This is a genomic window from Streptomyces sp. NPDC028907 (assembly GCF_055564995.1).
In genome coordinates, this window is sequence record NZ_JBVHVE010000012.1 from 170,981 (window position 1) to 284,871 (window position 113,891).

101 protein-coding genes and 10 pseudogenes (1 of these 111 cut by a window edge) are annotated in these 113,891 nt (G+C 69.8%); 56 read left to right on the forward strand and 55 right to left on the reverse strand.

The window, feature by feature from the left end; genetic code table 11:
• The first annotated feature begins 39 nt into the window (after positions 1-39).
• The gene (locus tag ACZ4UU_RS32430) at positions 40-642 is read left to right on the forward strand and encodes a nucleotidyltransferase family protein (protein WP_471906947.1); all 603 of its coding nucleotides are present in this window, start codon (positions 40-42) and stop codon (positions 640-642) included.
• Between the two features lie 210 nt (positions 643-852).
• A complete protein-coding gene (gene aceB / locus ACZ4UU_RS32435) occupies positions 853-2,475 on the forward strand; it encodes a malate synthase A (protein WP_471906948.1) in 1,623 nt (540 codons plus the stop codon).
• A 4-nt stretch (positions 2,476-2,479) separates the two neighbouring features.
• Here the strand turns inward: aceB and ACZ4UU_RS32440 are convergent, their stop codons facing one another.
• From ACZ4UU_RS32440 to ACZ4UU_RS32460, 5 genes and pseudogenes are all read right to left on the reverse strand, one after another.
• On the reverse strand, positions 2,480-2,779 hold the full coding sequence (locus ACZ4UU_RS32440) for an Rdx family protein (RefSeq protein ID WP_471906949.1): 300 nt from the start codon (positions 2,777-2,779) through the stop codon (positions 2,480-2,482).
• Positions 2,776-3,681 (reverse strand): HipA family kinase, encoded by a 906-nt coding sequence (locus tag ACZ4UU_RS32445; RefSeq protein WP_471906950.1) that lies wholly within the window; start codon positions 3,679-3,681, stop codon positions 2,776-2,778. Before ACZ4UU_RS32445 ends, ACZ4UU_RS32440 begins: the two co-directional genes overlap by 4 nt.
• Complete coding sequence (locus ACZ4UU_RS32450) at positions 3,675-3,992, reverse strand: hypothetical protein (protein ID WP_471906951.1); 318 nt, start codon at positions 3,990-3,992, stop codon at positions 3,675-3,677. Before ACZ4UU_RS32450 ends, ACZ4UU_RS32445 begins: the two co-directional genes overlap by 7 nt.
• Positions 3,993-4,401: 409 nt before the next feature.
• On the reverse strand, positions 4,402-4,581 hold the full coding sequence (locus tag ACZ4UU_RS32455) for a hypothetical protein (protein ID WP_471907094.1): 180 nt from the start codon (positions 4,579-4,581) through the stop codon (positions 4,402-4,404).
• A pseudogene (locus ACZ4UU_RS32460) lies at positions 4,573-4,730 on the reverse strand (IS256 family transposase); the annotation flags it as partial. The pseudogene ACZ4UU_RS32460 and the gene ACZ4UU_RS32455, both read right to left, overlap by 9 nt.
• Positions 4,731-5,358: 628 nt before the next feature.
• Between ACZ4UU_RS32460 and ACZ4UU_RS32465 the strand changes: the two are divergent.
• Both ACZ4UU_RS32465 and ACZ4UU_RS32470 read left to right on the forward strand, forming a co-directional pair.
• Positions 5,359-6,798, forward strand: a complete 1,440-nt coding sequence (locus ACZ4UU_RS32465) for a glycoside hydrolase family 43 protein (protein ID WP_471906952.1) — start codon at positions 5,359-5,361, stop codon at positions 6,796-6,798.
• Positions 6,799-7,024: 226 nt separating this feature from the next.
• Positions 7,025-7,374 (forward strand): annotated as a pseudogene (locus tag ACZ4UU_RS32470) (transposase); the annotation flags it as partial.
• On the opposite strand, the gene ACZ4UU_RS32475 reads toward ACZ4UU_RS32470, so the two are convergent.
• The 3 genes and pseudogenes from ACZ4UU_RS32475 to ACZ4UU_RS32485 form a co-directional block, all read right to left on the reverse strand.
• A complete protein-coding gene (locus ACZ4UU_RS32475) occupies positions 7,371-8,912 on the reverse strand; it encodes an oxidoreductase (RefSeq protein ID WP_471906953.1) in 1,542 nt (513 codons plus the stop codon). The pseudogene ACZ4UU_RS32470 and the gene ACZ4UU_RS32475 sit on opposite strands and share 4 nt — an antisense overlap.
• A gap of 126 nt (positions 8,913-9,038) precedes the next feature.
• Positions 9,039-9,158: pseudogene (locus ACZ4UU_RS32480) on the reverse strand (HipA family kinase); the annotation flags it as partial.
• A gap of 20 nt (positions 9,159-9,178) precedes the next feature.
• Positions 9,179-10,663: an IucA/IucC family protein gene (locus ACZ4UU_RS32485; RefSeq protein WP_471906954.1), complete on the reverse strand. Its 1,485-nt coding sequence runs from the start codon at positions 10,661-10,663 to the stop codon at positions 9,179-9,181.
• A 151-nt stretch (positions 10,664-10,814) separates the two neighbouring features.
• On the opposite strand from ACZ4UU_RS32485, the gene ACZ4UU_RS32490 reads away from it, so the two are divergent.
• The 3 genes from ACZ4UU_RS32490 (at position 10,815) to ACZ4UU_RS32500 (ending at position 14,479) form a co-directional block, all read left to right on the forward strand.
• The gene (locus tag ACZ4UU_RS32490; RefSeq protein WP_471906955.1) at positions 10,815-12,329 is read left to right on the forward strand and encodes an IucA/IucC family protein; all 1,515 of its coding nucleotides are present in this window, start codon (positions 10,815-10,817) and stop codon (positions 12,327-12,329) included.
• A gap of 78 nt (positions 12,330-12,407) precedes the next feature.
• Complete coding sequence (locus ACZ4UU_RS32495; RefSeq protein WP_471906956.1) at positions 12,408-13,676, forward strand: VWA domain-containing protein; 1,269 nt, start codon at positions 12,408-12,410, stop codon at positions 13,674-13,676.
• Complete coding sequence (locus tag ACZ4UU_RS32500; RefSeq protein ID WP_471906957.1) at positions 13,676-14,479, forward strand: hypothetical protein; 804 nt, start codon at positions 13,676-13,678, stop codon at positions 14,477-14,479. The genes ACZ4UU_RS32495 and ACZ4UU_RS32500 overlap by 1 nt, the downstream gene beginning before the upstream one ends.
• A gap of 49 nt (positions 14,480-14,528) precedes the next feature.
• Here the strand turns inward: ACZ4UU_RS32500 and ACZ4UU_RS32505 are convergent, their stop codons facing one another.
• A complete protein-coding gene (locus ACZ4UU_RS32505) occupies positions 14,529-15,155 on the reverse strand; it encodes a winged helix-turn-helix transcriptional regulator (RefSeq protein WP_471906958.1) in 627 nt (208 codons plus the stop codon).
• 87 nt (positions 15,156-15,242) lie between these two features.
• On the opposite strand from ACZ4UU_RS32505, the gene ACZ4UU_RS32510 reads away from it, so the two are divergent.
• The 7 genes from ACZ4UU_RS32510 (at position 15,243) to ACZ4UU_RS32540 (ending at position 21,944) form a co-directional block, all read left to right on the forward strand.
• The gene (locus ACZ4UU_RS32510) at positions 15,243-16,451 is read left to right on the forward strand and encodes a pyridoxal phosphate-dependent aminotransferase (RefSeq protein ID WP_471906959.1); all 1,209 of its coding nucleotides are present in this window, start codon (positions 15,243-15,245) and stop codon (positions 16,449-16,451) included.
• Between the two features lie 116 nt (positions 16,452-16,567).
• Positions 16,568-18,922 (forward strand): hypothetical protein, encoded by a 2,355-nt coding sequence (locus tag ACZ4UU_RS32515; RefSeq protein ID WP_471906960.1) that lies wholly within the window; start codon positions 16,568-16,570, stop codon positions 18,920-18,922.
• A 43-nt stretch (positions 18,923-18,965) separates the two neighbouring features.
• Complete coding sequence (locus ACZ4UU_RS32520) at positions 18,966-19,367, forward strand: DUF5955 family protein (protein WP_471906961.1); 402 nt, start codon at positions 18,966-18,968, stop codon at positions 19,365-19,367.
• Positions 19,368-19,493: 126 nt separating this feature from the next.
• The gene (locus ACZ4UU_RS32525; protein WP_471906962.1) at positions 19,494-20,093 is read left to right on the forward strand and encodes a histidine phosphatase family protein; all 600 of its coding nucleotides are present in this window, start codon (positions 19,494-19,496) and stop codon (positions 20,091-20,093) included.
• A 111-nt stretch (positions 20,094-20,204) separates the two neighbouring features.
• Positions 20,205-20,834 carry a hypothetical protein gene (locus ACZ4UU_RS32530; RefSeq protein ID WP_471906963.1) on the forward strand — a complete coding sequence of 210 codons (630 nt, stop codon included), beginning with the start codon at positions 20,205-20,207 and terminating at the stop codon, positions 20,832-20,834.
• A 51-nt stretch (positions 20,835-20,885) separates the two neighbouring features.
• On the forward strand, positions 20,886-21,308 hold the full coding sequence (locus tag ACZ4UU_RS32535) for an acyl-CoA thioesterase (protein ID WP_471906964.1): 423 nt from the start codon (positions 20,886-20,888) through the stop codon (positions 21,306-21,308).
• 186 nt (positions 21,309-21,494) lie between these two features.
• Entirely contained in the window at positions 21,495-21,944 is a 450-nt protein-coding gene (locus ACZ4UU_RS32540) for a spore-associated protein (protein ID WP_471906965.1), read from the forward strand.
• A 199-nt stretch (positions 21,945-22,143) separates the two neighbouring features.
• On the opposite strand, the gene ACZ4UU_RS32545 is transcribed toward ACZ4UU_RS32540, so the two are convergent.
• From ACZ4UU_RS32545 to ACZ4UU_RS32575, 7 genes are all read right to left on the reverse strand, one after another.
• Positions 22,144-23,544 (reverse strand): nucleobase:cation symporter-2 family protein, encoded by a 1,401-nt coding sequence (locus ACZ4UU_RS32545; RefSeq protein ID WP_471906966.1) that lies wholly within the window; start codon positions 23,542-23,544, stop codon positions 22,144-22,146.
• Positions 23,545-23,779: 235 nt separating this feature from the next.
• Complete coding sequence (locus ACZ4UU_RS32550; protein WP_471906967.1) at positions 23,780-25,159, reverse strand: 8-oxoguanine deaminase; 1,380 nt, start codon at positions 25,157-25,159, stop codon at positions 23,780-23,782.
• A gap of 136 nt (positions 25,160-25,295) precedes the next feature.
• Positions 25,296-26,219, reverse strand: a complete 924-nt coding sequence (gene pucL / locus ACZ4UU_RS32555; protein ID WP_471906968.1) for a factor-independent urate hydroxylase — start codon at positions 26,217-26,219, stop codon at positions 25,296-25,298.
• 5 nt (positions 26,220-26,224) lie between these two features.
• Positions 26,225-26,617: a hydroxyisourate hydrolase gene (gene uraH / locus ACZ4UU_RS32560; RefSeq protein ID WP_471906969.1), complete on the reverse strand. Its 393-nt coding sequence runs from the start codon at positions 26,615-26,617 to the stop codon at positions 26,225-26,227.
• A 15-nt stretch (positions 26,618-26,632) separates the two neighbouring features.
• Positions 26,633-27,142, reverse strand: a complete 510-nt coding sequence (gene uraD, locus ACZ4UU_RS32565) for a 2-oxo-4-hydroxy-4-carboxy-5-ureidoimidazoline decarboxylase (RefSeq protein WP_471906970.1) — start codon at positions 27,140-27,142, stop codon at positions 26,633-26,635.
• Positions 27,143-27,277: 135 nt separating this feature from the next.
• A complete protein-coding gene (locus ACZ4UU_RS32570; protein WP_217207345.1) occupies positions 27,278-27,646 on the reverse strand; it encodes a helix-turn-helix domain-containing protein in 369 nt (122 codons plus the stop codon).
• Entirely contained in the window at positions 27,643-27,894 is a 252-nt protein-coding gene (locus ACZ4UU_RS32575; RefSeq protein ID WP_471906971.1) for a hypothetical protein, read from the reverse strand. Before ACZ4UU_RS32575 ends, ACZ4UU_RS32570 begins: the two co-directional genes overlap by 4 nt.
• 133 nt (positions 27,895-28,027) lie before the next feature.
• On the opposite strand from ACZ4UU_RS32575, the gene ACZ4UU_RS32580 reads away from it, so the two are divergent.
• The 3 genes from ACZ4UU_RS32580 to ACZ4UU_RS32590 all read left to right on the forward strand — a co-directional run bounded on the left by ACZ4UU_RS32580 (position 28,028) and on the right by ACZ4UU_RS32590 (position 31,558).
• Positions 28,028-28,867 (forward strand): TIM barrel protein, encoded by an 840-nt coding sequence (locus tag ACZ4UU_RS32580; protein ID WP_471906972.1) that lies wholly within the window; start codon positions 28,028-28,030, stop codon positions 28,865-28,867.
• A gap of 142 nt (positions 28,868-29,009) precedes the next feature.
• Positions 29,010-29,900, forward strand: coding sequence for a 2-hydroxy-3-oxopropionate reductase (locus ACZ4UU_RS32585; protein WP_471906973.1), 891 nt, complete (start codon positions 29,010-29,012; stop codon positions 29,898-29,900).
• Positions 29,901-30,100: 200 nt separating this feature from the next.
• Positions 30,101-31,558, forward strand: coding sequence for a catalase (locus ACZ4UU_RS32590; RefSeq protein ID WP_471906974.1), 1,458 nt, complete (start codon positions 30,101-30,103; stop codon positions 31,556-31,558).
• A gap of 694 nt (positions 31,559-32,252) precedes the next feature.
• On the opposite strand, the gene gcl is transcribed toward ACZ4UU_RS32590, so the two are convergent.
• Positions 32,253-34,037, reverse strand: a complete 1,785-nt coding sequence (gene gcl / locus ACZ4UU_RS32595; protein ID WP_471906975.1) for a glyoxylate carboligase — start codon at positions 34,035-34,037, stop codon at positions 32,253-32,255.
• Between the two features lie 228 nt (positions 34,038-34,265).
• Here gcl and ACZ4UU_RS32600 point away from each other — a divergent pair, with 228 nt between their 5' ends.
• Together ACZ4UU_RS32600 and ACZ4UU_RS32605 are read left to right on the forward strand one after the other, a co-directional pair.
• The gene (locus ACZ4UU_RS32600) at positions 34,266-35,156 is read left to right on the forward strand and encodes a hypothetical protein (protein ID WP_471906976.1); all 891 of its coding nucleotides are present in this window, start codon (positions 34,266-34,268) and stop codon (positions 35,154-35,156) included.
• Positions 35,157-35,197: 41 nt separating this feature from the next.
• Positions 35,198-35,746, forward strand: a complete 549-nt coding sequence (locus ACZ4UU_RS32605) for a GNAT family N-acetyltransferase (protein ID WP_471906977.1) — start codon at positions 35,198-35,200, stop codon at positions 35,744-35,746.
• Here ACZ4UU_RS32605 and ACZ4UU_RS32610 read toward each other — a convergent pair.
• On the reverse strand, positions 35,743-37,341 hold the full coding sequence (locus ACZ4UU_RS32610; protein WP_471906978.1) for an AMP-binding protein: 1,599 nt from the start codon (positions 37,339-37,341) through the stop codon (positions 35,743-35,745). The genes ACZ4UU_RS32605 and ACZ4UU_RS32610 overlap by 4 nt on opposite strands.
• Entirely contained in the window at positions 37,338-39,008 is a 1,671-nt protein-coding gene (locus tag ACZ4UU_RS32615; RefSeq protein ID WP_471906979.1) for an AMP-binding protein, read from the reverse strand. Before ACZ4UU_RS32615 ends, ACZ4UU_RS32610 begins: the two co-directional genes overlap by 4 nt.
• A 150-nt stretch (positions 39,009-39,158) precedes the next feature.
• Between ACZ4UU_RS32615 and ACZ4UU_RS32620 the strand changes: the two genes are divergently transcribed.
• The 4 genes from ACZ4UU_RS32620 to ACZ4UU_RS32635 all read left to right on the forward strand — a co-directional run bounded on the left by ACZ4UU_RS32620 (position 39,159) and on the right by ACZ4UU_RS32635 (position 45,140).
• The gene (locus tag ACZ4UU_RS32620) at positions 39,159-39,974 is read left to right on the forward strand and encodes a helix-turn-helix transcriptional regulator (protein ID WP_471907095.1); all 816 of its coding nucleotides are present in this window, start codon (positions 39,159-39,161) and stop codon (positions 39,972-39,974) included.
• Between the two features lie 472 nt (positions 39,975-40,446).
• On the forward strand, positions 40,447-43,281 hold the full coding sequence (locus tag ACZ4UU_RS32625) for a helix-turn-helix transcriptional regulator (protein ID WP_471906980.1): 2,835 nt from the start codon (positions 40,447-40,449) through the stop codon (positions 43,279-43,281).
• A 256-nt stretch (positions 43,282-43,537) separates the two neighbouring features.
• Complete coding sequence (locus ACZ4UU_RS32630; RefSeq protein ID WP_471906981.1) at positions 43,538-44,326, forward strand: S1 family peptidase; 789 nt, start codon at positions 43,538-43,540, stop codon at positions 44,324-44,326.
• A 157-nt stretch (positions 44,327-44,483) separates the two neighbouring features.
• A complete protein-coding gene (locus ACZ4UU_RS32635) occupies positions 44,484-45,140 on the forward strand; it encodes a LysE family translocator (RefSeq protein ID WP_471906982.1) in 657 nt (218 codons plus the stop codon).
• Between the two features lie 83 nt (positions 45,141-45,223).
• Here the strand turns inward: ACZ4UU_RS32635 and ACZ4UU_RS32640 are convergent, their stop codons facing one another.
• Positions 45,224-46,348: a winged helix DNA-binding domain-containing protein gene (locus ACZ4UU_RS32640; protein WP_471906983.1), complete on the reverse strand. Its 1,125-nt coding sequence runs from the start codon at positions 46,346-46,348 to the stop codon at positions 45,224-45,226.
• Between the two features lie 197 nt (positions 46,349-46,545).
• Between ACZ4UU_RS32640 and ACZ4UU_RS32645 the strand changes: the two genes are divergently transcribed.
• Complete coding sequence (locus ACZ4UU_RS32645; RefSeq protein ID WP_471906984.1) at positions 46,546-47,706, forward strand: magnesium and cobalt transport protein CorA; 1,161 nt, start codon at positions 46,546-46,548, stop codon at positions 47,704-47,706.
• A gap of 287 nt (positions 47,707-47,993) precedes the next feature.
• On the opposite strand, the gene ACZ4UU_RS32650 is transcribed toward ACZ4UU_RS32645, so the two are convergent.
• A complete protein-coding gene (locus ACZ4UU_RS32650; RefSeq protein WP_471906985.1) occupies positions 47,994-48,704 on the reverse strand; it encodes a site-specific integrase in 711 nt (236 codons plus the stop codon).
• A 251-nt stretch (positions 48,705-48,955) separates the two neighbouring features.
• Between ACZ4UU_RS32650 and ACZ4UU_RS32655 the strand changes: the two genes are divergently transcribed.
• Positions 48,956-49,156: a hypothetical protein gene (locus ACZ4UU_RS32655; RefSeq protein WP_471906986.1), complete on the forward strand. Its 201-nt coding sequence runs from the start codon at positions 48,956-48,958 to the stop codon at positions 49,154-49,156.
• Between the two features lie 502 nt (positions 49,157-49,658).
• Here the strand turns inward: ACZ4UU_RS32655 and ACZ4UU_RS32660 are convergent.
• Positions 49,659-49,910: a DUF7660 family protein gene (locus tag ACZ4UU_RS32660; RefSeq protein ID WP_471906987.1), complete on the reverse strand. Its 252-nt coding sequence runs from the start codon at positions 49,908-49,910 to the stop codon at positions 49,659-49,661.
• 276 nt (positions 49,911-50,186) lie between these two features.
• Between ACZ4UU_RS32660 and ACZ4UU_RS32665 the strand changes: the two genes are divergently transcribed.
• Both ACZ4UU_RS32665 and ACZ4UU_RS32670 read left to right on the forward strand, forming a co-directional pair.
• The gene (locus ACZ4UU_RS32665) at positions 50,187-51,449 is read left to right on the forward strand and encodes a tyrosine-type recombinase/integrase (RefSeq protein ID WP_471906988.1); all 1,263 of its coding nucleotides are present in this window, start codon (positions 50,187-50,189) and stop codon (positions 51,447-51,449) included.
• Between the two features lie 8 nt (positions 51,450-51,457).
• Positions 51,458-51,964 (forward strand): DUF6262 family protein, encoded by a 507-nt coding sequence (locus ACZ4UU_RS32670; RefSeq protein ID WP_471906989.1) that lies wholly within the window; start codon positions 51,458-51,460, stop codon positions 51,962-51,964.
• Between the two features lie 94 nt (positions 51,965-52,058).
• Here the strand turns inward: ACZ4UU_RS32670 and ACZ4UU_RS32675 are convergent, their stop codons facing one another.
• From ACZ4UU_RS32675 to ACZ4UU_RS32685, 3 genes and pseudogenes are all read right to left on the reverse strand, one after another.
• Entirely contained in the window at positions 52,059-52,688 is a 630-nt protein-coding gene (locus ACZ4UU_RS32675; protein WP_471906990.1) for a class I SAM-dependent methyltransferase, read from the reverse strand.
• Between the two features lie 190 nt (positions 52,689-52,878).
• Positions 52,879-54,606, reverse strand: a pseudogene (locus ACZ4UU_RS32680) (PHP domain-containing protein); the annotation flags it as partial.
• A gap of 237 nt (positions 54,607-54,843) precedes the next feature.
• Positions 54,844-56,244, reverse strand: coding sequence for an MFS transporter (locus ACZ4UU_RS32685; protein WP_471906991.1), 1,401 nt, complete (start codon positions 56,242-56,244; stop codon positions 54,844-54,846).
• A 95-nt stretch (positions 56,245-56,339) separates the two neighbouring features.
• Between ACZ4UU_RS32685 and ACZ4UU_RS32690 the strand changes: the two genes are divergently transcribed.
• On the forward strand, positions 56,340-56,918 hold the full coding sequence (locus ACZ4UU_RS32690; RefSeq protein WP_471906992.1) for a helix-turn-helix domain-containing protein: 579 nt from the start codon (positions 56,340-56,342) through the stop codon (positions 56,916-56,918).
• A 621-nt stretch (positions 56,919-57,539) separates the two neighbouring features.
• Here the strand turns inward: ACZ4UU_RS32690 and ACZ4UU_RS32695 are convergent.
• From ACZ4UU_RS32695 to ACZ4UU_RS32715, 5 genes and pseudogenes are all read right to left on the reverse strand, one after another.
• On the reverse strand, positions 57,540-58,244 hold the full coding sequence (locus tag ACZ4UU_RS32695; protein WP_471906993.1) for a hypothetical protein: 705 nt from the start codon (positions 58,242-58,244) through the stop codon (positions 57,540-57,542).
• A 140-nt stretch (positions 58,245-58,384) separates the two neighbouring features.
• Positions 58,385-58,510 carry a hypothetical protein gene (locus ACZ4UU_RS32700; protein WP_471906994.1) on the reverse strand — a complete coding sequence of 42 codons (126 nt, stop codon included), beginning with the start codon at positions 58,508-58,510 and terminating at the stop codon, positions 58,385-58,387.
• A gap of 240 nt (positions 58,511-58,750) precedes the next feature.
• Positions 58,751-59,224 (reverse strand): hypothetical protein, encoded by a 474-nt coding sequence (locus ACZ4UU_RS32705; protein WP_471906995.1) that lies wholly within the window; start codon positions 59,222-59,224, stop codon positions 58,751-58,753.
• Positions 59,225-59,828: 604 nt separating this feature from the next.
• Positions 59,829-60,087: pseudogene (locus ACZ4UU_RS32710) on the reverse strand (transposase); the annotation flags it as partial.
• A 63-nt stretch (positions 60,088-60,150) separates the two neighbouring features.
• Positions 60,151-60,309 carry a hypothetical protein gene (locus ACZ4UU_RS32715; protein ID WP_471906996.1) on the reverse strand — a complete coding sequence of 53 codons (159 nt, stop codon included), beginning with the start codon at positions 60,307-60,309 and terminating at the stop codon, positions 60,151-60,153.
• Positions 60,310-61,228: 919 nt separating this feature from the next.
• Here ACZ4UU_RS32715 and ACZ4UU_RS32720 point away from each other — a divergent pair.
• Together ACZ4UU_RS32720 and ACZ4UU_RS32725 are read left to right on the forward strand one after the other, a co-directional pair.
• Positions 61,229-62,113 (forward strand): universal stress protein, encoded by an 885-nt coding sequence (locus ACZ4UU_RS32720; protein WP_471906997.1) that lies wholly within the window; start codon positions 61,229-61,231, stop codon positions 62,111-62,113.
• A gap of 631 nt (positions 62,114-62,744) precedes the next feature.
• A pseudogene (locus ACZ4UU_RS32725) lies at positions 62,745-62,945 on the forward strand (SulP family inorganic anion transporter); the annotation flags it as partial.
• On the opposite strand, the gene ACZ4UU_RS32730 reads toward ACZ4UU_RS32725, so the two are convergent.
• Positions 62,933-64,093: a BBE domain-containing protein gene (locus ACZ4UU_RS32730; RefSeq protein WP_471906998.1), complete on the reverse strand. Its 1,161-nt coding sequence runs from the start codon at positions 64,091-64,093 to the stop codon at positions 62,933-62,935. The pseudogene ACZ4UU_RS32725 and the gene ACZ4UU_RS32730 sit on opposite strands and share 13 nt — an antisense overlap.
• A gap of 98 nt (positions 64,094-64,191) precedes the next feature.
• Here ACZ4UU_RS32730 and ACZ4UU_RS32735 point away from each other — a divergent pair, with 98 nt between their 5' ends.
• Genes ACZ4UU_RS32735 through ACZ4UU_RS32745 form a run of 3 tightly spaced genes read left to right on the forward strand, consistent with a single transcriptional unit; the run spans position 64,192 to position 67,900 of the window.
• Entirely contained in the window at positions 64,192-65,625 is a 1,434-nt protein-coding gene (locus ACZ4UU_RS32735) for a family 2B encapsulin nanocompartment shell protein (RefSeq protein ID WP_471906999.1), read from the forward strand.
• A 5-nt stretch (positions 65,626-65,630) separates the two neighbouring features.
• Entirely contained in the window at positions 65,631-66,971 is a 1,341-nt protein-coding gene (locus ACZ4UU_RS32740) for a family 2 encapsulin nanocompartment cargo protein terpene cyclase (RefSeq protein ID WP_471907000.1), read from the forward strand.
• Positions 66,972-67,024: 53 nt separating this feature from the next.
• The gene (locus ACZ4UU_RS32745) at positions 67,025-67,900 is read left to right on the forward strand and encodes a geranyl diphosphate 2-C-methyltransferase (protein WP_471907001.1); all 876 of its coding nucleotides are present in this window, start codon (positions 67,025-67,027) and stop codon (positions 67,898-67,900) included.
• An 85-nt stretch (positions 67,901-67,985) separates the two neighbouring features.
• On the opposite strand, the pseudogene ACZ4UU_RS32750 reads toward ACZ4UU_RS32745, so the two are convergent.
• A pseudogene (locus ACZ4UU_RS32750) lies at positions 67,986-68,176 on the reverse strand (type I glutamate--ammonia ligase); the annotation flags it as partial.
• Positions 68,177-68,399: 223 nt separating this feature from the next.
• Here ACZ4UU_RS32750 and ACZ4UU_RS32755 point away from each other — a divergent pair.
• From ACZ4UU_RS32755 to ACZ4UU_RS32765, 3 genes and pseudogenes are all read left to right on the forward strand, one after another.
• A pseudogene (locus ACZ4UU_RS32755) lies at positions 68,400-68,947 on the forward strand (lysophospholipid acyltransferase family protein); the annotation flags it as partial.
• Positions 68,948-69,813: 866 nt separating this feature from the next.
• Positions 69,814-70,077: a CopG family transcriptional regulator gene (locus tag ACZ4UU_RS32760; protein WP_471907002.1), complete on the forward strand. Its 264-nt coding sequence runs from the start codon at positions 69,814-69,816 to the stop codon at positions 70,075-70,077.
• Positions 70,074-70,487 carry a DNA-binding protein gene (locus tag ACZ4UU_RS32765; RefSeq protein WP_471907003.1) on the forward strand — a complete coding sequence of 138 codons (414 nt, stop codon included), beginning with the start codon at positions 70,074-70,076 and terminating at the stop codon, positions 70,485-70,487. Before ACZ4UU_RS32760 ends, ACZ4UU_RS32765 begins: the two co-directional genes overlap by 4 nt.
• Before the next feature lie 268 nt (positions 70,488-70,755).
• Here ACZ4UU_RS32765 and ACZ4UU_RS32770 read toward each other — a convergent pair whose 3' ends face one another.
• The 6 genes from ACZ4UU_RS32770 to ACZ4UU_RS32795 form a co-directional block, all read right to left on the reverse strand.
• Positions 70,756-70,989 carry a hypothetical protein gene (locus tag ACZ4UU_RS32770; protein ID WP_471907004.1) on the reverse strand — a complete coding sequence of 78 codons (234 nt, stop codon included), beginning with the start codon at positions 70,987-70,989 and terminating at the stop codon, positions 70,756-70,758.
• Between the two features lie 246 nt (positions 70,990-71,235).
• On the reverse strand, positions 71,236-72,381 hold the full coding sequence (gene solA, locus ACZ4UU_RS32775) for an N-methyl-L-tryptophan oxidase (protein ID WP_471907005.1): 1,146 nt from the start codon (positions 72,379-72,381) through the stop codon (positions 71,236-71,238).
• Positions 72,382-72,400: 19 nt separating this feature from the next.
• The gene (locus ACZ4UU_RS32780; protein ID WP_471907006.1) at positions 72,401-73,804 is read right to left on the reverse strand and encodes an NAD(P)/FAD-dependent oxidoreductase; all 1,404 of its coding nucleotides are present in this window, start codon (positions 73,802-73,804) and stop codon (positions 72,401-72,403) included.
• A complete protein-coding gene (locus tag ACZ4UU_RS32785; RefSeq protein ID WP_471907007.1) occupies positions 73,801-74,070 on the reverse strand; it encodes an SDR family oxidoreductase in 270 nt (89 codons plus the stop codon). Before ACZ4UU_RS32785 ends, ACZ4UU_RS32780 begins: the two co-directional genes overlap by 4 nt.
• A 12-nt stretch (positions 74,071-74,082) precedes the next feature.
• Complete coding sequence (locus ACZ4UU_RS32790; protein WP_471907008.1) at positions 74,083-74,568, reverse strand: RidA family protein; 486 nt, start codon at positions 74,566-74,568, stop codon at positions 74,083-74,085.
• A gap of 55 nt (positions 74,569-74,623) precedes the next feature.
• Entirely contained in the window at positions 74,624-75,304 is a 681-nt protein-coding gene (locus ACZ4UU_RS32795) for a haloacid dehalogenase type II (protein WP_471907009.1), read from the reverse strand.
• Positions 75,305-75,926: 622 nt separating this feature from the next.
• Here ACZ4UU_RS32795 and ACZ4UU_RS32800 point away from each other — a divergent pair.
• A complete protein-coding gene (locus tag ACZ4UU_RS32800; RefSeq protein WP_471907010.1) occupies positions 75,927-76,613 on the forward strand; it encodes a GntR family transcriptional regulator in 687 nt (228 codons plus the stop codon).
• A gap of 204 nt (positions 76,614-76,817) precedes the next feature.
• A complete protein-coding gene (locus ACZ4UU_RS32805; protein ID WP_471907011.1) occupies positions 76,818-77,201 on the forward strand; it encodes a hypothetical protein in 384 nt (127 codons plus the stop codon).
• Between the two features lie 20 nt (positions 77,202-77,221).
• Here the strand turns inward: ACZ4UU_RS32805 and ACZ4UU_RS32810 are convergent, their stop codons facing one another.
• A complete protein-coding gene (locus ACZ4UU_RS32810; RefSeq protein WP_471907012.1) occupies positions 77,222-78,355 on the reverse strand; it encodes an IS630 family transposase in 1,134 nt (377 codons plus the stop codon).
• 312 nt (positions 78,356-78,667) lie between these two features.
• A complete protein-coding gene (locus ACZ4UU_RS32815) occupies positions 78,668-78,949 on the reverse strand; it encodes a hypothetical protein (RefSeq protein WP_471907013.1) in 282 nt (93 codons plus the stop codon).
• Positions 78,950-79,258: 309 nt separating this feature from the next.
• Here ACZ4UU_RS32815 and ACZ4UU_RS32820 point away from each other — a divergent pair, with 309 nt between their 5' ends.
• The 10 genes from ACZ4UU_RS32820 (at position 79,259) to ACZ4UU_RS32865 (ending at position 89,080) form a co-directional block, all read left to right on the forward strand.
• Complete coding sequence (locus ACZ4UU_RS32820; protein WP_471907014.1) at positions 79,259-79,744, forward strand: RidA family protein; 486 nt, start codon at positions 79,259-79,261, stop codon at positions 79,742-79,744.
• Between the two features lie 81 nt (positions 79,745-79,825).
• On the forward strand, positions 79,826-80,974 hold the full coding sequence (locus tag ACZ4UU_RS32825) for an alanine racemase (RefSeq protein ID WP_471907015.1): 1,149 nt from the start codon (positions 79,826-79,828) through the stop codon (positions 80,972-80,974).
• A gap of 81 nt (positions 80,975-81,055) precedes the next feature.
• Positions 81,056-81,790, forward strand: coding sequence for an SDR family NAD(P)-dependent oxidoreductase (locus tag ACZ4UU_RS32830; protein ID WP_471907016.1), 735 nt, complete (start codon positions 81,056-81,058; stop codon positions 81,788-81,790).
• Between the two features lie 269 nt (positions 81,791-82,059).
• Entirely contained in the window at positions 82,060-82,482 is a 423-nt protein-coding gene (locus tag ACZ4UU_RS32835; RefSeq protein ID WP_471907017.1) for a cupin domain-containing protein, read from the forward strand.
• 426 nt (positions 82,483-82,908) lie between these two features.
• Positions 82,909-84,015, forward strand: coding sequence for an ABC transporter substrate-binding protein (locus ACZ4UU_RS32840; protein WP_471907018.1), 1,107 nt, complete (start codon positions 82,909-82,911; stop codon positions 84,013-84,015).
• Positions 84,008-85,150 (forward strand): ABC transporter ATP-binding protein, encoded by a 1,143-nt coding sequence (locus ACZ4UU_RS32845; protein WP_471907019.1) that lies wholly within the window; start codon positions 84,008-84,010, stop codon positions 85,148-85,150. The genes ACZ4UU_RS32840 and ACZ4UU_RS32845 overlap by 8 nt, the downstream gene beginning before the upstream one ends.
• Positions 85,151-85,153: 3 nt before the next feature.
• The gene (locus tag ACZ4UU_RS32850; RefSeq protein WP_471907020.1) at positions 85,154-86,050 is read left to right on the forward strand and encodes an ABC transporter permease; all 897 of its coding nucleotides are present in this window, start codon (positions 85,154-85,156) and stop codon (positions 86,048-86,050) included.
• On the forward strand, positions 86,050-86,913 hold the full coding sequence (locus tag ACZ4UU_RS32855; protein ID WP_471907096.1) for an ABC transporter permease: 864 nt from the start codon (positions 86,050-86,052) through the stop codon (positions 86,911-86,913). The genes ACZ4UU_RS32850 and ACZ4UU_RS32855 overlap by 1 nt, the downstream gene beginning before the upstream one ends.
• A gap of 61 nt (positions 86,914-86,974) precedes the next feature.
• Positions 86,975-88,459, forward strand: a complete 1,485-nt coding sequence (locus ACZ4UU_RS32860; protein ID WP_471907021.1) for an NAD-dependent succinate-semialdehyde dehydrogenase — start codon at positions 86,975-86,977, stop codon at positions 88,457-88,459.
• A gap of 258 nt (positions 88,460-88,717) precedes the next feature.
• On the forward strand, positions 88,718-89,080 hold the full coding sequence (locus tag ACZ4UU_RS32865) for an Lrp/AsnC family transcriptional regulator (protein ID WP_471907022.1): 363 nt from the start codon (positions 88,718-88,720) through the stop codon (positions 89,078-89,080).
• A 1,316-nt stretch (positions 89,081-90,396) separates the two neighbouring features.
• Here the strand turns inward: ACZ4UU_RS32865 and ACZ4UU_RS32870 are convergent.
• Together ACZ4UU_RS32870 and ACZ4UU_RS32875 are read right to left on the reverse strand one after the other, a co-directional pair.
• Positions 90,397-92,193, reverse strand: a complete 1,797-nt coding sequence (locus tag ACZ4UU_RS32870; RefSeq protein WP_471907023.1) for an ABC transporter ATP-binding protein — start codon at positions 92,191-92,193, stop codon at positions 90,397-90,399.
• Positions 92,190-93,878 carry an ABC transporter ATP-binding protein gene (locus ACZ4UU_RS32875; protein ID WP_471907024.1) on the reverse strand — a complete coding sequence of 563 codons (1,689 nt, stop codon included), beginning with the start codon at positions 93,876-93,878 and terminating at the stop codon, positions 92,190-92,192. Before ACZ4UU_RS32875 ends, ACZ4UU_RS32870 begins: the two co-directional genes overlap by 4 nt.
• 164 nt (positions 93,879-94,042) lie before the next feature.
• Here ACZ4UU_RS32875 and ACZ4UU_RS32880 point away from each other — a divergent pair, with 164 nt between their 5' ends.
• Complete coding sequence (locus ACZ4UU_RS32880; RefSeq protein ID WP_471907025.1) at positions 94,043-94,732, forward strand: TetR/AcrR family transcriptional regulator; 690 nt, start codon at positions 94,043-94,045, stop codon at positions 94,730-94,732.
• Between the two features lie 308 nt (positions 94,733-95,040).
• Positions 95,041-95,856 (forward strand): SDR family NAD(P)-dependent oxidoreductase, encoded by an 816-nt coding sequence (locus ACZ4UU_RS32885; RefSeq protein ID WP_471907026.1) that lies wholly within the window; start codon positions 95,041-95,043, stop codon positions 95,854-95,856.
• Between the two features lie 66 nt (positions 95,857-95,922).
• Here ACZ4UU_RS32885 and ACZ4UU_RS32890 read toward each other — a convergent pair whose 3' ends face one another.
• Together ACZ4UU_RS32890 and ACZ4UU_RS32895 are read right to left on the reverse strand one after the other, a co-directional pair.
• The gene (locus ACZ4UU_RS32890) at positions 95,923-96,210 is read right to left on the reverse strand and encodes a hypothetical protein (protein ID WP_471907027.1); all 288 of its coding nucleotides are present in this window, start codon (positions 96,208-96,210) and stop codon (positions 95,923-95,925) included.
• On the reverse strand, positions 96,113-96,487 hold the full coding sequence (locus tag ACZ4UU_RS32895; protein WP_471907028.1) for an FAD-dependent monooxygenase: 375 nt from the start codon (positions 96,485-96,487) through the stop codon (positions 96,113-96,115). Before ACZ4UU_RS32895 ends, ACZ4UU_RS32890 begins: the two co-directional genes overlap by 98 nt.
• On the opposite strand from ACZ4UU_RS32895, the gene ACZ4UU_RS32900 reads away from it, so the two are divergent.
• Positions 96,407-96,712 carry a methyltransferase gene (locus ACZ4UU_RS32900; protein WP_471907029.1) on the forward strand — a complete coding sequence of 102 codons (306 nt, stop codon included), beginning with the start codon at positions 96,407-96,409 and terminating at the stop codon, positions 96,710-96,712. The two genes, ACZ4UU_RS32895 and ACZ4UU_RS32900, sit on opposite strands and share 81 nt — an antisense overlap.
• On the opposite strand, the gene ACZ4UU_RS32905 is transcribed toward ACZ4UU_RS32900, so the two are convergent.
• From ACZ4UU_RS32905 to ACZ4UU_RS32940, 8 genes and pseudogenes are all read right to left on the reverse strand, one after another.
• Positions 96,616-97,887, reverse strand: coding sequence for an MFS transporter (locus ACZ4UU_RS32905; RefSeq protein WP_471907030.1), 1,272 nt, complete (start codon positions 97,885-97,887; stop codon positions 96,616-96,618). The two genes, ACZ4UU_RS32900 and ACZ4UU_RS32905, sit on opposite strands and share 97 nt — an antisense overlap.
• A 171-nt stretch (positions 97,888-98,058) precedes the next feature.
• Positions 98,059-99,075, reverse strand: coding sequence for a cupin domain-containing protein (locus ACZ4UU_RS32910; RefSeq protein WP_471907031.1), 1,017 nt, complete (start codon positions 99,073-99,075; stop codon positions 98,059-98,061).
• A gap of 408 nt (positions 99,076-99,483) precedes the next feature.
• Complete coding sequence (locus tag ACZ4UU_RS32915) at positions 99,484-99,825, reverse strand: histidine kinase (RefSeq protein ID WP_471907032.1); 342 nt, start codon at positions 99,823-99,825, stop codon at positions 99,484-99,486.
• On the reverse strand, positions 99,822-99,974 hold the full coding sequence (locus ACZ4UU_RS32920) for a hypothetical protein (RefSeq protein ID WP_471907100.1): 153 nt from the start codon (positions 99,972-99,974) through the stop codon (positions 99,822-99,824). The genes ACZ4UU_RS32915 and ACZ4UU_RS32920 overlap by 4 nt, the downstream gene beginning before the upstream one ends.
• A gap of 95 nt (positions 99,975-100,069) precedes the next feature.
• Positions 100,070-100,192, reverse strand: a pseudogene (locus tag ACZ4UU_RS32925) (methyltransferase domain-containing protein); the annotation flags it as partial.
• Between the two features lie 43 nt (positions 100,193-100,235).
• A pseudogene (locus tag ACZ4UU_RS32930) lies at positions 100,236-100,535 on the reverse strand (methyltransferase domain-containing protein); the annotation flags it as partial.
• Between the two features lie 116 nt (positions 100,536-100,651).
• Positions 100,652-102,049 carry an amidohydrolase family protein gene (locus tag ACZ4UU_RS32935; protein ID WP_471907033.1) on the reverse strand — a complete coding sequence of 466 codons (1,398 nt, stop codon included), beginning with the start codon at positions 102,047-102,049 and terminating at the stop codon, positions 100,652-100,654.
• A gap of 793 nt (positions 102,050-102,842) precedes the next feature.
• Positions 102,843-103,550, reverse strand: coding sequence for an SDR family NAD(P)-dependent oxidoreductase (locus ACZ4UU_RS32940; RefSeq protein WP_471907034.1), 708 nt, complete (start codon positions 103,548-103,550; stop codon positions 102,843-102,845).
• A 101-nt stretch (positions 103,551-103,651) separates the two neighbouring features.
• Here ACZ4UU_RS32940 and ACZ4UU_RS32945 point away from each other — a divergent pair, with 101 nt between their 5' ends.
• Both ACZ4UU_RS32945 and ACZ4UU_RS32950 read left to right on the forward strand, forming a co-directional pair.
• Complete coding sequence (locus ACZ4UU_RS32945; protein WP_471907035.1) at positions 103,652-104,494, forward strand: helix-turn-helix transcriptional regulator; 843 nt, start codon at positions 103,652-103,654, stop codon at positions 104,492-104,494.
• Between the two features lie 647 nt (positions 104,495-105,141).
• Complete coding sequence (locus tag ACZ4UU_RS32950) at positions 105,142-105,975, forward strand: PIG-L family deacetylase (protein ID WP_471907036.1); 834 nt, start codon at positions 105,142-105,144, stop codon at positions 105,973-105,975.
• Positions 105,976-106,158: 183 nt separating this feature from the next.
• Here the strand turns inward: ACZ4UU_RS32950 and ACZ4UU_RS32955 are convergent, their stop codons facing one another.
• From ACZ4UU_RS32955 to ACZ4UU_RS32965, 3 genes are read right to left on the reverse strand one after another with little or no spacing between them, the layout of a single operon-like run.
• Positions 106,159-108,225, reverse strand: coding sequence for an iron ABC transporter permease (locus ACZ4UU_RS32955; protein WP_471907037.1), 2,067 nt, complete (start codon positions 108,223-108,225; stop codon positions 106,159-106,161).
• A 4-nt stretch (positions 108,226-108,229) separates the two neighbouring features.
• Positions 108,230-109,219 carry an iron-siderophore ABC transporter substrate-binding protein gene (locus ACZ4UU_RS32960; RefSeq protein ID WP_471907038.1) on the reverse strand — a complete coding sequence of 330 codons (990 nt, stop codon included), beginning with the start codon at positions 109,217-109,219 and terminating at the stop codon, positions 108,230-108,232.
• Entirely contained in the window at positions 109,216-110,076 is an 861-nt protein-coding gene (locus ACZ4UU_RS32965) for an ABC transporter ATP-binding protein (RefSeq protein ID WP_471907039.1), read from the reverse strand. The genes ACZ4UU_RS32960 and ACZ4UU_RS32965 overlap by 4 nt, the downstream gene beginning before the upstream one ends.
• A gap of 122 nt (positions 110,077-110,198) precedes the next feature.
• Between ACZ4UU_RS32965 and ACZ4UU_RS32970 the strand changes: the two genes are divergently transcribed.
• The 3 genes from ACZ4UU_RS32970 to ACZ4UU_RS32980 all read left to right on the forward strand — a co-directional run.
• Positions 110,199-111,908: an ABC transporter ATP-binding protein gene (locus ACZ4UU_RS32970; protein ID WP_471907040.1), complete on the forward strand. Its 1,710-nt coding sequence runs from the start codon at positions 110,199-110,201 to the stop codon at positions 111,906-111,908.
• Entirely contained in the window at positions 111,905-113,701 is a 1,797-nt protein-coding gene (locus ACZ4UU_RS32975; RefSeq protein ID WP_471907041.1) for an ABC transporter ATP-binding protein, read from the forward strand. Before ACZ4UU_RS32970 ends, ACZ4UU_RS32975 begins: the two co-directional genes overlap by 4 nt.
• Before the next feature lie 103 nt (positions 113,702-113,804).
• Positions 113,805-113,891 carry the 5' end (the start) of an ABC transporter substrate-binding protein gene (locus ACZ4UU_RS32980; RefSeq protein WP_471907042.1) on the forward strand. The gene runs 966 nt beyond the window's last position, so only the first 87 of its 1,053 coding nucleotides appear in the window; its start codon is at positions 113,805-113,807; the stop codon falls past the right edge of the window.

The following is a 113,891-nucleotide window of genomic DNA, read 5'->3' on the forward strand; positions in this document are numbered from 1 at the left end:
AGACCCGGTGGCCTTGCGGGCGTCATGTATGCAGGACGCATGACGGAGAAACAAGTCCCGCCGGTCGCCGGTCTGCTGCTCGCCGCAGGAGGCGGCCGACGGCTCGGCGGACGCCCCAAGGCCCTGCTCCGGCACCGCGGCCGCCCGCTCGTCGAGCACGCCGTCGCGGTGCTGCGCGCGGCCGGCTGCACCCGTGTGCACGTGGTGCTGGGCGCGCAGGCCGACGCCGTACGGGAGCAGGCGGAACTCGGTGACTGCGTACTGGTGGACAACCCGGACTGGGCCGAAGGCATGGGCTCCTCGCTGCGCGCCGGGCTCGCCTCGCTGACCGGCACGGGGGCGGGGGCGGCGCTCGTCTCACTCGTCGACCAGCCCGGCATCGGCACGGAGGCGGTCGCACGTGTGCTCGCGGCGTACGAGGACGAGACCTCGCTCGTCGCGGCCGCCTACGACGGCGTACGCGGCCATCCCGTGCTCTTCGGCGCCGCCCACTGGGCGGGCGTCGCGGCGACTGCGACCGGCGATCGAGGGGCACGCGCCTATCTGAGGGAGCGGGAGGAGGCGATCGGGCTCGTCGAGTGCGGGGACGTGGCACAGCCGTACGACATCGACACCGAGGCGGATCTCGCCCACCTTGAGTGAGGGTCGTGGCACCCAGAGCCATGTTGCCTCGACTCAGAGAATCTCGATATCAACAAACGATTGAACTTCCACCATGAGGAAACTAGTATCCACTGTTCAGAAGCGCCCGCCTGCTCCGGGGGCGCCCCCAGCCGTATCCGGGAAGACTGGCACCCGGTGCCAGAAGCTCGACAGCTCGTCCACGTAGCTCGCTGAAGGAAGTGACAGCTCATGTCCGCACCAGCGCCGTCCCCGCTGGCCATCGTCGACGCCGAGCCCCTGCCCCGGCAGGAGGAGGTCCTCACGGACGCGGCCCTCGCCTTCGTGGCCGAGCTGCACCGCCGGTTCACGCCCCGGCGTGACGAACTCCTCGCCCGCCGTGCGGAGCGCCGCGCCGAGATCGCCCGCACCTCCACCCTCGACTTCCTGCCGGAGACCGCCGCGATCCGCGCGGACGACTCCTGGCGGGTGGCCCCGTGCCCGCCCGCGCTCCAGGACCGCCGGGTCGAGATCACCGGTCCCACCGACCGCAAGATGACCATCAACGCCCTCAACTCGGGCGCCAGGATCTGGCTCGCCGACTTCGAGGACGCCTCCGCCCCCACCTGGGAGAACGTCGTCCTGGGCCAGATCAACCTGGCCGACGCCTACACCCGCAACATCGACTTCACGGACCCGAAGTCGGGCAAGTCGTACGCGCTCAAGGCCGACGAGGAACTCGCCACGGTCGTCATGCGGCCGCGCGGCTGGCACCTGAACGAGCGTCACCTCCAGATCGACGGTCAGCAGGTCCCCGGCGCCTTCGTCGACTTCGGCCTGTACTTCTTCCACAACGCCCAGCGCCTCATCGACCTCGGCAAGGGCCCGTACTTCTACCTCCCGAAGACGGAGTCGCACCTGGAGGCCCGCCTCTGGAACGACGTGTTCGTCTTCGCGCAGGACTACGTCGGCATCCCGCAGGGCACCGTCCGCGCGACCGTCCTGATCGAGACGATCACGGCGGCGTACGAGATGGAGGAGATCCTCTACGAGCTGCGCGACCACGCCTCCGGGCTGAACGCCGGCCGCTGGGACTACCTGTTCTCCATCGTCAAGAACTTCCGTGACGGCGGCGCCAAGTTCGTCCTGCCGGACCGCAACGCGGTGACGATGACGGCCCCGTTCATGCGGGCGTACACCGAACTCCTCGTCCGCACCTGCCACAAGCGCGGCGCGCACGCGATCGGCGGCATGGCGGCGTTCATCCCGTCCCGCCGGGACGCCGAGGTCAACAAGGTGGCCTTCGAGAAGGTCCGCGCCGACAAGGACCGCGAGGCGAACGACGGCTTCGACGGCTCCTGGGTGGCCCACCCCGACCTGGTCCCGATCGCCATGGAGTCCTTCGACAAGGTCCTCGGCGACCGGCCGAACCAGAAGGACCGCCTCCGCGAGGACGTGCACGTCGAGGCGGCCGACCTGATCGCCGTCGACTCCCTGGACGCCAAGCCGACCTACCCCGGTCTGGTCAACGCAGTCCAGGTCGGCATCCGCTACATCGAGGCCTGGCTGCGCGGCCTCGGCGCGGTCGCCATCTTCAACCTCATGGAGGACGCGGCCACCGCCGAGATCTCCCGCTCCCAGATCTGGCAGTGGATCAACGCGGGCGTCGAGTTCGAGAACGGCGAGCACGCCACCCCGGAGCTGGCCCGCAAGGTCGCCGCCGAGGAACTGACGAACATCCGCGCCGAGATCGGCGAGGATGCCTTCGCGGCCGGCCACTGGCAGCAGGCCCACGACCTGCTCCTGGAGGTCTCCCTCGACGAGAACTACGCGGACTTCCTGACTCTGCCGGCGTACGAGCAGCTCAGGGGCTGAGCCTTCAGGAAGCAGGCTTGTCCGAGTGGCCCAGGGACTTCCCCGGGGCCACTCGGTCGCGTACGGCCTGCTTGACGGCCGTCGGCTCGGGGAAGCCCTGGTCGCGGCGGTCCCAGACGACCTCGTCATCGACGCGGACGACGAAGACGCCGCCCTTGCCGGGTTTCAGCGCCAGTTCGGACAGCTCCGCCTCGAAGGTCGTGAGCAGTTCCTGCGCGAGCCAGGCGGCGCGGGGCAGCCATCTGCACTGAGTGCAGTACTCGATCTCGACCCGCCCCGACCCGCGCAACGAAGCCTCCGTCATCCGAGGTGCACCGACCAATCCTGTTCCGCGGCCGGCTTGCCGTGCAGGTCGGGGACCCGCTTGAGCCAGTTCGGCCGCCCTTGCTGGGTCTTCGCCACGCGCTGGGCCTCTTCGGCCGCCAGTTCCGCGCGGCTGGGGAATTCGGTGGGCAGCCAGGCCTCGGACGCCCGCACGCGCGCGTGGAGGTACGTCACATAGGCCTCGCGGGCCTCGCAGGGTGAGGCGAAGTCGGTGAGCCAGGCGTCCGGCACCTCCGCCACGATCGCGCGCAGCAGTTCCTCAGTGACCCTGGGCGCGAGTTCGGCGTCGGCGGCGCGCAGGTCGGGCCCGTAGTGGCCGAGGGCGTGGTGGCGGAAGTCGTACGCCTTCTCGGGTTCGGAGCCGTCCCAGCGGTGGTGGAAGACGAGGGCGGCGCCGTGGTCGATCAGCCAGAGGCGGGGCGGGACGGTCCCGAGCGTGGGCCAGACCATCAGGTTGGAGCTGTGGACCGTACGGTCGACGTTCGCGGTCAGGGCGTCCAGCCAGACGATCCGGCCCGCCTCCAGCGGATCGACGCGGAAGGTCTTGGCGACCTCCGGGGTGAAGTCCTTCGCGCCCGGCAGATAGTCCATGCCGAGGTTGACGCCGGCGCTCGCGCTGTGGAGGTCGCGCACCTCCTGGTGGGGCTCGCTGTCCGCGATCACCGGGTCGAAGTGGACCAGGACCAGCTCGGGGAAGCGCAGACCGAGCGCGCGGGCCAGCTCACCGACGATCACCTCGGCGACCAGCGCCTTGCGGCCCTGCGCGGAGCCGGTGAACTTGACGACGTACGTGCCGAGGTCGTCGGCCTCGACGACTCCGGGGACGGAGCCGCCGGAGCGCAGGGGCTCGATGTAGCGGGTTGCGGTGACCTCTCTCAACATCTTCCAAGGCCCCATAGCTTGTTTGCCCTACATTCCACGGCAAGCTCCTGCGCGGTGCGGCCCTTGCTTCCGACCTCCGACATGAAGTGAGCATAGTAACCAAGCGTGACAGCCGGGGACGAGTGCCCGAGCCATCGTGCCAGCGTCACCACGGACTCCCCCGCCTCCAGCATGATCGAGGCGTAGGTGTGCCGCAGCACGCGGAAGCCGTCCTTCGGCGCCGCCTCCCACTGCCAGTCCTTCGCCCCCTGGCGTGCGGCGGGATGATGCCGGCCTTGGCCGGCGCCGGTTTCCAGGTGCAGGTGTTCCACGTGTTCACCGCCACGGCGTTACCGAATCGGGCGGTGAGCAGGAGGGAGAACTTCCTCCGCCGCTTGTCCGCCTCCGGCTTTCCCCAAGGGAGTTCCACCGGCGCCTTCGGCCACCGTACGGACTTCGCGCGCATGGGGTTCCTGGCGAGACGCTTGTCATCGACGGCTGCCTCCAGAATGCTGGACAGCTCGGACAGGATGCCGCGCCGGTAGTCGACCGAGGAGACCGTTGTCTCCAGCTTGGCCATGTACGCGCGGAGTTCGGCCGCCGTGATGTTCCGGAGCGGAAGTTCGCCCTGGGTCTTTGGAACACCCCTTGTACCCGGCGCCCAATGTGAGGCGATGTAGTCGGCCAGCGCGATGGATCCATCGCGCGGGTCCACCAAGTCGCTCTACAGCGTGTGGCGCCTCATGTATTGACGGTACGGCTGACCCGTTGCTCTGGAATCGCGCTCACAGGGTTCAGGGCGGTGTTGGAGCGGGAGTCGGCCTGTTCTTGTTCGTGGACCCACGGATCGAGGGTTCCCCGCCGGTACATGACGCGACCGCGAGGCCCCGCGCGGAAGCTTGGGGGTCCCTGCTCGTCCATGCTGCCTTCGGGCAGGTAGCGGCGGGGGAAGGCCATCCATTCGTCGCGCATGTCGAAGAGCACGGCGGTGACCAGCCGCAACAGGGCGTCGTCGGTGCGCGCTTGATCTCCCGGTCGATCCGTTCCATCGGGTCAGTCGACTGGATCTCCGCGTCGCGGCGAGGAGCGCGAACAGGGCCGGCAGAGCTGCCCCGAGGCCTGACCAACGGCGGGTGCGGAACACGGCAAGCCCCTTTCGACGGCAGCCAGTTCGACATTCCGAACGCTGTACGTAACTTCGACCAGGAGATAGGCATCAGCCAAAGTCCCGTCAACGAAACTGACAAGCTCGATTCCAGAAAACCTCTCCAGGCGCGGGAATCGACGTGAGGGCATCCAGCGCCCGGCCGGTCCGGCTGCGTCGCAGGTGTTGACGCACTCGGCTCAATACGCTTAACGTCTGGCCGACCTTACGGACATTGTCCGAAACCTCGAACAACGTTTACGCCTGGCGGGAACAGGGCTACGGATGCCGTGCCCTCAGCCGAACACCAGCACGGAGCTTGGGACCACGTCGAATATCGCCGCGAGGGGCGGAGCCGCGGTCACCCGACGTCGATTTCGCATACTCCGACGCCCTCTGGGCCCTGGCAGGGGAGAAACGGTATCGCCGGACGACAGGGCGCCGCAGCGCCCCGAAAGTGAAGCGCTTCAGAGGCCGACGGGGGGTGGACGGGAGCTTCCCCTCGACCTCACCGTCACCCCGCCGTGGCACCCCCGCATAGACAGGAGATGTGCATGTCCGCGCTTCGCGCTCGGCTGATGGCGATGTTGCTCGCCGCCTGCCTGCTCTTCACAGGCCAAGCTCTGATCACCCCGGAACGGGCGGCCGCCGCCGACCCGGGGTACCTGATGACGCACTTCATCGGGGAGGGGTCGACCGGCCAGCAGATGTACTTCTCGTACAGCGCGGACGGTCTGAACTGGACCGATCTCAACGGCGGGGGGATGACCCTGCGCTCCACGGTGGGCACCCGCGGCGTACGCGACCCCGCACTCGTGCGCTCACCCGACGGCAGCAAGTACTGGATCATCGCGACCGACCTGTGCATCAGCTGCGGCCAGTCATGGAGCGACTCCATCAACAACGGCAGCCGCAGCCTCGTGGTGTGGGAGTCGACGGACCTGGTCACCTGGTCCCAGCCGTGGCTGCTGAACGTGGCCGGTGCGATCCCCGACGGGCGCAACGCCTGGGCGCCGGAGGCGATCTGGGACTCCGCCACCAACAGCTACGTCCTGTACTGGGCGACGAACAAGCCCCTCAACGGTGTGACGAAGCACCGCATCTACTACGCCCGCACCACCGACTTCCGTACGATCACCACTCCGCAGATCTACATCGAGCGCCCCGGCACCCAGGAGATCATCGACACCCAGATCGTCGAGGTGCCGTCCGGTGTCGGCAACTTCCGCTATGTGCGGGCCTCCGGCGACGGCCAGATCACGATCGAGGGCAGCAACTCGATCCTCGGCACCTGGACCAACCTGGGCAACCTCTCCGGCATCGGCCTGACCGGCGCGCAGGTGGAGGGTCCGATGTGGGTGAAGTTCCGTGACCGCAACGAGTGGGCCCTGTACCTCGACCAGTACGCGGCCGGCAAGGGCTACATGCCGGTCCTGACGACCAGCCCCTCCACCCCGTCCGCCTCCGGCTCCTACCGGATTCCGGCCGCCGGCACCTACAACCTGGGCGGGACGAAGAAGCGCCACGGTTCGATCCTGACCCTGACGGCCGCCGAGGACGCCCGGATCCAGGCACGCTGGGCCAACGTCCCGGGCAAGCGGCTGCAGTCCTTCAACTTCCAGGACCGCTACGTGCGGCACGCCAACTTCGATGTGCGCATCGACCAGAACGTCACGAACCAGGACGCCCAGTTCCGGCCGCGGCCCGGTCTGGCCGGCTCCGGCACCGTCTCCTTCGAGTCGGTGAACTTCCCCGGCTACTACCTGCGGCACGACGGAGCCGACTTCCAGCTCGTCCACAACGACGGCACCACCGCCTTCGCCGAGGACGCCACCTTCCGCCAGGTCGCCGGGCTCGCCGACTCGGCCTGGTCCTCATTCCAGTCGTACAACCACCCCGACCGCTACATCCGCCACTACGCCTTCCAGCTGAAGCTCGAAACGATCACCACCGCGACGGGCCGCGCCGACGCCACCTTCCGGCTGACCAGCTGACCCGACAGCGCCGCCGGCGCCCGCCTCGAGGGCGCCGGCAGCGCACCGAACCGGCCACGGATTCCGCACGCCGCATACGGCCGGCACGAATTCGTCGCCCTGCTCGACGAAGCCTTCGCCGCGCCTAAGTGCGGGCGACGCACTCGAAGGCACCCTGTGCGTCGACGGTCCGGTCCTCAAGTGGCAGGAGGTTGTGCACGACAACGGGGGCGGCGTCTTTGTCGTCGTCACCCAGCTGATCCCACTGCTTGAGGCGGTGCCGCCGGTGCGGAGCCAGCATGGTCGGCCGCGGCGCCGCCCGGACGTGGTGCTGGGCGACGGGGCTACGACCACGACAAGTACCGCCACCTGGTCTGGGATCTCGGCGTGAAGCCGCTGATCGCCCGCCGGGGCACTGAGCACGGCTCCGGCCTGGGCACCCAACGCTGGGTCGTGGAGCGCGCGTTCGCCCACCTGCACAGGTCCCGCCGCCTGCGGATCGGCTGGGAAGCGCGTGACGACATCCACGAAGCCTTACTCACCCTCGGATACGCACTGATCTGCTGGCGACGCCTGAACTCAGCTGTCGCTCGCTAGTTTTTCTGCAAGGTGCGCGTGACACCCGCGATGACGGCGGTCGTCAGCACCCAGCCGAGGGCGATCAGTAGGTAGGCCAGCCACTGGAGGCTGCCGTCCGACCAGTACCAGGCCGTGCGCTGACCCAGACCACCGATGGGGATCAGGAGGTCGAGTGTGTAGACGAGGGGCTGGAAGGGGGCGCCTTCGCCTTGTTTGACTTGGGTGGGGGAGTGCGCGTGGAAGGCCAGGGCGCCCAGCAGGGTCAGCGCAAGGAGCCAGACTCCAGCCAGCCAGGGGCGGTAGCCATAGCCGACGGTCACGTCGAGCAGGTGCCCCCAAACACGCGCGGCCGGGGACAGCGTACGGCGCCGGTGGCGCTGTTTGGCCAGGAGCACGCGGCGGGCGTCGTCGTCGTGGCCGGCCGTCCGGTACCAGCTCGCCAACTGCTCATACGGCTGTGGGCTGTAGCCGGGGCTGCGTCGTATCCACGCCACACGGTCTGCCACAGACCCTCGACGCCCCACCGCCTCCCGTCGTTCGCCCGCCTCGACCGCCTTGATGGAGCCGTAGACGAAGCCATCCAGCTCCACCACGTCCGGCCAGCTGTGCTCGTTGTCGTGGAGGTAGGACACCTGCGCGCCCCGCAGGTCCACAGTGCCGTACGGTCGTCGGGCGAGGTTGAAGTCGAAGTCGGTCACCCGCATCAGGAGGCCGGCCAGGGCCGGGCCATCGCCGTCGGGCGCCGCGTTCAGGACGGCTCCTTCGAAGGTCAGATTGTCCGAGACCTGGGCGCCCCGCAGCCTCACGGTCCCGTCCGCGGTGAAGCCCCCGGAGAAGTTGAGCGTCGACGCCACGACGTTGTCCAGGGCGAGGGCCACTCCGCGCGGACCTGGGCGCCCCAACGGTACCGGGCGCTCCAGGTGTGCACCCTGCATGAACAGTCCACCCGGCAACTGCGCTCCCAGCAGGCGTATCCCGCCACGGGCGGTGAACCCGTGCATGCAGAAGACGCCGCCTCCCATGTCGAGGCCGTCCGCGATCACGGCCCAGCCCTCGGGCACGCACACCCGCGTGCCATTCAGCACCAACTCACCCGCCACCGAGGCATTCAGAAGATCCAGGCACCCCTCCACGCGCGACCGTGACAGATCGAGGTGCCCCTCGACACGCACCAGAGCGACTTCGAGGCCCGGCAGCCAGCTGTCCACGATGCGGATCGTCCGGGCCGACGCCCCGTGGAGCCTCGGCGCTTCCTCGAACCAGCACCCCTCGATCCGGAGAGCCTGACCGAGTTCCACGTCCGAGAGATCAAGACAGCCGCTGATGCGCGCGCCGACGAGCCTCACACATGCGGCGGCGCCTGGTCGCGCGGCGTTCGCACCCGAGAGCAGCGCCGCGATCACGGCGGCACGAATCGTCCGTCCGGGGCCCCACCGGCCACCTTCGGTGACTCGATCGTCATCGGGCACACCCGCGCGCAGGTCCACGCGGTGTCCATCGGGGAACGCATCCCACAGCTCACGCTCCGGTGAAGTCAACTCGTCGTATGAGAGCACTCATGCAGAGTAGTGATCTTCCTTAGCGCCCGCCTTGCCCAACTACGCACGCACGAGCCTGAAACAGCTGAGAGACCATGCGGGCAGGTCAGCCCTGGGGATAGACGCATCACCGCAGGTCAACGCCCCCTGGGTGGACAACTTGACGACGTACGTGCCGAGGTCGTCGGCCTCGACGACTCCGGGGACGGAGCCGCCGGACCTCAGCGGGGTCACGTATCGAACAGCAGTCACGTCGCGCAGCAGACCGGCCAGGGTAATTCAGATCATGGGCCGGCCAGCGGGTTCGGAAGGGGCAGGTAGCGGGCGTCGGCGCCGTCGGCGTTCGTCCAGCGCAGGAGCAGGTTCGTCTTGCCGGGGAGGGTGGGGGCGGACAGCAGGGCCGGGATCTCGGGGAGGTCGTGGCGGGCGAGTTCGCGGCGGGCGGCGGGCCAGGGGTCCAGGGTCGGGTGGCGTTCGACGAGGGCCTCGGCGATCTCCACGAGATGGTTGACGACCAGGCAGTACACCAGCCGCTCCCAGCCGGCCGCCCGGGACACCTCCGGCAGCAGCTTCACGCCCTCGGCGTCCCGGAAGACGGCCTGTACGGGGGTGCCGTCGGCGTCGACGGCGACGAGTGTGTTCTGCAGATGCGCCTCCAGTACGACGCCGTGCTCCGCGAAGGCCGTGAGGGCGGGCGGCACGACCGCGCCGAGATACGCCTCCCACCAGGCCGCCGGGTCCGCCGCCGCGCCGAGCGGGCTGCCCTCGAAGCGCTCCACGAGGGCGGCGGCGAGCAGCGGGGTCGAGCCGGGCGGCAGACGGTCGTGGAAGCCGTCGCGGACCAGGACGGCTAGTTCCTCGAAGGCGAAGTCGGCGGTGCGGTAGCCGCGGTCGGACAGCCAGGCCGCGCGGCCGACGGCGAGGGCGGCGGTGGCCGCGGCGTCGGTGCGGCGCAGCTTCAGCAGGTCGTGGCGCCACAGCCGGCGGATGTCGTTGGTGATCCGCACGTCGAGGCTGAACTTCAGGAACAGGTCGCGCTCGGGAGCGTAGAGCGTGCGGATCGCGGCCGTGGGCCAGGCGTCGAACCCGGTCGTGCCGAGCCGGATCAGCCGGCCGTCGGCGAAGGCGGGCGCGAGGTCCACGAGGCCGAGCTGCCAGGGGTGGGCGGGCAGCAGCCGATAGCCGGGCGGGGCGGCGCCGAGCGCGTCCAGGGCCGCGGTGTCGCCCTCCTCGACGACCGCGTCCTCGCGCAGGCCGAGCAGCGTCAGCGGGAAGCGGGCGTGCGCCTCGGGGGCGTACGGCAGCCAGCCCGCGACCGGGCCGCCGCCGCGCGCCTTGGGTGCGGGGTGGTAGGGGTGGCCGGTGAGGAGGCACTGCTCCGAGCGGAGGTAGGGGTCCTCCGGCGGCGTCGCACGCGCGCGTGCCGTGAGCAGGGCGGCCACCGCGTCCCGGCTGTCGATCATCTCGGCGGGCAGTTCGTGGTTGGACAGGCCGGTGTGGCGGCGCAGTTCGTCGGCGACGAGCTTGACGAGCTCGGTGTGCCCGACGCGCCGCCAGGTACCGTCCGCGCCGACCTCGGGCTCGGCGGGCCGCCGCGCGCCGAGCACCCGCAGCAGGCGGCCCGAGCCGGGCAGGCGGTACACCTGACGTCCGCCGGACGCCCCGTGGGGTTCGGCCACCTCGCGCAGCAGGCAGTTCAGCAGGGGCGCGACCGCGTGGGCGTCGGCACGGTCCGCGACGTCGGCGGCGCAGGGCGGGGTGAGGTGCACGCGATCCACTCGTTCTCTACGGTCCGTTCAGGACGGTCTCTGCAAGTCCGTTCAGGATGGTCTCTACGGTCCGTTCCAGGCGGGAAGACGATCAGTATGTCTGTCGTCGGCGCCTTGCCCGACGCCCTACTCGTACCCGAGGAGCCCGCCCGTGCACCGTCCCTCCAGCGCCGAGGCCGAGGTCGCCGCAGAACTGGCCGACGTACGCCCCGGACTCGCGTCGCGGTACGCCGCCGAGCTCCCCGGTGCCAGGGCGGCCGTCCTGACCCGCCTGTGGCGTGCCCTGGCGCACGAGCCGCTGCCCTGGATCGCCCGACGTGAGCGCGGCCTGGAGGGCCTCACCCTGCGCCTTTCGGACGGCCGCCTCCTGCACGGCCCGCACGCGGACCCGTACGCCACCGCCGCGTACGTCACCGTCGTACGTCTCGACCGGACGTCGTACGACGATCCGGCCCGCCTGATGACGGACCTGTCCGTGCCGCACGGGACGGCGTTCGCGGCCGAACTCGGTCACAGCGTCGCCTCGTTGGCGTTGTCGCGGGCCGGACGGGACCCTCACCCGAAGGAGTGGCCGGCGCGTGACTGGGAGTGGGAGCAGCGGGTGGTCGACGGGCATCCGTTCCATCCCAACTGCCGTTCCCGGCCGGGTTTCTCGGTCGCCGAGCAGCTGGCGTACGGGCCGGAGCACCGGCCGGTGGTGACGCTGGGGCTGGTGCCGGTGCGGGCGGACGAGTGCCTGGTGACGGGCGGGTGGCCGGAGGAGATGCGGGACGGGGGGCGGCTGCTGATCCCGGTGCATCCCTGGCAGGCCGAGCATGTGCTGAAGCGGCCCCACGACCCCTGCGGCGACGGCCTCGCCGCGCACCCGCTGATGTCCCTGCGCACCCTCGCCCTGCCCGACGGACCGCACGTCAAGACCGCGTTGAGCGCCCGGCTGACGTCCTCGGTGCGGGACATCTCGGTGTACTCGATCTCCCTGTCGGCGACGCTGTCGGACTTCGCCGAGACACTGGCGGCGCGGACGGACGGGCTGCTGCACATGACCCGCACCCTGGGGGCCGCGACGGCCGACTCCCCCGATCTGGCGGCGGTGTTGCGCGAGTCGCCGCGGGAGTACGCGGGGCCGGGCGAGCGGGTCGTGCCCGTGGCGGCGCTCCCCACCACCGAGCTACCCGAATCCCCCGGGTGGCTGGCCGAGTTCACGCGTCTGGCGCTCACCGTGGGGCTGCGGCTGCTGGAGTCGGGTGTGGCGCTGGAGGCGCACGGTCAGAACCTGCTCGTGGTGCTGTCGGCGGACGGCTCCCCGGTGCGGCTGGTCTACCGCGACCTCGCCGACATCCGCATCAGCCCGGCCCGGCTGGCCCGGCAGGGCATCCCGATGCCGGAGCTGACCGGCCGGATCGTCACGGACGACGTTCCGACCCTGCGCCGCAAGCTGTTCGGCTCGCTGGTGGCCGGGGCACTGGCGGGTACGGCGGGCTCGGGGCCGGCGTTGCGCGGGGCACTGGAGGCGGTCGTACGGGAGTTGCCGGCCACCGTGGATCTCGCCGCGCTGCGCGACGAGCCGCTGCCGACGAAGGCGCTGTCGCTGATGCGGCTGTCGCCGGGAACGCCGGGGGATCAGTGGGCGGAGCTGCCCAATCCGCTGGTCACCGAGGTGTTCTGACCGTGCTCCGGCAGGTGTACGGGCAGGCGTTCCGAACCCGTTTTGAAGCGTGACACCTCTGATCAATAAGATCCGCCGATGATCAGAACACAACGGCTGGCGGCCGGGGCCTGCGCCCTGCTCGCCGTGCTCACGGCCGGGATAGCCTTCCCGGCCGGGGCGAGCGCCGACGAGACCACCGCCACCGCTCCGAAGGTCGATCTGGTGATCGACGTCAGCGGTTCGATGCGGGCGAAGGACATCGACGGCCAGTCGCGGATGGCCGCGGCGAAGCAGGCCTTCAACGAGGTGCTGGACGCCACCCCCGAGGAGGTCCAGCTCGGCATCCGCACCCTCGGCGCCAACTACCCGGGCGACGACCGCAGGACGGGCTGCAAGGACACCGCGCAGCTCTACCCGGTCGGCCCGCTGGACCGCACCGAGGCCAAGACGGCGGTGGCGACGCTGACGCCCACCGGCTGGACGCCGATCGGTCCCGCGCTGCTGAAGGCGGCCGAGGACCTGGACGGCGGCGAGGGCTCCAAGCGGATCGTGCTGATCAGCGACGGCGAGGACACCTGCGCCCCGCTCGACCCGTGCGAGGTGGCCCGCGAGATCGCCGCCAAGGGCATCGGCCTGACCATCGACACGCTCGGCCTGGTCCCGAACACCAAGCTGCGGCAGCAGCTCAGCTGTATCGCCGAGGCGACCGGCGGCACCTTCACCTCGGTCGAGCACACCGACGAACTCGCCGACAAGGTCAACCAGTTGGTGGACCGGGCGGCCGATCCTGTGGTGACGCCGGTGGCGACGACGGGCGCGGACCAGTGCGCGAAGGCGCCCACGCTGAAGTCCGGTCTGTACACCGACCGCGAGGAGTTCGGCCAGCAGCGCTGGTACCGCGTGGACGTCCCGGACGGCTATGAACTGCGCGCCTCCGTGAGCGTGGCGGCCGACCGCGAGGTGAACCCGTCGTACGGGCTGCTGCTGCGGGCGACGACCGAGCGCGGCCGGGAGATCGTCCGCGGCGAGGCGGCCGGCAACGGCCGTACCGACGTGATCTCGACGGGTCTGCGCCACCCGAAGGCCGAGCGGGAGGACGTGGCGGGCGAGGTCGCGCCCGAGACGGTGTGCCTGCAGGTCACGCACTCCTTCTCCGCGTCGAGCGGGGTGAAGACCACTCCCGGCCTGCCGCTGGAGCTGACGGTCGACATCGTGGCGGGACCGTCGGCAGCGAGCGACGTGGCCGCCTTCGGTCTCGGGCGCGGCTGGTGGCTGCTCGGTGCGCTGATCCTCACCGGCTTCCTCGCCGGTCTCGTCTGGGGCTGGCTGTCGCGCTGGCGCGTCGCGGTCTGGAGGACCAACTGATGCGGATCACACGAGTGTTGAGCACGACCGCGCTGCTGTTCGGGCTTGCGGTCACCCCGGCGGTCGCCGACTCCACACCGTCGCCGAGCGCCTCGGAGGACGGCGGCGCGCCGACCCAGGCGGGCACCTCCTACCGTACGGCGACAGAGATCGAGCAGGGGCAGACGGCCACGGCGAGCGCCTCCACCGGCGACTACCTGTACTGGTCGTTCCCGGCGGACGCCGGACAGCGCCCCACCGTCAAGGCGACGGTGAAGCTGCCGGACACGCACGCCGCCGAGACCTGGCAGATCGATGTGTACGACGGTCTGCGGCGCCGCCAGGCATGCCAGTACGGGGCGCAGACGCGGACCGCCCCGGCGGACGCGGCCTCCGTCAAGCTGGACTGCGTGCTGCGCACCGTCCGCGCCTGGTCGGAGCCCTGGGCCGATGACCCGCTGCCGGGCACGTACTACATCCGGCTGACGGTCGTGGACGTCCCCACCTCCGACCTCGGTCTGCCGGTCGGCGCCGAGGTCCGGGTCGACTCGAAGGACGTCGGCGGTGCGGCGGCGGTGGACGGGTCGCTGGCGGAGCCGCTCGTGCCGGGCGTCGCCGTGAAGTCGAAGGACGACGAGGACAGTTCGTCCGCGTCGGCCGTGCTGTCCAGCATCGAGCCCGAGGACGGCTGGGCCTCCGGCTGGTGGTCCGACCGGTGGGTGTGGACGGCGATCGGCGGCGCGCTGGCCGCGCTGGCGGGCATCGGCGGTCATGCGCTGACGCGCGGGTCGGGCAGGCCGACGCGGGTGCCGCCGGGCGCCTGACGGTTCGCCAGGAGGCCCGCCGCGCCGAGGTGCGGCGGGCCTTCGCTTCTCATTCGTCCCGCAACGCCTTCGCCAGGACGCCGTCGCCGGTCACCTCGATACGACCGGCGCGCACCGCCTCCGCGACGCTCAACTCCCCCCGGCCGACGGCCCCGCACGTCTCGGCGTCGAGGACGAGCCGGGCGTCGGGCTCGGTCAGTGCGGGCCCCTCGCTGTACACGGGATCCTCCTCGGCACCGGCCCAGAGGTGGAAGACCCCTTCCTCCAGGTGGACCTCCACCAGCCCCTGCCCCTGAAGGCCGCGCAGCAGCGGCAGCGCGAACCAGTGCGCCCGCACCGCGTCCGTCGGCCGCCGCTCCCCCAGCTCGGCCTGCCCCCACGCGCCCAGCGCCTGGAGCACGGGCAGCAACTCCCGTCCCCGGGGCGTGAGTTCGTACACGTAGGCCGCGCCGGGCGGGGGCAGCCGGCGGCGTGTGGTGAGCCCGTCGCGCTCCATGTCCTTCAGCCGTGACGCGAGTACGTCCGTGCTGACGCCCGGCAGGTCCGCGTGGAGGTCGGTGTAGCGACGCGCGCCGGCCAGCAGCTCCCGGACGATCAGCAGGGTCCAGCGGTCGCCGACGACGTCGAGCGCCCGGGCGGCGGAACAGTACTGGTCGTAGCTTCGGCGAGGTGACATGCGACGCAGTCTAGACATGTTGTTGGACTTTCCAAGCTCGAACTTGGTAAAACCAAGCAACACACGAAACCGGAGGGGCGAGCGCGCATGGAGTTCCGGCAGTCGAGCAAGCTGAGCGAGGTCTGCTACGAGATCCGCGGACCGGTGATCGAGCACGCGAACGCGCTGGAGGAGGCGGGCCACAGCGTGCTGCGCCTGAACACCGGCAACCCCGCTCTCTTCGGCTTCGAGGCGCCGGAGGAGATCCTGCAGGACATGATCCGGATGCTCCCCCAGGCGCACGGCTACACCGACTCGCGCGGCATCCTCTCCGCCCGCCGCGCCGTGGCCCAGCGCTACCAGACGCTCGGCCTGGAGGTGGACGTCGACGACGTCTTCCTCGGCAACGGCGTGTCCGAGCTGGTCTCCATGGCCGTACAGGCCCTGGTCGAGGACGGCGACGAGATCCTCATCCCCGCCCCGGACTTCCCCCTCTGGACGGCGGTGACGACCCTCGCCGGCGGCAAGGCGGTCCACTACCTGTGCGACGAGCAGGCCGACTGGTACCCGGACCTGGACGACATGGCGTCGAAGATCACGGACCGCACCCGCGCCGTGGTCATCATCAACCCGAACAACCCCACCGGCGCGGTCTACCCGAAGGAAGTCCTGGAGGGCATCCTCGACCTGGCCCGCCGGCACGGCCTGATGGTCTTCGCCGACGAGATCTACGACCAGATCCTGTACGACGACGCCGTGCACCACTCGGTCGCGACCCTCGCCCCCGACCTGGTCGTCCTCACCTTCTGCGGCCTGTCGAAGACGTACCGCGTGGCCGGCTTCCGGTCCGGCTGGTTGGTCGTCACCGGCCCGAAGCAGCACGCGAAGGACTACCTGGAGGGCCTGACGATGCTGGCCTCCATGCGGCTGTGCGCCAACGCCCCCGCGCAGTACGCCATCCAGGCCGCGCTCGGCGGCCGCCAGTCGATCCGGGAGCTGACCAGGCCGGGCGGGAGGCTGTACGAGCAGCGCAACGTGGCCTGGGAGAAGCTCAACGAGATCCCCGGGGTGTCGTGCGTGAAGCCGAAGGGCTCGCTGTACGCCTTCCCGCGTCTCGACCCCGAGGTGTACAAGATCCACGACGACGAGAAGTTCGTCCTGGACCTGCTGCTCCGGGAGAAGATCCAGGTCGTCCAGGGCACCGGCTTCAACTGGCCCACACCCGACCACTTCCGGATCCTGACCCTGCCGTACGCGGACGACCTGGAGGCGGCGATCGGGCGGATCGGGCGGTTCCTGAGCGGGTACCGGCAGTAGCCGCAGGGGCGGCTGAGCCGGGTTTGCCGATGTTCGCCGATTCGCGATCACAGTGGAGGGGGATGTCATAGAGTGCGGCCACTGATCTCTGGGGTCAGGGATGGGGGAACCGGCAGGTGTTCTTGTCTCGGAGTGGGTCCGACTCGCCATCGTTCTTACGCGGCCGTACAGCCCTTCTGCTCCTGCTCGTCGTCGTCGGGGGCAGCCCGTGGGCGCAGCGCCCGGTCCGGGACTTCTACATCGAGAAGTTCTACATGGAGCTCTCCGGCGACGAGACCCTGCGCACGCTCACCGAAGCGGCACTCGTCCCCGGCTGGGAGTACTCCCTCGACCGGTACGGCAGCGTGACCTTCCTGGTCATCGACAACGTCTGCGTCGTGGTGCTGCTCGCGGGGCTCGCCCTCTTCGCATCGCGACTGCTGCGCCACCGGGCGGGCTGGATCCGCTGTCTGGCCGTGGGTGTGCTGGCGAGCGAGGTCGAGGCCCTGCTGCGGGTAGGCCTGCTCGACGCCTTCATCCCGGACGCGGAGATGTCACCGGCCGGAACCCTGCTGAAGGACCTCACGCTCTCGGCACTCGTCTTCGGCCTGGCGGTCGGCGCTCTGCTCGCGCTGCTGACCGCAGGGCCACTCACCACCCGCGTCCCGAGGTCCGTCACCGCCCCGAGATCCGTCGCCGCCCCGAGGACGTCACCGGCCAGGAGGAGAAAGGGAGGGCTCGGCATGACGACCCCACAGGTCCGCATGCCGGTCGGGAGCACACCGGGTGATGTCACCCGCTATCTGTGCACCGCGGCCTACGTGGACGAACGCTTCGCCGACCGGGTGGTGGAAGAGGTTCTGGCCGACGAGGCCAGTGCCGTGGCACCCTCCCCCGATGTCGACCTGGTGTCTGTGGCACGCCACTGCCTGACGGCACAGGAACTGCGTCACGGGCGCGACCTGCGCCTGGCGGGGGCGTTCGCCGTCGTGGCGGTGCTCGCACCACTGTGGCTGCTGTACGTCGCGTTGCTCCTGTCGACCACTCGGCGCCCCGGCGCCCGGCTGAGCCTGGCCACCCGCGGCCACCACCAGCCCGGCAGCAGGGCGCTGGTGTCCGGCGCCGTCACGGCCGGGGTGGTGGTACTGCTCGCCTTCTACTTCGCCTCCCTGGTCTCGTCGCTGCCGGTGCCGGGCTTCTTCGGCTGGCTGCTCGGCTCCTATCTGGGCGGGGTGCCGGCCGTCCTGGCGTCGATCGGGGTGGTGGTGTTCGCCCACGTGACGGTCCTGGACCACGACCGGGACATCGACCAGCTGCTGCGCACCACCATGACCCGTGACACGTTCGCCCTGCAGCCCCGCCCCACCGTCCCGCGGCGGAAATGGATGGCCGAGCGGCTCGCGGCCGTCCGGCAGGCCCAGGTCGGCAACGTCACGGTGTACAGCGGGTACACCCCGTTCGTCGGCTACTCGGAGACCAGCTCCAAGTGGTCGCTCTCGGTGCCGCTCCTGCCCGCCGACGACCGGGCCGGCCTGACCGCACGCCCCACCGAGCCGGAGCCCTTCACGGTCGCCGAACTCGTCGACCACGTCCGCGCACGACTGCGCGCGGTCGCCGAGCGCGGCGTCACCGACGGGGCGGCGAAAGCCGGCGAGGAGACGGAACCCGGCGAGGAGGCGCTCGGGTCGCTCGTCATCGAGGACCGAGTCTTCGCGAACGGCACGACCATCGGTGACGACGAGCGGTTCATCGAGGCGGAGCGCAGCATCACCCCGACCGTCCGGCTGTCCCCCGAAGAGGTCGAGCAGATCATGCTGCGTCCGACCGGGACCGTCCGCCACTATCTGGCGGTGCACGTCCCGATGTGGGGCGGGGACGTGGTGCCGAGCGTGTTCCTGCACTTCTCGACCGCGGGCAGAACACTGCACCTGCACTGCGACAACCACGTGCTCGGCCCGGTGGCCGCGGACTACCACGTCGTGGACCGCCTGCGCGGCCCGCTCGGCCCCGACGGCAGGCGTGGCCTGCTGCTGGCTTCCCTCGCCCGCACCGGCGGCGCCTTCTTCGCCGCGCCGTACCGGGCACTGCGCCACGCTCGCTTCGAGACCCGGCACACCCGGCGCATGGTGGACGAGCTGAAGGCCATGGAGCAGGACCCGGTCTTCGACTACGGCGCCCGGGTGAGCATCAGGGAGATGGCGCTGAGCCCCGACTACCACAACTACTTCCAGGTCGTGGACTCCAGCCGCGTCGTCTCCCTCGTGGAACGCCACACCCTCGCCGCCATCCGGGAGTTCCTCGACGCGCACGGCTACGACATCACCGATTTCCGCACCCAGCAGCAGACGATCCTCAACCAGGGACTCATCCAGCAGGGCGGGACGAGCATCATCGGCAACCAGGCGATCGGCGCGGGCGCGACCGCCACCCAGAACATCCCGCAGCAGTCCGGCGCCTCCGCCCTCAGCGCCGCCGGCGGCTCCGACAAGTAGGCGGCTCCGACAAGTAGGCGGCTCCGACAAGTAGGGGACTCTCATGCGAAACGACGACGGGCGCCAGGGCCCTCCCGTCAACAAGGGCGTCATGATCAGCGGCGGCACCCAGTACGTGGGCAACCAGGCCGTGGGAGACGGCGCCCAGGCTTCCTCCGGCGCCGTCTCCTTCCAGACGCAGGACCCGGAGCAGGCCGCTCGCACCGCCCGGCTCCTGGCCGTCGTCGAGGGGTTGCTGGAGGAGCACCGCACCGCGCTCGCCGACCCCGACGCCACCAGCAGGGAACTGCGCCGGCTGCGCGAGGAACTCCAGGAGGAGGAGCCGGAGCCGACCGTCCTGCGGCGCGCCCTGCACCGGCTGAACGAGTTCGTCCAGCCGGTGGCCCCGCTCGTCGTCGCGGTCGGACAGCTCGCGCAGTCGGTGCAGGGCCTGCCGGGGGTCTGAACCGGCCGTGCGGTACGACGACGGCCGTCCGGACGGGCCCGGCGCAGGCCGTCCGGCCCAATCCGCCCTGCGGCCGTCGGCGACGCTGTGGCACGGTGCTGGGAGGCGAGCGGGAAGGGCACGCACGTGGGTGATCTCTTTCTCGTCCGGCACGGGGAGACCGAGTGGTCGCGGTCCGGTCGGCACACGGGCTCGACGGACGTGCCGCTCACCGAGCACGGCCGGGACGAGGCGCGGCGGCTGGTCCCGCTGATCCGTTCCCATCGGATCGGGGCCGCCTTCGTCAGCCCCATGCGGCGGGCGCGGGAGACGGCGGAGCTGATCGGGCTGCACGACGTGCGCGTCGACGTCGATCTGCGGGAGTGGGACTACGGCGGGTACGAGGGGGTCACGACCGTCGAGATCCAGCGGGAGCGGCCGGAGTGGTTCCTGTTCCGGGACGGGGTCGCGCCGGGTCCGCCCGACCGTCCCGGGGAGAACCCCGAGCAGGTCGGTCGGCGCGCCGACCGCATGCTGGGCAAGGTGGACGCGGCGCTCGCCCAGACCGAGGGGGCCGTGGTGCTCGTGGCGCACGGGCACTTCCTGCGGGTGCTCACGGCCCGGCGGCTCGGGCTGCCGGCAGCGGACGGGGCGCTGTTCCAGCTGGCGACGGGAACGGTGTGCCGGCTGAGCACGGAGCACGGGCGGCCGGTGATCGCCGGGTGGAATGTCAGACCCGGGTCGTAGCCTTCCCAGCAGATGGGGCGTGTGCCTGCCCGGCAGGGGCCGGAGCAGTCGGGACCACGCCCACGTCGACGCCCACACCCGCGTCGACGCCCACCCGGGGAGGAGCACGCCGTGACCCGACCGCCGACCGCCGCCCAGCGGCGTGTCATCGACGCCGCCGACCCGGTCACGGGACGGCTCAGGGGTACGCAGGCGCAGCTCGCGGCGCTGGTGAAACGAGGGCTCGCCTTCCGGCACCCGCGGCCGCCGCACGATCACTTTCTGACACCGGCCGGGCATCGGATACGGGAAGCGGAGCCGACGGCGCCCGCGCAGGCCGAGACTCCCGCGGCCCGTGGGGTGTTCGCGGCCCGGATCGGCGGCGAGGAGGACCCGCCGAGGAGCGGACCGGCCCGGGTCCGCGAAGTGCACAGTGCCTGGCAGGGGCTGCTGGAGCTGCGCCGGATGACCAACCCGGACGGGGCGACGGACCGGCCGTGCGGATGGGAGCGTACACATCTGGTGCAGGCCGCCGCGCTCGCTCTGGAGGCCGCCGGGCACCGTGCGGCCGGGCCGGACGCCGAGGAGGGGTACCGGGTGCGGGCCACCCCTCAGCCGGAGGCGGTCGCCGTGCACGAGCCGGACGGCGCGCGGCTGCGGGCCTGCGCCGCCACACTTGAGGGGGCGGGGTGGCAGGTCGGCGAGCACACCGAACCTCGTACAAGAGCGCGATATCTGCTGGCATCCCCACGCCGGGCATGACGGGCATGCCAAGATCGGTGCACAGGGCATCGAAGGCGAGAAGAGGAAGCAGTGAGCGAGCCGTTTTCCGTCCGGGTCACCGTCCGCGGCTACGAGACGGATGTGCAGGGGCACCTCAACCAGAGCGTGTACATCAACTATGCGGAGCACGCCCGCTGGTCGTTGCTCCAGGCCGCGGGCATCAGCCAGGCGGGCCTGATAGGCAAGGGCGTCGGCCCCGTCGCGCTGGAGACGACGATCCGCTACAAGCGGGAGCTCCTCGCCGGTGACGAGGTCGACGTGACCTGCGCCTTCGAGTGGTCGGGCGGCAAGACGTTCCGGATCGAGCAGATCGTTCGCAAGACGGACGGCACGGTGGCGGCCGAGCTCACGGCGGTCGGTGGCCTGCTGGACCTCAAGGAGCGCAGGATGGTCGCCAACCCGCAGGACTACTTCAAGGAACTGGCCACGGACCCGAGCTTGTTCGGGCTCTAGTCACACCGACTCCGGTGCGCCTCCTACCAACTCGCGTTCCAGGGAGGGACGTTGATCGCGGCTGGGGGCCTCTGGTGCCGGTGACGGCCTTGTTGAGGAAGCGTCAGAACTGAGCACAACCATTCGCATACCCGGTGGGTCACACCATGTAGGAGCAACCACCTCCAATGGAGACCAGGGGGAAATATGCGATACGCGCGTTCTGTCCTGTCCGCTGCCGCGTTGGCGGCCCTGACGGTGGGCACCACGGCCGCCCTCACGGCGCCCGCCTCCGCCGCGCCCAACACCACCCCGCAGAAGGTCTGCGGGAGCAGCTACAAGACGGTGAACTCGGCGGCCGTCGGCTCGCTGGGCACCATCTACCTGACGTACAACGCGTCCAACGGCAAGAACTGCGTGGCCACCATCCGCAACAACCCGGGCACCGCCCTGGACATGTCGGCGTGGATCTACGTGTCCGACACCGAGGAGTACGACGAGGACTACGGGCAGTACACGTCGTACGCCGGACCGACCTACGTCTACGGCAAGGCGCACTGCGTGGACTGGGGCGGTCACATCAAGAACGTGTACGTGCAGGTGACGGGCTCCAACTGCGGCGCCCTCAAGGAGAACCGGGTGACCTTCACCCGGTGACCCGGTGACCCGGTGACCCGGTGACCCGGTCACGGGGACATCGCTCGCCCCGGCGGACTCCCGAAGTTCCGCCGGGGCGAGTTCGTTTCTCAGTCGGCGCCGCTGCTGGGCCGCCGTATGCCTGGCGCTCAGCAGCCCCGCGTGACAGGGCTGAACACCCGGTGCTCCCACGTGATCAGGCGGAGCTGTTCAGCGAACCTCATGGTGTGGCGGGGGCCCGGGTCGTCGTCCCGGTGATCTCCTCTCCCGCCTCCATCGGGTGGGTCACGTCCTGGGCGTCCCGGACGCCCCTGCCGAGGTGGTTGAAGACCAGGTTGAGCAGGACCGCCGCCACACAGCCCGTCGAGATGCCGGAGTCGAGGACGATCCGCGCGGTCTCCGGGAAGGCGTGGTAGAACTCCGGCGCCGTGATCGGGACGATGCCTACGGCGAGCGAGACGGCGACGATCAGGACGTTGTTGTCCTTGTCGAGGCCGGCCCGGACGAGGGTCTGGATGCCGCTCGCGGCGACCGATCCGAAGAGGACGACGCCCGCGCCGCCGAGTACCGGGCGCGGTACGACCGCGATGAGGGAGGCCGCCATCGGGCACAGGCCCATCAGCACCAGGAAGCCGCCGCCGACGGCGACGACGTACCGGCTGCGGATCTTCGTCATCGCGACCAGGCCGATGTTCTGCGCGAACGCGCTGCACATGAAGCCGTTGAACAGCGGGCTGATCGCCGAGCCGAGGGTGTCGGCGCGCAGGCCGGCCGCGATGGTCTTCTCGTCGGCCGGGCGGTCGACGATCTCGCCCAGCGCCAGCATGTCGGCCGTCGACTCGGTCATCGACACCACCATCACCACGCACAGCGAGACGATCGCGGCGAGCTGGAACTGCGGGGCGCCGAAGTGGAACGGGGTCGGGAAGCCGATGACGTCCGCGTCCGCGACGGGTGCGAAGTCCGTGACGCCGAACGGGATCGCGATCAGCGTCCCCGCGACCAGGCCGAGCAGCACCGCGATCTGCTTGACGAAGCCCGTGGTGAAGCGGCGCAGGAGCAGCACTATGAGCAGGGTTCCGGCCGCCAGTCCCAGGTTCGTCGCCGAACCGTAGTCGTGGGCCGCGGGGTCGGGTCCCTGTGCCCAGCCGAAGGCGACCGGCAGCAGGGAGATGCCGATCAGCGTGATGACCGTGCCGGTGACCACGGGCGGGAAGAAGCGGACCGCCTTGCTGAAGAAGGGGGCGGCGAGGAAGCCGAGGAGGCCGGCGACGATGACCGCGCCGAAGATGACCGGCAGGGCGTCGGACTTGTCCTCGGTGGAGGCGACGATCGCGGTCATGGGGGCGACGCCGGCGAAGGTGACGCCGTTGACGAACGGCAGCCGGGCGCCGATCTTCCAGATGCCGAGGGTCTGGAGGAAGGTGGCGAGTCCCGCGGTGAACAGGCAGGCACCGGTGAGGAAGGTCAGGTCGGTGGCGCTCAGCCCGATGGCGGCGCCGACGATCAGGGGTGGGGCGACGACTCCCGCGTACATGGCGGCCACGTGCTGCAGGCCGGTGGTCGCCATTTTCAGGGCGGGGAGTTTCTCGTCGACGGGGTGAACGGGGTGGGCGGACACAGCGGCTCTCCTCCGGTCGGTTACACGGCGTCTCTGACGTGGGTTTCAGGGAGGTGGTGCGCGGTCGTGCGGGACCGGGGGACGGGCCCGTTCCGGGGGCGAAACGGAGACCGTTCCGGGGCGCACGCGTTCACGCGCGCCCCGGAGACGGCCGCCATGGACCCCGCTCGGGTCCACGGCCACCGGTCGGGAGCCGTCCCTCCCGACCGGAGATCTTCAACTGATCAGGCCTGCGTCAGGCCTGCGCCGCGATCCTCGCCAGACGCTGCGCCTGCTCCCGCGTCGAGCGGGCGATGGCGTCCTCGTCGGCCGTGAGCAACCGCCCGTTCTCGACGATCTGCCGGCCGTTGACGAACGACGCCGTGACCGGGGCGGCCGCGCCGAAGACCAGGGCGGTCACCGGGTCGGCGATGGAGGCGTGGGCGAGAGTGTCCAGCTTCCACAGCACGAGGTCGGCCAGCTTGCCCGGCTCCAGCGAGCCGATCTCGGCGGACCGGCCGAGGACCTGGGCGCCGCCGTACGTGCCGAGGCGCAGCGCCTGCCGGGCGTTCAGGGCGGCCTCGCGGTGGGCGCCGAGACGGTTGATGAGGAGCGCGTTGCGCAGTTCGGTGTGCAGTTCGCCGGACTCGTTGGAGGCGGTGCCGTCGACGCCGAGGCCGACCGGGACGCCGGCCGCGAGCATGTCGGGGACGCGGGCGATGCCGGCGGCGAGGCGGGCGTTGGACGACGGGCAGTGCGCGACGCCGGTCTTCGTGCGGGCGAAGGCGGCGATGTCGGAGTCGTTCATGTGGACGCAGTGCGCCATCCACACGTCCTCGCCGAGCCAGCCGGTGGACTCGAAGTAGTCGGTCGGGCCCATGCCGAACAGCTCGTGGCAGAACTTCTCCTCCTCCACGGTCTCCGAGCCGTGGGTGTGCATGCGCACGCCGAGACGGCGGGCGAGCTCGGCGCCCTGCCTGAGCAGCTCGGTGGAGATGGAGAAGGGGGAGCAGGGGGCGACGGCGACCTGGGTCATCGCGTCGAAGGAGGCGTCGTGGTGCTGCTTGACGGTCTCCTCGGTCCCGGCCAGCGCGCCTTCAAGGGTCTCGACGGCGAAGTCCGGCGGCAGCCCGCCGTCCTTCTCGCTGCGGTCCATGGAGCCGCGGGCCAGGGTGAAGCGGACGCCCATGTCGCGGGCGGCGCCGATGATGGCGCCGGAGAGGTCGCCGGAGCCCTGCGGGTACACGTAGTGGTGGTCCATGGCGGTGGTGACGCCACCGCGGGCCATCATCGCGAGCGAGCCCTGCGCGGCCGAGCGCACCATCTGCTCGTCGATGCGCGCCCAGGTCGGGTAGAGGGCGACGAGCCAGTTGAAGAGGTTGTGGTCCGTGGCCAGACCCCGGGTGATCCACTGGTAGAAGTGGTGGTGGGTGTTGACCAGGCCGGGGGTGACCAGGTGCCCGGTGGCGTCGACCCGGCGTACGACGTTCTCCAGGCCCTCGGGGGCCTTGCCCGCGCCGAGCGACTCGATGCGGTTGTCGGCGATGACGACGTACCCCGTCGCGTACTCGGTGTCCTGCGCGTCGACGGTGGCGATCGAACAGTTCTCGATGACGATGCGCTGGGCTGCTGCCATGGTTCGCCCCTTTTTCACGGGTGTTGTGCTGATCGGAGAGGGCACGGCAGGACCCCGGGAGTTTGAGTGCCGTGACCGGGGAGCCGGGTCCGCGGGGAGGCGGGTTCCCCGGTCACGGGTGCCGAAAGGGGATGGATCAGAGGTTGGTGAGGTCCATCGGGATCTTCGCCTCGCAGCCGTCCCGCAGGATGGTGGCCTCGATCAGGCCGTAGGGGCGGTCGGCGGCGAAGTACACCTCGTTGTCGTTCTTCAGCCCGAAGGGCTCCAGGTCGACGAGGAAGTGGTGCTTGTTCGGCAGCGAGAAGCGGACCTCGTCGATCTCGCTGCGGTTGTTGATGATGCGCGAACCCATTTGGTACAGGGTCTGCTGGAGGGAGAGCGAGTAGGTCTCGGCGAAGGCCTGGAGCATGTGCTTCCTGGTCTGCTCGTAGGACTTCTCCCAGTTGGGCATCCGCTGCTCGTCGTCGGTCCAGTTGAACCGCCAGCGGCCGGAGACCTGGGTGGCCAGGATGCGGTCGTACGCCTCCTTCAGCGTCGTGTACTTGTCCTTGACGTAACCCCAGAATTCGGAGTTCGTCGAGTTCATCACGACGAGGTCCTTCAGGCCGGAGACGACCTCCCACTTCTCACCGTCGTAGGTGATCTGCGTGAGCCTCGTCTCCTGGCCCTTGCGGACGAAGGAGTGCTTGACCTCGTCGGCGCCGATGAACTGCGAGTTGGCGTCGGAGGCCTCGATCCGCTCCCAGGCGTACTCCTCGATGCGGATCCGGGCGATCTTGATCGGCTCCTGGCTGGTGACGAAGTGCCGGGCCAGGTGGATGCCGAACTGCTCGGCCGACTCGATGCCGTATTCCTTGGCGAACGCGTACACCGTGTTCTTGGTGGTGTCGGTCGGCAGGACGTTGGCGTTCGAGCCGGAGTAGTGGACCTCGTCCATGTCGCCGGAGAGGGCGACGGAGACGTTCAGGTCCTTGATGTGGTGGGTGGCGCCGTCCCGCGTGATCTTTACGACTCGGTTCTCGGCCTTGCCGTACTGGTTCTGTCCCAGGATCGTGGGCATGTCTGCTAGCTCCCTCGGTAAACGGAGTAGCCGAACGGGTTGAGCAGCAGCGGTACGTGGTAGTGCTCCCCGGGCTCGACGGCGAAGGTGATCGCCACCTCGGGGAAGAACACGGCACCGCTGTCCCGATTCGCGGGGGCGTCCTGCTGCGCATCGGCTTGCTTCTTCTCGAAATACGGCTCGACGGCGAAGTCGAGCCGTACGTGTGTGGTCCCCGCCGGCAGCGCCGGGAGGTCCTTGCACCGCCCGTCCGCGTCGGTCGCGGAGCCGCCGAGCGTCCGCCAGTCGGCGTCCCGGCCCGACCGGGCGGAGAGCTGGACGGCGACGGCCTCGGCGGGGCGGCCGACGCTGGTGTCCAGGATGTGCGTGGACACGGAGGCGGTGGTGCTGGTGCTCATGGTCAGGCGTCCTCTTCAGACTTCTTCGACGAGTCGGGCGAGCCGGATACGGTTGATCTTGCCCAGCTCGGTGCGGACGATCTCCCGCTCCTGCTCCGGCGAGTTGCCGATCCGCTCCTTGACCGCGTCGCGCATCTGCTCGCCGGTCCGGCCGGTGGCGCAGATCAGGAAGACATGCCCGAACCTGTCCTGGTAGGCCAGGTTGAGTTCGAGCAGCTCCGCCTTGAGCTCCTCGGAGGCGCCGGCCATGCCGCGCTGCTCGCGGGCCGAGGTCGGGTCGCCCGGCTTGGGGCGGCCGATCGGCGGGTGCCCGGCCATCGCCTCCTGGAGGTCCTCGGCGGTCAGCTCGGCCATGGCGGCGGCACTGGCCTCGTAGAGGTCGTCGACGGTGGCGTAGGGGCGGGCGGCGAGCAGCCCCTTCACCCATGCCGTGGAGGCGCACGCCTCGTGGAGAGCGGCGAACGCCGCGTGCTCCTCCAGGGCGTTGAACCGGGTCAGGCCCGGGGGCGTGGAATTCGACGTCACGGGAGCCTCCGTGGCCGCGCAGGGCCTTCGTACTGAACGGGCGTGCCGATAGCTAACGCCCTACGACGACGAGACGTCAACACTTTGTTGAAAATTCGCGGTGACGAAACCGGGCGGGCCTTCCACTGGGCCGCCTCAGGCGTTCTTGTCCCGGTTCAGGTAGTTGTAGACCGTGAAGCGGCTCACCCCGAGCGCGCTCGCCACGGTCTCCACGCCGTGCCGCACGGAGAAGGCGCCCCGCGCCTCCAGTATCCGTACGACCTCCTGCTTGGCCTTGCGGTCCAGGTCGGCCAGCGGTCGGCCCTTCCTGCGCTCCATGGCGGCCAAGATGTGATCCAGGGAGTCGGCGAGCTGGGGCAGGCGTACGGCGACGACGTCGGCGCCCGCCCAGGAGAGCACGACATCCTCGGGGCCCGCCTCGTCCGGCGGGAGTATCTCGCCGCCCATGGCGTCGACCAGCGGCTTCACGGCCGCGATGAAGGGCTCGTCCCCGGCGCCGGTCACTCCTCGCCCTCCTCGACCACGTTGAGCTGGAGGGAGATCCGGGTGGCACCGGCCTCCAGGCTCCTGCGCAGCAGGGCGTCCACGGCGGTGAGCACGGTGTCGGCACCGCCCTCCGCCGTGTTGCCGAACGGACCGACGTCGACCGCGTCGAGGGCGGCCCCCTCGATGACCTCGCGGGCCGCCAGCGCGTGCGCGGGCGCCTCGTCGAGGTCGAAGGGCTCGGTCGTGAACTCCACTCTCAATCGCACGCGGTCAACCTAACGCGCGGTACGGCCTTCCGCCGAGCCCTCTTGACAAGCTGGGACACGCAACGGCAATCTTCCAATACGCAGAAACTAACTTCCGCAATACGGAATCTCGACACGGAAGGGAGCGCCGGCGATGGGATTCGCAGAGCAGCGCTTCAACGTCAACCTGTCGATCCTCTTCACGGAACTCCCGCTCCTGGAGCGTCCCGCGGCCGCCGCCGCGGCCGGCTTCACCGCGGTCGAGCTGTGGTGGCCCTGGGTCGACTCCCCCACCCCCGAGCAGTCCGAGCTCGACGCCCTGAGGGCGGCCATCCAGGACGCGGGCGTCCAGCTCACCGGGCTGAACTTCTACGCCGGTCAGCTGCCCGGCCCCGACCGCGGCGCCCTGTCGGTCCCGGGCGAGGAGTCGGAGAGGTTCCGCGCCAACATCGACGTGGTGGCGGACTTCGCCCAGTCTCTTGGCTGCAAGGCGCTCAACGCCCTGTACGGCAACCGCGTCGAGGGCGTGGACCCGGCCGAGCAGGACGCGCTAGCGCTGGAGAACCTGGCCCTCGCGGCCCGGGCGGCCGACCGCATCGGCGCGATCCTGCTGATCGAGACGCTGAACAAGCCGGAGTCGCCGCTCTACCCGCTGGTGAGCGCCCCGGCCGGCGTCGGCATCGTCGACAAGGTCAACGAGGCGACGGGGCTGGGCAACGCGAAGTTCCTCATGGACCTGTACCACCTGTCCATGAACGGCGAGAACCTGCCGGCGGTGATCGAGCAGTACGCCGCGAAGACCGGCCATGTGCAGATCGCCGACAACCCGGGGCGCGGCGCGCCCGGCACGGGGGCGCTGCCACTGGAGGAGCTGCTCGATCAGCTGACCAAGGCGGGTTACGAGGGCTGGGTCGGCCTTGAGTACAAGCCGGGTGACCGTCCGAGCGCGGAGGCGTTCGGCTGGCTGCCGGTGGAGCAGCGCGCCGCCCGCTGAGGGCACCGCCTCTGGCGGGCTGCCGCCCCCAGACCCCCGCTTCGGCCCTTCGGGCCTCGTCCGCAAACGCCGGACGGGCTGGATGGTGCCGGCCGGCATCCATTCGTTTACGCACCACAGCAGTTCAGAGAGGTACCCCATCATGAGCAACCTCCCCAAGATCGCCTGGATAGGCCTCGGCATCATGGGCTCCCCCATGTCCGAGAACCTGATCAAGGCGGGCTACCAGGTCACCGGCTTCACGCTGGAGCAGGACAAGCTGGACCGCCTGACAGCCGCCGGCGGTACGGCCGCCGCCTCGATCGCCGAGGCCGTACGGGACGCCGACGTCGTCATCACGATGGTGCCGGCCTCCCCGCAGGTCGAGGCCATCTCCTACGGCCCCGACGGCATCCTGGAGAACGCGAGGCCCGGCGCGCTGCTGATCGACATGTCCTCGATCACCCCGCAGACCTCGGTCGACCTGGCGAAGGCGGCCGAGGACAAGGGCATCCGCGTGCTGGACGCCCCCGTGTCCGGCGGTGAGGCCGGTGCCATCGAGGCCGTACTGTCGATCATGGTCGGAGGCGAGCAGGCCGACTTCGACGCCGCGAAGCCGATCCTCGAGGCGCTCGGCAAGACGATCGTGCTGTGCGGTCCGCACGGCTCGGGTCAGACCGTGAAGGCGGCCAACCAGCTGATCGTCGCCGTGAACATCCAGGCGTGCGCCGAGGCCGTGGTCTTCCTGGAGAAGTCCGGCGTGGACCTGACGGCCGCGCTGGACGTCCTCAACGGCGGTCTGGCCGGCTCGACCGTGCTGACGCGGAAGAAGGACAACTTCCTGAACCGCGACTTCAAGCCCGGCTTCCGCATCGACCTCCACCACAAGGACATGGGCATCGTCACCGACGCCGCCCGCAACGTCGGCGCCGCCCTGCCCGTCGGCGCCGTGGTCGCCCAGCTGGTCGCGTCCCTGCGTACGCAGGGCGACGGCGGCCTGGACCACTCGGCCCTGCTGCGGGCCGTGGAGCGCCTCTCCGGCGCCCAGATCTGACCCACCCCGAGACTTCCGGGCGGCGCCCCCGCCGACACCTGTCCTGTCGCGCCCAGGCGGGGGCGCCGCCCGGAATCAACCGCTGCAAACAACTTCAACAAACTGTTGACGTTCAGATTCTCCCACTTCTAGGCTCCATCAAGCGGAAATTGTTTTCCGCTGCCACCAGCACGGAAGTGCCACCGCACGGAAGGTCCACGATGTCGAAGCGCGTGCTCACGACCGAGGCCGGCGCACCGGTCGCCGACAACCAGAACTCCGCCTCCGCCGGCGTCGGCGGCCCGCTCCTCCTCCAGGACCAGCACCTGCTGGAGAAGCTGGCGCGCTTCAACCGCGAGCGGATCCCGGAGCGCGTGGTGCACGCCCGGGGCTCCGGCGCGTACGGCCACTTCGAGGTGACCGACGACGTCACCGGGTTCACCCACGCCGACTTCCTGAGCGCGGTGGGCAAGCGGACCGAGGTGTTCCTGCGCTTCTCGACCGTGGCCGACAGCCTGGGCGGTGCGGACGCGGTGCGCGACCCGCGCGGTTTCGCGGTCAAGTTCTACACGGCGGAGGGCAATTACGACCTCGTCGGCAACAACACCCCGGTGTTCTTCATCAAGGACCCGATCAAGTTCCCCGACTTCATCCACTCGCAGAAGCGCGACCCGTTCACCGGCCGCCAGGAGCCGGACAACGTCTGGGACTTCTGGGCGCACGCCCCCGAGGCCACGCACCAGGTGACCTGGCTGATGGGCGACCGCGGCATCCCGGCGTCGTACCGCCACATGAACGGCTACGGCTCGCACACCTACCAGTGGACGAACGCCGACGGCGAGGCCTTCTTCGTCAAGTACCACTTCAAGACCAACCAGGGCATCCGCTGCCTGAGCGCCGAGCAGGGCGCCGAACTCGCGGGCAAGGACGCCAACTCCCACCAGACGGACCTGCTCCAGGCCATCGAGCGGGGCGTGCACCCGTCCTGGACGCTCTACGTCCAGCTCATGCCGGCCGCCGAGGCCGCGGACTACCGCTTCAACCCGTTCGACCTCACCAAGGTCTGGCCGCACAAGGACTACCCGCTGCAGCGCGTGGGCCGACTGGTCCTCGACCGCAACCCGGACAACGTCTTCGCCGAGGTCGAGCAGGCCGCGTTCTCCCCGAACAACTTCGTCCCCGGCATCGGCCCCTCCCCCGACAAGATGCTCCAGGGCCGTCTGTTCGCCTACGCGGACGCGCACCGCTACCGCCTGGGCGTCAACCACACCCAGCTGGCCGTCAACGCCCCCAAGGCGACCGTGGCCGCCAATTACGGCCGGGACGGTCTCATGGCGACCAACTCCCAGGGCCGCGGGGCGAAGAACTACGAGCCGAACTCCTACGACGGCCCGGTGGAGACCGGCCGCCCGCTGGCGGCACCGCTGGCCGTGACCGGCCACACGGGCACCCACGAGGCCCCTCTGCACACCAAGGACGACGACTTCTTCCAGGCGGGCGAGCTGTACCGCCTCATGTCCGCCGAGGAGAAGTCCCGCCTGATCGCGAACATCGCCGGCGGCCTGTCCCAGGTCTCCCGCGACGACTTGATCGAGAAGAACCTGGCCCACTTCCACGCCGCCGACCCGGAGTACGGCAAGCGCGTGGAGGAGGCGGTCCGCGCCCTGCGCGAGGACTGAACTCCCGGACTGCGTCCGTCTCCTGACGGGAGGTCATGAGCCGGACGCACCGCCCGCGCCGCACCGCCGATCGACCCGGATGAGGGGTGGTCGACCGGCAACGGGGCGCGGGCAACGTGAGGACCGCGGCGGCGTGCGAGCCAGTGCGGTGGTGAAGGTCCGGGCCTCCTTCTCGACCAGAGGGAAGGAGTTCCGGTTCCGTCGCTGCCGCCGCGGTCCCGAGCCTCTCCCAGACCCCGTCCGGCGGCGCGAACGTCCTGTCGCGCCCAGCCTCGCACCGTCGGACGGCCACAACCGCATACCTCACCGGCTGAAGAGCGCCGGGTACGGACGGTCCCGTACCCGGCGCTCTTCGGCGTCCCCCTTCGGCGAGCACGGCATCGAGGCGGCACGGCGCCGGCGCTGACGCGCTGACGCGCTGACTTCAGCCCGGCCGACGGTCTCCCCGAGTCCCACGGGCGTACGCCACCGGCCGTACGCCGGCTACGCAACCCTCAAATCAACCTCTGAACACACGCCGGGAGGCTTCAACCGCCCCCGGTGCAGGGCACATTGTTCTCACACGAGGCCCGCCGACACGGGGGCGGCGGGCCTCGACGGGGGAGCACGATCCACGGGGGAGCACCGAAAAGGGGCGGTCCGGCCTTTCGGCCGGACCGCCCCTTCTGTGTCCGGGCGGATGGGAGCGGGCGCGTCAGACCTTCAGGGTCTTGATGGACGTGGGCGCGTGCTCCGGCTCCGTCGCGAGCTCCTCGAACTCGACGACGTTGCTGATGTCGTTGGTGGTCGACATGGAGATGTTGGTGACCCGCTCCAGGATCGCCTCGACGACGACCGGCACCTGGTGCTCGGCGGCGAGCTTCTTGGCCTGCTCCAGGGCCGCGCCGAGCTCCGCCGGGTCGGTCACCCGGATCGCCTTGCAGCCGAGGCCCTCGGCGACCTTGACGTGGTCGACGCCGTAGACGCCGAGCTCGGGCGAGTTGATGTTCTCGAACTCCAGCTTGACCTGGAAGTCGATGTCGAACGCCCGCTGCGCCTGGCGGATCAGGCCCAGGTAGGAGTTGTTGACGAGGACATGGACGTACGGGATCTTGTGCTGTGCGCCGACGGCCAGTTCCTCGATCATGAACTGGAAGTCGTAGTCGCCGGACAGCGCGACGACCTGCGCCTCCGGGTCCGCCTTGGCGACGCCCAGGGCGGCCGGGATGGTCCAGCCGAGCGGGCCCGCCTGGCCGCAGTTGATCCAGTGCCGCGGCTTGAAGACGTGCAGCATCTGGGCACCGGCGATCTGCGACAGGCCGATCGTCGACACGTAGCGGGTCTCCGGGCCGAAGGCCTTGTTCATCTCCTCGTAGACACGCTGCGGCTTGATCGGGATGTCGTCGAAGTGCGTACGGCGCTGGAGGGTCGCCTTGCGCTCCTGCGCGGACGCGGCCCACGCCGAGCGGTCGGGCAGTTTGCCGGCCGCCTTCAACTCGCGCGCGACTTCGACGAAGAGCTCCAGCGCCGCCTTCGCGTCGGACGCGATGCCGTAGTCCGGGGCGAAGATCTTGCCGATCTGGGTGGGCTCGATGTCGACGTGGACGAACTTGCGGCCGGCCGTGTAGACGTCGAGCTTGCCGGTGTGGCGGTTGGCCCAGCGGTTGCCGATGCCGAGGACGAAGTCGGACTCCAGGAAGGTCGCGTTGCCGTAGCGGTGCGAGGTCTGCAGGCCGACCATGCCGGCGTTCAGCTCGTGGTCGTCGGGCAGCAGGCCCCAGCCCATCAGGGTCGGGACGACCGGGGTGCCGGTCAGCTCGGCGAACTCGACGAGGAGTTCGGCGGCGTCGGCGTTGATGACACCGCCGCCCGCGACGATCAGCGGACGCTCCGACTCGTTGAGGAGCGCGACGGCCTTCTCGATCTGAGCGCGGGTCGCGGCCGGCTTGTACGCCTGCAGCGGCTCGTACGTCTCCGGGTCGAACTCGATCTCGGTCAGCTGGACGTCGATCGGCAGGTCGATGAGGACGGGGCCGGGACGCCCGGAGCGCATCAGATGGAAGGCCTGCTGGAAGACACCGGGGACCTGCGCCGCTTCGAGGACCGTGACGGCCATTTTCGTGACCGGCTTGGCGATCGAGGCGATGTCGACGGCCTGGAAGTCCTCTTTGTGGATCACGGCGGTCGGCGCCTGGCCGGTGATGCACAGGATCGGGATGGAGTCGCCGATCGCGGAGTACAGGCCGGTGATCATGTCGGTGCCGGCCGGGCCGGACGTGCCGATGCAGACGCCGATGTTGCCCGGGTGGGTCCTCGTGTAGCCCTCGGCCATGTGCGAGGCGCCCTCCACATGGCGGGCGAGGGTGTGGTTGATACCCCCGGAGGCCTTGAGGGCCGCGTAGAAGGGGTTGATCGCCGCGCCCGGCACGCCGAACGCGTTGCTGACGCCCTCGCGCTTGAGGATCTCGACTGCCGCTCGGGCAGCGGTCATACGAGCCATTGAGTACTCCTGCTTCGGCTGTCGGATTCGCACTCCCGTCGCGCCCCGCGGTGAGCAATTCCGTGACGATGTCGGTTCCGCACTGCTTTCCGCATTGCGGAAACACTTTTCTACTATCTGGAAGCAATGTAGGTGGGCCGGTGAAGACCGTCAAGGGGCGGACAACCGGGCGCCCCCTGGAGGACGATGGGAGCGCCGTCCCGATACGAGCTCGTCCTGGAGTGGGCCATGTCCGAGAGCGTTTCGCTGCGCTGCCCGGCCTGCCGTCGGGAGCATCTCTACGCGGCCCCCGTCTACCCCTGCGCCTGCGGTACGCCCGTCGCCCCGACGCTCGACCCGCGCGGCGTCGCGACGACCGTCGTCCACCGGTCCTGGGACGACGAGTGGGTCCCCGTGCACTGCACCGCATGCGGCCGCGAGAACGAGTGGCCCAGCCCGGAACTGGGGTGCCCTTGCGGGGTGCTGCTGCGTGTGGGCGTGGCGGAGACGGGGCGGAGCGGGGGCGGAGACGGGGGCACGGGCAGAGACGGGGACGGAGAGGCGAGTGCGGAGGTGGACGCGCAGGCCGGCGCGGAGACCGCGAACGTGAGCGGGGCGCCCGTCACGGGCCCGGAAGCGGACCGGGGCAGAGACGTGAACGCGTCCTCCGAGCCGAACGTGGACACGCCCCCGGAGCCGACCCCGGGCCCGAGCGCGGTCACCAACGCCGCAGAGCCCACCCCGCCCCCTACCCCCCGTCGCCCCTTCCAGCCCATCACCATCCGCACCGCACGCGACGCCGTCACGGCCGCAGCCGTCTATCTGCGCTGGCTCGGCTACCGGGACATCCGGCGTGCCGACCAGCGGCCGCCGACCGGCATCGGGATCGCCGCGCACGGGCTGCTCGCGCAGGTCGACCCGACCGTGGCGCCGGCCTCTCTGCGTGACGTGGAGTGTCTGTGGCTGACCGCGATGACGGAGTCCGTGGACTGCGTGTACTTCTCCCTCGCCGGGTACGCCCCCGACGCCCGCGCCCGCGCCGACTCGCTGGGCGTCCCATTGTTCGTGCTGGACCTTACGGGCACGCCCCAGCCGGTCAACAGCCTCGCCGACGATCTGGACGCGGAGGGCGCCAGGTAATCCGCTCGCGCCGGGGAGCACCGCCGACGGACACTCGGCCCATGCGCATCCGCCCCGCCATGACCCACGAGCTCCCGGTGCTCCAGAACATCGAGCGTGCCGCGGGGACCGCCTTCCGTGACCTCGGAATGGCGGCCGTGGCCGACGACGATCCGCCCGCACTCGACGTCCTGGACGGCTACCTCCGGGCCGACCGTGCCTGGGTGGCCTGCGACGCCGAGGGACGGCCGGTCGGCTATCTGATCTGCGAGCCCGTCGACGGCGCCCTGCACATCGAGCAGGTCTCGGTGCACCCGGACGCCGCCCGCCGGGGCGTGGGCCGCGCCCTCCTCGCGTACGCCGCGGACCGCGCACGCGAGGCAAACCTGGCCGCCCTCACCCTGACCACGTTCACCGAGGTCCCGTGGAACGCGCCGTACTACTCCCGTCTGGGTTTCCACACGCTGGACGAGGCCGAGCTCACCCCGGGGCTGCGCGGGATCCGCGCCCACGAGGCGGAGCTCGGCCTCGACCGCTGGCCGCGCGTGTGCATGCGCCGCGACGAGCCGGGACCGGCCAGCGGCCAGGCCGGGGACCGGGCCGGCGGCTAGGTCGAGGCGGTCCCGTACTTCTCCCGCAGCTCCACCTTCCGCACCTTCCCGGACACCGTCATCGGGAAGGAGCCGAGGATCTGCAACCGGCTGGGGATCTTGTAGTGCGCCAACTGCCCGTCACAGAAGGCCCGTAGCTCCTCCAGCGTCAGCGGATCGGCCGCGTCGCGCGGGATGACGCAGGCCAGCACCTCCTCGCCGTACCGCTCGTGCGGGACGCCGACGACCTGGACGTCCGCGATCTTCGGGTGGCCGTACAGGAACTCCTCGATCTCGCGGGGGTAGATGTTCTCACCGCCTCGGATGATCATGTCCTTGATGCGGCCGACGATCTCGACGTAGCCGTCCTCGCGCATCGTCGCGAGGTCACCGGTGTGCATCCAGCGCCCGGCGTCGACGGCCTCGGCGGTCTTCGCGGGCTCGTTCCAGTAGCCGAGCATCACGCTGTAGCCGCGGGTGCACAGCTCGCCGGCGGTGCCCCGCGGCTGGGTCACACCGGTGGCCGGGTCGACGATCTTCACCTCGATGTGCGGCAGGACGCGGCCGACCGTGCCGGTGCGGTGTTCGAGGTCGTCGTCCCGCCGGGTCTGGAGGGACACCGGGGACGTCTCGGTCATGCCGTAGCAGATGGAGACCTCCGCCATGTGCATCTCGGCGACGACCCGCTTCATCACCTCCACCGGGCAGGGCGAGCCCGCCATGATGCCGGTGCGGAGGGTGGAGAGGTCGTACGACGCGAAGTCGGGGAGGTTCAGCTCCGCGATGAACATGGTCGGGACGCCGTACAGGGACGTGCAGTGCTCCTGCTGGACCGCCTCCAGCGTGGCCTTCGGGTCGAAGGACGGCGCCGGGATCACGATGCAGGCGCCGTGCGAGGTGGCGGCCAGGTTGCCCATGACCATGCCGAAGCAGTGGTAGAAGGGCACGGGGACGCAGACCCGGTCCTGCTCGCTGTAGGCGATCAACTCTCCCACGAAGTAGCCGTTGTTGAGGATGTTGTGGTGGGAGAGGGTCGCCCCCTTGGGGAAGCCCGTCGTGCCCGACGTGTACTGGATGTTGATGGGGTCGTCGCAGGACAGGTCCTCGAACGGCGTCGGCGTCGCCCGCGCGAGCAGCGCCTCCCAGCTGGGGTCACCGAAGTACACGGTCTCCCGCAGCTGCGGGCACTTGCCGCGCACCTGCTCGACCATGGCCCGGTAGTCGCTCGTCTTGTGGCTCAGCGACGCGAAGAGGAGGGAGATGCCGGCCTGGTTGAGGACGTACTCGACCTCGTGGGTGCGGTAGGCCGGGTTGATGTTCACCATGATCGCGCCGATACGGGCCGTGGCGTACTGCACCAGTACCCATTCGGGGCAGTTGACCGCCCAGATGCCCACCCGGTCGCCCTTGGCGACCCCGCTCGCGAGCAGCGCGTACGCCAGCTCGTCCACGTCGGCGGCGAACCGGGCGTAGGTCCAGCGCCGTCCGGACGGTACGTCGACCAGGGCCTCCCGGTCCGGCCAGGCGGCGACGGCCCGGTCGAGGTTGGCTCCGATGGTGTCGCCGAGCAGCGGTGTGTCGCCGATCCCGTGGGTGTAGGAGTCCATCGGATTCATCGGAAGTCCTCCTCGCGGTACTCGGCGTCCGACCCGGCCGCGGTGGCCTCGCGCAGCTCGATGCGGCGGATCTTGCCGGAGACGGTCTTGGGCAGCGGCGCGAACTCCAGGCGGCGGACGCGCTTGTACGGCGCGAGGACCTCCCGCGAGTGCTCGAAGAGCACCTTGGCCGTGTCCGGCCCCGGCTCCCAGCCCTCCGCGAGCACGACGTACGCCTTCGGCACCGCGAGTCGCACCTCGTCCGGCGCGGGCACGACGGCCGCCTCGGCCACCGCCTCGTGCTCCAGCAGGGCGCTCTCCAGCTCGAACGGGCTGATCTTGTAGTCGGAGGCCTTGAAGACGTCGTCCGCGCGGCCGACGTAGGTGATGTAGCCGTCGGCGTCCCGCGAGCCGATGTCCCCGGTCCGGTAGTAGCCGCCTGCCATCGCCTCCGCCGTACGGTCGGCGTCGCCGTGGTAGCCGGTCATCACGCCTACGGGACGGGCGGACAGGTCGAGGGCGATCTCGCCCTCCTCGGCTCCCGGGGCGCCGGAGACCGGGTCGAGGAGTTCGACGCGGAAGCCGGGGCTGGGGCGGCCCATCGAGCCGGTCTTCAGGGGCTGGCCGGGGCTGTTGGAGACCTGGACGGCGGTCTCGGTCTGCCCGAAGCCGTCCCGGATGGTCACGCCCCAGGCACGCCGGACCTGCTCGATGACCTCGGGGTTCAGGGGCTCACCCGCCGCCACGACCTCGCGGGGCGGGGTGCGCAGGGCGCTCAGGTCGGCCTGGATGAGCATGCGCCAGACGGTCGGCGGGGCGCAGAACGTGGTGACGCCCGCGCGGTCCATCTCGGCCATCAGCCGGGCCGCGTCGAAGCGGGTGTAGTTGTGGATGAAGACGGTCGCCTCGGCGTTCCACGGGGCGAAGAGGTTGGACCAGGCGTGCTTGGCCCAGCCGGGCGAGGAGATGTTCAGGTGCACGTCGCCGGGCTTGAGCCCGATCCAGTACATGGTGGCCAGATGCCCGATCGGGTACGAGGTGTGGGTGTGCTCGACCAGCTTGGGGCGGGCGGTGGTGCCGGAGGTGAAGTAGAGCATCAGGGGGTCGTCGGAGGCGGTCGGCCCGTCGGGGACGAAGTCGGCGGAGGCGGCGTACGCGTCCTCGTACGTCTGCCAGCCCTCGCGTTCCCCGCCGACGCTGATCCGCGTGTACCGCCCGGGCACCTCGTCGAACTTGCCGGTGTCCTCGGCCCGGACCAGGACATGCCGGACGCGTCCGCGTTCCACCCGGTCGCGCAGGTCGGCCGGGCCGAGCAGCGGGGTGGCCGGGATGACGACGGCGCGCAGCTTCATCGCGGCGAGGGCCGTCTCCCACAGCTCGGCCTGGTTGCCGAGCATGACGAGGACGCGGTCCTCGGCACGGACGCCCCGCGCCCGCAGCCAGTTGGCCACGCGGTCGGACCGCTCGGCCATCTCGGCGAACGACAGCCGGACCTCGCTGCCGTCCTCCTCGACGATGTGCAGCGCGAGGCTGTCGTTTCCGGCCGCGATGACGTCGAACCAGTCGAGCGCCCAGTTGAACCGCTCGGGGCGGGGCCAGGCGAAGCCCTCGTAGGCGGTGGCGTAGTCCTCGCGGTGTTCGAGCAGGAAGTCCCGCGCACTGCGGAACTGCTCCGTCCCCGTGTTCATCTGTCCTCCTGGTTACCGGACCTTGCCGGGCGGCTCTGTCATCGTGTAATCCGTGACGTGGGTCTCACTACCCCCGAACGGGGGTGTGCGCTCGGGAAACAGCGGTGAAAGGGCGAGCACGTGGCAGTGGACGCGGCCGCATCGGTGGAGATGAGGGGCGCGCTGGTACGCCTGCGCCGCTCGACGGGACTGCCGGTCGCCTTCGGCGGCATGGTGGAGCCGGGGCGCCCGCGGATGCGCATCAGCGAACTGAACGGCACGGCGACCGAGTCCCTGAGCAGACTCGCGGTGACGGCCGGCAACGGCCTGGGCGGCAAGGCCGTCGCCCTCGCCCGCCCCTGCGCGGTCACGGACTACTCCGTCTCCCGGCAGATCACCCACGAGTACGACGCAGCGGTCGCCGCGGAAGGTCTGCGTTCGGTGCTGGCGATCCCGGTCGTCGTACGGCGCCGGGTGCGCGGTGTCCTGTACGGCGCCCTGCGCACGGCCCAGCCGCTCGGCGACCGCACCCTGACGGCGGCCGTGGCGGCGGCTCGGGACGTGGAGCAGGCGCTGGTGGTGCGGGAGGAGGTGCGGGGGCTGCTGGAGGCGGCCCGGCCGACGCCGTACGAAGACCGGGGTGCCGCCTGGGAGCAGGTGCGCGAGGCCCACGCGGCTCTGCGCGCCCTGGCCCCGCGGATCAGCGACCCCGCCCTGCGCACGGAACTCCTCGACGCGTGCGGCCTCCTGGCGGAGAGCCCCGCCGCGGCACCCGCCGACCCCCGCCGCGTCGTCCAACTGGCCCCCCGCGAAGTCGACGTCCTGACCTGCGTGGCCGCCGGCGCCACGAACGCGGTCGCCGCCGAGCGCCTGGGCCTGCGTGTGGAGACAGTCAAGAGCTACCTGCGGTCGGCCATGCGCAAGCTCGGCGCCCACACCCGCGGCGAGGCGGTGGTGGTGGCACGACGGGGTGGGTTGCTGCCGTAGGGGTGGGCCAGGTCGGCGGGGGTGGTCGTGACGGGCGGGGCAGGGAGCGAGGGTGCGGCGGGCAGGGGTGGCGCTGTAGCCGCGGCAAGGCGGGGGCGGCATGAACACGGCCGACAAGGTCACCGCCGCGCCCCCGACGGGCCGGGCGGGCAGCGTGGACGCGCCGGGCGGGGGCGACGCCCCGCACGCGGCACGACGGGACCGCCGCCGCTGCCACGGCAGACCGGAGCGGCAGCGCCGACGCGGTGGACGAGGGTGTCGGCACAGCCGCGCCGCGGAGCGGGCCGCGGGTGGTCGTCGGCGCGCGGTTCGGGCCGTCCGGGCGGGCGTCCATTCATTCATCCGCGCCTCGAATTTCCCCCCGCCGATCGCGAACCCTCCACAGCTGTTATTTGCCTCACCATGTCTTCAGTCCGAATTTCAAAGATCCGTTGCCTAATATTGGCCCGAACACGACACACGGAGGGGAGCGGTGACCGTGCGACGGGACTTCAAGGAGCCTGCCAGACGCCGCCCCGACCTGGTCATCGGCAGGGAGGAGCTGTTCACGGCGGCGCGTGAACAGCTCGGGCGGGGCGGCAGCGTGCTGCTTCACGGGCCTGCCGGAATTGGGAAGTCGACCGTCCTGCGGGCATTGGCCGGGGAATACGGCGGGGCGGCGCGCACCGTGTTGCGCTGCTCGCCCACGGAGTCCGAATCCCACCTTCCCTTCCTGGCCCTCGCCGACCTCCTCGGCCTGGTCCTGGACGAGGTGTCCGAGCGGCTGCCCGCCGCGCAGCGCACCGCCCTTGAGTCGGCGCTCACCGGACGCGGCGAGTCCACCCTCCAGCGCGACGGTCTCGCCCTGCGCCTGGCCGTGCTGTCCGCCCTGCGCGCCCTCGCCGACACCGGCCCCGTCCTCGTCGTCGCCGACGACCTCCAGTGGCTGGATCCGGCCAGCGCGGAACTCCTCGGTTTCGCCGCCCGCCGGCTCGGCGACACCCCCGTGCGGATGCTGTTCGCGGTGCGGACGGACGGCCAGGAGTACGACCGCCATCTTCGCGCGTCCCCGCCGGACACTCTCGCCGTACGGCTGGGGCCCCTCTCGCGCGCCCAGCTGTCCACCCTGCTCGACCACCGCGGCTACACCGGCCTGCCCCGCTCCACGGTCCGGGACATCCACCGCACCAGCGGCGGCAACGCCCTGTTCGCCCTCGAACTGGGCCGCGCCCTCGCCGAGAACCCCACCCCGCCCCGCCCCGGCGAGCCCCTGCCGGTGCCCACCTCGCTGCGCGCCCTGGTGCTGAACCGCCTGGAGATGCTGTCCGAGGAGGCCCGCCGCACCCTCCTCGTGGCGAGCGCCGGTGCCCGCCCGACGGTGGCCCTGCTGCACGCGGCCGGCCGGGACAACGCCGAGGCCGAGACCGCCCAGGCCGCCGAACTGGGGCTGCTGGCGACCGAGCCCGAGGGTCCCGCCGTACGGTTCGCGCACCCGATGGTCTCTGCCGCCCTGTACGCGGAGGCGCCCGCGCAGGAGCGCCGGGCCGCGCACGCCGCGCTGTCCACGGCGGCCTCCGACCCCATCGAACGCGCCCGGCACCTGGCCCTCGCCACCCACGGCACCGACCCGGAGGTGGCCACCCCCCTCGCCGAGGCCGCGGCCCTGGCCCGGGACCGGGGTGCGCCCTCGGTGGCCGCGCAACTGGGGCTGCTCGCCGCCCGGCACACGCCCGCGGACAGCGTGCCCGGCCCGGAAGTGGTGCGGCTGACCGCGGCCGAGGACGCGATCACCGCCGGAGAGCTGGACCTGGCCCGGGACATCGCCCGCGAGGTGCTGAGCCGCACGACCGTGCCCGAGGACCGGGTGCGGGCCTGGATCATCGTGATCGACACGGCGGGGCACGCCATGACTGAGGTCGACGCGATCTTCCCGCAGGCCCTGGCCGACGCCGGCGACGACCCGATGCTGCTCGCCCTGGTCCACTACCAGCTCGCCTGGCGCGCCCTGCTCGTGGAGGGCGACTTCGACGAGGCTCGCGGCGCGGCGGCGTACGCGGCGGAGCTGGCCGCGCGGGCCGGCGACCGGTACACCGAGCTGATGGCGCTCGCCTTCCAGGCCCAGATCGAGACGCTGATGGGCCACGCGGACGCCCCGGCGACCATCCGGCGGGCGCTTGAGGAGCCGCAGGACCCGAGGGTGGCGTGCCATCACAACGGCGCCGGCTACTCCCGGTTCCGCTGGCTGATCATGAGCGACCAGCTGGCCGAGGCACGCGCGACGGTCACCGCCCTGCTGCGCGAGGTGCGCCGGCGCGGGTCGGTCGAGAGCGAGGTGCACTTCCTGCGCGGGGTGGCCGAGACCGAACTGCACTCCGGGCACTGCGGGCGCGCCCTCGATCTGGCCCGCGAGAGCCTGCGCCTCGCCCGTGACACGGGGATCGGCGAGGTCGCGTCCGCCGTGCTGACCTCGCTCGCGGAGGCGGCGGGCGGCGAGGTGGACCGGGCGCTGGCGCTGGCGCGGGAAGCCGTGGAGCACGCCGAGGAGGACGGCGACCAGATGTACGTCTCCCGTGCCCTGGCCGCGCTCGGGCACGCCCAGTTGGTGGCCGGGGACGTGGAGGCGGCCGTCGTCTCGCTGCGCCGGGTGCGTGAGCTGGAGCAGGGCCTCGGCATCACCGACCCGGCGCGCGGCCGCTGGCACGGCGACCTCGCCGAGGCGCTGGTGCGCAGCGGCGAGTTCACGGAGGCGCAGGACGTCATCGACGTCACGCGCGAGGTGGCGCTGCGGCTGGACCGCGGATGCGTCCTCGCCGTCCTGGACCGGGCCGAGGCGCTGCTGCGCGCGGCGCGCGGCGAACGGAGCGCCGCGGTGGTGCAGTTGACGTCGGCGCAGGACCGGCTCGGCAAGCTGGGCTACAGCCTGGAGGAGGCCCGGGCCGCGTTCGCCCTGGCCCAACTGCGGACCGGCACTCCCGGTCCGACGTCGTACGACGAGGCGGCGCGGCTGTTCCGCCGCTGCCGGGCGCTGCCGTGGCTGCGGCAGGTCGAGGCGGCAGCCACCGCGCGCCCCGTGGAGTCGGCCGACGCCCCCGCCGCGGTCTCGCCGCAGAACGGTCCCGACGGGCCGACCGCTCTGGACGGGCTCGCCTCGATGGAGCGTCAGGTCGCCGCGCTGGTCATGGAGGGCGCGACGAACCGGGAGATCGCCGCGCGTCTGTTCATCAGCGTCAAAACGGTCGAAGCGACGCTCACCCGCGTGTACCGCAAGCTCGGGATCCGATCGCGGGTCGACATCGTCAGACTGGCGGCGGGTCGCCGCACGACGTGAGTTCGGGGTGCCGTACGGCGCCTCGCGACAGGTGAGTTCACCCGTCCTTGTCGGTCCGGGGAGGTTTGACCGAACCCGACCGAGGGTTTTCCCTGCCCAACTCCCTTAGGGGGTTCCCTCATTGGGAAGGGGAACTTCCGGGACCTACCTTGAGTGCGTGCCGCTCGCCGGGCACACGGGGGTCGGTCCCGCGACCCCCGTGCACACCCCCCACACCCGCGCGATCCCCCACCGGCAATTCCCCCTGAGGAGTCTCATGTTCGGGCTCACCCGTGCCAGAAAGACCGCCGTCGTCGCCGCGACCGCTGCCGCCGCCGCGACCGCACTGCTCAGCGCCCCCACCGCCGAGGCCGCCTCCTCGCGCATCGTGGGCGGCACCACGACCACGACGACCGCGTACCCGTTCATGATGCAGATCACGGACGCCTCGCAGAACCAGTTCTGCGGCGGCACGCTGGTCTCGGCCACCAAGGTCGTCACCGCGGCCCACTGCATGGCCGGCGAGTCCACCGGCAGCGTCCGTGTCGTCGGCGGCCGCACCTACCTCAACGGCACGAACGGCACCGTGGCCCGGGTCAGCGACATCTGGGTCCACCCGGACTACACGGACGTCACCGAGGGCAACGACGTGGCCGTGCTGACCCTGTCCACGTCGATGCCGTACACGCCGGCGTCGTACGTCGACTCCTCGGACACCGGCGTGTACGCGGCGGGCACCACCGCCCGCGTCATCGGCTGGGGCACCACCTCCTCGGGCGGCAGCTCCTCCAACCAACTGCGCACGGCGACCGTGCCGACCGTCTCCAACTCCAGCTGTGCGAGCTCCTACGGGTCGGACTTCCTCTCGTCCGACATGGTCTGCGCCGGATACACCGCCGGCGGCGTCGACACCTGCCAGGGCGACAGCGGCGGTCCCCTGCTCATCGGGGGCGTCCTGGCAGGGATCACTTCCTGGGGCGAGGGCTGCGCCCAGGCCGGTTACCCGGGCATCTACACCCGGCTGACCACGTTCTCGGACGAGGTGACCGAGCAGGTCGAGTCCTGACCGGGAGCGTCGTCCAGAAGGTCTCCCGAGCACACCTCGGGTGAAGACCAGGGGGCGTTGCGGGCCTCCACGAGCGGCCCGCAACGCCCCCTATCCATGCCCGTACGCCCCGGGTTTGAATAGCCGGAACGTACGTAGGTGATGCGAGGTGATGGGCATGGTGTCGGCCGATCGACTGCTGGCCTTCGCGGCCATGTCGCTCCTGGTGGTCCTGATCCCGGGCCCCAGCGTGCTGTTCGTCATCGGAAGGGCCCTGGCCCACGGCCGCCGCACGGCGCTGGCGACAGCCGTGGGCAATGTCTTCGGCTCGTATCTGCTGGTCGTAGCGGTCGCGGTGGGCGTCGGCTCCCTGGTGGAACAGTCCGCGGCGGTCTATCTCGGGGTCAAGCTGGCGGGCGCCGCATACCTCGTGTTCCTGGGCGTCCAGGCGTTCCGGCATCGCGGGGAGCTGCGCGTGTCGACGGCCGAACCGGCCTCGGCACGCCCGGCCCGCCCGACCCACGGCGATCTGCGCACGATCCTCGACGGCGCCCTGGTCGGCGTCACCAATCCCAAGGGCGTCGTGTTCTTCGCCGCCGTACTCCCCCAGTTCGTGGACCCGTCGGCCGGCCAAGTCCCCTTGCAGATGCTGTTGCTGGGCCTGATCCCGATCACGATCGGCCTGGTCACGGACACCCTGTGGGGCCTGACCGCCTCCGCCACCCGCACCTGGTTCGCCCGCTCGGACCGCCGGCTGTCGCTGATCGGCGGAGCAGGTGGATTCACCATGATCGGGCTGGGTCTGACGGTGGCGGTGACGGGCCGGACGGACTGAGACGGCCGCACGCAGGACGCGCCGCCCAGGCCACGAACCCAGGCCACGACACCCAGGTCTCGACACCCAGGTCTCGACTCGGCTCAGGGGATGACGGTCCCGAAGCGGACGTCGTACGACTCCTCCGCGTGCAGGACCCGCACCATCCGCTCTCCCTCCCGCGTCACCTCCGCCCGCTGCTGCCTGCTCAGCTCGGTGAACGGCTCGATGACGAGGGCGTCGCCGAGGATCCGCCACACGCCCGCGAGGAAGCCGTCGACGAGAAGGGGGCAGTAGAAGGTGTTCGCCTGCCAGGTGCGGCCACGGTTCGCGGGCGGGATCACGCGGGCGCGGTCGGCGTGGGAGAGGAGCAGGTTGTCGAACTCGGGCAGGAAGCGGGGCGGGGCAGGGGTGTCCGGGTCGGGGCGCGGGGCGTCGGGGAGGTCGAAGAGCTCGACGCCGTTCTCGTCCTGGAAGGTGAGCAGCCGAGGGCGGAGCCGTTCGAAGGCGGCGCGCATCCGGGTCAGCCCTGACCAGATCTGCATGTCCTTCACGGAGGCCGGCCCGAAGGCGGCCAGATAGCGCAGCACCGTGTCGTCCGCGGAGGCGGCCTGTTCGGCGGGCCGGTCCAGCCAGTGCTCGACGGTGGTCAGGGAGACCTGGGCGCTGCGGCCCCACAGTCCGCGCGGCGTGACCTGGACGAGGGGGAGCGCGCAGCGGACGGCGATGGCCAGGGACTGCGGGTCCGCGTCCGGCCACTCGGCGCTCAGGGCCTCGCGCAGTTGCTTCATGGTGCGGGGCCCGTCCTCGACGAGGTCGCGGGCGACGCCGGCCAGCCGGTCCAGGTCGACGCCGACGAGCCCCTTGCGGAAGAGCTTCACCTCCCGGTCCCGGACGGGCTGGACCAGCGGGCGCAGCATGAGGCTGTCGTCGGCGGTGTGCAGATGGATCGTCGAGCGCAGGGTGACGATGCGAACGGCGGTGCGGTCGGCCAGCGGCCCGGCGAGGTCCTCGGGCGTGAAGCCGTCGAGGCGGGCGGCGAGAGCGTAGTACGGCGGTTTGACCTCCTGGGCCTGGAGGCCGACGAGGTGTTCCACGGCCGCCATGGCGGACAGCGGCGAGCGGCGCAGCAGGAGCTGCCGGTCGAGGGTGGCGCGGTTGAGGGCGCGGGTGGTGAGGACGGGGCCTGTTCGGGCCACCGCTTTCGCTGCCTGGGTCGACTTCGTCATGCTCCGCACGCTAGTGATGCTTGCGGACAGCCGCAGTCCGCAACTCTCACGGAATCCAGGATCGGCTGATCCCACCCAGGTCATTCGCCCCGTATATCCTGCTCCGTGATCACGTACACGCGCAGCCACAGGCACACTTGCACGCACGCACACGTACACGTACACGTACTCGTCGTCTCGTCCGGGAGGCAGCCGCGATGTCCGAGCGACGCGCCCGCCCCGCCTCGAAGAACCCCATGAAATCCGTCTGGCGCCGAGCCCTGACCCCGCCACGGCCCCCGGAGCCACCGGCCCCGGCCCCGTCGCCACCAGCTTCACCGGCCGACTCCACCGAGGTGGCGAGCGTCGTGGAGGCGGCGCTGTACCAGGACGGCGTCCGGGTCTCCTCCCCCGCCACCCTCGCCGATACCTTCCGCGAGCTGCGCGACCAGCCGTCCGGCATGGCCTGGATCGGCCTGGCCCGCCCCACCGAGGCCGAACTCCTCTCCCTCGCCGCGGAGTTCGACCTGCACCCGCTCGCGGTCGAGGACGCGATGGAAGCTCACCAGCGGCCCAAACTGGAGCGCTACGGCGACACCCTCTTCGTGGTCCTGCGCGCGGCCCGCTACCTGGACGCACCCGAGGAGGTCGACTTCGGCGAACTCCACGTCTTCGTCGGCCCCGACTTCGTGATCACGGTCCGCCACGGCGCCGCCCCCGACCTCTCGGCGGTGCGCCGCCGCATGGAGGAGACTCCGGAGCTGCTCAAACTCGGCCCGGAGGCCGTGCTCTACGCGATACTGGACACCGTGGTCGACGGCTATGTGCCGGTCGTGACGGGCGTCCAGAACGACATCGACGAGATCGAGACCGAGGTCTTCCGCGGCGACCCCGAGGTCTCCCGCCGTATCTACGAACTCTCCCGGGAAATGGTCGAGTTCCAGCGCGCCACGCGCCCGCTCGTCGGCATGCTGCACGGCCTGATGGCCGGCTTCTCCAAGTACGGCACGGACGAGGAACTCCAGCGCTACCTCCGCGACGTGGCCGACCACGTCACCCACACCAGCGAACGCGTCGACGGCTTCCGCCAGGCCCTCACGGAAATCCTCACGGTCAACGCGACGCTGGTCACGCAGCAACAGAACGCGGAGATGAGGGCGTTGGCGGAGGCGGGGTTCGAGCAGAACGAGGAGATCAAGAAGATTTCTTCTTGGGCGGCGATCCTGTTCGCTCCGACGCTGGTCGGGACGATCTACGGGATGAACTTCAGGCACATGCCGGAGTTGCGCTGGGTACTCGGTTACCCATTTGCTATCGCCCTAATGGGGATTGTTTGTACCAGTTTGTACGTCATCTTCAAGCGGCGAGATTGGCTCTGAGTAATCACTGCGGAGGGCTGCTGTCTTGAGCGCGTGCAGCTCCGATCGAGGGCGTAGATGACGCGTTCGGGGCCGCTGGGGAGTGTGTGGGGAGAATGAGCCGCGCTCCGTTCGGGACGGTCTCCTGCGATCGTGGGCGTTGGCATGAGAGAGCCTCGCCGACTGCGATGGCGTCTGGGAGCGCCGACGGTCACGGACCGTAGCCGTCTTCCGGGCTGAAACGCGGAAACGGATGGGCACAGCGAGGTGCTGTGCCCATCCGTCTGCGCGGGTTGCGGGAGTGGTGTCTACGTGGCCGCGGCAACGGCGGCAGGTTGGCCGAGCAAGGCGTCGATGGCCCCGCGTCCCTTCCCGCCGGCCTCGGGCATGAAGTGGGCGTAGTAGTCCAGGGTGATGGTCGGGCTCGAATGGCCGAGCCAGCGGGCGAGCGTGACGACGGACTCGCCTGCTTCGAGGATGACCGAGGCGTACGTATGCCGCAGCACGTGGAAGCCGTCCTTGCGAGACGCCTTCCACCGCTCACCCTTCTTCCGCATAGGGATGACGCCGGCGGCTGCCAGGGCCGGCTTCCACACCTCGACGTTGAAGATGTTCGCGCGGATAGCGTTGCCGTACGTCGTCGTGATCACGAGCGGGAACTTCTGCGTCTCGCGATCGGGCTCCGGGCCGCCCCACGGCAGCTCGACCTCGACTGCGGGGTACTCCATGAAGTACTGGGCCAGGGCCGCTGCGACCGACGGAGGCATGTCGACGACGCGCGTCTTGCCGCCCTTCGGCAGGGTGAAGTACAAGCGCCCGTGGAGGAGTTGCACCTGCCGACGGATACGCAGCACTCCTCGGGCGAAGTCAACGTCCTCCGGGGACAGACCGAACACTTCGCCCTGCCGCAGACCGCAGCCCAGCGCGATTACCACCGCGATGCGGTACCGCTCGTTGATCGCGTCCCGGACGCGCCGCGCGGTCTCCAACGGCCAGGCTTCCCGCTGCTCCTCCGGCACCTTGGGCTCAGAGCGGGCCCGCCGGGCCATCGGCGAGGTCGCCGTCCCCTACGGCGTCTGCACCGAACCCTCCAACGTCGCCGCGGGGCGGCAAGGACTGCCCGGTCCGCTTCCGCTGCGTTGGCTGCGGGCACTTCCGCACGGACGCCTCCTATCTCCCCGACCTTGAGGCATACCTCGGCGATCTCCTGCGGAACCGTGAACGCCTCGCCGCGGCCCTCGATGCAGACGACTGGGCGAAGGCTGAAGCCATGCCGTCCGACGAAGAGATCACCCGTGTCCGCAGACTCATCCGCCGGGTCAAGACCGACCTCGACGACCTACTGCCAGAGGAACGGGCCCAACTCGACGAAGCCATCGCACTCGTCCGCCGCGGCCGACGACCGATCCACCTCGGCATCCCCCAAGTCCGCCAGCCCCGCCCCGATTTCCAGTCAGGACTCAGCTCATGACGCCCTCCGTGCACGACGGCCGCCAGGAAGCCACATCCCGCCGCCGCGAACGGGCTCGCGCCGCCCTGCGCGAAGCCCTCGCCGCAGGCGAACCCGTCAGCGTCTCCGGCATCGCCCGCCGAGACACAGCCACAGGCCGAGGACGGGCACGGGGTCACCACCGCGTCGCTGCAGGCAGACCTCGCGAACGCCAACGACCGCAACAGCCGACTCACCGCCCGAATCCGACAACTGGAAGAGGCCCTCTCACGGGCCCTGGGCGAGCGGGCCTGGCGCGAATCGGGCCTCGGAGCCCCCACCGACATCCACGCCCTCCAGGAGCGGATCACCCAGCTCGAACAACACAACGCTGACCTGACCGCCGAACTGTCCGAACGCGAGGAAGACCTCGTTGCCGCCCGAGCAGCCAACCGCCAGCTCATGGCCACCCTCAACGCTCGTTCGTGAGGAAGCTCAGCAACTTGTCGGGCAGTGGCTTTCGCAGACCGTCAGGCTTTGCCGATCATTCGTAAGTCGTCGCCGCTTGAAGAGCCCGGGCAAGGAACGTCCAGTCACCAGCAGCAGGGAGCTCCTTACCGAAGTTTCGATACCAACCCTCCGAGTCGTTCATCCACGCGGCGAGCCCTTCCAGGAAGGCATCGAGGGTCTGGTTCTCCCACTCATTGCCATGGCGGAGATAGTCCTGGTGAAGTGCGCGGACGAACACAACCAATTCCTCGCGACTACGGATCTCATCGTCTGGGGCAAGCGGCATGGTGGCAACCTACCGTCCGGCCACACCCCATGAGCCAAGGCATCGATGGCGCCGCCGGAGAGCCTCACCATCGCCCGATTCAGCGATTGCGCCACACCTGTCGCACTGCCATCCTCAATCCGTCAGGTCGCCCACCTGCACAAACACGGGCAGCCGAGCATCTACGGCACTCGACCCCCAGAGAATCGACGGCTACGGTTTCTGAACGAACAAGACGAGATCAGCGGATACGCCCACGTCCGCGTGGTCCGATATGCCCGACGTCTGCTGAACCGGGTGCGAACCCTGGGCCTCACCCAGCGCGACCAGCCCTTGCACGGGATCTGCGAGACCTTCGGCCTGCACGCCGAGGACGTACCGGACGACCCCGAGGACAACGAGGCCGGCAAGGACCTGCCGGCCGAGGTCATGACGCAGCTCTGCCAGCACCTCGACGGCCTCGAGGCCACGGGATCCTCCGAGATCCGGACTGCGGTCGAGCTGATCATCGACACCGGTCGCCGCCCCTCGGAGATCTGCCGGCTTCCATACGACTGCCTCGAGCGGGACGAGGACGGCAAGCTGACGCTGGTCTACGACAACCACAAGTCGGCCCGAAAGGCCCGTCGCCTGCCCATCAGTGGCGAGACCGGCGCCGTGATCACCGCTCAGCAGGAACGAGTGCGGGTACGGTTTCCGAACACTCCCACCGGCCAGCTCAAGCTGCTGCCCGCCGTGTTGACCAACGCGACGGGCACCAAGCCGGTCACGGCTGAATGGCTCGCTTCCCGTCACCGCGCTTGGGTCCAGTCGCTGCCCGAGTTCCTGGTTCCCACGGTGGTCACGATCAAGGGCCGCCAGGTCACCAAGATGCTGCCGTTCGACAAGGCCAAGATCTTCCCCTACGCCTACCGGCACACCTACGCTCAGCGACACGCTGACGCCGGCGTCGCTCCCGATGCCCTGCAGTCGCTCATGGACCATCGCCAGCTGACGACCACTCAGCAGTACTACCGGGTCGGCGAGACCCGTAAGGGTGAGGCCGTGGAGCGGGTCACCGCGATGCAGTTCGACCGGAACGGCAATCGCGTCTGGCGCAAGGCCCAGGCCCTGCTCGACTCCGAGCACGCCCGCCGGGCCATCGGGGAGGTCCAGGTCCCCTATGGGCTCTGCACCGAACCTACCAACGTCCAGGCCGGCGGGCACGACTGTCCCGTCAGATTCCGCTGCGTCGGCTGTGATCACTTCCGCACGGACGTCTCCTACCTCCCTGACCTGGAGGCATACCTCGCCGATCTCCTCCGTGGTCGCGAACGTCTCGCCGCCTTCGCCGCCGATTCGTGGGCGAAGGCCGAGGCCATGCCTTCCGACGAAGAGATCACTCGGGTCCGCCGCCTGGTCAAACGTGTCCGGGAGGACCTGGAGGACCTCACCGAGGAGGACCGGATGCAGATCAAGGAAGCCGTCACCATGGTTCGCCGCACACGCCGCGTCGTCTCACTCGGCCTGCCCCGCGTTGGGCCGCCCGAGGATCTCCGCTCTGAAAGGCCCGCAGGATGACCAACCCCATGATCGAGGGCAAGCGCGCCGACTCGACTCGCCGCCGCGAGCGCGTCCTCAAGGCCATCGACGCCGCCGCCAAGAGCGGCGGGGACATCACCGTCTCCGGGCTCGCCAGAGCCGCTCGGGTTGATCGCACCTTCCTCTATCGCCATCGCGACCTGCTCGAACGCGTCCACGCCGCCGCCAACACCCCCGTTGAGGAGGGCCGAATTGCGGCGGTCAGCCGGGCTTCGCTGCAGACCGACCTCACGAACGCGCTGGAACGCAACAAGCGTCTCGCGGCACGCGTCCGGCAGCTGGAGAGCCGCCTGTCTTCCCAGCTCGGCGATGCCATCTGGGCCGAATCCGGCCTTGGCGCACCCGTCGACATCGACCAACTCCAGCGTCGCATCGCCCTCCTCGAGCAGGAGGTCGCTGCCAGGCAAGGCGAACTCGACGAGCGGACAGAGGAGTTGGAAGCGGCTCGGGCGGCGAACCGGGAGTTGACCCGGGCCCTGAACCACCGGCCTTGATCACGACAGGCCACTGTCCGATCTGGCCGGTCAGGTCACCCCACGACGGTTCTCGGCGGCCTTCGGCCGCCGAGAACCGATCACGGGACAGTCCCTAGGGACGGCGGGCCAGCAAGTGGGCGTCGAGGAAGCCCCGCTCGGAGGCCGGGTCGTGGAGCAGCCGGGCGAACGTGACGAGCCCGGCCCCGGCCAGCAACTCGGCGAACCGGTCCACCGGCCAGCTATAAGCGGGCGTCACCTTGTGGTCGAAGCGGACCGGCTCCGATCCGTCAGTCGCAAAGAACGAGACCAGGAGCAGGCCCCCTGGTGCCAGAACACGCACCTGCTCGGCGAGCAGCGCGGGCAATTCCCCAGGCGGGGTATGAATCATCGAGTAGTGGGCCAGCATGCCGCCGAGCGTGCCGTCCTCGACCGGCAGGGCCTCCATCCTCGCCTCGTCGAACCGCAGCGCCGGATGGGCCCGCCGAGCGTGGTCGACCATGGCTGGGGAGAGGTCGAGCCCGAAAGCGTCCAGCCCGAGGTCGTGCAGCATGGCCGTCAGATGTCCCGGCCCGCACCCGACGTCGGCTGCCCGCAGGTTCCCCGTCTCACGCACCAGCTCGGCGAAGATACCGATCATGTTCCGCGAGAACGGATGCGTCTCCAACCGATTAGCGAACATCGACGCATACAGCTCGACGACCCCGTCATAGGCCGCCCTGGTCTCGTCCTGGTGTTCCACCACGGGAGAGAAGCTAACACCCGCACACATTCGCAGCTTCTCCCACCCTGCGCCAGCCTCCACCCCTGGAGACTGACTGTCCCGTCACATGGTTACGAACAGGCCCTAGCACCACAGGTGTCGTGACGCATAGACTCACCTACCAGGTCGCTGAGCTGCATCAATGTGAGACAGACCCCACGGCAACAGCCTCGACCCCCAGAGAATCCACGTCCTCCTTGTCGGCCTGGACCATCGGGTAGCCGCCCGGGGTCGGCTGAACGGGCAGCCGGTCCAGCAGGCTCGCGTCGGACAGGATGACCCCGCACGGGTGCATGGCGTAGCCGCGCGGCAGCGCGTCCAGGCCTTCGGCGAGCTCCCACAGCCTTCCGAACTTGCCTGCCTGGACGGCGAGTTGCCGCAGCTCCGGCAGTTCGACCAGGGCTGTGCGGATGTCCCGGGCGCGGATGTGCGGAAAGCTCTTGGCGACGTCGCCGACCACCTGGGGCGGCAGCCCGAGGGCGAGCCCGGCATCCCGGAGGGCGTGGCGGGCCCGGTAGGTCTCGGGCATGCCGGTGACCGCGACCCGCTCGGACCCGAACCGCTCGATGATCTTGTCGTAGACCTCGAGGCGGCGCGCGGACTCCACGTCCAGGTCGATGTCCGGCAGCGACGTGCGTCGCTCGGAGAGGAAGCGTTCGAACAGCAGCCGGTGCTCCAACGGGTTGGCCGTGGCCACGAACAAGCTGTGGTTGACCATGCTGCCGGCGCCCGAGCCGCGCGCGGCGACCCGGATCCCCATCGCCCGTACGTCCGCTACGACCTGGGCGACGGCCAGGAAGTACGCCTCGAATCTCAGGCGGCCGATCACTTCCAGTTCGTAGTCGAGCTGCCGGACGGACCGGTCGTCGGTGTCCAGACCGCGGGCGATCATCCCGGCCTCGCAGCGCTGCCGCAGCAGCCGCATCGCGGACCCGGGCTCATCTCCGGCGCCGACGACAGCCGGCTCCGGGAAGTGCGGTCGCCCCAAGCCCAGGTCGCGTACCGGGTCCACGGTGCAGCTCTGGCCCGTCGCTTCAGTTTCGGCCAGCAACGCCGCAGCACGGGCCCGGTCGGCGCCGACGGCTTCTGCGATGCGCGCGGCGGCCGCCGTCATGGCGGCCGGGTCCTTCAGCCAGCGCTCGCCGCCGTCCAAGTGCCGGCGGTCGATGGGCCGCAGCAGCCGCGCCGCGTCCAGGACGTCGGCAAGCCGGTGCTGGTCCGGGTCCGCGTAGCGGACGGCGTTGGTGAGCACCGCCCGCACACCCACCTGGTCGGCCAGCCCCACGGTCCGCGCCGCCAGACGCAGCGTTCCCGGCCCGGTGCCCTGCCGCCCGAGCCACACCGCCTCCAGGCGCAGCCCGTCCCCGGCCAGCTCCCGCCACGGCACCAGCAGCTGCTCGGCACGGTCCGGGCGCCCGGCCGACAGGGCGCGCACCGGTTCGGAGGCCGGCCCGAGCATCACCACCAGGTCCCGGTCGGCGAACTCATGCAGGACGGGCCAGGACAAAATGGGCACCCCACCGTTGGCATGCGCGTGCGCGGCCGACACCAGACGGCACAGCCGCGCCCACCCCGTCATGTTCTGCGCGAGCAGCGTGATCCGCAGGGGCGCCTCCATGACGTGGGCGCCGCCGCGGACCGGTGTGCGCGATCGAGTGTGCGACGGCGACGGCGGCCGGTGCGTGGCGACGGCGACGTCCACGCCGAAGACCGGGCGGATTCCGGCGGCTGCGGCGGTGGTGGCGAAGCGGGCCGTGCCCGCGACGGTGTCCCGGTCGGTCAGCGCCAGCGTCGTCATGCCGCGCTCCGCAGCGCGCTGGACCAGGACGCCAGGCAGGGAGGAGCCGTAGCGGGCCGAGTAGCCGGAGGCCACATGCAGATGAGCAAATCCACCGCCCACACCTCCGGTCCCCCAAGTACCCCCTGCCTGACCTGCGCCTCTTCAGGTACTCACCATATCCCAAGATTCGTACACTTGTTCTATATGGTGTTCGGGCCGCCCGCCCCAGCTGTGACGTCGAGCGATACCTGGCCATTTCGACCGATGGTTGGCCAGGCTGTCCAGTTGGCCCCAGGCTCGTCGGTTCTGCGGTTTCCGGGGCACCTTCCTCCATCCGGCGTGGAACCTGCCCTCGGGTCAGAGGGTGTCGACCGCCGCGGGCTGCGAGGCGCGCGCCACGACGAGGAGAAACAGCCCGCAGGCCGCCACGAGCAGCCATCCTGGACGCGACGCGGAGGCGAGGCTGGCAGGGCCGGTGCCCGCGACCAGGCCCCCGGCGACGGCGATACCGACCGCCGCACCGATCTGGCGCGCGGTGGAGGTGATCGCCCCTGCCACGCCTGCCCGGGACCGTGGCAGACCGCTGACCGCGGTATTGGTGAGGGGGGCGTTGGCGAAGCCGAACCCGAAGCCGATCAGTAGGTGCGCGAGGAGGATCAGCGGCACGCTCGTGTCCTGGTCCAGGTCCATCAGGCACAGACCGCCGACCGTGGTGAAGGCGCCCGCGAGGGACAGCGGCCGCCGCGGTCCAAGACGCCCGACTAGGGCGCCGGACCAGGGCGCGCACAGGGTGGCCCCGAGTGCCATGGGCAGGGTCGCGGCGCCGCTCGCGAGCGGTGTCCAGCCGCGGGTGTGCTGGAGGTAGAGGGTGTTGAGCAGCAGGCTCACGTTCAGCGCGATGAACACCGCCGTGGCGCCGAGTACCGCCGTTGCGAACTGCGGTCGGCGGAAGAGGCCGAGGTCCATCAGGGGTTCGCTGCGGCGCAGCTCGACCAGGACGAACCCGGCCGTCGCCGCGGTGATCAGGGCGTAGCCAGCGAGAGCGGCGGGCGAGGTCCAGCCGATGCCGGGTCCTTCGATGAGGACGCCGACGAAGAGGCCAAGGACCACGGTGAGGAGCACCTGGCCGGGCAAGTCGAGGCGCCGGGCGCGCTTTGCGCGGGACTCCGGCACGAACACGGCGACCAGGACGAGGGTGGCGACGATGACCGGCGCGTTGATCCAGAACACCGAACGCCAGCCGAACGCGGCGATGAGTGCCCCGCCGGTGACCGGGCCCGCTGCCATGCTGAGTCCGAAGACCGACGCCCACACGCCGATCGCCCGGGCCCGTTCCCGTGGGTCGGGCATCGCGTTCACCACGATCGCCAGGGCCACGGGGCTCAGCATGGAGGCTCCGATCCCCTGGACGGCCCGGGCAGCGACGAGCACGCCGAGTGACGGGGCGAGGGCGCACGCGAGGGAGGCCAGGCCGAAGACGAGCAGTCCGCACTGGAAGATGCGGCGGCGTCCGAAGCGGTCCGCGAGCGCGCCGGAGACCATGAGGAGACTGGCCAGGACCACGGTGTAAGCGTTGACGACCCATTCCAGACCGCGGGTGCCCACATCAAGGCCCCGCCCGATCTCGGGCAGGCCCACGTTGACGATGGTGGTGTCCACACCCACCAGGAACATGCTGAGCGCGCAGACGGCCAGCACCGTCCAGCGCCGGCGCGCGCTCAGCGGGGAGGGTGGAGCGGCCAGGGATGTCGTGAGCACGGGAGGTCCCCCTTCAACGGGATCGGCTGCCGCCCAGGCTCGGGTCGGAGCAGGGTCCAGGCCCAGGAACTTTGCGAAGACTGCAAAATGGCCGCATGGACGCCGAACTCGCGGAACTCCTCGACAGCATCGGGCCACGACTGCGCGCCCTGCGGCACGACCGCGGCCTCACCCTCGAAACCCTCGCGGAGGACACCGGGATCTCCGTGAGCACGCTGTCGCGCCTGGAGTCGGGCCGGCGGCGCCCGACGCTCGACCTTCTCATCCCGCTCGCCCGCGCCCACCGCGTCGCGCTGGACCAGCTGGTGACGGCTCCGGCCACCGGTGATCCGCGGGTCCATCTGAAGCCGCGGAGCCGGGAACGCGGAAGCGTCCTCGTCCCGCTGACGCAGTACCCGGGCCGGGTCCAGGTCTTCAAGCAAGTACTCGCGCACCGCGAACCGAGACTGGTAACCCACTCCGGCTACGAATGGCTCTACGTGCTCGCTGGCGAGCTCCGCCTCATCCTCGGGGAGCGCGAGATCACTCTCCGGCCGGGCGAGGTGGCCGAGTTCGACACCAGTGAACCCCACTGGTTCGGCCCCGCCGACGCCGAAGCAGTGGAAATCCTGCACCTGTTCGGCCCCCACGGCGACCAGGCCGTCGTCCGCACCGGCCCGACAGCGAACGACTGAAGGCACCCCCTGGCGGCAGGCCGAGCCGAGCCGAAACGGCGCTGGGTGGGCGATACGCGCGGCAGACGTCGAGCCAAGCCGACACTCGACTGCCCACGTCCCGAGGGGCTTCGTGGCAACCTCTGGCCAACTATCGGTCGGCCAAGGGGCCCCCTGCGAATCGTCACGGTGCGCTGGCCTGGGCACATTCGCAGCGCGCCGGCCAGGCCAGACGGACGCGCTCGACGGGGTCTGGTTCGACCGCGTGCGCGCGACCGTGCACGTCGGTGTTGATGCCACCTGGCGATGTCGGAGGCGAGGGGCGGACAGCCGGGACGGCTCGACGATCTCGGTTCACCTGCGCGGATCTGTGCGGACCAAGAGAATGCGACCATGGACGCGGTGATCGTCGGTGCTGCGGCGGGCTTGCTGGGAGCCGCAGTGGGTGCTGGAGGCGCAATCGGGGCGGCTGCTCTCGCTGGGCGCCACCAGGCCAGGACGCAAAAGGATCATTGGAGACGCCAGTTTCAACGTGATACCCACGTGGCGTTCGCCGTGGCCTGGGGCAACTTCCACCGAGCACTGATCGAGGCTTCCGAGTTGTTCAGGATGGGGGCCATCCCAACGGCAGAGCAGCTGAACTCAGCCCTCGCGGTCGCTGATCAGCAGCGCGAGAAAGTATCGGATGCGGTATCCGTGCTCCAACTGGACGGCGTTCGGGCAGTGTTCATGCCCGCCTGGCAGGCCTACGAACACCTGGTGTCGCTCAGTCATCTGTTGCAGAGTGCGTCCGATCGGCATCGCAGGCGAGAAGCTGTGTGGGCAGAAGTTTCGCGTCACGTAGGGGCGGCGAGACAGGAGTACGAGCACTTCATCGAGGCTGTGAACGAGACCAGCACATAGACCTGGCGGAAGCCCAGTACTGCACCCCCGCCATTCGATGACGATCGTGCCGCCGCCTCGACGCCGATGCAATGACGGCCGGATATCTCTGGGCAAAACTGGCCAATCATCCTTTTCCAGGCCCCCGTTGGACTGGTCCGGACGTTCAACTCGGTTCGGGTGGGCCTGTACGGCGAGCTGTGTCACGGAGAGCCCGGATTCGGCGGCGGCCGAGCGAAGGTTTTGCGCAAGCTGCACGAGCACGGCAGTGTCCACATTCCTTCGCCTGCGTGGTGGGCGAGGTGCGGCGGCGACGTCACCCTGCATGCTGGCGGTGACAGCCGGCAGTTGGGCACTCAGTTCGGCGGCCACTGGCTTGGTGATGATCTTCTCTTCGACGTCGTAGCGGATCTTCAGCCACTCAGGGATCGCATCTGCTCCCCGCGGGTCCCAGTGGATCACCATGGCGCAGAGCGTGCTCTCGGACGCCAGCCGCGTTCCGTTGAGAGCGGCGTAAATGGCCGTTCTGCTTGTCTCCCACCTCTTGTCCACGGCGACCTTGTCGATGCTGATGTCTCTGGCCTTCTTGGACGTCCCCGCGCGCGCTATGGCCGGTAGTTCGGCAGTCCGCGGCGGCGGCGTTTCTGGCGGTCGTTGAAGGTGCTCGCCGGACCTCCCGGGCCCCGGGCGATGTGCTCGTCCAGGACGGAGAGGGCCACGTTGCTGAGCAACGGGGAGAGGAGTGACCCTTGCGGGTTCCGGCGCTGGTCTCCCTGAACGCCCGGTCCTCGCCGAGGATTCCGGATTTCAAGAACGCGTTCACCAGGGCCAGGACGCGTTTATCCCCGACGCGAGCGCGCACCAGGTCCATCAGGGTGGCGTGCGAGGTTTCGTCGAAGCAGGCTTTGATGTCGCCCTCCACGATCCACTCGTAAGAGTGGGAGGTGAAGTGGCGGACCTCGGCCACCGCGTCATGGGCCCGGTGGGTTCGGGCGGAACCCGTAGGAACACGGGAGGAAATCCGCCTCGAACACCGGCTCCAGCACCAGCTTCAGGGACGCCTGCACCACCCGGTCCCTCACGGTCGCGATCCCCAGACGGCGCTGCTTGCCACCGGGCTTGGGGATCATCCGTTCCCGGACCGGGAGCGGGCAGAAACTGCGGTCTTTGATCGAGTTCCGCAGCCCGTCGAGGAAGTTCTCGACGCCCCGCACGGTCTCCACGTAGTAGGCGGTCTCGCCGTCCACTCCGGCCGTGCGGGCTCCCTTGTTGCCTCGCACCCGAGCCCACGCGACCAGCAGGAACGCGGGGTCGGCAGCGAGGTTGAACAGATCACTGAACTTGCGATGAGAGCCCTCACGGGCCCATCGGTGCAGCTTCGTCTGGATCTCCAGTACCCGGCGTTCCGCCCTGGTCAGGACGTACTCCAGCTCGTCGGTATTCACCAACGACCCTCCTGGTCTTCCAGTCCTTCGGCTGCTGACTTGCTGTCCTCCTTCGCCATGTACGCGCCTCTCGCGCGCTCGGACTACTACGAGGACTGCGCCACGATCCGGTGCCACCAGCCGACGACGAGCCTGCCCTCCGCCCGGCTGGCCGCCGGGGTTTGGGCGGCATCGGACCGCTTCCCCCGTTCACCGCTATCCGGTTGTCGAGTGAGCCGCCCAGCTGTACCCCGGCAGCATCGCCATGCCTACGCCGCAGACCTTCAACATGGCCTCCGCACCGACGCACTTCACCGGTGGCGGAGTCGCGACCACCGCCATTCAGCGGTCGCGCGCACTGCACCCGGCCCAGATCCACCAGGTTCGAGCCGGTTCAAGTGTTACGAGGCTTCGGGCGCTGGTTCCTCTCGTACGGCTTCTCGTCTCGCTTGCCGGGCCCGTACCGTCTGGCAGTGCCGGTACGTCCCGTCGTTGTCAGGGCTGCTTACCACCCTCCCGCGCGTCTCCGCGATCAGGCTGCCCTCGGCTTCGCTAGCCTGCTGCGACAGACCAGCGGCGGGGGTCTTTCACCCCCGCCCGGAGATAGCGGCGCCTCGTGGCGCACGAGCGCGTACTTGAAGTCGATCCTCGCTCGCACTGCCTCGGCCGCCTGCCGGTCGGTCAGCCCTTCCACGAACTGCAGCACCAGCACCAGCGCGAGTCGACCCGGCGACCAAGCGGGCTTGCCCCGGGACGGAGTCGGTGAACAGAGTGCCCAGCTCGTCCCGGATCCGGATCGCCAGGCTGCCCTTGGGAAATGCGGCCTCCGCAACCCGCGCCGTCTCCTCTGGAACCTGCCCCGGCTCCTGCGGCCGCAACGACATCGAAACCCTCCCCCTTGCGACAACGTCGGCCCTCATGCCTCAACCAGGTCATGGAGACCGACGTCACGCCCGCCCCGAATTCGCCAACGGCGTCAGGGCGGGGCGGGGCGGCCCCGACACAAACAGGGCCACCACGATCGCGCCGAGTACGGCGACACAGCCCGAGCCAAGCGCCGTGATGTGCATGGCCTGCACGAACGCGTCCTGAGCCGGGTCAGTCAACGACCGCACTGCAGCGCCGAGCTACTCGGTCGCGCCGAGAGCCGCGTCGATGGGTTCGCCCCGCCTCCCACGCGCCCGCGGGCACCACGCCGAAGTGATCCTTGATGCTTTGCGGTGCACGGTGGACAGGACCGAGCCGAGCACCGCGATGCCCAGGGCGCCGCCGACCTCTCGGAAGGTACGTCATCTTCAAGAGGCGGGATTGGCTCTGATCAATCACCGTGGTGGGTTGCTGTACTGAGCGTGTACGGCTCCGATCGCAGGCGTGGAAGACGCGTTTGAGGCCGCTGGGGAGAATCTGGGGAGAATGAGCCGCGCTCCGTTCAGGGCGGTCTCCTGCGATCGTGGGCGTTGGCGTTGGCGTTGGCGTTGGCGTGCGAGAGCCTCGCCGCTGACACTCGCCACCAAACGGCGGCCAGAGGTGGTCGCCTCGACCGAGAGATCAGCCACAACGACCTCCCAACCGTGTCAGCAACAGACAGCGCGGTGGAGTTCTTGTCCGGAGCCCATCCATCCTCCGGCGGGCCCACGCAAGAACCGTGAGCCTTCGCCCCCTGACTGCCAGTGGCAACGATCGGCCCGCTGGGCGCCGCTCCTCCGCGTGCCGACACGATCAGCGCTGAACAGCTCCGCTGCATCGCCCTCCGAGAAGTGGTGAACTGATCGCCCCCGGGATCGGGCTCCTGGATTGCTGAGGAAGGCAGACGCGGGTCCTCCTGCTGCCCTGACTGCCGGACGGCTCTGGAAAAGACTTCGCAGTCAGTTCGACTACGACGGCAACCGGCTTCGAGTTGGCACGCCGACCAGGTGAGTCACGCGCTCTACGCGACCTCGGCGTCCCTCGGCCCCACCGAGACCATGGCGGTCCAGCGGAGGGAGAATGGGAGGACATCCCGGCGCGCTGAAGGCGGTGGGAACCATGACGTTGCCCTTGGTCGTGGGTGTCGACGGCTCGGAGCCCAGCCTCCACGCCGTCGACTGGGCCGTGGACGAGGCGGTCCGCCACGGTCTCCCGCTGCGGATCGTCCACGGATCGCTCTGGGAGCGATACGAGGGGACAGCCCTGGCGGACGTCCCCGGGGCTGGGCCGGATGTGGTGACCGAGCACGACCTCGCCGAGAGTGTCGTGGCGCTAGCCGCCCAAGGTGCCCGCCGGCGCGCGCCGGGTCTGGAGATCAGCACCGGCGTGCTGCCGGAGGATCCTGTGTCGGCGCTGTTGCGCGAGGCGCGCCTCGCCAGTGCCGTCGTGACCGGGGCACGCGGCAGGGGCCCGATCAGGGAGCTCCTGCTCGGCTCGGTCAGTCTCTCCCTCGCGGCCCGGGCCCCTTGCCCGGTCGTCGTCGTACGCGGCCGGGCGGAGAACCGACAAGCCGCGGGCGGCCGCATCGTCGTGGGCGTTGGCAGTGCCACAGCCCCGGCAGCGGTCCGGTACGCCTTCCGGGAGGGCGCGGTGCGCGGGTGTGAGGTCGAGGCCGTACGGGCCTGGCGTCGCCCGGCGCACCGGACTGCGCCGCATCCGCTGCTGAGCGGGGAGCCCGCCCATGCCGAGGAGGACCATGCCGCGGCTCTGCTCGACGAGGCATTGGACGGCCTCGTCAAGGAGAACCCCGGTGTGATCGTGCATCGCACGCTGGTCGAGGGCTCCGCACGCCATGCGCTGATGGCCCGATCGGCGACGGCCGACCTCCTGGTCATCGGGGCCCATCGGCGGCACGGCCACCTCGGTCCGCAACTCGGCCTGGTGGGCCACACCGTGCTGCACCACGCCGAGTGCCCGGTGGCGATAGTCCCGCAGCAGGCGTGACATCAGCTGACTGCGGCGGTCACCAGGCGACCCTGAGCCTTTGCCGCCCGCAGTCGGCGCTGGTGGGCCGGTCAGTCGAAATGGGACTCAAGCGTGCCCCGACGCCGGATGTCGAGGGTCGCGCAGTGGAACAGCGTCTACCGGCCGCTTGCACGATCCGCAGCGATGCCGGGAACGCGAGCTGACACCATGCGACGGCTCTCGCTGCGGGCGGGGATCACTCCTGGTCACGGTGCGGTTCTGCGGCGTTGCGAGGCGGCCCCGTCGGCGGCGGGGCAGGCTCGTGCGGGGCGTGGGAAGCGGAGCCTGGGGCAAGCGCGATTCCGAGTGACGGACACCCACGCCCATGACGACGCGGCGGCGCAGCCGCAACCGTGCCAGTCCTCGGACCGCGATCGTTGATCAACCGTCGGCAGCTGCGCCCGCCGCTCTCGGCGAGATCGACTCGCGCCTGCTGGCGCCGCTGTGGTCGGCGCGGCAGGCCGGGGAGAGCAAGCGCTGTGCGATGAGAGCAAAGCGTGGCGTCCGGCCGGTCGTGGTGGGAGTCGTACTACGAGATCCACACCGGCATGGTGCGGACGCACCGCGCGGACTCCGACACGTTCGAGACGCTCTGAGGGGACGGGTGACCATGCTGTCGAAGTTCCCTTACCTGAGGCAGGACTTCCTCGCCTCCATCGTCGTCTTCCTGGTCGCCGTGCCGCTGTGCGTCGGCGTGGCGGTCGCCTCCGGTGTCCCGGCCGAACTCGGCCTGATCACCGGCATCGTGGGCGGCCTCGTCACCGGGCTCATGCGCGGCAGCAGCCTTCAGGTGTCGGGTCAGCTCGCGGGACCGCCGACGGCTTGTTGGTAGCGAAACAGGCCGGTGGGGTCGTAGCGCCGCTTCACGGCGACCAGGCGGTCGTAGTTGATTCCGTAGTAGGCGTGCTGCCAGTCGAGCAGGTCCGGGTCGGGGAAGTTGACATAGGCCGCGCGGGTGGAGAGGCGGCGGCGGAGCATGTGGTGGGCGGAGCGGGTCTGTTCCAGGAGGGCGCGGACCTCGGCCGGCGGGGCGCCGGGCTTCCAGTGGGTGCCGACGTCGATCACGAAGGTCGCACCGCGATGGGGGTAGGCCGTCTCGTCCGGGCGGGGCGTGGCGCTTTCGCCGCCCATGGCGAACAGGGTCACGTAGCCGGTGGCCCGGCCGGGCCCCGGCTGCCAGCCCCGTGTCCAGTCGGCCACAGCGGCCACGGTGTCGGGAGCGGGCCATCGGTCGGGGACGAGGGACTTGGAGGCGTAGGCGTCCTTCGCTCCGGGGGTTTCCATGAGGTAGTCCTGCGCGGACCAGAATCCGCGTTCCTCGATGAAGGTCCGGGTCGGCCGCAGTTGGAGGAGGGGTGTGAACAGGCGGCGCAGGGTGTCCTCGTCGCCGAGTCGCTGCCCGAGGAGCACCAGCGAGGTGCTGCCGTCGCCGGCATGCTTGAAGCCGGTCCGCACGTCGAAGTCGTCGCTGCGGTCCGCGTCGAGGATCTGCTGCAGTTCATCCACGCCCACCGTCAGCGGTTTGGGGAACACGGCGCGACATGCACGTTCTGTCGGTTGCCGGAGATGATCTTTCGATCCGGCCGAGTACCTCGGCGCCGTCGCGGGTGATCGCCCAGTGGCCGCCGTTCTCGTGTTTCCAGTCCTGGCGGTATGCCTCGAACCTGCTTGCCAGGACGATGAAATCCGCCGCTGGCACACGCGTCGACCTTCTACCAAGGTCCAGCTGGTGGTCCTGATCCGACCTGCCCTCGTGGGTCGCGCGGCCCACCGACCACAGCCGCCACGCCCACGCGGCGGTGACCGTTCATCCACGCGGCCCACGGATCGCCGGACACCGACACGTGGTGCAACAGTCAAGTTGACCTCGGACGCTCCTGAACAGGGCGTCCTTATTGGTGGGGCGCAGGGGCGCGCGCTCGGGGGCGTTGTCTGCGCTTGCGCGCCCGTTTCAGTCATTACCCATAGTGATCACTTCCTGCTAGTTCTATACACGGAGCGTGACTGCGACAGGTGTTGTCACGCCGATCAGTCGTACGAACAGGAAGAGGTGTGCCATGTCGGTCGAGACGAGCGCCCCGCCGGCGGCAGACGCCGCACAGCAGGACGAGCAGGAGCGGCAGAGCCTGAGTACCCAGGCCGCCCGGAATCTGGCGACGACCACCAAGTCCGAGCCCCAGATGCAGGGGATCAGCTCGCGCTGGCTGACCCGGATGCTGCCCTGGGTGAACGTGCCGGGCGCGACCTACCGGGTCAACCGCCGCATGTCGTACACCCTGGGCGACGGCCGGGTGTCCTTCGTGAAGACCGGCTCGAAGCTCCAGGTCGTCCCGGCCGAGCTCGGTGAACTGCCGCCGCTGCGCGGCTTCACCGACGACGACGCGCTCGGCGCGCTGGCCGACAAGTTCGTGCAGAAGGAGTACGAGCCGGGCCAGGTCATCGTGCAAGCCGGCCGGAAGGCCGATCACGTGTACCTGGTCGCGCACGGCAAAGTCGAGAAGATCGTCGACGGCCCCTACGACAACGACGAGTCGGTCGTCGGGCTGCTGGCCGACGGGGACATCTTCGGCGGGCAGACGCTGGCCGAACCCGGCAAGAAGTGGGAGTTCACGGCGCGCACGGTAACCGCCACGACGGTCCTCGCGCTGCCGCTGACGGCATACAAGGCCATCGCCGAGCGGCACGAGGGACTGCGCGCGCATGTGCGGATGATCAGCTCCAACGGCCACCGGAAGACGAACAGGTCCGGCGAGGCCGAGATCGCGCTGAGCTCGGGCCACACCGGCGAGGCCGCTCTGACGCAGACGTTCGCCGACTACGAACTCGCCCCGCGCGAGTACGAGTTGAGCGTGGCCCAGACGGTGCTGCGGGTGCACAGCCGGGTCGCCGACCTCTACAACGAGCCCATGAACCAGACACAGCAGCAGCTGCGGCTGACCATCGAGGCGCTGCGCGAGCGGCAGGAGCACGAGCTGGTCAACAACAAGGAGTTCGGCATGCTGCACAACGCCGACTTCGACCAGCGGATCTCCACGTTCTCGGGCCCGCCGACTCCGGACGACCTGGACGAGCTGCTGAGCATGCGACGCAAGACCCGCTGTCTGCTCGCCCACCCCAAGGCGATCGCCGCGTTCGGCCGCGAGTGCAACAAGCGTGGCATCTACTTCGGCGGCGTCGAACTGCACGGAAACCACCTGCCCGCCTGGCGCGGAGTGCCCCTGCTGCCGTGCGGCAAGATCCCGATCAGCAAGCAGGGCACCTCGTCGATCATCGCCATGCGCACCGGCGAGGACGACCAGGGCGTGATCGGCCTGTACCAGACCGGCATCCCCGACGAGGTCGAGCCCGGCCTCAACGTGCGCTTCATGGGCATCGACGAGAAGGCGATCATCTCCTACCTGGTCAGCAACTACTACTCGGCGGCAGTACTGGTGCCCGACGCCCTCGGGATCCTGGAGAACGTGCAGGTCACCCGCACGAACGGGAGCTGACGACGGTGTCGCTGATCTCCCGGATCACCGCGCCCGCCGCGGGTCACGACGTGGCGGGGCTGGTGCGGGCGCTCCTCTCGACGGGCGCGTCGGCCTCGCCGCGGCCGTCGGCCCCCGCGCAGGCGTCGCGCGGCCCGCGACTGCCCTCGGCCCCCACCGGGCTGGGTACGACGGCGGCACGGATCTCCTCCGGTACGGGCGCCGCCCGCCCCCGCACCGTCCCGAGCGGCGCCGCAGGCGTCACAGCGCCCACCCTCCCCCTGCCGCCCCCGTCGGCCGCCCGGCAGGCGGTGCCGACCCTGCCGACCGGCCCTACCGGACTCGGCACGTCTGCTGCCCGGCCGGCACCGGCTCCCCAGGCCCGCAGGGAACCGGCACCGGTGGATCCCGCACCCCGGCTCCACTGCCCGCCCGCCGTCCGCGACGACCGGGCTCTCGGCGAGACCGTCACCGAGCGACTGGTCGAGTGGGCCGAGGAGATCGGGATCTACCCCGGTCAGCTCGACAAGATCCGCAAGGCCGACTTCGGACGGCTGATCATGCTCGCCCACCCCGAGTCGGACGACCCCGATCGGCTGCTGGCCGCGGCCAAGTGCGCGCTGTCGGAATGGGCGGTGGACGACCACTACGTGGACGGCGAGGTGGAGGAGGCGCAGCACGACCTGCTCGGCCAACGGCTCGCCATCGCCCACTCGGTGATCGACCAGGCGAACCTCCCGCTGGCGTACGCCGGGCAGTTGGAGGAGGTCGTCCAGGCGGACCCGGTATGCCGGGCCCTGCGGGACAGCCTGCGCAACCTCCACTCGTACGCGACGACTTCACAGGTGCGCCGCCTGCGCCACGAGCTGGGCATCATGTTCGTCGCCTACAACCAGGAGGCCGTCTGGCACACCAAGGAACAGACCCCGCCCGTCTGGGAGTTCCTGATGCACCGGCACGAGAACAGCTTCATCCCGTGCATGGTGCTCATCGACGCGGTCGCCGGCTACGAGTTGCCGTACGGCGAGTTCGCCGATCCGCGGGTACGGCGCGCGTTCACCCTGGCGGGCACCGCCAGCGTGATCGTCAACGACCTCTACTCCATGGGCAAGGAGGACCCGACGGACTTCAGCCTGCCCCGGCTGATCGCCGCCGAAGACGACTGCTCCCTGCAGGAGGCGGTCGACCGTACCGTCGCCGTCCACAACGAACTCATGCACACCTTCGAGGCGGAGGCGGCCGCCCTCTCCCTCACCGGCTCGCCCGAGCTGCGCCGCTTCCTGGCCGGCACCTGGGCCTGGCTCGGCGGCAACCGCGAATGGCACGCCGCCAGCGCCCGCTACCACAGCGACACGAACGCGGCCTGAGCCCCGCTCCGCCGCCAACTCCACCCCCCACCCTGATAAGGACTCTCCGCTCCATGTCCAAGATCTCCACCCAGATGGAAAGCATCGCCATGCGCGACGTCCTGCGCACCGAGTACCAGAAGTCCGTCGCCGACTACTGGAACGCCGAGAAGGACCCCGTCAACATCAAGCTCGGTGAGGTCGACGGCCTCTACCACCACCACTACGGCCTCGGCGAGTGGGACCCGTCCGTCCTGGCCGGCCCGCAGGACACCCGTGACCAGCGCATCATCGAGGAACTGCACCGCCTGGAGACCGCCCAGGCCGACGTCCTGCTCGACCACCTCGGCGACATCACCCCAGACGACCGCCTCCTGGACGCCGGTTCCGGCCGCGGCGGCACCAGCATCATGGCCAACGCCCGCTTCGGCTGCCACGTCGACGGCGTCAGCATCTCCGAGCAACAGGTCGCCTTCGCAGGCGAGCAGGCACGCAAGCGGGGCGTGGCCGACAAGGTCCAGTTCCACTTCCGCAACATGCTCGACACCCGTCTCGACACCGGATCGCGCCGCGCCATCTGGACCAACGAGACCACCATGTACGTCGACCTGCTCGACCTGTTCGCTGAGTTCTCCCGCCTGCTGGAGTACGGCGGCCGCTACGTCTGCATCACCGGCTGCTCCAACGACGTCACCGGCATGCGCTCCAAGGCCGTCAGCAAGATCGACGAGCACTACACCTGCAACATCCACCCCCGCAGCGAGTACTTCAAGGCACTCGCAGCCAACAACCTCGTTCCCATCCAGGTCATCGACCTGACCCCGGACACCATCCCGTACTGGGAACTGCGCGCCAAGTCCTCCGTGGCCACCGGCATCGAGGACCCTTTCCTCACCGCGTACAAGGAAGGCAGCTTCCACTACCTCCTCATCGTGGCCGACCGCATCTGAGGCCGCGGCATCCCGACGGAGCACCGGCGCGGCGCGCGAAGGCCAGGCCTCGGCGCGCGCCGGAGTCCGAGTGATCCTCGCACCGGGCGTGCCTGAGTGGACCCACGATGTAGCGGCGAGCGGTGTCCGACAGGCCGGCGTAGCCCTCCTCGCCGTAGAACAGCGGCTCGCCGCCCAACCACAGGTACTGGTGGGTGTGCAACCGGAGCCGTTGTCGCCGAAGATCGGCTTCGGCATGAACGTCGCGGTCTTGCCGTTGCGCCAGGCGACATTCTGGCCCATCGGCGGGTGCAGAGCGGGAGCGACGCAGCCGGCAGACGGACCCACCCCACCGGGGAGTGGCCAAGCACTCATGTCCGGAGGGATTCTGGTGGTGGTCGCCCACAGGCCCGGGCGCAGTGGTCTCGGACCTGCGTCAGCATTCGGTGAATGGTGCTGGCTTGTCTATACCCGCCATGGTGACGTGATCGAAGTGCTGGACGTCGGCTGCGCCAGGTGACTGGGCGCGGCGATCGTCGCCGGGAATCACCTGTCCTTCGCGGACCCCCTCCTCATGCCCACGGTCCTGAAACGGCGCATCACGTTCCTGGCCTAGGCGGAGTACTTCACGGCGCCGGGCATCAGGGGCCGACTGACCGCGCTCGTGCTGCGCGGTGCCGGGCAGATCTCGGTGGACAGGTCGGGCAGGACCGCGGCGCAGGCGGCGATCCGGGTCTTGGGGTACTGGCGAAGGGACAACTGCTCGCGATCTATCTGGAGGGCACGCGTTCCCCCGACGGTCACCTGTACAGGGGCAGGGCCGGGGTGGCGGTGATGGCACTGGCCGCGCAGGTTCCGGTCATTCCGTGCGCGATGCTGGGCACCTTCGAGCTCTGGCCTTCGGGACGTGTCCTGCCGAGACTCCCGCCAGTCACGATCCGTTTCGGGGAACCACTGGACTTCTCGCGCTTTGCGGGAATGGCGCAGCACAAGACGGTGCTGCGGGCCGTCACCGACGAGATCACGTACGCAATCTTGCGGCTGTCGGGCCAGGAGTACGTCGATCGGTAGGCGGCCGACGTCAAGGCCGGACAGGCAACGGGGCGGCAGGGCTGAGACCCGCCACCCCTTGGCGCGATCCGGCCCGGGCGGCGTCCGGTACTCGTGTCCGGGGGATTCTGGTCGTAGTCGCCCACCCGGCGGACAGGCCATGCTCATCACCGCTGTGGCCAAGGACCCGCGGAAGGCACCGGCCGGCGCCACCAGGAGGCTTCGGCTTCCGTCGACCTACGGTCAGCTACGCTCCGTGCTCACCCGCTGATCTGGGACGCGACCCGCCCCTCCCCTTGCCGTCGCCTTCAGGAGCGCCGCTCCGGCGCGTCGCGCACCACTCGCCCGAACCGCCTGTCAGGCCAGTTCAGCATGGCGGAAGAGTGCGGCGTAGCCGACGGGAGCCGGCACAACCCGGGGTCGGACACTGCGGGCGGGCCGCGCCGCCCTCCCCTATCGTGGAGACATGGGCGAAGTCCTCGTCGTGTACGAACTCGACAAGGCGGTGGCAACACGCAGCTCCCCGCGCGTGGCGCGTGGCGCGGAACGGCCCGTCCACCGGGTGCACGCGGCACCCACCGCCGCCTCAGGGACACCCGATGCGACCGGGCCACGAACCCTCTGTGGCAAGGACACCTTCGCCATGGAGACATCCCACTGGAAACCCTCCGAGCACCCTGAGGCTTCGTGGTACCCCGCAGAGTACGCATCCTCGGTATGCCCTGACTGTAATGCCGTAATGGAGACCTGACCGGCGCGCCGACCGCTCTCACCTGCCGCATCGCCGTGGGGATGTCCGCCGCGATCGCCACGTACATACGCTCGTGCAACTCGATCCTGGCCACGTCGACACGCCAAGGAGGATAGTAGGTAGGATTGGTGGCATGAGTGAGCCTACCGGCAAGTACTCGATCACCATGCCGCGCGACATCGCCGAAGCAGCCAAGGCCCGCAGCGGCCCCTCCGGCCTCTCCGCCTACGTGGCCGCAGCCGTCGCCCGCCAGATCGAGCGCGACAACCTCAACGAGCTCATCTCCGTCGCCGAGGCCGAGCACGGGCCCGTCACCGACGAGGAGATCCAGGCGCTGCGCGACCAGCTCCACCAGGCCCGTAGGGAGCAGACGCAGGGCGGAGCGGACGCGGCGTGACCCGCTCCCCCGCCCTCCCCGGCGGCACCCTCGTCCTGGACAGCGAAGGGCTGGCCAAGGCAGTCCTGCGCGACCGCACAGTGACCGGGTGGCTCGCCCTGGCCCGCGCCGACGACCTCCGGGTGATCACCTCCGCGGCCACCCTCGTGGAAGTCGTCCATCCACGGATCAACCGCCCGGCCCTGGAGTGGACGCTCTCCCGCCTCATCGTCGAACCGGTCACCGAGCCCATCGCCCGACACGCCGCCGCCCTCCTCGCCGACGCCGGCCTGCATGGCCACGAATACGCCATCGACGCCATGCTCGGCGCTACCGCCCTCGCCGCGCCCGGCCCCGTCACGATCCTCACCTCCGATCCCGAGGACCTCACCGCGCTGTGCGGCGGACGGGCCACCGTGATCAAGGTCTGACCCAACCCCCTCCTCGATCGCGACGGGCTCCGCAGCGGTCCCCTTTCACCCCGGACGCCACTGATCCCTCAGGGGCAACGCGGGCACCAACTGGCGCAGCTGCCCGGCGGTTAACCAGTCCACCAGGCGGGGCCTGTCCAAGACCCTGCGCCCGGCGATGATTGGCGCTTGTCTCCACGGCCCGCGGCGCGCCCGAGGCGACCGTCGGCGAGCGGGACCGAGCGCCTTCCCACCGGGAGGCGGCTCTCCCGGGCAGCGTGGCAGGTGCTCACGTCCACCGCGCCCTGTCAGCGGCACTGCGCGCCCCTGACTTGCCGACCGCTTGCGGGAATCGGGCGCTCAAACCACCAGACCTGAACGCATGCGGGTTGATCTCCGCGCGGCTGCGCGCCATGGAGAAGGCCCGTTCACGCGTGAGCCGCACCGGGCCGTCGAGGAACAAGGGTCCGCTCGTCAGATCACCGATCAGCCGGCCCAGCAGCGATGCCGTCAGCTCACTCACCGGGACCCACCCCGGCATGCCCGGCCTCACCGGCTCCCGAACTCGCACCTGCCGGCGCGGGAGGTCCGCGCGAGCGCCCCGAGCAGGGCCCAGAACGGCGGCCGGGACGAGGACGGCCCAGAGGGCGCGTTCGGCATACAGCTGGTTCTCACCATCGTTGCGAGACATCAAGAGATGAGCCGCACACCGACCGTCAGCCGGATGGCGATACCGAGGTCACTGCGCCGAGGCGGCAGGAGTGGGCGGCTACCTGGTCTTGAACCGGTCCGGACGTACGAAGTCCAGGCCTTCGAACGTCTGCTTGCCGAGCGCCTCGTGTGCGGCGATGTGGCCGTAGCCGGTCGCCATTTTGAAGCCCTTGCCGGAGAATCCGGTGGCGCAGTAGATGCTGCTGTTCTGATCCAGCCAGCCGATGAGGGGATGCCGGTCCTGGGTGAAGAGGTCGGGGAAGGCGTCGGAGCGCGCGATGGTGGGGATCAGGCCGGGGAAGAACTCGGTGACGGTCTCGGTGACCTTCTCGATCTCTTCCTGGGTGAGTTCCCTGGGCACGGCGTCCGGGTTGGGGGTTGCCCGTGCGCGCCCGGCCAGCGGTCCGTCGATTGATGCCTTGACCGTCACGCCGTCGACGGCGGGTGCGCCGTACATGGAGCGGTCCTCGTACCACCGGCTGAAGGCGGGGAAGTTCTCCGGCGAGAACTGGGTGCCGTCTTCGGCGATGAACCAGGTCAGGACGATCCGATGGGTTTCGGTGACGGCCTTGAGGTGGTCGGGCATGAGTCTGCGGGACCAGCCGCCCGAGGCGACGATGACCTTCTCGAACGTCCAGGTCCTGCCGCCCGAGGTGACGACGACGCCGTGGTCGGTTTCGGTGATGCTGTCGACGGGTGTGTTCTGCAGGACGGTGGCACCGTTGGCCCGGGCCGCCGCGACGGCGGCGCTGACGGCGCGGTCGGTGCGCAGAACGCCGCCGCGGGGGTCGTAGACGGCGCAGTCGTCGGGGCGGAGGTTGTGCTGGGGGTAGCGATCCGCTATCTCCTCCCGGCTGAGGACGCGGTGCTCGGCTCCGTTGTCGCGCGCTGTCTCGATGAGGCTGTTGATGAAGTTACTGTTTGCCGTCCCGATGGTGAGGCCCCCGGTGGTGGTGAGGATGTCCTGTCCGGTTTCCGCTTCGAGCTCGGCCCACAGGCCGCGGGAGCGTTCGATGATGGGGTAGTACTCGGGCCTGCCGAGGTAGATCATGCGGAACAGGCGGGTGTCCCCGCCCACGGCACTGCGGCCGTGGGCGGGGGTGGCGGCCTCGAAGCCCACGACCGAGTCGGTCAGCCGGGAGGCCTGCCACAGGGCCATGCTTCCGATGCTGCCCAGGCCGATGACGGCGAGTTGTGCGTCCATGGGAGCGGTTCCTTCTCGTCTACTCGTGAAGTCCGGCGAGCCTGCTGCCGAACTTGGCCAGGAGTGAGGTCTTGCTGGAGTTCCTGCGCTCTTCCCACTGGTCGGCGATGCCGAAGAGCCGGTACATGGCGTGAACGCCCAGCCAGCGAACGGGTTCCGGTTCCCACTTGCGTGCCCGGTAGCCGACCCAGGGGAGAGTGGTCCGTTCGGTTTCCCTCTCGAAGGCGAGCTCCGCGAGAGTTCTGCCGCCGACGTAGGCCGACGTGACGCCGTGTCCCGCGTAGCCGGTGGACGATCCGATCCCGGATGCCGGGTCCCAGAGCACGCCGCCGTTCCAGTCACGCGTGACGCCCAGGACTCCCGACCATGCGTGGTCCACCTCGAAGGGGATGTCCGGGAAGAAGGTACTGAGCTTGTGCGAGATCAGGTCGATGGTGGACTGGGCGGTCGCACCGGCTCCTCCCGTACCGGACCCGAAGCGGTAGGGGACACCGCGGCCCCCCATGGCGATACGGCCGTCCGATGTCCGCTGGGCGTAGATGAACGTGTGCGCGGAGTCGTTGAGGCACTGGGGCCCGTCCCAGCCGATCTGCTGCCATGCCTCCTGCGGCAGGGGCTTGGTCACGATCATCGAGGAATTGACCGGGATCAGGGTCCGGCTGCCCAGCAGCTGTCCAGAATAGCCCTCGGTGCAGATGAACGTCTTCGCCGCGGTGACACGACCGTCGGCCAGGGTGAGGGTCTTGCCCCCGACACTGTCCACTCGGCTGCCCTCGTAGATCGTCACCCCCATGGAGGTCAGGGTGTCGGCGAGGCCGTAGACGAGTTTCGCGGGGTGGATCCGCGCGCAGTGCTTGTAGAAGAGCCCGCCGTGGACGGTGGAGATGTTGACCTGGGACTGGAACTCGTCCCGGTCGAGCAGGTGGACCTCGTCGTCGGTCAGTCCGTACTTCAGGTCGGTATCACGCCTGGTGACAAGCCGGCCCAGCCCCGCCCGAGTGTGGGCGGCGACGAGCGCGCCGCCCTTGTGCTGATCGGCATCGATGCCCTCGGCCTCAAGGATGTCCAGGACCGCGTCGACGCCGGCGACGAACTCCTGCTGCAGCGCCCGGCTCGCTGCCATTCCTCCGCCGGCGCGGGCGAAGGCGGCACGGTTGCCCGGAGGCATCGCCGAGAGCCAGCCACCGTTGCGTCCCGATGCGCCGTAACCGACCTGTTCGGCCTCGAAGACGGCGACCGAGAGCGACGGTTCGAGCTTCTTGGCGAAGTACGCCGCCCACAGGCCGGTATAGCCGCCGCCGACAATGGCCACGTCGATGGAGTCCTGGCCGGTGAAGCGGGGGAACGAGGGCCTCTTGTCGGCCAGTTGGGCCACCCAGAAGCCGAGCTCTCCGTTTCGGGGTGGTGCCGCGAGGGCGTTCATGGTGCGTCCTTTGTCTCTGGGAACCGCGTGGGCCGCTGCTGGAAGGCGGTGTGGCCGGTGTCGACGGGGTGCGTTGCCCCGGGGATGTACGAGGATTCCGGCGACGCGAGGAAGAGGACGGCGTCGGCGATCTCCTCGGGAGGGGCGAGGCGCCGGAGCGGGATCTGCCCCTCGCGTCGGCCAGCAGGATTGCACCGGGGTGTCGATCGTGCTGGCCGAGGGCGTCGAGTTGCACGTCGAAGCCGGGCCACCGCCGCACTGCTCATGAGCGGCTCGCGCTACACAGCGGTGCAGACGACCTGGATCTCGACAGGGGTGTTGAGCGGCAGCCCGGCGACACCGATCGCGGTGCGGGCGTGGCGTCCGTTCTCACCCAGTACCTCGATGAACAGTTCGCTGGCTGCGTTGGCGACGTTCGACTGCTGACCGAAGTCCGGCGTGCTGGCGACGAAGACCAGCATCTGCACGATCCGGACCCGGTCCAGGTCACCCACCGCCTGCGCAGCGGCAGCGAGCGCGTTGAGGGCGGCATGGCGTGCGAGCTCTTGCGCGGTCTCCAGCTCCACGTCCCGGCCAACAACGCCCTGACCCAGTAGCTCGCCGTCCTTGAAGGGGAGTTGGCCGGAGAGGTGGATGGTGGAGCCCACCGTCCGGTGGGGCACGAGGTACGTGGTGCCGGCGAGGACGGGTAGCTTCAGTCCCAGGGCCTGGAGCCTTTCTGAAGCCGACTCACCCTTGACGGTTTGAGGCAGGGGCTGAGTCATGCCGCCACCCTCTTGCTGTGCATCATTTTCCTCAGTTCTCCGCTCAGGCTCAGCGTCAGGGGCGCGGCAGGCCGAAGAGGACGGGAAGGTCGGCGATGTCGGTGATCCGCTCGTAGCCGAGCCAGTGCTCGTCGTGCTCCCAGCCGCGGTCCATGTACACCTTGTTCTTGATGCCCATGATCGCCGCGGAGCGATGGTCGTACATCGGGCTCGCGGAGACGTGCACGAGCTCGTCGGGTGCGACACCGAGCCTGTCGAACATGTACTCGAAGGCGCGGAGTCGCGGCTTGTAGACGCCCATCTCCTCGGCGCTGATGACGACCTCGAAGGGGGCCTTGAGGTTCTCCGCGAGGCGCACGGCGTGCGCGGTGTCGCTGTTCGTGATGATGACCAGCGGGACCGCCTCGGCCAGGCGGTTCAGCGCCTCGGTGACACCGGGGTACGGGCCCCAGGTGGGAATGCGCTCGTACACCGCCCGCGCCTCGCCCTCGCGGTACTCCAGACCGACACTGTGCGAGGCGCGTTCCATGGAACGCGCGACGACCTGGTGGAACGGCTGGTACGCGCCCGTGCACTCGTCGATCCGGTACGCCTTGCAGATCCGCAGGTACTCATCGGCGACCTCGGCCGGCAGCCGGTCGCCCAGAACCTCACGCATCGTGTCGTTGATGCTGAACTTGATCAGCGTTCCGTTCATGTCGAACGTCACGAACTTGGGCTTGACATCGAATCCCACAGGGTCCTCCTCGTGCGTTAAGTGGAGCAGTTTGGCCACAGGTCGATTGTCGACCATTCACTTGGTCGATTGTCGACCAAGTAGGCCTCGACTGTCAACCACATCGGAGGAGTGCCTCAGGCAGACCCGGCGCTGATCCGCTTCCAGAATGGATGAGGTGATCCGCCGGGTCGGGCGCAATCGGCTCTCGGTCGAGGTCGCCTCCGAGTTCGTGCAGGCCGGCAGAGCCCCGGGCTCATCGAGCAGGCCGCGAGCAACGGCAATGTCACCGGTCAGCCAGGCGCTCAGCTTCTGGCGTGGAACCTGGTACCGACTCGACGAAGAAGAAGTGTTGGCGTCCGGAGAGACGAAGATGCGCCCACAGCGCTTCCCCTTGGTCGACTGCATTCCACTGCAGGTCCGCAAGCGTCGGTGTCGCCAGCCCGGCATCTGCCTGAGAGCCAACGGCCCTGCCCGAGGCACCGCCTGCCACCGCGACCCGCGATCCGGATGGGGCACCGCTGTGAGTATCAGTGAGCTCCGTGCCTGGCAGTCAACTTGAGGTGTGGATGCGGAAAAACCAGCAGAGGTATAGTCGACAAACGACCAGATGGTCGGGTGTGGAGCAGGGGAGTGTGACGGGGTGGACCACAAGTTCGAGTGGCAGGAGCAGCGGACGACGACGCCGGACGGTGTCTACCGCACACTGCGTGCCGCCATCCTCGATGGCAGCGTCCCTCCTGGTGGCCAGCTGCGCGAGGCGCACATCGCCACGGATCTGGGGATCAGCCGGTCCCCGCTGCGCGAGGCGCTGACCAAGCTGGAGGAAGAAGGGCTCGTCGTAAAGATCCCTTACCGTGGCGCGTTCGTCGTAGAGGTGAGCGCTCGCGAGGTCGCCGAGATCGACTCGGTCCGGCTACGTGTCGAACCGTACGCCGCCGAACTCTCGGCCGAAGCGCTGCGCGGCGCCGAGCGGCCTCAGTTGCTGCAGACCGTCGAGGATCTGCGCCGGGCCATGGAGAAGGACGACATCCCGGCCAGCATCGACGCCCACCTCCGCTTCCACCGGCTCTTCTACGACCTCTCGGGGCACGGCGTCCTGCAGGCCATGTGGAACGGCTGGGAGACCAAGCTGCGCCTCCACCTCAGCGTCGATCACCGCACGTACAGCGACAACCCGCAGCAACTGGTCGTCGAGCACGAGAGGTTGGCCACGGTCGCCCTGGAAGGCGACACCGACACGTTCCGCCAGGAACTGGCCGCCCACTTCCCCATGGGGCTGGGAGCCCGGACGGCAGAACCGGGGGAACACCCGCCCCGGCACGCTTGAGGCCATGCCGACGTGCGTGAAGCGTCAAAGCCCGCCCGCCGTGAACGGGCCCATTGCGGCCACGCGACGCCGCTGCCAGGTTCGTCACCACGGGCCAGCAGGGCAAATCGGTGCTAGTGCCGCATCAGCCAACGTTCGCCCCGCCCCGTCCTTCCGGGCCGGGCGGCAGGCAGATGTCGGATGCGGTCCCCGTAGTCTCGCGGGGTGCATTCTCATTTGAGCTTCGAGAACCCTCCGGCTCTGCCTCACGAGGTGGTGGTCGAGACGTTGGAGCGGGCTCTGCGTGACCGCTCGGCGGAGGGCGAGGCGGCGGGCGTCCTGGTCGGGACCGCGTTGAACGATGACGACGCGGAGTTCGTCGAGCACTGGTGCGTGCAGGTCGGGACGCGGGCTGTGTCGGGAAGTGCACTGCTCGGGCTGGCCGGCTTGTGCCTGGGACACACCGCTCGACGCTTTGGGCGACTCAGCGATGAGGCCCTCGCGCTGGCGAAGTCGCTGGCGGCGCGGGCCGAGGCCGACCCGACGGACGTGGACGGACGGGCCCTCGACGGTTATGACGATGTCCGGAGCTTCCTGCACCTGTGGTGACGCCGGCCTGCCGCGCCGGGTCAGGCGGCGTTGGCCCTGTTCACGAGGGTTTTGAGGCGCTTGTCGGCGGCGTTCTTGTTTCGCCAGATGATGTAGCGGCGGATCATGCTGCCCTGGGCCTTGTGACTGGGGTGGTCGGTGCCGTCGGGCGCGAAGTAGCGCAGGGCCGTGAGCTGGGCCTCGATCCGGTTGAGCCAGGAGCTGTTGGTCGGGGTGTAGGCGATCTCGACGTTGTTGGCCTCGGCCCAGTCCCCCACGCGGCGGCAGCGCCTGGTGGTCAGGTGGGGTGAGTAGTTGTCGCAGATGATCGCGATGCGCACGTCGGTCGGGTGCAGGGAGCGCAGGTAGCGGCAGAACTCCAGGAACTTCGACCTGTTCTTCGTCTTCTGGATGTGGCCGTAGAGCTGGTCCTTGCCCAGGTCGTAGGCGGCGAACAGGTGCCGGACCCCGTGCGGGCGGGTGTAGGTCGCGCGGCGGCGCGGCCGTGGTTCGCGCTCGGGGTCCTTGTGCTTGCCGCCGCGTTCGGCCCACTGGCGACCGGGATGGGGCTGGAGGTTGAGCGGCCCGAACTCGTCCAGGCAGAACACGACCTCGGGCTCGCCCGGCTCGGGAAGGACCTCGCCGTCGGCGATGGCGTAGAGGTGCTCGACGCGGGCCTTCTTGGCCTCGTAGTCGGGATCCTTCGAGGTCTTCCAAGTCTTCAGGCGTTGAAAGGTGACGCCTTCCTCGCGGAGCAGGATGCGCAGGCCCTCGTGGCTGATGTCGTCGACCACCCCCTCGGCGACCAGGAAGTCGGTCAGTTTGACCAGGCTCCAGGTCGAGAATGGCAGGCCGTGCTCGACCGGCCTGGACTTGGCGATCTTCTTGATCTCGCGGCGTTCGGGCAGGGTGAAGGTCCTGGGCCGGCCGCCCTTGTACTTGGGGTAGAGCGAGGGGAAGCCGTCGGTGTTGAAGTTGTGGATCACGTCCCGGACCCGGTCCGGGCTGGTGAACGTCACCCCGGCAACCTTGGCCACGTCCATGCCCTGTGCCGATAACAGCACCATCTGGGCCCGTCGCCAGGTCACCACCGACCCGGTCCCTCGGCGGACGATCCGCAGCAGTCGCTGCCCTTCGTCGTCATCGATCCCGCGGACGCGTACACGCTCAGCCACCCGCACAGCATGACGCACAACGCGCCGCCCGGATCACCACCGGACGACACGTCACAACAGGGCGAACGTTGCTTGATGCGGCACTAGTGACAGCGGCGAGCGACGGCTTGGCGCCGTCGGCGCCAGTGAGACCACTCGGCGCGCGCATGCTGATCAGGGACGGGCCAACGGCAGTGGGTGAGGGGACAGTTGCCAGGGGCCGCCGAACTTCTGTCACGGTGCGGGGCGCGAGGCAGGATCCTTTTCTGCCCCTTTTGCCGCTGCGTCGGCAGCTATGACGGCCAGGAAGGCAGGCGCCGTGCCCAGCGGCGCCTAGGCGAGGTAGTAGGCGTTCCCCTCGGGCTCGCCGGTGCTGCGGCGGGCCAGCGCCCACCGCTGGTGGGTGGGCATCTCGCCGTCGAAGTCCTCGATGGACGTGATCTGCAGGGCCGCCCAGTGATAGACGCGCGGGCCCTTCGGGCCTTCCCCGCACGAACGTCGCTCCCATGCTTCGTTGGAGGGCCTGGGAGAAGAGGTGATCGATGTGTCCGAGATGCGGCACCTGCTGTGACTTGGGGATCGCGAGGACATGTCCCAGGCCGGTCTCTCCAGCATGCGTGCCGAAGCGGATAAGACCGGTGAGCCAGGTCCCGGCGTCGACCGTCGCTTCCAGCAGCGGCGGTGCAGCCGCATGCGGTGATCCGAGGTCGCGTTCGAGGCTGAGCTTGGTATTGACAGTGCTCACAGGCGGCCATATGGTCGACAAACGACAAAGAGGTGGCTGGTTTAAGCCACCATAAGGCGTTTTATCGCCACTGTTACTCGAGGAGAGAGCCGAGTGCAGATGATCAAGATTCATGCGAAGAGGGTTCTCGGGGCCCGCCCCGTGGGCATGTGCCCTGTCCCGTCCGCGGAGGTGACGGGATGAGCCAGTCCGTGACTTCGGCAGCGCACACCGACTCGGCTTCCGCTCGGCTTCAGGCTCTGGGTCTGACCCTTCCCGAGCTCCGAGACAACCCGTACTACGTGCACCACCGGTCGGTGGACTCCAGCATCTACATCTCGGGCCAGCTGCCTTACAAGGACGGTTGGTTGATGGGGCAGGGCATTGTCGGCCGGGACGTCGACCTGGAGACGGCGCGGGAGCTCGCGCGCCATGCCGCGCTCAACGCTCTCGCCGCCGCTGTGCAGGCGGTGGGCGATCTGGAGCGGGTCCGGATCGTGCAGATGCTGGTCTTCGTGGCCAGCACGCCGGACTTCGGTGAGCAGTCGAACGTCGCCAACGCGGCCAGCGAGCTGCTCATCGAGGTGCTGGGCGAGAACGGGCGGCACGCGCGCACCGCGATCGGTGTCGCAGGGCTACCGGTCAACAGTCCGGTCGAGATCCAGATGGTCTGCACCGCGGTGTAGGCCTCACCGACGGTGGCGGTGTCCGCAAGCGCGCGACGCAGCGGACCGCACGCGTTCGGCATCCAGAGGGAGCCGGCACCCGTGCCCCTCGATCAGTCCAGGCAGAACCACAAGGAGGGCAGCGTGAACCGGCTGCAACGAGCACTCGACGCTCTGGTCGAGCGGATCGACACCCCCGCGCCGATCGTGCTGGTCGACGTCATGCAGGGCAACATCGACCGCGTCCAGGGTTTCGCCGACCAGCACAACCTCAAGGTCAGACCCCACGTCAAGACGCACAAGTGCGTGGAGATCGGGCGACGCCAGATAGAGGCCGGCGCGGTCGGCATCACCGCGGGAAACGTCGGTGAGGCCGAGGTCTTCGCCGCGGCCGGCTTCGACGACATCTTCCTCGCCTACCCGATCTGGGCCGCGGGAACGAAGCGAGCCCGGATCCGCCGACTCGCCGAGTCCGCCCGGCTGCGCGTCGGCGTCGACAACGTCGCCGCGATCGAGGCCCTTGCCGACGCGATGGGGGACGAACCGGACCGGCTGCAGGTCGTGATCGAGGTCGACTGCGGTGCCCGTCGTTCCGGGGCGCCGCCCGAGTTTGCGGGCGATCTCGCGCTCGCCGCCCGCAAGCGCGGTCTGGTTCCGGTGGGAGTCTTCACCTATCCCGGTCACGGCGGCGCCGACCAGGACGCCCGCCGGCGCGCCGCACAGGACCAGGAGGCCGAGCTCACCACCGCCGTACGCAGTCTGGCGGGTGTCGGGGTCACCGCGGAGGTGGTCAGCGCCGGCTCCACTCCCACCCTCGAGTTCTCCAAGAGCGGCGTGATCACCGAGATCCGTCCCGGCGAGTACGTCTTCGGCGATCTGAACAACGCCCGGCTGGGTTCCTGCACGGAGGACCAGATCGCGCTGTTCGTCGCCGGCACCGTGGTCAGCGACTGGGTCCCCGACCAGGTCATCGTCGATGTGGGCAACAAGGTCCTCAGCAAGGAGGGAAGCCCCGAGATCGGCTACGGCGGCATCGCCGGCACGAAGGCGGCCCTGTCCAAGGTCAACGAGTACCACGGGTTCCTCCCGCTGCCGGACGGCGAGTTCCGCCCCAGCGTCGGCACCCTCGTCCCCGTGGTGCCGAACCACGTGTGCCCGGTCGTCCTCGGTTTCGAGGAACTGATCGTCACCGACAGTACAGGCACGTCGCTGGAGCGGTGGCCGGTCGACGCCCGCGGATTCCTCAACTGACCGGCCCCCAGGGCAAGACCCTGCGGCCGAGCCGCAACCCGACGGCCGATCTCCCCCGTCCCCCGTAAAGGAATGCCTGACATGAGACTCAACAACGTCACGGCCCTGGTGACAGGCGCCAGCAGTGGCATCGGACAGGCGGTGAGTTCCCACTTCCGCCGCGAGGGCGCGCGGCTGCTGCTCACAGGTCGCAGGGAGCGACTCGACAGCGCTCAGCCCGACGACCTGTACGTTCCCGGAGACCTCAACGACGAGTCGTTCGTCGAGCACCTGGCCAAGCAGGCCGCCGAGTCCTTCGGCACCGTCGACGTCGTCGTCCTCAACCACGGCCTGCAGGCCGACGGTCCGCTCACCGAGATGGCCTGCGACGACGCGAGAAACGTGCTCGAGAGCAACCTGCTCAGCGCGTTCCTGGTGATGAAGCACTTCGCCCCGCTGATGCCCGAGACCGGCGGCTCGTTCGTCTGCGTCAGCTCACGGCTGGGCATGGTCGGCATGGCAGGGCAGGTCCTGTACTCCGCCGCCAAGGGGGGCCTCATCATGCTCGCCAAGGGCGCGGCGATCGAATGGGCCCCGCGCAACATCCGCGTCAACGTCGTCGCTCCTGGCCTGACCGCCACGCCGATCATCGAAGCGGCGTTCCAGCGCAGGCCCGACCCCGAGGCCTACCGCCGCCAGCGCGAGAGCACGATTCCGCTCCAGCGCCTCGCCACCCCCGAAGAGGTCGCCGACGCGGTGCTCTTCTTCGCCTCGTCGGAGTCGTCGTACGTGACCGGATCGGTCCTGACCGTCGACGGCGGGTACACCGCTGGCTGAACACCCTGCTGGCATCACCATCAGCGAGGAGCTGACCGACCTGTTCTCCGTCGCTCCTTGTGCCTCGGGCGTCCGCCGATCGCGGGACATGAACTGTCGAACAAGCGTCGAGCGCGTGCCCCATTCGCCTGCCCCGCTCGAACGGCGTCACCCTCAGTGCGCCCGTGCCGACAACCGTATCCGGGCCACCCGGCCACCTCGGCACCAGCCACGATGCCTCGTCGGCCTCCGCACATCGGGCACGGGCCATGCCCACGAGCGTGTGTCAGATGCCGCTCAGCAGCAGCTCGTCGACCATGGCAGCGGCCACCAACTTCTCAAGCTCCAAAAGGAAAGACATGTCGCTCCTGAAGGCCATCGACACCAATCCCTCCTTCACGCCGCGGGAGTCCGGGCCGCTCCCGGAACGCCTGATCTCCGGCGACCCCACTTTCCGGACCTGGGCCCAGGACGTCGCCCGTGGGGAGTCGATCCATACGGGCGTCTGGGAAGCGACGCCCGGCGAGATGCGCTCGATCAAGGGCGAGACCTTCGAGTTCTGCCACATCCTCTCCGGCATAGTCGAACTCACACCCGAAGGCGGCGAGCCGGTGATCTACAAGGCAGGCGACAGCTTCGTCATGAAGCCGGGCTACGTCGGCGTCTGGAAGACCATCGAAACCGTGCGCAAGATCTACGTGACCGTGACGTGATGCCGATGCCCGGCCCCGATCGCCTTCCGGGTCTACGCGACGCCACCTGCTGAGCAACGTCGCCGCGGCCGATGGTCCGCTCGGCCCGCCCCTCAGCCGCAGGCCAGGATCTGCTTCATCCTCACCAGAGCCCTCATGCTCCGGCTCTGCTGAGGACCACCCCCACTCCGCTGGTCACCCCCCTGTCCCGGCTCCCGTTTCCCCACCGCCACTCACCCGGGTCACCCAGCCGACATCGCTCCGGCGACAAGGTCGTCGGGGACCCGATCCACGGCGAACACGCGCCACGCGCCCAAAGAGGCGACCGACAACACAAACGGGCAAATCTTCTGTCCGCGTTCGCCGCCCTGCACATCCCACCCCCCACCTGCGAGGTAAAGCCCCCGCACAGCAGGTCCCACGCGTCCCTAGATGAGGAGTTTCACCATGAGTGATTCCGTGATCGGTCGTAGAGCACTCCTGCGTGGAGCAGGCGGACTGGCCGCCTTCGCCGCTCTTCCCTCCCTCGCCGCCTGCGGCTCGGGTACCAGCCGCAGTGCTTCCACCGGCTCCGGTGGTAATGCCGGCAAGACGGTGGTCGTCCGTGACAGTGGCGGTTCCTATGGTGCGGCCATGCAGAAGGCGATCTACACGCCGTTCGAGCAGGAGACCGGCATCAAGGTCAAGGTGCTGAACCTGGACGACGCCCCGCTGCTGGCGCAGATCAAGCAGGGCCGGCCGCAGTGCGACCTCATCAACAACTCGATGATGTCCCACTTCAAGTACGTCAAGCAGGACGCGCTGGAGGCGCTGGACCCCGACCGGGTCAAGAGCCTGAAGAGCGCGAAGATCCCGGAGAACCAGATCACCGAGTATGCGATCGGGCACAGCTTCTACGGTCAGTGCATCGCGTACCGCACCGATGCCTTCGGCGGTAGGAAGCCGGAGTCGTGGGCGGACTTCTGGGACACCAACGCGTTCAAGGGTGCCCGTGCGATGGTTCACCCCGACGGTGACCTGCCGGAGCTGGAGTTCGCGCTGCTGGCCGACGGCGTCCCGATGGACAAGCTGTATCCGCTGGATGTGGACCGCGCCTTCAACGTGCTGACCCGGCTGCGGGGTGACATCAAGAAGTTCTGGGACAGCGGCCCGCTCCCTGGCGTGCTCCTCAGCCGCCAGGAGGTCACGATGTCCACCGTGTGGGACGGCCGGATCGCGGACCTGCAAAAGCAGGGTGTCCCGGTCGAGCGGCAGCTCAACGGCATGCGCCGCCAGTTCCAGGGTTACGCCATCGCCAAGGGTGCGGCCAACGCGGACGCCGCCTACCAGTTGATGGACTTCTCGTTGCGGGCGGAGAGCCAGGCCGCCCTGGCGAAGGCCTTCCCGTCGAACCCGTCCTCGCCGCTGGCTTACGCGAAGCTCAGCGAGGACGAGCGCAACGGGCTCGCGGGTGCGCCGCAGTACTACGACAAGGGTTTCGACACGGATGTCGACTGGTGGCTGAAGAACGAGTCGGCCGTCACCGAGCGCTGGCTGGAGTGGGCTCGTGGCTGAATTCAGTGTTGCCACACCGTCTGTCAAGGTGGCCGGCGGTACGCCGGCCACCGCGGCCGGCAAGGCGCTGTCGGTGGTGGCTCTGCGCAAGACCTACGGCGACGTGGTCGCTGTCGACGAGGCGTCGATGGAGATCGCGTCCGGGGAGTTCGTCACCTTCCTCGGCTCCTCCGGGTCGGGCAAGACCACGACGCTGATGATGATCGCCGGGTTCTGCGAACCCGACTCCGGCACCATCACCGTCGGCGGCCGCGACGTCACCCGCCTCGCCCCGCAGAAACGGGGCCTGGGGTTCGTCTTCCAGCAGTATCTGCTCTTCCCGCACATGACGGTCGCTGAGAACGTCGCCTTCCCGCTGACCCTGCGCGGTGTACCGAAGGACGAGCTCCGCAGGCGCGTCGGCGAAACGCTGGAGATCGCCGGCCTGTCCGGCTTCGGCGGGCGCAAGCCGCGTGAGCTGTCGGGCGGTCAGCAGCAGCGCGTCGCCCTGTGCCGCGCACTGGTCTACCGTCCGCCGGTCATCCTCATGGACGAACCGCTGGGCGCGCTGGACAAGAAGCTGCGCGATCAGCTGCAGGTCGAGATCAAGACCATCCAGCAGGAACTGGGCCTGACCGTCATCTATGTGACGCACGATCAGGAAGAGGCGCTGGTCATGTCGGACCGCATCGCGGTGATGCGCAACGGCCTGATCGAGCAGTTCGACACCCCCCGCGAGCTGTTCGAACGGCCCAAGACGCCGTTCGTGGCGGACTTCCTCGGCGCGGCGAACTTCCTGCCCGGCCGCATCGACGAGCACGACGGCGAGCACACCCTGGTCCGCCTCACCCAGTCCGGCACTCCGCTGAAGGCGCGCCGCCACCAGCTGTCCCCGGGCACTGAAGTGAAGGTCGCCGTCCAGCCGGGCCGGCTGCGGGCTTGCGGCGCCGATGAAGGCTTCTGTACCGGCACGGTCGAGACCGCCACCTACGTCGGCACGCTGGTGCGCGCCGGGGTGCGGATCGACGGCGGTGACGGGCCGCTGCTGCGCCTGGAAGTCCCGGCCGGCCGCGGGCCCGTGGCCGGCGAGCGGGTCGGGATCAGCGCGGACCCCGAGGATGTCAACCTTTTCCCCACGGACGAAAAGGCGGGATGAGTCATGGCCGCCACCCTCACCGCGGGCGCTCCCGCCCGCCCCCGCAAGCTCCTTGCCTCGCGCCGGACGCGGGTCGGGATCCTGTATGCGCTGCCGGTCGTCGTCTACCTGCTGGTGCTGTTCGTCTACCCGATCTTCTCCACGCTGCTGCTCAGCCTGAAGGACGCCGACGGATCGTTCACCTGGCACTGGTACGCCGAAGCCCTGACCGGTGTGAACCTGTCGGTGCTGTTCACCACGCTGCGGATCTCCGCCGAGACGGCGGTGCTGAGCCTGGTCTTCGGGTTCGTCCTGGCGCAGGCGATCACCCGGCTCAAGCCCATCCTCGCCGGGCTGGCGATGCTGGTCGTGGTCGTCCCGCACTTCGTCTCCGCGCTGGTGCGCACGTACGGCTGGATCATCATGCTCGGCGACAAGGGCCTGGTGAACGAGACCCTCACCAGCATGTCGATTCCCGGCGCCCCGTTCCAGCTCCTCTACAACGAGTTGGGTGTGGTCATCGGTACGACGTCGATGATGCTGCCGTACACGGTGCTGCTGCTGTACGGGGTGATGCGGGGGGTGGACCGGCGTCTGCTGGCGGCCGCGTCCAGCATGGGCGCGGGCAAGGTGACCATCTTCCGCCGGGTGTACCTGCCGCTGGTCGCCCCCGGACTGGCCAGTGCCGGACTGCTCAGCTTCATCCTCTCCCTGGGCTACTACATCACCCCGGCCCTGATGGGCGGACCCAACCAGACCATGATCGCCACCCTCATCAACCAGCAGGTGACCAAGGAGAACCAGTGGAACGGGGCGGCCGCCCAGGGCGTCATCCTGCTGGTCCTCACCCTGGCCGGACTGCTCCTGGTGAAGGCCGTGACCTCGCTGGGCGCCAGCCGTAAGAAGAGGAGTGGGTCGTGATGGAGCTGCGCAAGTCCCTCACCGGCCGGATTGCCCTGACCGCCGTGGCCACCGTGATCCTGCTCTTCCTCGCGCTGCCGATCGTCGTCATCCTCGTCACCTCCTTCAGCAACAACGCCTTCGCCTCCTTCCCTCCCGAGGCATGGACGCTGAACTGGTACAAGGCTCTGTTCGCCGATGGCAGCAAATGGCCCGCCGCACTCTCGTTGTCCGCTCTGGTCGCCGCCCTGAGCACCGTGTTCTCCCTGATCATCGGGGTGACCGCGGCGACCGCCCTGGTCCGCAGCGAACTCCCCCTGCGCTCCGCGGTGTTCGCCCTGGTCCTCGGCCCCCTGGTCATCCCGCAGATCGTCACCGCGCTCGGGTTGTTCCTGCTCTTCGAGCCGGCCGCGATGCTGGGCAGCCCGATCGCCATCGCGCTGGGGCACACGGTGCTGGCTTCCCCGATCGCGGTGCTGATCCTGATCGCGACCCTGCGCGGTATCGACGAACGTCTGGAGGACGCGGCGGCCAGCATGGGTGCCGGGCGCCTGACGATCGCCCGGAAGATCACCTTCCCGCTGGCGGCGCCGGGCATGATCGCGGCGGCGATCTTCTCCTTCATCACCAGCTTCGACGAGTTCTACATCTCCCAGTTCCTCTCCTCCGTCGACACCGTCACCCTCCCGGTGCAGGTCTACAACTCCCTCACCTTCGACATCGACCCCAGCGTGACCGCGGTCAGCGCCATCCTCATCGCCTTCGCGATCCTCGCCCTGGGCCTGGTGGCCCTGGTGCGCTGGCTCGGCTCCGGACGACAGGACTCCCTGCTCTCGGTCGAGAACACGGTCGGCGTCGCCCACCCGGGAGGCGAGGCCGTATGACCACCCACCGATCGTGCTCTCTCCACCCACCATCCTCCCGATCAGCGAAAGAGCCACGCGCATGACTGACACGCTCACCGCTCCCTCCGAGGAGTCGGCAGTCCTCGAATCCGTCCCCCGTGGCTTCCTCGCCCACGACTGGCAACCCGCCACCGGCGGTCGCACCTTCGAGGTTCGCAACCCCGCGACCGAGGACGTCATAGCCACCGTCGCCGACTGCGGCGCACAAGACGCGCTCACAGCACTGGACGCGGCGGCCGAGGCCGCCGACCAGTGGGCCCTCACCAGCCCGCGGGACCGGGCGGCCGTCCTGCACCGGCTCACCGACGCCCTGACCGAAGACCGTGAGCGTCTGGCCCGGATCATCACCCTGGAGATCGGCAAGACGATCACCGAAGCCCGGGGTGAGGTCGACTACGCCGCGGCCTATTTCCGCTGGTACGCCGAGGAGGCGGTCCGCCACCACGCACGCAGCACACCCTCCCCGGACGGCAGGAGCCACATCGTCACGGTCGCCGAACCGGTCGGACCCTGCCTGCTCATCACTCCGTGGAACGTGCCGCTGGCCATGGCTGCCCGCAAGGTCGCCGCCGCCCTGGCCGCAGGCTGCACCGCCGTGCTCAAACCGGCCGCGCTCACCCCGCTGTCCTCTCTGATACTGGGCGAGTTGGCGCGTGAGTCCGCCGCGCCCGCGGGTGTCCTGACCGTGATCACCAGCAGCGACGCGGCAGCGGTCACCACGGCGCTGCTGGCCGACCCCCGGCTGCGCAAGCTGTCCTTCACCGGGTCCACTCCGGTCGGCAGGCTGCTGCTGCAGCAGAGTGGTGCGCGGGTGCTGCGCACCTCGATGGAGCTGGGCGGCAACGCGCCGTTCCTGGTCTTCGACGACGCCGACCTCGACCTCGCGGTCCGCGAAGCGATGATCGCGAAGATGCGGCTGGGCGGTCAGTCCTGCGTCGGCGCCAACCGGTTCCTGGTCCAGGAGCACATCGCCGACGCGTTCGCCGCCGCGCTGGCCGAACGCATGGCCGCTGTTCGGGTGGGCTCGCCGGAGCTGGAGGACACCGAACTCGGCCCGCTGGCCGACCACCGTGCGGTGGACAAGGTCCGCCACCTCGTCGAGGACGCCGTGGCCCGTGGTGCCGTCGTCATCGGCAAGGCGGACATCCCTGACGGGCCGGGCCACTGGGCCGCCCCCACCGTGCTGGACCACGTCCCCGCCGACGCCGCGATCATGCACGAGGAAGTCTTCGGACCCGTCGCCGCCATCCACCGGTTCTCCACCGAGGCCGAGGCCATAGCGGTGGCCAACAACACCGAGCACGGCCTCGCTTCGTACGTGATGACGTCGCACATCGACCGTGCCCGCCGGGTCGCCGCCCGCCTGCAAGCTGGAATGGTCGGCATCAACCGCGGGCTGGTCTCCGAGGTCGCGGCACCCTTCGGCGGGGTCAAGCAGTCCGGCCTGGGCCGCGAGGGCGGACCCGAAGGCCTCCACGAGTACCAGCAGCTCAAGTACCTGTCCATGCCCGGCTTCCACACCTGAGCAGCCGACACGAGCGCAGGGCTCGCCCGCCCCCTGGTGAGCGGCGGGGGTGACGCGGCGTTCGGCGACGGCCACCAGCAGCGCAGCTTCAGAGGCCCGACACACGCGTGCGCTGCCGCCTCTGATCCCGATCCGGGCACATCATGAGCCTGATCAGCAACCACCAAGCACCATGCTCCGCAGGAACCCATGGCCCCCGCGATCCGTGTGCCGTGGCGCCTGCCATCTCCACCAACTTCATGAAGGAGACGGTCGACGGTGGACGGCATCGACGAGAAGATCATCGCCGAGCTGACCCGCGACGCCCGCATCTCGCACTCCGATCTGGCCGGCAAGGTGCTGCTCTCCCGCAACGCGGTGCGCCAGCGCATCGAACGGCTGGAGCGCCAGGGTCACATCGCCGGCTACACCATCGTCCGCGCGGGCGACGACACCGGCGATGTCGTCTCGGCGCTGGTCCTCGTCCACCGCCAGGACCGCATGCGCGGCGGCGACGTCCTGGCCGCGCTCAAACGCATCCCCGAGGTCGTCATCTGCGAGATCCTCAGCGGCGACTTCGACATCATGGTGCGCCTGGAGGCTGCTTCGTTGGAACGCGTACGAGTCATCTGGGAGACATAGCCCAGATGCCCGGCGTACGGGACACGGTCACCGCTCTCACCCTGTCCAGCATCGTCAACCGCCCGCGAGGAGGGCGGAGCGCAACGGCACCGGGGTGAGCAGCGCCATCGCCTCTTCCCTCTCCAGCAGCCCGCCCTGCAGCACGAGGTGCACGTGGCGGGCCAGGTGCACCTCGTTGGCAGTGTTCCCCGTAGTGCGGTGCGTGCGCAGTGCGGCCGCATGTGGTGGCCCTGAACCGAGGTCAGTACCAGGTTGCCCGATCAGAGGCTCGACGGCGTGGAGTTGGTGTCGCCCGTGAAGCGGCATCCGCCAGTGCACGAAGGGAAGAGCGGGCGAGGTGAGGTCAAGGCATGGCTCACCACAAACCTGGGACGAGTGCCCCAGGGGCGCGTCCCTCTCGAGGTCGCCACCAAGCATCCTCACGCTCGGGGCCCAGCTTGCGGCGGGATCACGAAAGGAAATGTTCTCTGTCAACTGCGAGGAAGCGCGTCGCCGTGGTCGGAGTGGGAACGATGCAGTGCGGACAACGTGAGCGCGGAGGTGGGCATCGACCTGCCGGCGCCCATGCTGGAACGAGCCCGGGTCCGCGCCGCCGCCGATCCCGCTGCCGAGGTACCGGCGCTGCTCGGACACATGGGGTGAACCTGCGATTCCGCGCCGGGGCGGACGCGAGTCGGCTCAGGAAGAGTCGCTTTGCCGTTGGACTGGCGGGCTGCCTGCCGTGCCCGTCAGCCGCGTCGGGGCCGACGACGCCCCCGGCGAAGACCGATGTCCGCGAAAGCAGGAGAGAGCGTGCGCATGTCCGTGATGCCCCGCGCCGCTGCCTGTCCGCCGTGACCCTTCGCCCCCACACAGCGCCCGATTCCCTCGCGGCTCGCTGCGCTGCTGCGCGCTGATTTCGGGCCGCTACTCGCGGACTTCGTGGCCGACTGCCCTGGCCTTCCACGCCTTCCTGCGCGCCCGCCGTGATGCCGGGTGTGCCCGAGCACGACACGTTCCCTTGGTCTTGTCTTCGTCCGCACTGTCCCCGGCCGCATGGTTTCGCGGTTCCCGACGCCCGTCCTGGCTGTCCGATCCGAAGGGGTCTCCAGGCGGTCGGGACCCGGCCCGACGGGCTGGGCGGCGAGTTCGGGGTCGGTTATCGCCGGCATCGCTTACGAGGTCCACAGGACGTGGAACGTCCGGTTCGCCTCGTCGGTGGGCAGGGCCTCGGCGAGCAGGGACTCGACCCGGGCTCGTGACGCCAACGGGCTCTGCCGGGCGGACAGGCGTGCTGCAGTGTCTCTCGCTCTGCCGCGCCGATGCGGTCGGGCCGGTTAGGCGCTTTGGGTCGCCACCTCCGCGAACTGGGACGCATACAGGCGCGCGTAGGCGCCACTGGCCGCCAGCAGTTCCTCGTGCGTGCCCTGTTCGACAATGCGGCCCGCCTCCATGACGAGGATGGCGTCCGCGTCGCGGATGGTGGAGAGCCGGTGAGCGATGACGAAGCTGGTGCGGCCGGTGCGCAGGTCGGCCATGGCGTGCTGGACGAGGGCTTCGGTGCGGGTGTCGACCGAGGAGGTGGCCTCGTCGAGGAGGAGGAGCGACGGCCGGGTCAGGAAAGCGCGGGCGATGGTGAGCAGTTGGCGTTCGCCCGCGCTGAGGTTGGTGCCGTTCTCGTCGAGGAGGGTGTCGTAGCCGTCGGGCAGGGTGCGGATGAAGTGGTCGGCGCGGGCCGCCTTGGCTGCCGTCACGATCTCGTCGTGCGTGGCGCCGTCCTTGCCGTAGGCGATGTTGGCGGCGATGGTTCCCTCGAAGAGCCAGGTGTCCTGAAGCACCATGCCGATGTGGGCGCGCAGTTCGGGGCGGGGCAGGGCGGCGATGTCGGTGCCGTCGAGGGTGATGCGGCCGGCGGTGGGGTCGTAGAACCGCAGGAGCAGGTTGACCAGGGTGGTCTTACCGGCGCCGGTGGGGCCGACGATGGCGATGGTCTGGTGCGGGGTGACGGTGAGATCGAGGTCTTCGATCAAGGGCTCGGCGGGGTCGTAGCGGAAGGAGAGGTGCTCGAACTCAACGCGGCCGGTGACCTGTTGGAGGCTCCCCGTCGCCGGGTCGGAGACCTGCTCGTCGGCGTCGAGGAGTTCGAAGACGCGTTCCGCGGACGCGACGCCGGACTGGACGGTGTTGATGAGGGCGGCGGCCTGGGCGATGGGGTTGTTGAACTGCTGGGTGTAGGTGATGAACGCCTGGATCCCGCCGATGGTCATCGCGCCGGCGGCCACCCGCAGCCCGCCGAGGACGGCGACGGCCACGAAGGTGACGTAGCCGAGGAAGGCCAGGGCGGGTTCGATGACGCCGGAGAAGAACTGGGCGCGGCGGGCGGCCTCGTACAGGGCCCGGTTGCGCTCGTCGAAGTCGCGCTGGGCTTCCTCACCGCGGCCGAACAGCAGCATCTGGTCATGCCCGGTGAACCTCTCCTCGACGTGGGCGGCGAGTTCGCCGGTGGCACGCCACTGCCGGGTGAAGTGCGGTTGGGAGCGGCGCCCCAACAGCCGCGTGACGCCTGCGACGACCGGCAGGGACGCCACCACGACCAGGGTGAGCAAGGGCGAGAGCCACAGCATCATGCCCAGCACGCCGACGACGCTGAGCAGCGACACGGCGATCTTGGTGAGGAGCTGCTGGAGGGTGAGGGCGATGTTGTCGGCGTCGTTGGCGATCCGGGAGACGAGGTCGCCGCGCGGTCGGCGGTCGACGTACGCCAGGGGCAGCGCGGTGAACTTCGCCGACGCCTGTTCGCGCAGCCGGTGGGCGGTGTGCTGGCCGATGTCCTGCGCCAGCCGTCCCCGGGCGAGTGCGCACGAGGCAGAAACCGCGACGAGTGCGGCCGCCACCCCGAGGACTCGTCCGACGCGGCCGAAGTCCGCTCCCCCGTCGGCCACTCCGCGCACGATCAGGTCCGTGGCATGACCGAGGATCATCGGGACGGACAGTGTCAGCGCGACGCTGATCAGGCTCAGGGCCAGGCACGGGATGAGCCTGCGCCGGTCCGGTCCCATCGCGCGCAGCAGCCGCAGCGCCGAGGTGCGGAAGTCCTGGGGCTTACGGCTCTTCTCCCCTTCTGAGCTGGTCACGCGGCGGCCTCCTCGGCGGTCAGCTGGGACAGGACGATCTCCCGGTAGGTCGGGCTGGCGGCCATGAGTTCGGCGTGGGTGCCACTCGCCTCCACCCGGCCCTCGTCCAGGACGACGATGCGGTCGGCGTGGCGGACGGTGGTCACCCGTTGGGCGACGATGACGACCGTCGCGCCCGCGGTCCGCTCGGCGAGGGCAGCGCGCAGGCGGGCATCGGTGGCCGCGTCGAGCGCGGAGAACGAGTCGTCGAACACATACAGGTCCGGGCGGGCCAGTAACACGCGGGCGATCGCCAGGCGCTGGCGTTGCCCGCCGGAGAAGTTGCCGCCGCCCTGCGTGACGGGGGCGTCGAGTCCGTCGGGCAGGGCCTCGACGAAGTCACGGGCCTGCGCGGTCTCCAGCGCCTGCCACAACTCGTCCTCGCTCGCCTCGGGACGCCCGTAGCGCAGGGTGGAGGCGACGGTGCCCGAGAAGAGGTACGGCCGCTGCGAGACCACCCCGACCGCCGCCGCCAGCGTGGCCCGGTCCATGTGCCGTACGTCGACGCCGCCGACAAGGACCTGCCCCTCGCTCGCGTCCAACAGCCGGGCCACCAGGTGCAGCAGCGTCGACTTGCCGCTGCCGGTCGAGCCGACGACCGCGACGGTCTGACCGGGGCGGACGGTCAGCGACACCTCGCGCAGCACCGGCTCCTCGGCACCGGGATAGCGGAAGCCGACCCCTCGCAGCTCCAGACGCCCCGGTTCGAGAAGTCGGGTGACCGGCACCGACGGCGTGGCCAGGCTGCTCTCGGTGTCGAGGACTTCGCGGATACGGCAGGCGCACGCACCCGCCCGGGGGGAGAGGACGAACGCCATCATCGCCATCATCACGGCCTGCAGGATCTGCGTGAGGTACTGCAGGAACGCGATCAGCGTCCCGGCCTGTATCCCGCCTCCGGCCACCCGGTGCCCGCCGAACCACAGCACGGCGATCCCCGAGAACTCCATGATCAGCATGGCCGTCGGCATCGCGAACGCCTGCATCCGCCCGAGCCGCAGCCCCACCTCCAGCAGGTCCCGGTTGGCCTCGGCGAACCGGGCCTGCTCGTGCCCGTCACGGACGAAGGCCCGCACCACCCGGATCCCGGTGATCCGCTCCCGCACCAGCTTCGTGACCCGGTCCACCCGCTGCTGCAAGGACGCCGACAACGGCACCTGCCGACCGAAGATCACGACCATGGCGGAGGTCAGCACCGGGAGCACGGCCACGAGCAGCAGCGACAGCGGTGCGTCCTGGCGCACCGCCATCACGATCGCCCCGACGCCCGTCACCGGCGCGGTCAGCATCAGCGTGAACAGCAGCAGCGCCAGGGCCTGGATCTGCTGCACGTCATTGGTGGTCCGGGTGATCAGCGAGGCCGCACCGAACCGCCCGACCTCCCGTGCGGAGAACGTCCGCACCCGGGCGAAGACGGCCGACCGCAGATCCCGCCCGAGGGCCATAGCCGTACGCGCACTGACGTACACGGCCGCCGCGGCACACACCATCTGCACCAGCGTCAGCGCGAGCATCACGCCACCGGCCCGCAGGACATGACCGGTGTCGCCGCGCAGCACCCCGTGGTTGACGGCGTCCGCGTTCAGCGTCGGAAGGTACAACGCGGCGGTGACCTGGGCCAGTTGCAGAACAGCGATGGCGGCCACGGGACCAGCGTAGGGACGAAGACCGGCCGCCAGCAGCCGGAGCAGGACACGCACATGCACCAACTCCCAATAGTGCCACTGAGTGGCAGTATGCCATGAGAGGCGATTACGTATCAGTGACTTCTTCGGCGAGGAAGCGCGCAGGGGAAGCTAAGGTGACCCGCATGGAGACCCGGCCCTCCGCCACGACCAGCGGAAAGAGCGACGCGGCGGACGACCGTGTCCTGCCGCTGCGCGAACGCAAGAAGCAGCGCACCTTCCGCGCGCTGGCCGACGTGGCGCTCGCCCGCTTCACGGAGCGCGGCTTCGACGAGGTGACCCTCGACGAGCTCGTCGACGAGGTGGAGGTCTCCAAACGGACGTTCTTCCGCTACTACTCCTCCAAGGAGTCGGTCGCGCTCGCCGCCGAGGCCGAGCTGTGGATCTCCTACGTCGACACGTTCACGGAGACCGAGCTGCACGGCGACGTCCTCACCGTCCTTGGCACCACGCTCGTCGACACCATCAAGGCGATGGACGAGGACTGGCCCCGCCGCTTCCTCGCCACCCGCCGCCTGGCCGCCGGCCACAACGGCCTGCGCAAACACAGCCTCATCATGGCCAACCACCACCAGGAACAGATCGTCGAACAACTCGAAGGCAGACTCGGCCGCGACGGACGCGAGGACGTACGGCTGCGCCTCCTCGGCGAGATCGCCTTCGGCGCCTACCGCGTCGGCGCCAAGAACTGGACCGCCGGGCGAGGCCAGGGCGCCGGCAGCCGCGGCGCAGGCGGCCGGGCCACGCTCGCCGCCCGCGTGAGCGAGGCGTTCGCCGCCGTACCTGACGCCGTCGCGCTCGCGGCTGACGGCTGACGTACGACCACCACCCCAAGTGCGGCCGGTGCACCTTCCACCGGGGCGATCTCGCCGGAGTCTGCGACGGCCTCGGCTCCCCCAGCACGTTGACGTAGGCCACCCACTCAGCCTGCTGCGGCCCGCCACCTACGTCATCGACCCGCCGACGCGATCCGCTGGTCCCTCGTCAACACCGACCACACCACCCGCGCCGAACGGCCGGCATGACCCTGTCGGGTTTGATCAACTGGTCCAGCAGCCCACCTCGGCTGTTCTGCGTAGGATCACACAGCCTGTTCCCCCGCTGGTGAGGAGCGCCAACGATCATGGCTGACGAGCGTGTTGTCGTTGTCACGGGTGGAGGTACCGGCATCGGCGCAGCGACCACCAGATTGCTGCGCGCCGCCGGGCACCGTGTCGTCATCAGCGGACGGCGGCCGGGGCCGCTGCGACAGGTGGCCGCCGCAACCGGTGCTGTGGCGCACCCCTCCGATCTCACGGAGGCGACAGCCGTCCATGATCTTGTCGAGACCACGGTCTCCCGCTACGGCAGACTCGATGGACTGGTCCTCAACGCAGGTATCGGACGCGGTGGCGCGGTGGGAGATCTCTCGGACGAGACGTGGGACATGGTGATCCGTACCAACCTGACCGCCCCCTTCCTGTTGTTGCGCGCCGCTCTCCCGCACCTGTTGAAGGCCCGCGGCTCGGTTGTCGCGGTCGCCTCCGTCTCGGCACTGCGCAACGGGAAGAGCAACGCCGCATACGCGACCTCCAAGGCCGCGCTGCTCCAGCTGTGCCGTTCGCTGGCCGTCGATTATGGGAGCCAGGGGCTGCGGGCCAACACCGTGTGCCCTACCTGGGTGCGCACCGAGATGGCCGACCGTCGTATGGCGCGGTTCGCGCAGGAGTCGGGATTGGGCGGCGGAGTCGAGGAGGCGTACGAAGAAGCAACGAAACTAGTGCCCGCCGGGCGCCCGGGCGATCCGTCCGAGGTCGCCGAGGCGATCGTCTGGCTGCTGTCGTCCGCCGCGTCCTTCGTCAACGGGGCGGTCCTGGCGGTGGACGGCGGGATCACGGCTCTCGACGCGGGAACGGTGCCGTTCGGCTTCCGCCTCGAAGGGCGCGCCGGCGGTCACTGACGATCGGCGTCGCCGTGCGGGGAGGCCGATCGGTACGCCTTGGCCATCCGCAGCAGGAAGGCCCTTTCACCCGCGAGGTCCCTGCTGCCGGATGAGTAACCCCCCTCTGTGGGTCGCGCGGGGGCAGACCCCTGGATAGGGGCCCCCGGGCCACAGGACGTCCCATATGCGGTGACGCGGCTTGACCAGGGCCACGTGGGGAACAGCGGTGACCAGATCGTTCCACATCGGCCACAGGCGCCAGGTGACGGCGATGTCAGACAGGCCGCGCCGGAATAGGGAGAAGGTCGGTACCAGGATGGCGATGGCGCGCAGCGCACCGTGCAGATCCATCAGCAGCTGAAGCCAGGGCATGGGCCATAGCCCGCCTGTGGTGACCCGGACGAGATACCCCAGCCAAAAGGCGCCGACCATCCCCGTACCGAGGCCGAACAGGACTCATGGTCAGGGACCCGGGGTGCTTGGCCACGGTGATGGCGTCGACGCCGTGGCGCGAGAGCAGTGCGGCAGCGGTGAGGCCCGTCGGCCCGGCTCCGACGACCAGTACAGGATGGTCGTCGACGCAGTAGTACCCGACGGCAATGCCCCGCACCCTGCCAAGGCCATGGACATCATCATGCTCGCTCTGCATGAAGGCAAGGAGCGCACCGAAGCCGAGTTCGCGCGGCTGTTCGCGACAGCTGGACTGCGGCACACGACGACCCGGCACACTGCGCTGCCCATCAGCGTGGTGGTCGCCGAGGCCGACGCGCGGCGACGTCAGGACTCATCAACGACACCGGGGGTGCGGACGAACGCCGTGGCGAGCGCCACCGCGAGGGGGAACACGGCGAGCACCAACAGGATCGGGCGATAGGAGTCGGAGAGCCCCCTGCCGAAGGAGAGCACCAAAGGACCGAACGCAGACGCACCGACCGTCACGGCATGTACGACCCCGCGGATGGCCCCGAGGTGCCCCACACCGAAGCAGCGGGGGAAGGCCACGGCCTCCAACGTACGGACGCCATGGCCGACCGCCCCTAGGGCGAGGCTGTAGGCCAGCACGGAGATACCCGGTTGCACCCATCCCGCACCTGCGGTCAGGGCAGCGAGGACGAGCATGACCGAGATGATCAGGATGAGATCGGAGAACCGGTCGGCAAGCCACCCGAGTACCAGGGTGGCAGCGAGTCCACCCACCATCTGCGGTAGGAAGGTGGCTGCGGCCTCGGTAGAGCTGAGACCGCGCTCACCTAGCAGCGACAGCAGGTGGAAGTTGAGACCGGTACCGATGAGGCTGCAGATTCCCACCCCCAGCGTGACCACCCAGAACACGCCTGTACGGAGAGCCTGCCGCAGAGTCAGGTCAGTGGCTGCCGCTTCGTCCTCAGCGGCTTTGTTCTTCTCCGCTTCGATTTCCTCCCCTGCGGAGGCGGTGCCTTGACCCTCGGGTGAGCTGGTGCCGCGTCGGGGACGAGGCGGCAGGAACAGGGCTGCGGGGACGACGAACAACCAGACTGCAAGTCCCTCCAGCACCAGGGCGGTACGCCAGTCCTGGTGCTGGATCACTCGTTCCAGGGCTAGCGGCACGAGCGAGATGATCGCCGTACCGATGGCCGAAGTGAGGCCCATGGCAAGACCTCGGCGTCGCTCGATGTAGACGGCCACGGCCGTGGTAGCGACGAGGCTGAGCGCGCCTTGCCCGCCGACACGCATGCCGATGAAGGCCATCGTGAGGCTGGGGACGCCCGCGATCAGGCTCGAAGCGATGAGGATTCCACCGAAGCACAGGGCGACGCCGGCCATCAGGGCACGTGGGCCGAAGCGGTCGATGAGCCTGCCGAGGAACGGCATGACGAAGGCACCCGAGAGAGACCCGATGAGGTAAGCGGTGGAGACCGCCGAGCGGCTCACACCGAGGTCCTGGATGAGCGGGTCGACGAAAACCGAGACGGCTGTGGTCTGTCCGGGGGCGGTCAGCCCGAACGCGATGGCGGTGATGGTGACGACGCGCACCATGGATGCCCGGTCCGGATGCGAGGTGCGCTGCACTGGTGCAGTGCGGGAGGAAGAGCCGAAAGGCAAGACGGTGAGTCCTTCGTGATGGTGAACTGCGGTGGCCTGTGTCTGGGCAGTCGCGAGGGCAGCCCGCCGCCTGTCAGGAGGCAAGCTGCCCATGTGGGACGAGTGCGGAGAAGGGCTGGGGCGGCGCGGGCCTGGCGATCAGGCCACGATGTCCGCCGGCACGTCAGGATCGAGGCGTACTGGATTCTTCGCTTCGATCATGATGATCGACCAGTCCGTGTAATCGACACTGTCCCATTCGTTGCGGGACGTCTGCCGGTCGTCCTCAGAAACTCCGTGGTTGATTCCCTGCGGATCGTGGTCGATTCGACCGGTCTGCAGAGACGTTCCCTGCTTTCGCCCGCCATGCATCAGATGCACTTCGTCGTAATCCGTTTCACTGCACATGAATACAGCCATGGTAGGCGGAATGTGCAGGCTATCCGACATGAGAACGTTCCAGTCCTCGATATTGAAAGCGAATGGGAACAGATCCCCCTTCCACCCGTACACATCGAACGGATGATTCGCGAACATCAAGGACGAATACTCCTGGTCGTACTTTACCTTGACCTCGAATTCTCCTTCTTCGAGGACAGGCGGCTTGAATTGCGGGGTCCTGATAAGGTCCGTGTCGAACGGAGCACGCCGGCCAAGACCGGCGTAGGTGGGCACCTGCAGTTCATCCCGGGTCTCCACGCCCAGCAGGAACACACCCTGGTCGATCCGCCAGCGGTGCGTCGCCCCCTTCGGTAAGTACACGTAGTCACCGGCAGCGAAAGGGATATCTCCGTACTCGGTCTCGACCGTGCCGCTCCCCTGATGGACGAACCAGCACTCGTCCCCGTCCACGTTGCGTCGGAACCACGGCATCGACTCCGCGCGCCGACTGAGCCAGATCGTGCAGTCTGCATTGAAATACAGCCGCTGCGGCAGCCCGTCGGGGCTCTTGAGATCACCAGTCACCAAGGCATTACCGTCGACCGAGGTACTGCGGAAGTGCCCCGTGGACCGATAGCTGGTCGGATCCCCATGTCGATAGAACACCGTGGAGCGGCCATCGAAGCCCTGGCGCGTGAGTTCTTCTTCCTTGTGTCCTGGCGTGAGGTTGCGATGCGCTTGCAGCGGGGTGGCACCCTGAGTCAACTGCATCAGGCTACGCGATTGGATTGCCATGTCGCCCCTTTCTTACAGACCGAAGAGGAGTCAATTTCCTGGCAGCACGAACCCAAGTTATCCGCGACAAGAGTGGATCAGCAAGTGCTTTTCAACTTGCTTTTAATGGACAGAAGAAGGAGAAACGATTCCTTCATGTCAAGCTGTTCATCTGTCAAATCGGCACGACGTTGGATCAGCCCAAGTTGTTCCGGAAAGCGAAGACTCTCAGAAGACGCGCGAAGATCAGCATGCGCTCGGCGACATCGGCGCCTCACGAGGCCGGACTGCCGCTGAAGTAACCCGCCTGTCGACTGGCCGAGCGTCCACTGGTAGCTAACTCAAGACGAACAGCACCTGCTACCCGGGAGGCAGACCTCCTGAGCGTCGCAGCTGGCGTCCCCCTTCATCAACACCCAGTCAGCGGCGCTACGACGGCGATTCCGCGACTGTTTCAGGGAATCGGGCGCGCAAACCACCAGACCGGAACGCGTGCAGACTGATTCCCGCGTGGCGGTGCCAGGGCGCGTACTGGCTCAGCAGGACCTCGACGCTGTTCCCTGCCCGTTGGGAGGCGGTGCCCACACGGGCCGACGTGACCGGATGTGCCGCGTGCGTCCCGTCGTCCGGCTGCCGTAACACGTAGAGCAAGGAGCTGAGTTCGTCCAGGACATCGCGGCCGGCATGCCGGATGTGGCCGAGAGCCGTGTCGGCCTGGTCCGGTTCGGAGCGCAGGAGATGCCTGGCGACCTCCGCCTGAAGGGCGATCACGTCGTGGATTCCCGGGCGATACGCAGTCGCTCCTCGGCGACCCGTCGGCGGGCCTCCTCCTCGCTCGCCTCTGCCCGTACCGCCCGGTCCTCCGTCGCGTCGATGTAGTCGCGCCAAGTGCGTACGGCGCTCCCGAGTGCGGCGCACATGCCGACCCAGGCGAACCCACCGGTGCCCTCGGTTCTGGATGCCAGTTCCGTCCAGTGGATGACTTCTGCACGGTGAAGTCGAACTCGTGGAGCACCACGATCCCGTCCGGCCGCAGGAAACGGGCGAATCGGCGGAGGGTGGCGGCGGGGTCCTTCTGGTACGGCAGGACGTAGCGGCCCACCATTGCGTCGAAACGCTCGTTTCGTATCGAAGTCATCAAGGTCGGCAAGCTCGAATTCGACGCTTCCGCCGGAGCCGTCGTTCCGCGCCCTGCGGCGAGCCTTGTCCGTGGTCACCGGGTCGCGGTCGACGCCCAGGACTCGGCCGCGCGGCCCCACCATCTCGCCGGCCAGCATCGAGACATCACCCATCCCCGAACCGAGGTCCAGCACGGACATGCCGGGTCTCAGACCGCTCAGCCGCAGAGACCGATCCGTCCAGGGACGCAGGATCCGCGCCTGCGCCATGAGCCGCTGGTGCTCCAAGTCGGAGCTTTGGAGCAGGTAGTCGTCGTGATCGTCGGATGCGGCCCGTGCGGCCGACGTGGTCCGTTCACTCATTTCGCTTCCCGTTCTCCGTGGTGTTCCCGATTTCCGGGCTCGGGGGGGTGAGGGCGGGGCGCGCGACGTAGACCGCACGCGCGCCTGCGGTCGGAGCCGGCGGCGCTGGGTTCGAGTCAGCGAGCGCTGACCGCGGCCGCGGTGGCGCGCAGGGCCCGGGCGGTACGGCGGAGGTCGGCGTGGACCAGCCGGCCCGCGAACTTCACGACCCTCCCTGCCACGAGGACCGTGTCCACGTTGTGCGGCTGAGCCTCCGTGACCACGGCGCCGATGGGGTCACGCTCCGCGGTGAGCATGTTGAGGTCGTCCAGGCGGAGCATGATGATGTCGGCCTGCTTGCCGGGGCGTAGAGAGCCGGTGCGGTCGGCCAGCCCCATCGCGGCGGCACCGTCCAGGGTGGCCATCCGCAGGATGTCCTTGGCGGTCATCCGGGGGTCCTCCGCGATCTGGCCGGCGAGGTGCGCCGCCCGCATCGTGGAGAACATGTCACCGGGGGCGAAGGCGACGGTGTCGACGCCGGTGCCCGTGGTGATACCGGCGCGCCGCAGACGGCCGGCCTCGTCGCCGGGCGTGGCCGATGCGGTGGCGCCCGAGTCGGCGATCAGCTTCAGCTCGTCGTCGCCGATGCCGTTGGCGTGGACGTAGAGGGTCTTCTCGCGGAGCAGGCCGGCGTCGCGCAGGGCGAAGACGGGCTGTTCGTTGACGGGCGTGCTGGCGAGGTGGATCGTCAGCGGCAGGTCCAGCTCGTCGGCTGTGCGCCAGTCCTTGGCCACCGTCGCCATCGGGGTGGACACGGGGCCGAGCGGGGCGTAGGCCATGGTGACGCGAGCGTTGTCGTCGGCCAGACGCTCGCGGATCCGGCGGACGTCGGCGAGCTTCCCGCCCCCGGTGACGTCGACCGGGGTGCCGTAGCCGAAGACCGCGCGCAGCCCCGCCGTCTGCAGTGCGTCGACGGCGGCCTCCGCGAGTTCGGGCGAGTACGCGATGTGCGCGAAGTCCAGCTGAGTGGTGATGCCGGCATCGAGGCACTCCAGCGCGCCGGCCAGGGTCGCGATGTGCACGTCCTGCGGCCGGAACTTCGGTCCGACCTGCCCCAGAAGGCGGAAGTAGGCGTCGAGGTCGACGTCCACGGCCGCGCTGCGCAGCGCCGAGTGCCACATGTGCCGGTGGGTGTCGACGAAGCCCGGGAGCACGATGTGGTCGGTGGCGTCGACGACCATGGCGCCGTTGGAGCGGAGGCCTCGCCCGACGGCGGTGATCCTCCCCCGCTCGATCAGGACGTCGGTGCGGGCGTGGGCGACTGGCTGGGGCTCGGTGTCGATGACGTGGCCGTTGCGGATCAGGATCCGGCCCTTCGGCATGCCACTGCCCGTCTCTCTCGTCAGGTGTGCCGAGCCGGGGTGCCGGCTTCCACCGGGTGACGCGGTCGCCGGTGACGCGGTCGCCGGTGATGCGGTCAGAGCGACCGCGGCGGCGGCCGCCCCGGTCAGCAGGTTTCGGCGGGGCATGTTCATGGTTCGTCTCCGTTGCCTCGGAAGGATCGACGTGGACAGCCTTGCTTCGCGGATCTGGACGCGCCGGACAACAGTCCGGTTATCAACGACTCCGGGCCTGGTCCCGGAGGGGAGGGCACGATCGAGCTCCCGCTGGGTGTCAAGCACTGGGCGGCCCAGGGCAGGACCTACTCGCCGGCCCTGCTGTGGAAACGGTTGGCTTCGCCGGGTGGACGGGCTGGGGACTTCACCGCGTGGTCCTGCTCGTTCCGCACCGCCCGGCCGGGACGGCCACGGTGGGAAGGCCCCGACGGGGACTGCGCGGCGCGATCACCGCCCGGAGATATGACGCCGCCGTCCGCCGGTGGGGTCGGTGGAGGCAGGGGTGAAGGGGAGGGAACGGGAGCAGGAATGGTCGAGTGGCAGCCCGGCAGCCTCGGCACGACCGCCGACCGGCCTGGCAGCCGGGTCACCGACAGCACACCTGGTGTGGTGACGGGTTTGGCGGCCTGCCGACCTGTGAGTCGGGCGGTGAAGCGACCAGGCTCGATACTCCCGGTGTCACTGAGCCGCACCGTGTAGACACCGTCGCCGTAAGCCCGTCGCTCTGTCGACGCCGGAGCTTGGAGAGTCGCCGCCCTGGTCTGCACCACGACGAAGGCGAGTACCAGGCCCGCGACGAGGACAGAAGTCAGCAGTACGGCGACCGCACGGCCGTTTCCTTGTTCGTTCATCAACTCCGGTCCAGAGATGGTCTGTCCGACGTGCAGGCTTGGTCTGGACGCAGGCCGCCCCGGCTCGTGCCGTTGTGGGCTCACCAGGGCAGCGCGCCCTGGGTGTCGAAGTAGCCGCCGGTCGGGGCGTCGCGGTCCACCTGCGCCATGCGCACGATGATGTCGGCGCCTTCCTCTACGGACTGCATGCCCGTGTGTCCGTTGAGGTCCGTCTTCGTGAAACCGGGCGCCACGGCGTTGATCCGCATGGCAGGGAAGGCCTTGGCGTAGTGCGCGGTGATCATGTTGACCGTGGCCTTCGAGGCCGCGTAGGTCATTCCCGGGTAGCGGTGCGCCGGGTGGTCCGGCTCGGAGACGTGGCCGATGGAGCCGAGGCCGCTGCTGAGGTTGACCACGACCGGCGCGGCCGAGCGTCGCAGCAGCGGGAGGAAGGCGTGGGTGACGCGGACGATGCCCAGGACGTTCGTGTCGAAGACGGTCCACATCTGGTCGGCGGTGACGTCCGCGGCGCCGAACACGCTGTTGTCCTCGCCCCGGACCTCGATGCCGGCGTTGTTGACCAGCACGTCGAGCCCGCCGTCGGCCTCGACGGTCTTCGCGGCGGCCTGGACGGAGGCGTCGTCGGTGACGTCGAGGTGGACGAACCGGGCGCCGAGCTCGTCGGCGGCGCGGCGGCCGCGCTCGGCGTCGCGGGCGCCGACGTAGACGATGTGGCCTGCGGCGACGAGGCGGCGGGCGGTCTCGAAGCCCAGCCCCTTGTTCGCTCCGGTGATCAGTGTTGTCGTCATGCCGTCACACTCCTGCCCGGCCCGGCGGACAGCCAGGAGACCCTTCTTCCTGGGACTGCCAGTACCAGGCACGCGCCCGGCCGACGGTGTTCACTGAGGGCATGACCGCGACCGAGCTCGGACAGGCTCTGCGGCGCTGGCGCGACCGCATCTCCCCCACCTCAGCCGGGCTGCACCTGGGCGGCCAGCGGCGTGCGTCCGGGCTGCGGCGTGAGGAGCTGGCCCTGCTGGCCGGGATCTCGGTCGACTACGTCACCCGCCTCGAACAGGGCCGGGCGACCAACCCTTCCGATCAGGTCGTCGAGGCCCTGGCACGGGCGCTGCGGCTCACGGGAGGCGAACGGGCCTATCTGTTCGGGCTGGCCGGGCTGGTGCTCCCAGGTCCCGAGGTGGTGCCGTCGCACATCCCGCCCAGCGTCCTGCGGCTGCTGGACCGGCTGGTGGACACACCGGTCGCGGTCACCGACGCCGCCTTGACGCTGCTGATGGCAAACCCGATGTACAACGCGCTGTTAGGCGACACGTCCGGCGCACGCGGCCCCGAACGCAACGGGGCGTGGGGGGTGTTCCTGGGCTCGTCCACCCGGATCCGGCACACGCGGGAGGAACAGCGCGCCTTGGAGATCGGCATGGTGTCCGAGCTGCGGTCCGCCGCCGCCCGGTACCCCGCCGATCGTCAACTGCGGCGACTGATCACCGAGTTGCGCGCGGGCAGCGAGCGGTTCGCCGAGCTGTGGGAGGCCGGTGTCGTCGGCAGTCTGGAGGTCTCACGCAAGACGATCGAGCATCCTGAGGTGGGCCTGCTGACCCTGGACTGCAACGTGCTCCGGATGGACGGCAGCGGCCTGCGCATCCTTGGCTACTCGGCCGAACCGGGCACCGAGGACGCCGAGAAGCTGGAGCTGCTGGCGGTGGTCGGTACGCAGAGCATGGCCGCCGAGTAGTACCTACCGCTCGGCCTCAGGCTCCCAGGGCAGTGAGATCATGCTCAGGCGCAGCGGCCGTCGCCGACGTCGGTGCGTGGTCAGGTGATCGGCAGGCTCGGGAACGGCGCGGGGGCGCGGTCGGGACCGGAGACACGGCCTGGAGCGCGGCGAAGATGCGATGCGGGGTGCCGTCGCGCTGCCGGCGGCGGAGGAGGTCGTGCACCCGTCCCACGGTAGGTACGCGGCGGAGTTGCCCCGTCATGCGATGCCGATGCGGACTGGGAACGGGATCCTTCGATCAGCAGTCGCCCGACCAGCAGGCGTTCGGTGCGGGCAGTAGTCCGCCCGTCGGCTTGGCGGGAACGCCGGTCGCGCCCAGGAACGCCGCCAGGGCGTAGCTCCCGGCCCAGGGCTTGGCTGCGGTCGCGCGACCTTCCTCGACCCGACAGTGTCACGGCGCTACGTGGGCCGCTTGGCAGGCCGACCTGCCGCGCCGGGAACAGCCGGTCCTGTCTGCACGGTTGCATCGATCGAGGGACCGGTGCCGTATGGGCGGGGAACGGAGACCACCAGGTCGTCCGCCCCTTCGGGAGCCGGGCCCCGTGATCGCGGTACGCCCGCCGCGTACTCGGAACCAAGACGTATTCCTGCAGGAGGACTGTTTCGTGACTGACCGGCCTTTGACGCTCATGGCAGTACACGCCCACCCCGACGACGAGGCCACCGGAACCGGAGGGGTCCTCGCGCGGTACGCGGCGGAAGGCATCCGCACGGTTCTGGTGACGTGTACCGACGGCGGTTGCGGTGACGGACCGGGGGGTGCCAAGCCGGGCGATCCGGGGCACGATCCGGCGGCCGTCGCCTTGATGCGCCGTCAAGAACTTGAGGCGAGTTGTGGCGTCCTGAAGGTCAGCGATCTGGAGATGCTGGACTATGCCGACTCCGGGATGATGGGCTGGCCGAGCAACGACGCCCCGGGATCCTTCTGGCAGACCCCCGTGCAGGAAGGCGCGGCCCGGCTCGCGGAACTCATGCGGCACTACCGACCTGATGTGGTCGTCACCTATGACGAGAACGGCTTCTACGGCCACCCCGACCACATCCAGGCCCACCGCATCACGATGGCGGCGCTGGAGATGACCACGCTGACGCCGAAGGTGTACTGGACGACGATGCCCCGCTCGATGATGCGGCGGTTCGGCGAGATCATGCGCGAGTTCGGTGAGGACATGCCGGAACCGGATCCTGCCGAGGCCGCCGCGCTGGCCGAGATCGGCCTCCCCGACGACGAGATCACCACGTGGGTGGACACCACCGCGTTCAGCGGTCAGAAGTTCGACGCGTTGGCCGCGCACGCCAGTCAGGGCGAGAACATCTTCTTCCTCAGGATGGGCAAGGAGAGGTTCGGCGAGTTGATGGGCATGGAGACCTTCGTACGGGTCCAGGACGCCACCGGAGCCGCCGTACCCGAGAACGATCTCTTCGCCGGGCTGCGCTGATCCCGCCTGTCCGACCGGCCGGGAGGGCCCATCGACCGCACGGCACGATCGAGCGGGTCACACACCCGGATCGCTGTCCACGCGAGTTCCGCCCCGGCGACTCGCGTGGACAGGACCTCGCCGACGGCGTCGACGCGTGCCCGCAGGTCGTGCTGACATGGTGCACTCCGTTGCCCTGTCTTCCTACCGCCGGCTGCGCACGAGCAGGTAGAGGAAGTACGGCGTGCCGATCACCGCAGTCATGAGGCCGGCACCCAGCTGGGCCGGTGCGATGACGGTGCGGCCGACGAGGTCGGCGGTGCAGACGAGTACGGCGCCGAGGAGTACCGCGACCGGCACGACCCGGGCGTGCTGCCGGCCCACGAGGGCGCGGGCCGCGTGGGGTGCCACGAGCCCCACGAAGCCGATGGTGCCGGCGGCGGCCACGGCGGTGGCGCTGAGCAGGACGGCAAGGGCGAGGAAGCCCAGGCGCCCGCGCGCGAGTTTGAGGCCGAGGAGCCTTGGGGTGTCCTCGTCGAGCGAGACGAGGTCGAGTTCGGTCCGCCGCAGGACCGCGACGGCCACGCCGACGGTGAGGACGGCTGCGAGGGGCGCCACGTCGGGCAGGGTCCGCCCGTAGGTGGAGCCCGACAGCCAGGTGAGCGCCTTCGTCGCGTTGAACGGGTCGGTGAGGATGATGAGAAGGCTGATCAGGGCGGCTGCCCCGGTGGCGACGCCGAATCCGACGAGGACGAGCCGGTTCTGCTGGAAGCCTCCCCGTGCGGCGAGCCCGAAGACGAGGACGGAACTGAGGGCGGCGCCCGCGAACGCCGCTCCCGCCACACCCCAGGATCCGACGGACGGGATGGTCGTCACCACGAGGACCGCGCCGAGCGCGGCCCCGCCCGAGACGCCCAGGATGCCCGGTTCGGCCAGAGGGTTGCGGGTGACGGCCTGGACGAGCGTGCCCGCCAGGGCGAGTGCCGCGCCCGCGAGGAGGGCTGCCAGTACGCGGGGCACCCGGGTGTCGAGGACGAAGGTGACGGTCCGGCCGGCCCGTCCCTGCGCCCAGTTGACCACGTCGCCCAGCAGGAGCTTGCTGTCGCCCAGCAGTACGGCGGCGATGGTCACGCCGACCAGGACGGCGACCAGGACGGCCGTGGTGAGCAGGAAGACGGCCCTGCTTCTGATGCGCAGCCGATCGGGCGCGGCGGCGCCCGCCGTGTCGTGGACCCGTGTGGCCATGACGATCAGGAAAACGGCGCCGACGAGGCTGGTGACGACGCCGGTCGGCACGGCGACCGCGGTGTCCGGGGGCACGATGGCGCGCAGCAGCACGTCGGAGCCGAGGACCAGGGCCGCACCGGTGAGACCCACGACCGGCAGGCTCGAACGCGTCCGGGTGAACGCCCGGAACCTGCGTGCGAGCGGGCGGACCAGGGCGGGGGCGCACAGGCCGACGAAGCCGATGGGCCCGGCGAGGGTGACGGCCGTCGTGGAGAGCAGGGCGGCGAGCACGACGGCGGTGACGCGAGTGGCGCGCACGGACACTCCGACGCCGCGGGCGGCGTCGTCGCCGAGGGCCAGGGCGTCGACGCGGCGGGCGATCAGCAGCAGTCCGGCGAGGCCCGCGATGCCGAGGGGGGCCATCTGCAGCACACCGCCGAACCCGTTCTGGGCGATGCTGCCCTGGTTCCACTGGTAGAGGCCCTGCGTCTGCTGGGGGAACAGCAGGAGCAGGCCCTCGGTGACGGCGGTGAGGCCGAGGGTGAGGGCGCTGCCCGCGAGGACGAGCCGCACGGTGCCGGCGCCGAGCCCGGACAGCCCGAGCACGACGGCCGCCGCCGCGAGGCCGCCGGTGAACGCGACGCCGGAGGAGGCCAGCAGCGGCAGCGAGACGCCGGTGGCGGCGGCCAGACCGAGGGCCAGGTAGGAGCCGGCGTTGACGGCCAGGGTGTCGGGCGAGGCGATGACGTTGCGGCTGACCGCCTGCAGGGCGGCGCCGGCCATGCCGAGCACGGCGCCGACGAGAAGGCCGGCGGTCACCCTCGGCAGCCGGGAGGCGATGACGACGGACGCGTCGCCCGGGTCGGCCCGGCCCGTGAGCGCCTTGAACACCTCCGGGGCGCCGACCGCGGCTGTTCCCTGCGTGATGTCCACGACCGCGAGGGCCGTGACGAGCAGGATCAGAGCGGCCGTCACCGCGGCCGCGCCCGTGCGGGACGTGGCCGCCGACGGACGGGTGGCGGGGGGTGTCGCGGTGACGGCCATGGTGTTACTTCGTCAGCGCGGCGACGAGGGAGTCGACGTACTGGTTCATCGACTCGGGACCGCCGAACATCCAGATGCCGTCGGGCAGCCGGTGGACGTTGCCCTTCTTCACGAACGGCAGCGACGTCCACACCTTGTCCTTGGCCAGGGCGCCGTTCTCGGTGAACGGGATGCTGCTCTTGTCGCCGTCGTTGGCGATGTAGGCGAACTGCACGTCGCCGAGCTTGGTGAGGCCTTCCACGTCGGTGGTGCCCAGGCCGTAGTCCTTGTCGCCCTCGACCGTCCAGGCGTTCTTCAGGCCGAGTTCCTCGTTGACCGCGCCGATGAGCGAGCCGCTGGTGAAGGGCCTGATCGAGACCTGGTTGGAGACGACGTACCCGTCGGCGAAGGCGTACTTCGCACCGCCGAGACCGGCGTCGGCGAGGGCCTTCCTGCCCTCGGCGATCTTCGCGTCGAAGTCCTTCTTGAGCTTCTCGGCCTGCTCGGTGGTGCCGGTGGCCTTGGCGAGGAGGTCGACGTTCTCCTTCATCTGGCCGATCGGGTCGGAGGCGTCGGCGGAACGCACCTCCACGACCGGGGCGACCTTGCGCATCTGCTTCACGGCGGCCGGCGGCAGGTCGGTGCTGGCGACGATGAGGTCCGGCTTCAGGGACGCGATGGTGTCCATGCTCGGCTCGCCACGGGTGCCGATGTCCTTGGGCTCGTTCTGCAGCGGGACGGCGGTGTCCCAGGTCTTGTAGCCCTTGACGTCGGCGACGCCGACCGGGTCCACGCCCAGCGATATCAGGAGCTCGACCTCGTGCCACTCGGTGCCGACGACGTTCTTGGCGGGGCCGTCGAGTTCGACCTTGGTGCCGGAGGCGTCGGTGAGGGTGATGGCCTCGCTGGTCTTCTTCGCGGCGGCGTCGTCGGTGGCGGGCTCGGTGGTCCCGCAGGCGGCCAGGGTGAGGGCCGCGACGGTGGCGGCCGCCGCGGTGGTGAGGAGGCGTCTCATGAGGGTGTGGTGAGCCTTTCGCTTCGCGAGTGGTGTCGGCCGATCGCGCGGGTGCGCAGCCGGCCGGTGAGGGGGTCGGTGTCGACCTCGATGCGGATGCCGTAGATGCCGGTCAGCCGCTGCGGCGTCAGTACGTCCTCGGGGCCGCCGTCGGCGATCACCCGCCCCTCGTGGAGCAGGACGATCCGGTCGGCCACGGCCGCGGCCTGGTCGAGGTCGTGCAGGACGGTGCCCACGGCGATCCCGTGGTCGTCCGCCAGGTCCCGTATGAGGTCCAGGAGTTCGACCTGGTAGCGCAGGTCGAGGTAGGTGGTCGGCTCGTCGAGCAGCAGCACGCCCGTCTCCTGGGCCAGACAGCCGGCCAGCCACACGCGCTGGAGCTGCCCGCCGGAGAGGTGCTCGGCACCGCGCTCGGCGAACTCCGCGACGCCCGTCATCGCGAGCGCACGGTCCACCGCCGCCCGGCCGCCCGGGTCTGCCCTGCCCCAGCGGCCCCGGTACGGATACCGGCCGAACTCGACGACGTCCCGTACCGTCAGCCCACTGGGCGTGGGGCGTCCCTGCGTCAGCAGGGCCACGCGGCGCGAGAACTCACGAGGGGTCAGCGCGAGGCCGTCGGTGTCGCCGTCGATGGTGAGCGTGGCGGTCCTGGGCCGCTGCAGCCGCGCGACGGTACGCAGCAGCGTCGACTTGCCACTGCCGTTCGGCCCCACCAGGACGGTCACTTCGCCGGGCCGCAGCGTCAGCGAGGTGTCATGTACGACATCGACACCGTCGTAGGCGACGGTGACACCCGTGGCCGACAGTTCATGGCCCTGGGGGCGCCTGACCGCGGCACTCTCTTCACCTGAATGCACCAGGAGAGGTTAGCCTAACCTTATCCAGCAGCGGAAGCTGTCGCGACGGGCCACCGCAAGAGGGAAACCGGCCAAGAGACGGGGTGTTTGGTGCTGTGAGCGATTCCGCTCCGGAGGGATGCGTGAGACAGGCGGGCCTGTCGGGACGGACCGTCCTGTGGCGCGCGGTGCGAGGACAGCGACGTGATGTCGCGCTCGGAGCGGTGCTGGGTATGGGCCATCAGACGGGTGAGGCACTGATTCCCGTGCTCATCGGTGTGGCCGTCGACCGCGGTGTCGTGGCCGGTGACCTCTCAGGCCTGCTGTTGTCGCTGGTCGTCCTGGCCGTCGGCTACATCGGTCTCTCCTTCAGCTTCCGCTACGGCGCCCGAGCCGGAGAACGGGCCTCCGCGACCGCCGCCCATCGCCTCAGAACCGAACTGATCGGCCGGGTGCTCGCCCCCGAAGGCGGCGCGGACGAAGGCCGGTTGCCCGGCGAGCTCGCCAACACCGCCACCGAGGACGCCCGGCGGGTCGGCGCCGTCACGATGGCCCTCGTCGTCGGCATCGCGGCCGCGACCGGTCTGGCGGTCGGCGCGGTCGTGCTGCTGAGGGTGTCCGTACCGCTCGGGCTGCTCGTCCTGCTGGGCACGCCCCTGCTGCTGTGGCTGGTGCACCTGCTGAGCAAGCCGCTCGAGCGACGCAGCGAGACCGAGCAGGAGCGCGCGGCGCGGGCGTCCGGCGTCGCCGCCGACCTCGTGACGGGACTGCGCGTCCTCAAGGGCATCGGCGCCGAGCGGGCGGCTGTCGCCCGCTACCGGCGGGTCAGCCGGGATTCCCTGACCGCCACCCTGCGCGCGGCGCGCGCCGAGGCGTGGCAGAGCGGGGTCGTGACCATGCTCACCGGCGCGTTCCTGGCCCTGGTCGTGCTCGTGGGCGGACGGCTGGCCGCACGCGGCGACATCGGCCTCGGCGAACTCGTCACGTCCGTCGCGCTGGCCCTGTTCCTCATCGGCCCGCTCTCCGAGTTCTCCTGGGTCAACGCAGAGTTGGCCCAAGGGCGCGCCTCCGCCGCCCGGATCGCCGAAGTCCTCGGCGCCGAGCACGCCGTAGCGCCCGGACCGCCGTCCGACGGTGCCGTGCTGCGCCGGGTGGAGGGACGGCTGCGGCTGCGCGGCCTGTCGTACGGGTCCCTGCGCGAGGTGGATCTCGACATCGCGCCCGGCGAGACGGTCGGTGTCCTCGCCACCGATCCCGCCGACGCGTCGGCGCTGCTGCGCTGTCTCGGCCGCCGCGCGGACCCGGACGCCGGGGCCGTCGAACTGGACGGCACGGAACTGACCGCGCTGGGCCTGGCGGAGCTGAGGGCCGCGCTCCTCGTGGCCGAGCACGACGCGGACCTGTTCGAGGGCACGCTCCTCGACAACGTCACCGCCGCGGCCAGCGCCCGAACCGATGCTTCCGTGACGGCCGCGATCGCCGCGTCGGGCACGGACGAAATCGTACGCACCCTGACCGACGGCCTCGACACGGCCGTCACCGCGCGCGGGCACTCCCTCTCCGGAGGTCAACGGCAACGCGTCGCCCTGGCCCGGGCGTTGGCCACCGACGCGTCGGTCCTCGTCCTGCACGAGCCCACCACGGCCGTCGACGCCGTGACAGAGACACGGATCGCCGCCGGGATCCGGGACGTACGCGCGGGCCGTACGACCGTGCTCGTGACCGCCAGCCCCGCCCTCCTCGCCGTGACCGACCGGGTCGTCCTCCTCGACTGCGGCCGGGTCGCCGCGAGCGGCGGCCACCAGCAGCTGATCCACGACCGCGCGGACTACCGTACGGCGGTGCTCACATGACCCGGTCCCCCGCCGAGGCATCGTCCGACGGTGGCGTTCTCCTCCCCGTCGCCACCGCCGCCCGTACCCGCGCCGCCGTTGCCGAACTGCTGCGCCCGCAACGGTCCTTGGTCCTGACGGCGCTCGCGGTGATGGTCGGCTCCACAGCCGTCGGTCTGCTCGTTCAGCCGCTGCTGGGGCGAATCGTCGATCTGGCCGCCGACCGCGCGTCCGTCGACGCCATCACCACCACGGCGACGCTGCTCGTGGCCGTCGCCGTGGCGCAGGGCGTCACCGCCGGGTTCGGTCTGTCGCTGGTCTCCCGGCTGGGCGAGACGACGCTGGCCCGGTTGCGCGAGAGGTTCGTCGAGCGGGCTCTCGGCCTGCCACTGGAGCGGATCGAGAAGGCCGGGGCCGGTGATCTGACCGCCCGGGTCACAGCCGACGTGTCCCTGATCGCCGAAGCGGTGCGAGGCGCCCTCCCGGAGCTGGCCCGTTCACTGCTGACCATCGTCCTCACGCTGGGAGCCATGGCCCTGCTCGACTGGCGGTTCCTGCTGGCCGCGCTGCTGGCGGTGCCGGTGCAGGCGGCCACCGCGCGCTGGTACGTCGCCCGGGCCGTACCGCTCTACGCCGAGCAGCGCGCGGCCGGCAGCGCCCAGCAGCAGCAACTGCTCGACACCGTCGCGGGCGGCTCCACGGTGCGGGCGTTCCGGCTGGAGCGGGAGCACACCGAACGGGTCGCCGAGCGGTCCCGGTCGGTGGTGGCGCTCAGGATGCGCGGGGTGCGGCTGGTCCTGGGTTTCTACAGCCGGCTGCACATCGCCGAGTACATCGGGCTGGCCGCCGTCCTGGTCACCGGCTACTGGCTGGTCCGCGAGGGCTCGGCGTCCATCGGCACGGCGACCGCGGCCGCCCTGTACTTCCACAGCCTGTTCGCCCCCGTCAACGCCGCCCTCGTCCTCCTCGACGACGCCCAGTCGGCCACGGCGGGCCTGGCCCGGCTCGTCGGCGTCACCGAGCATTCCCCGCCGCCGGGGCGGGCCCGCCCGGCAGACCCTGACCGGGTCGAGGTCACGGTGCGCGCCGTGAGCCACGCGTACCGCCCCGGGCACCCTGTCCTGCACGACATCGACCTGACGATCCGTCATGGCGAGCGGGTGGCGCTCGTAGGGGCGAGCGGGGCCGGCAAGACCACTCTGGCCAGACTCGTCGCCGGCATCCAGCCGCCCGCCGCCGGCACCGTCCTGATCGGGGGCGTCCCGCCGACCGAGCTGCGGCCGGTCGACGCCCGGCGCACGGTCGCGCTCATCACCCAGGAGACCCACGTCTTCGCGGGCCCACTCGCCGACGACCTCCGCCTCGCCAAACCCGACGCCACCGACGACGAGCTGCGCGCCGCACTCGACCGCGTCGACGCCCTCGCCTGGGCCGAGGCACTGCCCGACGGACTCGGCACGGTGGTCGGCGACGGCGGCCACCGGCTCAGCGGTGAGCGGACGCAGGCCCTGGCGCTGGCCCGGCTGATCCTCGCCGATCCGCCGCTGGTGATCCTGGACGAGGCCACCGCCGAGGCGGGCAGCGCCGGAGCACGTGCCCTGGAGAAGGCGGTCGCCCGTGCCGTGGACGGCCGCACCGCACTGATCGTCGCGCACCGCCTCAGCCAGGCGGCCACGGCCGACCGCATCGTCGTCATGGACGCCGGGCGGATCGTCGAGACCGGCACTCACGACGAACTGCGCGCGGCCGAAGGGCCGTACGCGGCCCTCTGGAAGGCCTGGTCCGACACCCGCGGCACCGACACCGGCCCCTAGCTAGGCCCTGTCGGTCGACCTCGTCGCCCGCCGCAGCACCTTTCGAACCCGGATAACTTAGGTTAGCCTTACCTGTCCGTTTCGCTGTGTGGGAGAAGCCCTTATGACCGCAACGACGCCCTACTCCGACGCCTCGCCGGGCCCGTCCCGTCGTAGCCTGCTCGCACTGGGCGGCGCGCTCACCCTCGGC

Bases quoted from the DNA above. Each gene is read 5' to 3' on its own strand.
- ACZ4UU_RS32670 (WP_471906989.1), top strand. From the start codon at position 51,458: ATGATCGAGGGCAAGCGCGCCGACTCGACTCGCCGCCGCGAGCGCGTC.
- ACZ4UU_RS32945 (WP_471907035.1), top strand. From the start codon at position 103,652: ATGACCGCGACCGAGCTCGGACAGGCTCTGCGGCGCTGGCGCGACCGC.
- ACZ4UU_RS32830 (WP_471907016.1), top strand. From the start codon at position 81,056: ATGAGACTCAACAACGTCACGGCCCTGGTGACAGGCGCCAGCAGTGGC.
- ACZ4UU_RS32780 (WP_471907006.1), bottom strand. From the start codon at position 73,804: ATGAACGCCCTCGCGGCACCACCCCGAAACGGAGAGCTCGGCTTCTGG.
- ACZ4UU_RS32890 (WP_471907027.1), bottom strand. From the start codon at position 96,210: ATGCCCTGGCTTCAGCTGCTGATGGATCTGCACGGTGCGCTGCGCGCC.
- ACZ4UU_RS32850 (WP_471907020.1), top strand. From the start codon at position 85,154: ATGGCCGCCACCCTCACCGCGGGCGCTCCCGCCCGCCCCCGCAAGCTC.
- ACZ4UU_RS32840 (WP_471907018.1), top strand. From the start codon at position 82,909: ATGAGTGATTCCGTGATCGGTCGTAGAGCACTCCTGCGTGGAGCAGGC.
- ACZ4UU_RS32660 (WP_471906987.1), bottom strand. From the start codon at position 49,910: ATGCCGCTTGCCCCAGACGATGAGATCCGTAGTCGCGAGGAATTGGTT.
- ACZ4UU_RS32585 (WP_471906973.1), top strand. From the start codon at position 29,010: ATGAGCAACCTCCCCAAGATCGCCTGGATAGGCCTCGGCATCATGGGC.
- gcl (WP_471906975.1), bottom strand. From the start codon at position 34,037: ATGGCTCGTATGACCGCTGCCCGAGCGGCAGTCGAGATCCTCAAGCGC.
- ACZ4UU_RS32785 (WP_471907007.1), bottom strand. From the start codon at position 74,070: ATGAGCAGTGCGGCGGTGGCCCGGCTTCGACGTGCAACTCGACGCCCT.
- ACZ4UU_RS32690 (WP_471906992.1), top strand. From the start codon at position 56,340: ATGGACGCCGAACTCGCGGAACTCCTCGACAGCATCGGGCCACGACTG.
- ACZ4UU_RS32695 (WP_471906993.1), bottom strand. From the start codon at position 58,244: ATGGTGATCCACTGGGACCCGCGGGGAGCAGATGCGATCCCTGAGTGG.
- ACZ4UU_RS32735 (WP_471906999.1), top strand. From the start codon at position 64,192: ATGTCGGTCGAGACGAGCGCCCCGCCGGCGGCAGACGCCGCACAGCAG.
- ACZ4UU_RS32940 (WP_471907034.1), bottom strand. From the start codon at position 103,550: ATGACGACAACACTGATCACCGGAGCGAACAAGGGGCTGGGCTTCGAG.
- ACZ4UU_RS32540 (WP_471906965.1), top strand. From the start codon at position 21,495: ATGCGATACGCGCGTTCTGTCCTGTCCGCTGCCGCGTTGGCGGCCCTG.
- ACZ4UU_RS32935 (WP_471907033.1), bottom strand. From the start codon at position 102,049: ATGAACATGCCCCGCCGAAACCTGCTGACCGGGGCGGCCGCCGCCGCG.
- ACZ4UU_RS32730 (WP_471906998.1), bottom strand. From the start codon at position 64,093: ATGACTGAAACGGGCGCGCAAGCGCAGACAACGCCCCCGAGCGCGCGC.
- ACZ4UU_RS32745 (WP_471907001.1), top strand. From the start codon at position 67,025: ATGTCCAAGATCTCCACCCAGATGGAAAGCATCGCCATGCGCGACGTC.
- ACZ4UU_RS32790 (WP_471907008.1), bottom strand. From the start codon at position 74,568: ATGACTCAGCCCCTGCCTCAAACCGTCAAGGGTGAGTCGGCTTCAGAA.
- ACZ4UU_RS32820 (WP_471907014.1), top strand. From the start codon at position 79,259: ATGAGCCAGTCCGTGACTTCGGCAGCGCACACCGACTCGGCTTCCGCT.
- ACZ4UU_RS32835 (WP_471907017.1), top strand. From the start codon at position 82,060: ATGCCGCTCAGCAGCAGCTCGTCGACCATGGCAGCGGCCACCAACTTC.
- ACZ4UU_RS32440 (WP_471906949.1), bottom strand. From the start codon at position 2,779: ATGACGGAGGCTTCGTTGCGCGGGTCGGGGCGGGTCGAGATCGAGTAC.
- ACZ4UU_RS32620 (WP_471907095.1), top strand. From the start codon at position 39,159: ATGAGGGGCGCGCTGGTACGCCTGCGCCGCTCGACGGGACTGCCGGTC.
- ACZ4UU_RS32455 (WP_471907094.1), bottom strand. From the start codon at position 4,581: ATGGACGAGCAGGGACCCCCAAGCTTCCGCGCGGGGCCTCGCGGTCGC.
- ACZ4UU_RS32445 (WP_471906950.1), bottom strand. From the start codon at position 3,681: ATGTTGAGAGAGGTCACCGCAACCCGCTACATCGAGCCCCTGCGCTCC.
- aceB (WP_471906948.1), top strand. From the start codon at position 853: ATGTCCGCACCAGCGCCGTCCCCGCTGGCCATCGTCGACGCCGAGCCC.
- ACZ4UU_RS32815 (WP_471907013.1), bottom strand. From the start codon at position 78,949: ATGCTGGAGAGACCGGCCTGGGACATGTCCTCGCGATCCCCAAGTCAC.
- ACZ4UU_RS32580 (WP_471906972.1), top strand. From the start codon at position 28,028: ATGGGATTCGCAGAGCAGCGCTTCAACGTCAACCTGTCGATCCTCTTC.
- ACZ4UU_RS32760 (WP_471907002.1), top strand. From the start codon at position 69,814: ATGAGTGAGCCTACCGGCAAGTACTCGATCACCATGCCGCGCGACATC.
- ACZ4UU_RS32880 (WP_471907025.1), top strand. From the start codon at position 94,043: ATGGAGACCCGGCCCTCCGCCACGACCAGCGGAAAGAGCGACGCGGCG.
- uraH (WP_471906969.1), bottom strand. From the start codon at position 26,617: ATGAGCACCAGCACCACCGCCTCCGTGTCCACGCACATCCTGGACACC.
- ACZ4UU_RS32960 (WP_471907038.1), bottom strand. From the start codon at position 109,219: ATGAGACGCCTCCTCACCACCGCGGCGGCCGCCACCGTCGCGGCCCTC.
- ACZ4UU_RS32590 (WP_471906974.1), top strand. From the start codon at position 30,101: ATGTCGAAGCGCGTGCTCACGACCGAGGCCGGCGCACCGGTCGCCGAC.
- ACZ4UU_RS32645 (WP_471906984.1), top strand. From the start codon at position 46,546: ATGTCCGAGCGACGCGCCCGCCCCGCCTCGAAGAACCCCATGAAATCC.
- ACZ4UU_RS32505 (WP_471906958.1), bottom strand. From the start codon at position 15,155: ATGTCACCTCGCCGAAGCTACGACCAGTACTGTTCCGCCGCCCGGGCG.
- ACZ4UU_RS32920 (WP_471907100.1), bottom strand. From the start codon at position 99,974: ATGTGCGCCGCACTCGGGAGCGCCGTACGCACTTGGCGCGACTACATC.
- ACZ4UU_RS32900 (WP_471907029.1), top strand. From the start codon at position 96,407: ATGGTCGTCGACGCAGTAGTACCCGACGGCAATGCCCCGCACCCTGCC.
- ACZ4UU_RS32600 (WP_471906976.1), top strand. From the start codon at position 34,266: ATGTCCGAGAGCGTTTCGCTGCGCTGCCCGGCCTGCCGTCGGGAGCAT.
- ACZ4UU_RS32640 (WP_471906983.1), bottom strand. From the start codon at position 46,348: ATGACGAAGTCGACCCAGGCAGCGAAAGCGGTGGCCCGAACAGGCCCC.
- ACZ4UU_RS32605 (WP_471906977.1), top strand. From the start codon at position 35,198: ATGCGCATCCGCCCCGCCATGACCCACGAGCTCCCGGTGCTCCAGAAC.
- ACZ4UU_RS32500 (WP_471906957.1), top strand. From the start codon at position 13,676: ATGCGGATCACACGAGTGTTGAGCACGACCGCGCTGCTGTTCGGGCTT.
- ACZ4UU_RS32550 (WP_471906967.1), bottom strand. From the start codon at position 25,159: ATGGCAGCAGCCCAGCGCATCGTCATCGAGAACTGTTCGATCGCCACC.
- ACZ4UU_RS32975 (WP_471907041.1), top strand. From the start codon at position 111,905: ATGACCCGGTCCCCCGCCGAGGCATCGTCCGACGGTGGCGTTCTCCTC.
- ACZ4UU_RS32855 (WP_471907096.1), top strand. From the start codon at position 86,050: ATGGAGCTGCGCAAGTCCCTCACCGGCCGGATTGCCCTGACCGCCGTG.
- ACZ4UU_RS32430 (WP_471906947.1), top strand. From the start codon at position 40: ATGACGGAGAAACAAGTCCCGCCGGTCGCCGGTCTGCTGCTCGCCGCA.
- ACZ4UU_RS32885 (WP_471907026.1), top strand. From the start codon at position 95,041: ATGGCTGACGAGCGTGTTGTCGTTGTCACGGGTGGAGGTACCGGCATC.
- ACZ4UU_RS32615 (WP_471906979.1), bottom strand. From the start codon at position 39,008: ATGAACACGGGGACGGAGCAGTTCCGCAGTGCGCGGGACTTCCTGCTC.
- ACZ4UU_RS32510 (WP_471906959.1), top strand. From the start codon at position 15,243: ATGGAGTTCCGGCAGTCGAGCAAGCTGAGCGAGGTCTGCTACGAGATC.
- ACZ4UU_RS32495 (WP_471906956.1), top strand. From the start codon at position 12,408: ATGATCAGAACACAACGGCTGGCGGCCGGGGCCTGCGCCCTGCTCGCC.
- ACZ4UU_RS32720 (WP_471906997.1), top strand. From the start codon at position 61,229: ATGACGTTGCCCTTGGTCGTGGGTGTCGACGGCTCGGAGCCCAGCCTC.
- ACZ4UU_RS32910 (WP_471907031.1), bottom strand. From the start codon at position 99,075: ATGGCAATCCAATCGCGTAGCCTGATGCAGTTGACTCAGGGTGCCACC.
- ACZ4UU_RS32655 (WP_471906986.1), top strand. From the start codon at position 48,956: ATGCCGTCCGACGAAGAGATCACCCGTGTCCGCAGACTCATCCGCCGG.
- ACZ4UU_RS32520 (WP_471906961.1), top strand. From the start codon at position 18,966: ATGCGAAACGACGACGGGCGCCAGGGCCCTCCCGTCAACAAGGGCGTC.
- ACZ4UU_RS32630 (WP_471906981.1), top strand. From the start codon at position 43,538: ATGTTCGGGCTCACCCGTGCCAGAAAGACCGCCGTCGTCGCCGCGACC.
- solA (WP_471907005.1), bottom strand. From the start codon at position 72,381: ATGGACGCACAACTCGCCGTCATCGGCCTGGGCAGCATCGGAAGCATG.
- ACZ4UU_RS32860 (WP_471907021.1), top strand. From the start codon at position 86,975: ATGACTGACACGCTCACCGCTCCCTCCGAGGAGTCGGCAGTCCTCGAA.
- ACZ4UU_RS32895 (WP_471907028.1), bottom strand. From the start codon at position 96,487: ATGCAGAGCGAGCATGATGATGTCCATGGCCTTGGCAGGGTGCGGGGC.
- ACZ4UU_RS32465 (WP_471906952.1), top strand. From the start codon at position 5,359: ATGTCCGCGCTTCGCGCTCGGCTGATGGCGATGTTGCTCGCCGCCTGC.
- ACZ4UU_RS32610 (WP_471906978.1), bottom strand. From the start codon at position 37,341: ATGAATCCGATGGACTCCTACACCCACGGGATCGGCGACACACCGCTG.
- ACZ4UU_RS32635 (WP_471906982.1), top strand. From the start codon at position 44,484: ATGGTGTCGGCCGATCGACTGCTGGCCTTCGCGGCCATGTCGCTCCTG.
- ACZ4UU_RS32955 (WP_471907037.1), bottom strand. From the start codon at position 108,225: ATGGCCGTCACCGCGACACCCCCCGCCACCCGTCCGTCGGCGGCCACG.
- pucL (WP_471906968.1), bottom strand. From the start codon at position 26,219: ATGCCCACGATCCTGGGACAGAACCAGTACGGCAAGGCCGAGAACCGA.